Origin of the sequence: Marinobacter orientalis (assembly GCF_004792665.1) — a bacterium.
GTDB classification, from domain to species: Bacteria; Pseudomonadota; Gammaproteobacteria; order Pseudomonadales; family Oleiphilaceae; genus Marinobacter; species Marinobacter orientalis.
The window spans coordinates 115343-230685 of the sequence record NZ_SRZX01000005.1; the positions used below are offsets into that span (position 1 = coordinate 115343).

Annotated in this window: 102 protein-coding genes and 2 pseudogenes; 61 read left to right on the top strand and 43 right to left on the bottom strand. The window is 53.9% G+C overall.

The genetic code is table 11. The annotated features are described in order from the left end of the window. The first annotated feature begins 175 nt into the window (after positions 1–175). The 6 genes from DIT72_RS14035 (at position 176) to DIT72_RS14060 (ending at position 8710) form a co-directional block, all read left to right on the top strand. Positions 176–433 carry a hypothetical protein gene (locus DIT72_RS14035; protein WP_135955867.1) on the top strand — a complete coding sequence of 86 codons (258 nt, stop codon included), beginning with the start codon at positions 176–178 and terminating at the stop codon, positions 431–433. Positions 434–435: 2 nt separating this feature from the next. Further along, positions 436–1377 (top strand): metallophosphoesterase, encoded by a 942-nt coding sequence (locus tag DIT72_RS14040; RefSeq protein ID WP_135955868.1) that lies wholly within the window; start codon positions 436–438, stop codon positions 1375–1377. Positions 1378–1507: 130 nt separating this feature from the next. Then, the gene (locus DIT72_RS14045; protein ID WP_135955869.1) at positions 1508–4147 is read left to right on the top strand and encodes a PD-(D/E)XK nuclease family protein; all 2640 of its coding nucleotides are present in this window, start codon (positions 1508–1510) and stop codon (positions 4145–4147) included. Continuing rightward, positions 4144–7338 (top strand): UvrD-helicase domain-containing protein, encoded by a 3195-nt coding sequence (locus DIT72_RS14050; protein WP_135955870.1) that lies wholly within the window; start codon positions 4144–4146, stop codon positions 7336–7338. The genes DIT72_RS14045 and DIT72_RS14050 overlap by 4 nt, the downstream gene beginning before the upstream one ends. 45 nt (positions 7339–7383) lie before the next feature. After that, positions 7384–7617 (top strand): helix-turn-helix domain-containing protein, encoded by a 234-nt coding sequence (locus tag DIT72_RS14055; RefSeq protein WP_169449991.1) that lies wholly within the window; start codon positions 7384–7386, stop codon positions 7615–7617. Between the two features lie 73 nt (positions 7618–7690). Continuing rightward, positions 7691–8710: a hypothetical protein gene (locus DIT72_RS14060; RefSeq protein ID WP_135955871.1), complete on the top strand. Its 1020-nt coding sequence runs from the start codon at positions 7691–7693 to the stop codon at positions 8708–8710. Here DIT72_RS14060 and DIT72_RS14065 read toward each other — a convergent pair. From DIT72_RS14065 to DIT72_RS14075, 3 genes are all read right to left on the bottom strand, one after another. After that, positions 8700–9944 (bottom strand): DNA methyltransferase, encoded by a 1245-nt coding sequence (locus DIT72_RS14065; RefSeq protein ID WP_135955872.1) that lies wholly within the window; start codon positions 9942–9944, stop codon positions 8700–8702. The genes DIT72_RS14060 and DIT72_RS14065 overlap by 11 nt on opposite strands. A gap of 167 nt (positions 9945–10111) precedes the next feature. Beyond that, positions 10112–11080, bottom strand: coding sequence for a WYL domain-containing protein (locus tag DIT72_RS14070; RefSeq protein WP_135955873.1), 969 nt, complete (start codon positions 11078–11080; stop codon positions 10112–10114). Positions 11081–11102: 22 nt separating this feature from the next. Further along, the gene (locus tag DIT72_RS14075; RefSeq protein ID WP_135955874.1) at positions 11103–12008 is read right to left on the bottom strand and encodes an ADP-ribosylglycohydrolase family protein; all 906 of its coding nucleotides are present in this window, start codon (positions 12006–12008) and stop codon (positions 11103–11105) included. 145 nt (positions 12009–12153) lie between these two features. On the opposite strand from DIT72_RS14075, the gene DIT72_RS14080 reads away from it, so the two are divergent. Continuing rightward, positions 12154–14373: an AAA family ATPase gene (locus tag DIT72_RS14080; protein ID WP_135955875.1), complete on the top strand. Its 2220-nt coding sequence runs from the start codon at positions 12154–12156 to the stop codon at positions 14371–14373. On the opposite strand, the gene DIT72_RS14085 is transcribed toward DIT72_RS14080, so the two are convergent. The 6 genes from DIT72_RS14085 to DIT72_RS14110 all read right to left on the bottom strand — a co-directional run bounded on the left by DIT72_RS14085 (position 14370) and on the right by DIT72_RS14110 (position 21232). Continuing rightward, entirely contained in the window at positions 14370–15605 is a 1236-nt protein-coding gene (locus DIT72_RS14085; protein WP_135955876.1) for a vWA domain-containing protein, read from the bottom strand. The two genes, DIT72_RS14080 and DIT72_RS14085, sit on opposite strands and share 4 nt — an antisense overlap. Then, a complete protein-coding gene (locus DIT72_RS14090; RefSeq protein ID WP_135955877.1) occupies positions 15602–16741 on the bottom strand; it encodes an AAA family ATPase in 1140 nt (379 codons plus the stop codon). Before DIT72_RS14090 ends, DIT72_RS14085 begins: the two co-directional genes overlap by 4 nt. Position 16742: 1 nt before the next feature. Next, a complete protein-coding gene (locus DIT72_RS14095; RefSeq protein ID WP_135955878.1) occupies positions 16743–18554 on the bottom strand; it encodes a hypothetical protein in 1812 nt (603 codons plus the stop codon). 80 nt (positions 18555–18634) lie between these two features. Next, complete coding sequence (locus tag DIT72_RS14100; protein WP_135955879.1) at positions 18635–19207, bottom strand: ATP-binding domain-containing protein; 573 nt, start codon at positions 19205–19207, stop codon at positions 18635–18637. Further along, positions 19208–20083: a UvrD-helicase domain-containing protein gene (locus DIT72_RS14105; RefSeq protein ID WP_135955880.1), complete on the bottom strand. Its 876-nt coding sequence runs from the start codon at positions 20081–20083 to the stop codon at positions 19208–19210. It abuts the gene before it with no gap. A gap of 261 nt (positions 20084–20344) precedes the next feature. After that, positions 20345–21232, bottom strand: coding sequence for a metallophosphoesterase (locus DIT72_RS14110; RefSeq protein ID WP_135955881.1), 888 nt, complete (start codon positions 21230–21232; stop codon positions 20345–20347). A 132-nt stretch (positions 21233–21364) separates the two neighbouring features. On the opposite strand from DIT72_RS14110, the gene DIT72_RS14115 reads away from it, so the two are divergent. From DIT72_RS14115 to DIT72_RS14170, 12 genes and pseudogenes are all read left to right on the top strand, one after another. Further along, positions 21365–22264, top strand: coding sequence for an ADP-ribosylglycohydrolase family protein (locus DIT72_RS14115; protein WP_135955882.1), 900 nt, complete (start codon positions 21365–21367; stop codon positions 22262–22264). A gap of 260 nt (positions 22265–22524) precedes the next feature. Continuing rightward, entirely contained in the window at positions 22525–23172 is a 648-nt protein-coding gene (locus DIT72_RS14120; RefSeq protein ID WP_135955883.1) for a HEPN domain-containing protein, read from the top strand. Between the two features lie 65 nt (positions 23173–23237). Next, positions 23238–23522 (top strand): transposase, encoded by a 285-nt coding sequence (locus tag DIT72_RS14125; RefSeq protein WP_114612952.1) that lies wholly within the window; start codon positions 23238–23240, stop codon positions 23520–23522. Positions 23523–23542: 20 nt separating this feature from the next. After that, positions 23543–24214, top strand: a pseudogene (locus DIT72_RS14130) (IS3 family transposase); the annotation flags it as partial. A gap of 999 nt (positions 24215–25213) precedes the next feature. Further along, on the top strand, positions 25214–25615 hold the full coding sequence (locus DIT72_RS14135; RefSeq protein WP_135955885.1) for a hypothetical protein: 402 nt from the start codon (positions 25214–25216) through the stop codon (positions 25613–25615). 114 nt (positions 25616–25729) lie between these two features. Continuing rightward, positions 25730–26056: a hypothetical protein gene (locus DIT72_RS14140; protein WP_135955886.1), complete on the top strand. Its 327-nt coding sequence runs from the start codon at positions 25730–25732 to the stop codon at positions 26054–26056. 107 nt (positions 26057–26163) lie between these two features. Further along, positions 26164–26577, top strand: coding sequence for a hypothetical protein (locus DIT72_RS14145; protein ID WP_135955887.1), 414 nt, complete (start codon positions 26164–26166; stop codon positions 26575–26577). 180 nt (positions 26578–26757) lie between these two features. Then, positions 26758–27237 (top strand): 3'-5' exonuclease, encoded by a 480-nt coding sequence (locus tag DIT72_RS14150; protein ID WP_135955888.1) that lies wholly within the window; start codon positions 26758–26760, stop codon positions 27235–27237. A 250-nt stretch (positions 27238–27487) separates the two neighbouring features. Then, positions 27488–29611, top strand: coding sequence for a type IV secretory system conjugative DNA transfer family protein (locus DIT72_RS14155; RefSeq protein ID WP_135955889.1), 2124 nt, complete (start codon positions 27488–27490; stop codon positions 29609–29611). Positions 29612–29676: 65 nt separating this feature from the next. After that, positions 29677–30159, top strand: coding sequence for a hypothetical protein (locus tag DIT72_RS14160; RefSeq protein ID WP_135955890.1), 483 nt, complete (start codon positions 29677–29679; stop codon positions 30157–30159). A 175-nt stretch (positions 30160–30334) separates the two neighbouring features. Beyond that, complete coding sequence (locus tag DIT72_RS14165) at positions 30335–31429, top strand: AAA family ATPase (protein ID WP_135955891.1); 1095 nt, start codon at positions 30335–30337, stop codon at positions 31427–31429. A 63-nt stretch (positions 31430–31492) separates the two neighbouring features. Then, positions 31493–31963: a 3'-5' exonuclease gene (locus DIT72_RS14170; RefSeq protein ID WP_135955892.1), complete on the top strand. Its 471-nt coding sequence runs from the start codon at positions 31493–31495 to the stop codon at positions 31961–31963. A 304-nt stretch (positions 31964–32267) separates the two neighbouring features. Here DIT72_RS14170 and DIT72_RS14175 read toward each other — a convergent pair whose 3' ends face one another. Further along, on the bottom strand, positions 32268–33185 hold the full coding sequence (locus DIT72_RS14175; RefSeq protein ID WP_135955893.1) for a sigma-70 family RNA polymerase sigma factor: 918 nt from the start codon (positions 33183–33185) through the stop codon (positions 32268–32270). 352 nt (positions 33186–33537) lie between these two features. Between DIT72_RS14175 and DIT72_RS14180 the strand changes: the two genes are divergently transcribed. The 3 genes from DIT72_RS14180 to DIT72_RS14190 all read left to right on the top strand — a co-directional run bounded on the left by DIT72_RS14180 (position 33538) and on the right by DIT72_RS14190 (position 34678). Then, positions 33538–33774 (top strand): hypothetical protein, encoded by a 237-nt coding sequence (locus DIT72_RS14180; RefSeq protein ID WP_135955894.1) that lies wholly within the window; start codon positions 33538–33540, stop codon positions 33772–33774. Between the two features lies 1 nt (position 33775). Further along, positions 33776–34129 (top strand): MbcA/ParS/Xre antitoxin family protein, encoded by a 354-nt coding sequence (locus DIT72_RS14185; protein ID WP_135955895.1) that lies wholly within the window; start codon positions 33776–33778, stop codon positions 34127–34129. Between the two features lie 207 nt (positions 34130–34336). After that, a complete protein-coding gene (locus DIT72_RS14190) occupies positions 34337–34678 on the top strand; it encodes a hypothetical protein (protein ID WP_228260826.1) in 342 nt (113 codons plus the stop codon). 25 nt (positions 34679–34703) lie between these two features. Here the strand turns inward: DIT72_RS14190 and DIT72_RS14195 are convergent, their stop codons facing one another. Both DIT72_RS14195 and DIT72_RS14200 read right to left on the bottom strand, forming a co-directional pair. Then, positions 34704–36713, bottom strand: a complete 2010-nt coding sequence (locus tag DIT72_RS14195; RefSeq protein WP_135955897.1) for a hypothetical protein — start codon at positions 36711–36713, stop codon at positions 34704–34706. Then, positions 36710–40276: a hypothetical protein gene (locus DIT72_RS14200; protein WP_135955898.1), complete on the bottom strand. Its 3567-nt coding sequence runs from the start codon at positions 40274–40276 to the stop codon at positions 36710–36712. The genes DIT72_RS14195 and DIT72_RS14200 overlap by 4 nt, the downstream gene beginning before the upstream one ends. 114 nt (positions 40277–40390) lie before the next feature. Here DIT72_RS14200 and DIT72_RS14205 point away from each other — a divergent pair, with 114 nt between their 5' ends. After that, positions 40391–41278, top strand: a complete 888-nt coding sequence (locus DIT72_RS14205; protein ID WP_135955899.1) for a WYL domain-containing protein — start codon at positions 40391–40393, stop codon at positions 41276–41278. 67 nt (positions 41279–41345) lie between these two features. Here DIT72_RS14205 and DIT72_RS14210 read toward each other — a convergent pair whose 3' ends face one another. After that, complete coding sequence (locus DIT72_RS14210; protein WP_135955900.1) at positions 41346–42107, bottom strand: metallophosphoesterase family protein; 762 nt, start codon at positions 42105–42107, stop codon at positions 41346–41348. A 660-nt stretch (positions 42108–42767) separates the two neighbouring features. Between DIT72_RS14210 and DIT72_RS14215 the strand changes: the two genes are divergently transcribed. Beyond that, positions 42768–43595, top strand: coding sequence for a hypothetical protein (locus DIT72_RS14215; protein ID WP_135955901.1), 828 nt, complete (start codon positions 42768–42770; stop codon positions 43593–43595). A gap of 17 nt (positions 43596–43612) precedes the next feature. Here the strand turns inward: DIT72_RS14215 and DIT72_RS14220 are convergent, their stop codons facing one another. Continuing rightward, the gene (locus DIT72_RS14220; RefSeq protein ID WP_135955902.1) at positions 43613–49039 is read right to left on the bottom strand and encodes a site-specific integrase; all 5427 of its coding nucleotides are present in this window, start codon (positions 49037–49039) and stop codon (positions 43613–43615) included. An 847-nt stretch (positions 49040–49886) separates the two neighbouring features. Beyond that, entirely contained in the window at positions 49887–50567 is a 681-nt protein-coding gene (locus tag DIT72_RS14225; protein ID WP_135955903.1) for a winged helix-turn-helix transcriptional regulator, read from the bottom strand. 164 nt (positions 50568–50731) lie between these two features. Here DIT72_RS14225 and DIT72_RS14230 point away from each other — a divergent pair, with 164 nt between their 5' ends. The 3 genes from DIT72_RS14230 to DIT72_RS14240 all read left to right on the top strand — a co-directional run bounded on the left by DIT72_RS14230 (position 50732) and on the right by DIT72_RS14240 (position 53115). After that, complete coding sequence (locus tag DIT72_RS14230) at positions 50732–51613, top strand: class I SAM-dependent methyltransferase (protein ID WP_135955904.1); 882 nt, start codon at positions 50732–50734, stop codon at positions 51611–51613. Between the two features lie 77 nt (positions 51614–51690). Further along, a complete protein-coding gene (locus DIT72_RS14235; RefSeq protein ID WP_135955905.1) occupies positions 51691–52629 on the top strand; it encodes a carbon-nitrogen hydrolase family protein in 939 nt (312 codons plus the stop codon). A 45-nt stretch (positions 52630–52674) separates the two neighbouring features. Then, positions 52675–53115 (top strand): GFA family protein, encoded by a 441-nt coding sequence (locus DIT72_RS14240; RefSeq protein ID WP_135955906.1) that lies wholly within the window; start codon positions 52675–52677, stop codon positions 53113–53115. A 409-nt stretch (positions 53116–53524) separates the two neighbouring features. On the opposite strand, the gene DIT72_RS14245 is transcribed toward DIT72_RS14240, so the two are convergent. Together DIT72_RS14245 and DIT72_RS14250 are read right to left on the bottom strand one after the other, a co-directional pair. Continuing rightward, entirely contained in the window at positions 53525–54043 is a 519-nt protein-coding gene (locus DIT72_RS14245; RefSeq protein ID WP_135955907.1) for a DsrE family protein, read from the bottom strand. Positions 54044–54419: 376 nt separating this feature from the next. Further along, positions 54420–54638, bottom strand: coding sequence for an MbcA/ParS/Xre antitoxin family protein (locus DIT72_RS14250; protein WP_135955908.1), 219 nt, complete (start codon positions 54636–54638; stop codon positions 54420–54422). A gap of 195 nt (positions 54639–54833) precedes the next feature. Between DIT72_RS14250 and DIT72_RS14255 the strand changes: the two genes are divergently transcribed. After that, complete coding sequence (locus DIT72_RS14255; protein ID WP_135956012.1) at positions 54834–55502, top strand: methyltransferase; 669 nt, start codon at positions 54834–54836, stop codon at positions 55500–55502. 50 nt (positions 55503–55552) lie between these two features. Here DIT72_RS14255 and DIT72_RS14260 read toward each other — a convergent pair whose 3' ends face one another. The 3 genes from DIT72_RS14260 to DIT72_RS14270 all read right to left on the bottom strand — a co-directional run bounded on the left by DIT72_RS14260 (position 55553) and on the right by DIT72_RS14270 (position 58811). Then, positions 55553–56671: an OmpA family protein gene (locus DIT72_RS14260; RefSeq protein ID WP_135955909.1), complete on the bottom strand. Its 1119-nt coding sequence runs from the start codon at positions 56669–56671 to the stop codon at positions 55553–55555. A 193-nt stretch (positions 56672–56864) separates the two neighbouring features. After that, complete coding sequence (locus DIT72_RS14265) at positions 56865–57386, bottom strand: DUF4124 domain-containing protein (RefSeq protein WP_135955910.1); 522 nt, start codon at positions 57384–57386, stop codon at positions 56865–56867. Positions 57387–57536: 150 nt separating this feature from the next. Next, complete coding sequence (locus tag DIT72_RS14270; protein ID WP_323053147.1) at positions 57537–58811, bottom strand: ATP-dependent helicase; 1275 nt, start codon at positions 58809–58811, stop codon at positions 57537–57539. Here DIT72_RS14270 and DIT72_RS14275 point away from each other — a divergent pair. The 4 genes from DIT72_RS14275 (at position 58777) to DIT72_RS14290 (ending at position 62983) form a co-directional block, all read left to right on the top strand. After that, positions 58777–59469, top strand: coding sequence for a GNAT family N-acetyltransferase (locus tag DIT72_RS14275; RefSeq protein WP_168355064.1), 693 nt, complete (start codon positions 58777–58779; stop codon positions 59467–59469). The genes DIT72_RS14270 and DIT72_RS14275 overlap by 35 nt on opposite strands. A gap of 281 nt (positions 59470–59750) precedes the next feature. Beyond that, positions 59751–60470, top strand: coding sequence for a PP2C family protein-serine/threonine phosphatase (locus DIT72_RS14280; protein WP_168355065.1), 720 nt, complete (start codon positions 59751–59753; stop codon positions 60468–60470). A gap of 973 nt (positions 60471–61443) precedes the next feature. Beyond that, positions 61444–62016 carry a hypothetical protein gene (locus DIT72_RS14285; protein ID WP_135955913.1) on the top strand — a complete coding sequence of 191 codons (573 nt, stop codon included), beginning with the start codon at positions 61444–61446 and terminating at the stop codon, positions 62014–62016. Between the two features lie 580 nt (positions 62017–62596). Further along, positions 62597–62983: a PaaI family thioesterase gene (locus DIT72_RS14290; protein WP_135955914.1), complete on the top strand. Its 387-nt coding sequence runs from the start codon at positions 62597–62599 to the stop codon at positions 62981–62983. Positions 62984–63406: 423 nt separating this feature from the next. Here the strand turns inward: DIT72_RS14290 and DIT72_RS14295 are convergent, their stop codons facing one another. Next, entirely contained in the window at positions 63407–64312 is a 906-nt protein-coding gene (locus DIT72_RS14295; RefSeq protein WP_135955915.1) for a helix-turn-helix domain-containing protein, read from the bottom strand. 119 nt (positions 64313–64431) lie between these two features. On the opposite strand from DIT72_RS14295, the gene DIT72_RS14300 reads away from it, so the two are divergent. From DIT72_RS14300 to DIT72_RS14335, 8 genes and pseudogenes are all read left to right on the top strand, one after another. Continuing rightward, positions 64432–65304: a DMT family transporter gene (locus DIT72_RS14300; RefSeq protein WP_135955916.1), complete on the top strand. Its 873-nt coding sequence runs from the start codon at positions 64432–64434 to the stop codon at positions 65302–65304. Positions 65305–65356: 52 nt separating this feature from the next. Beyond that, positions 65357–65629 (top strand): SelT/SelW/SelH family protein, encoded by a 273-nt coding sequence (locus DIT72_RS14305; protein ID WP_135955917.1) that lies wholly within the window; start codon positions 65357–65359, stop codon positions 65627–65629. A gap of 143 nt (positions 65630–65772) precedes the next feature. Further along, a pseudogene (locus tag DIT72_RS18575) lies at positions 65773–66117 on the top strand (GFA family protein); the annotation flags it as partial. Positions 66118–66202: 85 nt separating this feature from the next. Continuing rightward, a complete protein-coding gene (locus DIT72_RS14315) occupies positions 66203–66880 on the top strand; it encodes a class I SAM-dependent methyltransferase (protein WP_135955918.1) in 678 nt (225 codons plus the stop codon). A gap of 363 nt (positions 66881–67243) precedes the next feature. Beyond that, positions 67244–67894, top strand: a complete 651-nt coding sequence (locus tag DIT72_RS14320; protein WP_206081110.1) for a rhomboid family intramembrane serine protease — start codon at positions 67244–67246, stop codon at positions 67892–67894. 302 nt (positions 67895–68196) lie between these two features. Further along, positions 68197–68499 (top strand): type II toxin-antitoxin system TacA family antitoxin, encoded by a 303-nt coding sequence (locus tag DIT72_RS14325; RefSeq protein ID WP_135955919.1) that lies wholly within the window; start codon positions 68197–68199, stop codon positions 68497–68499. Beyond that, positions 68471–69001 (top strand): GNAT family N-acetyltransferase, encoded by a 531-nt coding sequence (locus DIT72_RS14330; protein ID WP_135955920.1) that lies wholly within the window; start codon positions 68471–68473, stop codon positions 68999–69001. Before DIT72_RS14325 ends, DIT72_RS14330 begins: the two co-directional genes overlap by 29 nt. A gap of 447 nt (positions 69002–69448) precedes the next feature. Further along, on the top strand, positions 69449–70114 hold the full coding sequence (locus DIT72_RS14335; RefSeq protein WP_135955921.1) for an SOS response-associated peptidase: 666 nt from the start codon (positions 69449–69451) through the stop codon (positions 70112–70114). Positions 70115–70198: 84 nt separating this feature from the next. Here the strand turns inward: DIT72_RS14335 and DIT72_RS14340 are convergent, their stop codons facing one another. From DIT72_RS14340 to DIT72_RS14355, 4 genes are all read right to left on the bottom strand, one after another. Then, complete coding sequence (locus DIT72_RS14340) at positions 70199–71080, bottom strand: amidohydrolase family protein (RefSeq protein WP_135955922.1); 882 nt, start codon at positions 71078–71080, stop codon at positions 70199–70201. Positions 71081–71153: 73 nt separating this feature from the next. Continuing rightward, on the bottom strand, positions 71154–72434 hold the full coding sequence (locus DIT72_RS14345; protein WP_135955923.1) for a TRAP transporter large permease: 1281 nt from the start codon (positions 72432–72434) through the stop codon (positions 71154–71156). Then, a complete protein-coding gene (locus DIT72_RS14350) occupies positions 72427–72864 on the bottom strand; it encodes a TRAP transporter small permease (RefSeq protein ID WP_228260827.1) in 438 nt (145 codons plus the stop codon). Before DIT72_RS14350 ends, DIT72_RS14345 begins: the two co-directional genes overlap by 8 nt. 122 nt (positions 72865–72986) lie before the next feature. Further along, positions 72987–73991, bottom strand: a complete 1005-nt coding sequence (locus DIT72_RS14355) for a TRAP transporter substrate-binding protein (protein WP_135955925.1) — start codon at positions 73989–73991, stop codon at positions 72987–72989. 438 nt (positions 73992–74429) lie between these two features. On the opposite strand from DIT72_RS14355, the gene DIT72_RS18530 reads away from it, so the two are divergent. Together DIT72_RS18530 and DIT72_RS14365 are read left to right on the top strand one after the other, a co-directional pair. Then, a complete protein-coding gene (locus DIT72_RS18530; protein ID WP_135955926.1) occupies positions 74430–74933 on the top strand; it encodes an oxidoreductase in 504 nt (167 codons plus the stop codon). Further along, positions 74933–75118: a hypothetical protein gene (locus DIT72_RS14365; RefSeq protein WP_135955927.1), complete on the top strand. Its 186-nt coding sequence runs from the start codon at positions 74933–74935 to the stop codon at positions 75116–75118. The genes DIT72_RS18530 and DIT72_RS14365 overlap by 1 nt, the downstream gene beginning before the upstream one ends. A gap of 134 nt (positions 75119–75252) precedes the next feature. Here DIT72_RS14365 and tenA read toward each other — a convergent pair whose 3' ends face one another. From tenA to DIT72_RS14385, 4 genes are all read right to left on the bottom strand, one after another. After that, the gene (gene tenA, locus DIT72_RS14370) at positions 75253–75921 is read right to left on the bottom strand and encodes a thiaminase II (protein WP_135955928.1); all 669 of its coding nucleotides are present in this window, start codon (positions 75919–75921) and stop codon (positions 75253–75255) included. A 217-nt stretch (positions 75922–76138) separates the two neighbouring features. Next, positions 76139–76678 (bottom strand): CIA30 family protein, encoded by a 540-nt coding sequence (locus DIT72_RS14375; RefSeq protein WP_135955929.1) that lies wholly within the window; start codon positions 76676–76678, stop codon positions 76139–76141. A 61-nt stretch (positions 76679–76739) separates the two neighbouring features. After that, complete coding sequence (locus tag DIT72_RS14380; RefSeq protein ID WP_135955930.1) at positions 76740–78770, bottom strand: CocE/NonD family hydrolase; 2031 nt, start codon at positions 78768–78770, stop codon at positions 76740–76742. A 30-nt stretch (positions 78771–78800) separates the two neighbouring features. Then, positions 78801–80087 (bottom strand): ATP-grasp domain-containing protein, encoded by a 1287-nt coding sequence (locus DIT72_RS14385; RefSeq protein WP_206081111.1) that lies wholly within the window; start codon positions 80085–80087, stop codon positions 78801–78803. 209 nt (positions 80088–80296) lie between these two features. Here DIT72_RS14385 and DIT72_RS14390 point away from each other — a divergent pair, with 209 nt between their 5' ends. From DIT72_RS14390 to DIT72_RS14420, 8 genes are all read left to right on the top strand, one after another. After that, positions 80297–80974: a LysE family translocator gene (locus tag DIT72_RS14390; RefSeq protein WP_228260828.1), complete on the top strand. Its 678-nt coding sequence runs from the start codon at positions 80297–80299 to the stop codon at positions 80972–80974. A gap of 159 nt (positions 80975–81133) precedes the next feature. Continuing rightward, positions 81134–82351, top strand: a complete 1218-nt coding sequence (locus tag DIT72_RS14395) for a polyhydroxyalkanoate depolymerase (protein ID WP_135955932.1) — start codon at positions 81134–81136, stop codon at positions 82349–82351. A 101-nt stretch (positions 82352–82452) separates the two neighbouring features. Then, positions 82453–84363: a PHA/PHB synthase family protein gene (locus DIT72_RS14400; protein ID WP_135955933.1), complete on the top strand. Its 1911-nt coding sequence runs from the start codon at positions 82453–82455 to the stop codon at positions 84361–84363. Positions 84364–84452: 89 nt separating this feature from the next. Next, the gene (locus DIT72_RS14405) at positions 84453–85202 is read left to right on the top strand and encodes a CLCA_X family protein (protein ID WP_135955934.1); all 750 of its coding nucleotides are present in this window, start codon (positions 84453–84455) and stop codon (positions 85200–85202) included. A 38-nt stretch (positions 85203–85240) separates the two neighbouring features. Continuing rightward, the gene (locus DIT72_RS14410) at positions 85241–86362 is read left to right on the top strand and encodes a metallophosphoesterase family protein (RefSeq protein ID WP_135955935.1); all 1122 of its coding nucleotides are present in this window, start codon (positions 85241–85243) and stop codon (positions 86360–86362) included. Beyond that, positions 86359–89016 (top strand): AAA family ATPase, encoded by a 2658-nt coding sequence (locus DIT72_RS14415; RefSeq protein ID WP_135955936.1) that lies wholly within the window; start codon positions 86359–86361, stop codon positions 89014–89016. The genes DIT72_RS14410 and DIT72_RS14415 overlap by 4 nt, the downstream gene beginning before the upstream one ends. Before the next feature lie 10 nt (positions 89017–89026). Continuing rightward, positions 89027–89179 carry a hypothetical protein gene (locus DIT72_RS18290; protein ID WP_168355066.1) on the top strand — a complete coding sequence of 51 codons (153 nt, stop codon included), beginning with the start codon at positions 89027–89029 and terminating at the stop codon, positions 89177–89179. 34 nt (positions 89180–89213) lie between these two features. After that, positions 89214–89645, top strand: a complete 432-nt coding sequence (locus DIT72_RS14420) for a PAS domain-containing protein (protein ID WP_135955937.1) — start codon at positions 89214–89216, stop codon at positions 89643–89645. 70 nt (positions 89646–89715) lie between these two features. Here the strand turns inward: DIT72_RS14420 and DIT72_RS14425 are convergent, their stop codons facing one another. Continuing rightward, positions 89716–89904, bottom strand: coding sequence for a YgaP family membrane protein (locus tag DIT72_RS14425; protein ID WP_135955938.1), 189 nt, complete (start codon positions 89902–89904; stop codon positions 89716–89718). Positions 89905–90022: 118 nt separating this feature from the next. On the opposite strand from DIT72_RS14425, the gene DIT72_RS14430 reads away from it, so the two are divergent. Continuing rightward, entirely contained in the window at positions 90023–90658 is a 636-nt protein-coding gene (locus DIT72_RS14430) for a Crp/Fnr family transcriptional regulator (RefSeq protein ID WP_135955939.1), read from the top strand. A 287-nt stretch (positions 90659–90945) separates the two neighbouring features. After that, the gene (locus DIT72_RS18450) at positions 90946–91323 is read left to right on the top strand and encodes a fibronectin type III domain-containing protein (RefSeq protein ID WP_228260829.1); all 378 of its coding nucleotides are present in this window, start codon (positions 90946–90948) and stop codon (positions 91321–91323) included. Here DIT72_RS18450 and DIT72_RS14440 read toward each other — a convergent pair. From DIT72_RS14440 to DIT72_RS14455, 4 genes are all read right to left on the bottom strand, one after another. Further along, entirely contained in the window at positions 91307–93883 is a 2577-nt protein-coding gene (locus DIT72_RS14440; RefSeq protein ID WP_135955940.1) for a CHASE2 domain-containing protein, read from the bottom strand. The two genes, DIT72_RS18450 and DIT72_RS14440, sit on opposite strands and share 17 nt — an antisense overlap. A 69-nt stretch (positions 93884–93952) precedes the next feature. Continuing rightward, entirely contained in the window at positions 93953–95590 is a 1638-nt protein-coding gene (locus DIT72_RS14445; protein WP_135955941.1) for a FecR domain-containing protein, read from the bottom strand. A gap of 1 nt (position 95591) precedes the next feature. Next, entirely contained in the window at positions 95592–96317 is a 726-nt protein-coding gene (locus tag DIT72_RS14450) for a response regulator transcription factor (RefSeq protein WP_135955942.1), read from the bottom strand. Positions 96318–96437: 120 nt separating this feature from the next. Then, positions 96438–98603, bottom strand: a complete 2166-nt coding sequence (locus DIT72_RS14455) for a DNA topoisomerase III (protein ID WP_135955943.1) — start codon at positions 98601–98603, stop codon at positions 96438–96440. 124 nt (positions 98604–98727) lie between these two features. On the opposite strand from DIT72_RS14455, the gene DIT72_RS14460 reads away from it, so the two are divergent. Together DIT72_RS14460 and DIT72_RS14465 are read left to right on the top strand one after the other, a co-directional pair. Then, positions 98728–99072, top strand: a complete 345-nt coding sequence (locus DIT72_RS14460; protein ID WP_135955944.1) for a BolA family protein — start codon at positions 98728–98730, stop codon at positions 99070–99072. After that, positions 99069–99692 (top strand): L-threonylcarbamoyladenylate synthase, encoded by a 624-nt coding sequence (locus tag DIT72_RS14465; protein WP_135955945.1) that lies wholly within the window; start codon positions 99069–99071, stop codon positions 99690–99692. The genes DIT72_RS14460 and DIT72_RS14465 overlap by 4 nt, the downstream gene beginning before the upstream one ends. A gap of 5 nt (positions 99693–99697) precedes the next feature. Here DIT72_RS14465 and DIT72_RS14470 read toward each other — a convergent pair whose 3' ends face one another. Beyond that, positions 99698–100351, bottom strand: a complete 654-nt coding sequence (locus DIT72_RS14470; RefSeq protein ID WP_135955946.1) for a hypothetical protein — start codon at positions 100349–100351, stop codon at positions 99698–99700. Positions 100352–100528: 177 nt separating this feature from the next. Between DIT72_RS14470 and DIT72_RS14475 the strand changes: the two genes are divergently transcribed. Beyond that, a complete protein-coding gene (locus DIT72_RS14475; RefSeq protein WP_135955947.1) occupies positions 100529–102145 on the top strand; it encodes a methyl-accepting chemotaxis protein in 1617 nt (538 codons plus the stop codon). A gap of 5 nt (positions 102146–102150) precedes the next feature. Here DIT72_RS14475 and DIT72_RS14480 read toward each other — a convergent pair whose 3' ends face one another. Next, entirely contained in the window at positions 102151–102729 is a 579-nt protein-coding gene (locus DIT72_RS14480) for a Tll0287-like domain-containing protein (RefSeq protein ID WP_135955948.1), read from the bottom strand. A 254-nt stretch (positions 102730–102983) separates the two neighbouring features. Between DIT72_RS14480 and DIT72_RS14485 the strand changes: the two genes are divergently transcribed. Then, positions 102984–103406 carry a CBS domain-containing protein gene (locus tag DIT72_RS14485; protein ID WP_135955949.1) on the top strand — a complete coding sequence of 141 codons (423 nt, stop codon included), beginning with the start codon at positions 102984–102986 and terminating at the stop codon, positions 103404–103406. A 59-nt stretch (positions 103407–103465) separates the two neighbouring features. Here the strand turns inward: DIT72_RS14485 and ligD are convergent, their stop codons facing one another. Continuing rightward, on the bottom strand, positions 103466–104386 hold the full coding sequence (gene ligD, locus DIT72_RS14490; RefSeq protein ID WP_135955950.1) for a non-homologous end-joining DNA ligase: 921 nt from the start codon (positions 104384–104386) through the stop codon (positions 103466–103468). Beyond that, on the bottom strand, positions 104383–104895 hold the full coding sequence (locus DIT72_RS14495; protein WP_228260830.1) for a DNA polymerase ligase N-terminal domain-containing protein: 513 nt from the start codon (positions 104893–104895) through the stop codon (positions 104383–104385). Before DIT72_RS14495 ends, ligD begins: the two co-directional genes overlap by 4 nt. 148 nt (positions 104896–105043) lie before the next feature. Here DIT72_RS14495 and cfa point away from each other — a divergent pair, with 148 nt between their 5' ends. Next, a complete protein-coding gene (cfa, locus tag DIT72_RS14500) occupies positions 105044–106195 on the top strand; it encodes a cyclopropane fatty acyl phospholipid synthase (protein ID WP_135955952.1) in 1152 nt (383 codons plus the stop codon). 25 nt (positions 106196–106220) lie between these two features. On the opposite strand, the gene DIT72_RS14505 is transcribed toward cfa, so the two are convergent. The 4 genes from DIT72_RS14505 to DIT72_RS14520 form a co-directional block, all read right to left on the bottom strand. Further along, positions 106221–107099: a patatin-like phospholipase family protein gene (locus DIT72_RS14505; RefSeq protein WP_135955953.1), complete on the bottom strand. Its 879-nt coding sequence runs from the start codon at positions 107097–107099 to the stop codon at positions 106221–106223. 64 nt (positions 107100–107163) lie between these two features. Continuing rightward, positions 107164–108060: a cation transporter gene (locus DIT72_RS14510; protein WP_135955954.1), complete on the bottom strand. Its 897-nt coding sequence runs from the start codon at positions 108058–108060 to the stop codon at positions 107164–107166. Between the two features lie 37 nt (positions 108061–108097). Next, on the bottom strand, positions 108098–108775 hold the full coding sequence (locus DIT72_RS14515; RefSeq protein ID WP_135955955.1) for a hypothetical protein: 678 nt from the start codon (positions 108773–108775) through the stop codon (positions 108098–108100). Positions 108776–108790: 15 nt separating this feature from the next. Further along, positions 108791–109462, bottom strand: coding sequence for a HupE/UreJ family protein (locus DIT72_RS14520; protein ID WP_228260836.1), 672 nt, complete (start codon positions 109460–109462; stop codon positions 108791–108793). A 361-nt stretch (positions 109463–109823) separates the two neighbouring features. Between DIT72_RS14520 and DIT72_RS14525 the strand changes: the two genes are divergently transcribed. The 4 genes from DIT72_RS14525 to DIT72_RS14540 all read left to right on the top strand — a co-directional run bounded on the left by DIT72_RS14525 (position 109824) and on the right by DIT72_RS14540 (position 113253). Next, complete coding sequence (locus DIT72_RS14525; RefSeq protein WP_168355067.1) at positions 109824–110717, top strand: DUF2971 domain-containing protein; 894 nt, start codon at positions 109824–109826, stop codon at positions 110715–110717. Positions 110718–111710: 993 nt separating this feature from the next. Next, positions 111711–112268, top strand: coding sequence for a recombinase family protein (locus tag DIT72_RS14530; RefSeq protein WP_135955958.1), 558 nt, complete (start codon positions 111711–111713; stop codon positions 112266–112268). A 110-nt stretch (positions 112269–112378) separates the two neighbouring features. Further along, positions 112379–112867, top strand: a complete 489-nt coding sequence (gene rnhA / locus DIT72_RS14535; protein ID WP_135955959.1) for a ribonuclease HI — start codon at positions 112379–112381, stop codon at positions 112865–112867. A 197-nt stretch (positions 112868–113064) separates the two neighbouring features. After that, entirely contained in the window at positions 113065–113253 is a 189-nt protein-coding gene (locus tag DIT72_RS14540; protein WP_135955960.1) for a hypothetical protein, read from the top strand. A 618-nt stretch (positions 113254–113871) separates the two neighbouring features. Here DIT72_RS14540 and DIT72_RS14545 read toward each other — a convergent pair. Next, positions 113872–115212, bottom strand: a complete 1341-nt coding sequence (locus DIT72_RS14545) for a DUF6538 domain-containing protein (protein WP_135955961.1) — start codon at positions 115210–115212, stop codon at positions 113872–113874. Between the last annotated feature and the right edge of the window lie 131 nt (positions 115213–115343).

Sequence of the window (115343 nt, forward strand, 5' to 3'; positions counted from 1 at the left end):
ATCTGTCGCGTACCAACGCGCTCGAAGCCACAGCTATAACGAGTTTGGCTTCAATGGGGTAGGCCATTGGCCGGGCCTTCTGCTTCAACGGGACAAAAACTACCTAAATCCGGATCGGCGACATGATCTGTCGCAACACCTCCTTACACTAAAACCATAACGTACAGGAGGCTGAATGAGCATCGTACTGAAAGCACATATGATTTCCCGAGCGTTGTTTGAATTTGATCCGATGAACACCTGCTGCAAAGAGAACGATTGTTTTGACGAATATGACCGGATCGGAGAGGGTGTGGAGGGTCGGTTGCGGCAGGGGTTTTCACTGAAACAGGCGCTTGTCCTGGAGCTGGCCGAGTCTTTTTTCGAGGATGGCTCATTACATACCGACTGCCTGGACCAGGTGGTGTCTTATTTAGAAGGGAGGGATTACTGAACATGTACGACCTGATTGGTGATGTCCACGGCTATGCCACTGAACTGAAGTCCCTGCTTACCAAATTGGACTACCAGGAGATCAACGGTGTCTGGCAGCACCCGGAACGCAAAGTCATTTTTCTGGGCGACTTCGTAGATCGGGGCCCGGAACAGGTGGAAACGGTCAGGATTGCTCAACGAATGGTGGAGAGCGAAAACGCCCTGGCTGTTATGGGCAACCACGAATTCAATGCGGTGGCCTGGGCAACCAGAGATCCAGAAAATCCAGACCAGCACCTGCGCGCTCATAATGAAAAGAACTTCAAGCAACACAAAGAGTTTCTCGAGCAAGTGGGTGAGGGCAGCGACCTACATCAGAGCATGGTCGAATGGTTCAAAACTCTGCCCATATACCTGGACCTGCCGGACTTGCGGGTAGTTCACGCTTGTTGGCATCCGGAGTATCTGAAAAACGTTGATAAGTACACCGATGGCAAAAACCGGCTATTGGAGCGGGCCTGGAATGAAAGCAGCCAAGAAGGAAGCGAAGTTTTCAATATCGTTGAGACGTTGCTCAAGGGCCTGGAGATCCCCCTTCCCGAAGGAAAGCACTTTTTCGACAAAGAAGGTAACAAGCGTACTGACATCCGCTCCCAATGGTGGAGATCCGGAGAGCTGACATACCGCGACCTTGCGATGGTGCCCGGCGAGGAAATCCACAAGATTCCCCATACCCCCATGGAAGAACACATCCTCCCGGGCTACGACGAAGAAAAGCCTGTGTTTGTAGGCCACTACTGGATGACAGGGGAACCAGCGCCTCTCAGTGACCATATCGCCTGCCTGGACTACAGTGTGGCAGGCAAACATGGCGGAAAGTTATGTGCATACCGCTTTGATGGAGAAGCGCGGCTGAGTAAAGAGAAGTTTGTGTGGGTGGAAGGCCCAAAGTTCCTGTCCTGAGAAATATGAATACCTGACGCTTTAACACGAATTAACAGCATCCAAATTGCTGCTTACAAACCAAGCGGTTATAACGTTAGGCAGGTTTTGGAGAAACCGCTGTTCAGTAACATCAAAATAAGGACAAGAAATGGACTTCATCCTGGTCCCCGATGCGCTAACTGCCAGTGAAACCCGCTATGCTCTCGCCCAGCGCAACACCATGGGCACAAAAGTTGGCAGTTTCTCCGTACTGCTAGAGACTCTGGCTGAACTCTGGCTAATCGAGCCGTCGGAGTTGGACTGGGACGTCGCCCTGCAAGAACAGGCTTTGGCCATGCGCGATGCCTTCTGGGCTCGAAGCATTCGGGTGGATGAACCGGCAACAGTCGCTGAACTCAGAGTCAGTCTGCAATTCTTGCTGAACCATTTGCCTTTGGGGGCACGGCCCAAAGAAATACCCTCGGCAGCTAACCGCAACCAGCGTTATTACAACGATCTTCTCGGCCTCGCACGAGGCATAGGTGAGCGACCAGCCCCGGACCAACTCGCCGAGCAATGGTTCAAAGAGCACCAAGAGCTTTGCATTGAACCGGTGTATGTCTACCCGACCTTGGACACTGGGCAACTCTATCCCTGGCAGCAGCAGATCCTCGAGATACTGAACGCTAAAGGCTGGCTTGCGCCAGAGGCGGATAAATACAGCTTTATTCCTTCGCCAGCCCCGGAGAATGAGAACAGCCCGATTCAGCAGTTCGCTAATACCTTGTTCGATCCGGGAAAGGCCTCTATTGAGCTTGCAAACCTGCACTGGCTAACCTGCCGTGACCACCTTCAGGAAGTAGAAGCCGTCACATCCATGGCGCAGGCGGCAGTGGAGCAGGGCACCAGGCCGGAAAAAATTGCCGTCGTTGTCCCCGGGGGAGGCGATTACGAACTCTGGCTGGAGAAACACTTTGAGTATGCCGGGCTGATCGCCAGCAATCTGCGGCCCGAGTCAGGCGTGTTCGACTGGCAGTCCTCACTGATTCACGACCTTCTTACAAGCCTGGTTCAGCCAGACATTCCCATGGCGATGATGAGTGCCATCATCAATCCACTAATGCCCTGGGCGCCAGGTCTTGGCCACAAGTTGGCCGAGCGGTTCGGTAATGGCGATGAACTTACGCTTGGAAATGAGCCAAGCCAGGAAGAGGAGGCCATGCTCCGTCTTCTTCAAAACCAGCCAGAGGAAAATTCAGCTGCAGTGCTGGATTGGCTCAAGAATATCGCTGACAACACCCAAGGCCCGAGAATGAAAGGCCTTGGCAAGAAGCGCATGAGAACTCTGCTGGGCAACACCCGGCGCTTGATGGGTCTGTATGACAGCCAATCTTTCACTGACCAGATCAGTAACGTCATCCGGCAAACGCCAGTAACCACCCTCGAATCCCAGGAAGACCGCATCCGTTACCTGCATGCCATCAATATCATCCGGGAAGGTGAGCCGCTTCCGCTCCAGGTGGACGAGCTCTTTGTGCTTGGTTTTAACCAGGGCCACTACAGCTATCAACTGGAACACACTGGCACGATCAACCGGGATGGCTGGGACCAGCTGGCAGCGGACGCACAGTTGGCTATTCCGACTGTTGAAGAAAGCCAAAAACTCTGGGAAGAACAATTCTCCGAGTTGATGCGAAGGGCCGATCGCCGCATTACCTTCCTGCGATCGCTGAACGACCATCAAGGTGCCAGCCTGGAACCCAGCGAAACCTTGCTGGATATGGCGTTGTGTTTCCAGCCCCTCGAAAAGCTCGACCCCGAACAGCTGGAAAGGCCGGCATTACAGGCTGAACATCCTTTACTTCGTAAAACTGTGGTTACGCTTGAACAAACCGTTCCCCCGGAATTGAAAGATCTGGAACTGGCACCGGAGTTGATTCAGCAAGCCCGGCTGAATCAAGACGGCACCCCGAAACCGGAATCGCCAAGCAGCCTGGAAAAACTCATGCAGTCTCCACTGGCGTGGCTACTGTACCGGCTGGGCATCAAATCCCGACAATGGGAGCCTCAAACCCCGGACATTTCCGTGCAGGGCACCATCGCCCATAAGGTGTTTGAACTGTTCTATACACATCAGAACGACGCCTGGAGTGAGGCACTGTTCGACCGCCTGTTCAATCAGTCGGTTCAGGAAGAAGCTGCGTTTCTGGATTCACCCCAGTGGCGGCTCAAACGCAACCGGTTACGCAACAGTGTGTATCGTGCCCTGAACGACTTTGCCGCCTGGTGCCAGCAAGAAGACTGGAACATTTCCAACGTGGAACTGGAACTGCAGGGCCAGCTTTGGAACACTCCTTTGAAGGGTTTTGTGGATGCCGTGCTCACCGATGGCAACCAAACCCTGATTGTTGACTACAAAACATCCAAGCATGGCAGCCGCTTAAAGCGGCTCGAAAAAGGCTACGAGCTACAAACCCTGATCTATCGGGAGCTGTACCAACAGCAAAATAGGGGGAGTGATGTCATGAGCGGTTACTACACCCTCAACGACACCACCCTGCTGACGGACCAGCCCCTGAAACCCAGCGACCAGCTGAATGTGCTACAGCCTGAGCCAGACCTGACCGCTCAATCGGCAGACGCCGTCACCCTGGTACAGGAACGTCTGAATGACCTGCATAGTGGCACCATCAAACTCAACGAACGCACCGATGAAAAAGACTGGAAAGACCGGGGCATCACCCCCTACGCACTAACAGACAACCCGGTTATCAGCCGGTTCACCCGTGACGGGGAGGGCAACGCATGAGCCAATCCGCGATTCTGCCTGCCCAGCCTCTTACCCTTATCAAGGCAGGTGCCGGAGCCGGTAAAACCTATACCATCCAAAGCACCCTTGCGAACTGGATCAAACAGGGCATCGTACGAGCCGACCGGGTGCTGGCCGTCACCTTTACCACTGATGCCGCCAACGAAATGCGCACCCGTATTCGTCTGGCGCTATTGAAAGAAGGGATGATGGCCGAGGCCCGGCTGCTGCAGAAATCCAATATCTCCACCATCCATGCGTTCGGCCTTGAAATACTAAAATCTTTTGCCTACGAAGCCGGTAAATCACCTGCACCCAGACAACTTACCGAACAGGAGCAAGACTTTCTCCTGCGCAAGGCGATGGACCAGGTACAAGCTATCCAGCCTGTGTTGGACGACCTGGAACACTACGGATATAAAGGCGGCTACAAAGGTGAGGACTTCCAGGAAGCGGACGAGCAGCTTACCGATACCATCCTCGCACTGATCAATAAACTCCGGTCACTGGGCAAAGGCTTCAACACAGTACCTGGTGAGGCCGAGGCGCTGCTACGGCAGGCAAAAGACGCCATTACGAACACCTACGGTCACGTTCAGAAAGACGGCGCCCCGTATGCGGATGAGCTTTGGCAAGCCATTGAAGCCGTAAAGGCTGAATACCCTGACGAGCAAACCCTCCGCCACAAAGATGAGTGGGGGAACAACGCCGATACTCGCGCCTTCGTTAACGACATTTATTCCGCCACACGGGAAAAACTGGATCGGGATTGGAAGCTTTGGGCAAGCCTGCAATATACCGACAAGCTGAAAAAAATCCGGGACAAACACCCACGCGCAGATTTGGCCGAACCGGTCTGGAATGGTGCTGAAAAACTCAGTGTTCACCCCGGGCCCCTGAATGATGCACTGAAGCACATCGAGTGTTTGATCAACGGCGTATTGGAAACCCTGGCAGCGTACCAGCACACCAAAGAACAAGCCGGCCTGGTGGATTACGGCGACATGGTGCACCTGGCCAATGACATGCTGGAAGCCCATCCGAAATGGCTGGGCGAAATCGCAGGCGACTACGATTGCCTGATCATCGACGAGTTCCAGGACACAAACCCACTGCAGTACGCTTTGCTGCGCCGCTTCCAGGCCAGTAGCAAATACACCCTGATTGTGGGCGACCTAAAGCAGTCCATCATGGGTTTTCAGGGTTCCGACAGCCGGCTGTTTGCAGAGCTGCTGAGCGAAGGGGAACAGACCGCCGATGTCGTCAAAGAGCTGGACAATAACTGGCGCAGTACCCCTGAGTTGATGACCTTCATTAACGATGTGGGGACCGCTCTGTTCGGCAGCAAATACCAAGAGCTGACTCCAAAGGCCGGTTATCAATCCGACTTGCCGGCCGTACAAGCACTGCGATTCAGCAAAGATGATTGGAACCTGAACGCAAGCACCAAAAGCCCCAAGCCCGGCTTTACCGCTGAAGGCAACATTGCATTGGCCAATCACCTTGCCGATCTGATCGCCAGCGGCAGCCAGATCACTGATCGCCACACCGGACAAAAACGCGCGATCCGCGGCTCCGACATTGCGGTACTCGCCAGAGGCCACTCCCGGTTAGGCAAGTTTGCAGAGGCGTTGCGAAACGCGGGCATTGAGGTACAAATCCAGCAGCCTGGCTTCCTGGCTTGTGAGGCCGTGCAATGGGTACTCAATGCCCTGCAAGCAATCAACAACCGGCGAGACAACTACGCCTGGCTTGACTTGCTTACATCGCCATTAATGAATGGCCACGGCACCGAAAGGCTCAGCGAGCTTCTGTCTAGTTACGATCCGAGATCGGTATTAAAGCACAGCCTTAAAAACCTTCTGGAGCCGCTGGGGAAAACCCTGCGCAAACAGCCAGTGAAAAACCAGCTGTTGACCCTGATTGAAGAAGCGCAGTTATTCGAAGCCCTGAACAAACACCCCCATGGGCTTCAGTATCGAGCTAACCTCATCAAACTCATCGGCCTGGCTGAAGAGTTTGAAGCTCTGCAGCCTGAAACCCTGAACGCCATGGGCATCGCTGGCAAAAACGCCTCCACCTTTCCGGTATGGCTGAACCAGAACAAAGACAGCATCGACGAACAACCCGGTGCAGACCCCCAAGCGGAAAACGCTGTGGTGCTGAAAACCTGGCACTCATCCAAAGGCCTGGAGTGGCCCGTTGTAATGGTTTTAGATGCAGAGAAGGCCAGGGAGCCGAGATTCCCCAGCATTACCATGGCCTACCCGGCTGACGGTATTGAAAACATGCTCCAGCAAAGCTTTGTGCAGATACTGCCTCAGTTCGATAACAAACCTACGAAAGAGCGATTTTTTGAGCTGCTGGCGAATGATGAGGCAGAAACGAGCAAGAATCTCTTCTACGTTGCGTTAACGCGGGCGCGTGAGCAGATTATTTTGCCTTGCTGGGAAGGCTATTCTGATGGATCCATGCTTAGTAATGTTGAGCCGTTACTAACCTCGAAAAATAGGAAGGCTGGAAGAAAATGTTGCGAGGTGACACATATCGCTCCCTCTACGACTGCTACCTCTGGACCTCGCGATCATACCTGCATGCAGACTGAGTTAAAAATTTTTAAGAGATGTCAAGCAAATAAAATAACGCATAGTACAAGCCCCTCGCTGAACGATGAACAAAGCGCCTCGGAAGAAGTAAATTCTGAAACTACAATCTATAATCCGGCATTAAACTTCGAGCAGTCAAAAAATATGCCTGCCAATGAATTTGGTACCTGGGTGCATCTGGTTTATCAAGTTTACTTAATGCAACCAAAGTTACTTTACAAAGCTCTCCATAAGCAGCGCTGCTGCGTCATAGATCAGGAAAACACTAAAATTTTGATCGAACATTTGGAAAGTTTTAAACAGCAATTGAGCTCTATTGCCGAGGGTTATAAAAATTGGAACTGCGAGGTTGCAATATACGGAATAAATGACAGAGGGCAAGTTGTAAATGGGGTGGTCGATTTAATTTTTGAAGATCATGGTGGATGGTGGCTAGTAGATCACAAGAGCACTCAAGAGACGTCTATTCACAAATACTCTGGGCAACTTCGTCTCTACAGTTCAATGCTTAAAAAAAGAATCGAAGTGTTTGGCGAGATAATCAATTGGACTAAACATGCAAATCTTCAAATCTCACGTTTTTAAAATCGATATTTTCATTATGGTATTTAACTTAATAGGAAATAAAAAGTGAGCGATGAAGAAAAGCATAAAATATCCGTGATTTTCGGGGAAAGAGTCAGGACTTTAAGAAAAGCTCGGGGTCTTTCTCAAAAACAAATTTCTATTATTACGAGGCTAGATAGAAGTTATATAGGCGGAGTAGAGCGGGGAGAAAGAAATGTAAGTCTTTATAATATTTTTAAAATTGCGACGGCTTTAGATATAAAACTAGATGAACTATTTAAGGATTTTGATGTCTAATCTTTCGGATACTTTCAAGTATATATCTTACTTTAGGCACGCGGGTCACCAAGTTGGTAGAAAAGTTGGTGATATGCTCGAAGTTCTAACTTATGCAGCGTTAGCGCGAAACGAAGAAATAGCAGCAAGACTACAAGTAGAGCCAAAGCTGTATGGGTATTCAGGTGCTGGTCACAAGGTTGAATTTATAGTAAATAAGGAGGCGCGCTACGACGACTTTAAAAAACCAGAAATTATAAGTGGCGGCGGTATTTCGGATCCCGTCGGTGTTATAGCCTTTATAGAATGTAAAAAAGTTGGTGTCGAGCAAACTATAAATAAATCGTTCAAAAAAAAATACAAGAAGAATGGGAGTTACAAGAATTATGTTATTCCCTTTGGCGAAGAGATAAAGATCAAGTTTCAAGGTTCGAGTAAGGCATACTCAATATTTTTTTTAGATGAAGGCTCAGGGCCCACTATAAATATTACCGAAAATGGCAACCTAATTATAAAGGACGATGTTGTAACGGATTATCGATTGATATTTCCTTTATATGAAGATGGTAGTGTAGGGGTTATCAAGAACGATGGTAGTCTGAGGGATCACCAAAAAACCTTAAAAAGCTGTAAAATCCTTGAGATCTATGGAAGCAACGAATTTGGTGGTTTAGCGCTTTTAAACGATTGTCTGTCAGGACCCCAGACTCCCGAAAAGGCTAAACAGTCATCTTTTGTAGCTCTGGATGTAAGGAAAAAACGTTATGATAGTTTTGATATAAACGAAAATGAGGAAGATTTGGTTAGTATATTAGTGTTGACCGAGTTTTCACATTGGGAAGAAAAAAGTCAAAACATCATAAAGGCTTGCATAGATGTAAATTTAGTAGTGGCCGACAGTATTATTGTTCAAGCTTTTAAAGTGTTTGAGGAAAAATTTGGCTCAGACTTTTACTCTATGATAAAGAAAGATAATCTGTTGAATGACGATATGGTTCGGTCAATAGCTTTTGAAATAGTTGATGAGTATGAGGGGAAGATCTTCAGAGATATAAAGGATGGCCAACTTAAAAAGTTCGCCATCATAGATGGTAAATTAAAAATCATTTCCTGAATATAAGTATTCCATCTTTTTTCTCCTTATCGTCACCATGATAATCAGCGCGGTGACGATAAGCATATTTTCCTAATCCATAGTGCGTAGTTCGATAGTTTTCTTCTTCGAGCTTATATCCAATTTTGGTGATTAACTGAATCGTTCTTTGACAAACGGGAATGAGTTCTCCTTTGCGCGTACAATCTCCAATAACAACTGCTAGGTAGCTGCCTTTTGGTTGTGCTTGGTATGTTTCAGTGTAGCATTTTTTTAAATGTTCGAAGTAAGACTCTACGATATTTTCAGATGCAGGATGGGCCTTCATTTCCGACTTATATAGCTGGATTGTGTTGTTAGTGTAAAAGGATTCAAAAGGTTTTCCCCAATAATATTCTAGACTATAAACTGGCGCATAGTTAAAGCTGTTAAGGTAAGGCGGATGACTTATGACAAGATAGCAAAGATTATCACTGAATTGCTTGGGTAATTCTGTGTTGTCACCAAGAAAACATTTAGAAATATTATTTCGGCCTATCAATTTTTTATATTCATTATGGTTTTTGCACATATCTTGGATTTTCTTAGAAAAAGCAGATATTACATTTCGTTGTCTCTTTTCTTTCTTTATATGTGGCCGGACCTCACCATCATGGGCTTTTGATACGCGTCTGACGATGCCGATGTAACCGATAAGAAGAAAGTCTTTTACATCCCCGTCTGGCATTTTATAAAGATAATCTTGTATCGCTTTTAGATCTATTGATGCCTCTTTTGTAAACCATTTTTCTGAAAAATTATCTGAGGGCGCTTCATAATTAGTGTGGTTTTTTTCGAACCAGGCTACTAGCTTGCCCAGTTCTATTTTAATTTCTTCTGTGTCATTTACTCGAGCTTTGACGTTCGATGCCAATACGGAGAGCCAGCTTATATCAATCCCGTAGGATTTTATTCCTCTGAGGTTGGCTTCAACTAAGGTTGTCCCAGAACCGCAGAAGTTATCTAAAACGTAATGGTTGCTAGTTGGTCTTGGAATTTGTTCTAGAATCTGACCGGCCACGACGGACGGGAATTTCCCATAATATCGATAGTCGCCGTGCACTAAGTAGGACAACTGAGGGATGGTGTAAGGTATATCCCAGATTTTCACAGAATGGGGCGATTTAGCGATTTCTGTGACTAAGGGGAGATATTGCTGAAATATAGGACTGGAACTCCTTGATGTGGGAGCTTCAAAAAGATCTTGGTTATACATTAGGTGATCTCGCAGCTTCAGAAATGGTACGTAAAGTAATCATAATCTCATGAATCGAAATGTCAAGGCCTATTTATCTAGCAATCAGCCGATCAGACTGAGTGGACCAGCAAAATGGAGAATCAGTTATTCGTTCTGTCGAATAGTCGTTTTTCTGCGATTGCTATTTAAGGCGGGAATCTATGCGGTTCAAGTAGCTCTAGTTCGCTACCATCCCTTCTCTCCAACCACCGTCGAAGTTGCGGACTATTTTCGATATCGGTCGTCACAATAAACCAGTCAGGCTTCTCCTCATCTCGCCTAATCTTCTGATCCCGGCCAATAGGGCGATTAAACAGCGCCTCTGCTAGTGGCCGCTTAACCCGCAGGACCAACCGCAAAGAGCCTTCCATACCCAGGGCAAATTGCTGGGCCAGGTCGGGTTCCAGAGAAGTGTCGTTCAGGCCAAGGCTGGACTTGGCGGTTAGAATTCGATGTAGGGGTACCAGCTGGATGCTGCCATCCATGGTTTCGGCATTGGGATTTTCAGCCAGGAGGTAGAGGATTTCTTCCTGTAGGAGCATTCGCAGGGGTAGTAGTCCGTTCAGCTTGGTTTCCCCGTCCAGGGTTTTGGTAATCAAGTCCAGCTTGTCAGAATCCCGTAGCGCATCCTCCACCGCACTTTGAACTTGCTCATCAATCGGCTGTGATTCAGGGCGCATGGGGTCTGGCAGGTATTGGATCAGCTGCATCCATTGCTGAGCATCACGGTTCTGTTCTGCTGTTGCGGATGCTTGTTCCCACAGCGAATCCAGTCGCTTGAATACGCCCCGTGGCAGTCGGTTGTAGGCCTGCTGCTTGAGCAGGGTAAGAGCCAGCGCCGCATCGTTGTTATTGATGAGCGTTTCGGGCAGAAGGCCTTTCAGGCTGGTCAGGTGCCAATAGCTGGTTCGGCCGTTCAGGCCCTGTTGTTCTCTGCGGTGTATTGCCTGTGGGAATGTTTCAGCCAGGCTGGCAAGATCCCTTTCCACGCTGCGCTTGCTGGTGGAGTAGCCGTGTTCCTGGAGAAGCTCATAAATCTCTGTGGTGGACTTTCCCAGGCCAGGACGCGGCAGTATCTTGAGTATGTCTATTTGCCGTTTGAGCTGGTTCGACATGTCGGTGGTTGCTTCCCTTGGCTCAGGCTGCCTTTGGCGCCATTTGAATCAGCTGTGTGGCAAGTTCTTCGATGCGTTTTTTGTCTGCTAGAACTTCAAGCCAGGCTGCGGGTATATCGTTCTTGCCATAGTGGCAACCGGCGAGTTGGCCGGTGATAGCTGAAACGGTGTCGCAATCGTCTCCAAGGTTTGCGGCGGTTAACAGTGCGGCTTCCAGTGAATCCGTTGTGCCGAAACACCAAAGGGCAGCTTCCAGGGTATCTACCACGTAGCTTTTCGCTTTGATCAGCGCGTCGGATTTTTCCAGATAGTCCCCTTGGGCAAGCGCAGCAATCTTTTTGCTTTTCCAGGTTTCGCTTTTGCCGGCAGCTAGGGCCGTGGCTTTCGGCTCACCCAGGAGTAACTGGTGAATGACCAGTGCCAATAGTTCGCTGGCTTCCAGGCATTCTTCTGCGCCGTGAGTTGTTCTGGTCGATTCCCGTGCCCACAGGCGGGTTAATTCCAGATCAGGGTGCGCGGCCAGCAGAGCGGGGAGCAATCTCATCAGGCCGCCGTTGCCGGCAGCCAGTGGATGGGTGGATCCAGCGAAGGGTTCATCGGTGTATTTGAATTTTTTAAGGGCCGCACCAAGTGTGTTGCCGGGCGCCAGCGCCAGTTCACTGGGCCAGCCTTCCTGGCGGTCGTAAAAGCCCTCGTAGCGGCGCATCTGATCAGCCGGATCAAAGCCGTTCTTCGCAACCAGGCTCTCTCCCAGACAGAGCGCCAGACCCGTGTCGTCTGACCATTGGCCCACTGGCAGGTATCTGCGGGTGCTGTGCATGTCTTTGATATCGGCGCTGCCTCGGGGGCTGAATTCAACTCCGTTGGCAAGTGCGTCTCCGCAGGCAAGTGCCAGCAGTCCGCCGGTGGCGCGATCATTCAGGTTCATTGTGTTTCCAGTGTTTTGATGCGGTTAGGTACCTGTGGCAGTCAGTTTACGGGGGATAGGCAAGCTCGGCCAGTATCAGGGCTGGTTGCGTCAGAGACTGTCGCGTCGGTTCTTTAGACTGTTCCTCTACGTTGGAGGAATGTGAATGAAGTGGACCGACCTGATTGACCAGCATGTTGAGGCCCCTGCAGAGGGCAACTCGAACCCCGATGCAAAAATGCTGCTTCAACTGTATATGTGTCGTTTGATGACGGCGCCGGATGCAAATTTGTTGTTCTGTCAAAAGGATGCCATTTACCAGGCCAATTTACTTGAGTTGGAGGAGGTTCGTGGTGTTGATGTCCCTGAAGGCCCGATCACTGACGAGGTTTTAAAGACTCTGAACTTCCAACCCCGTCACCTCGGCAGCAATGAAGGTTATCAGGATCAATCTGCTGTTTATCCTTACCCGACCCTTGAGGCTTTCAAGCGTTCATTGAAAAACCGGCAAGTTGAACTTGAGCAGCAGCTCAGGACTGCTCCACAGCCCCCGGTCCTGGGTTTCAACGCCCTTCTGGAAACCCTGACAACCCGGCTTACCCTGACACAGGTAGAAACAAAGATTTTGACGTTGGCGATTCTTGGTATCCAGTTTCATTGGGTCCGGAATCTACTGATAGATATAAACACCTTAGACACCCAGCACTCACTCCGGGTGCTTGAGTATTGTCTGCGCGAGCCCGTATCAGCCATTCTCGAAGCGGTAGATAAAGATAAGCCCCTGATCCTCTCAGGTTTGCTGAAAGCGTGGAAAAGTGGCCATCGGGAGAATGTAGATGAGTTTCTTTGCCCCGGAGCTGTGTTGCGCAAGGTGACTGAATCTTTGGCACACGAATCTGGTGAGCATGAGGATGCCATCGAGCTTATTTTGCAGACCATCTGCCCGTTTGCGCCTCCCCCTTCTTTTCCCTTGTCGGCATTTTCAGGCGTCGGTGACTTGCAGTTGGTGATCGACTACTTGCGGCAGGTTCTGGAGCAGGGTAGCCCGGGCGCGAATGTGCTGTTGTATGGGCCTCCGGGGACGGGTAAAACAGAGCTTGCCCGAGCGTTGGCTTGCCACCTGGGTTCCTCGTTATATGAGGTGCCCACGGTTGCTGAGCATCAGGCGACGCTGACCGGCTCGGAGCGCCTGGATTCGGTCTATGTTGCGCAGTCATTCCTCAAAGATCGCTCGCGCGTGGTGCTGTTATTTGATGAGATGGAGGATGCCTTCCGCGATCCCCAGGATTTGGCTAAGGGCTGGCTCAATAAGTTGCTTGAGCAGAATCGCGTACCAACGATCTGGATCAGTAATCGTGTGGATCACATTGATCCGGCGTTTCTGCGCCGTTTTACTCTGGTTCTGCCCATTAAAGACAACGGTTCCACCCGTATGAGCAGTGTTGTCGACACGCTCAAACCCTTACCGGTGAGCAATGGCTGGTCGGCAGCGCTGGCCGGCAAGCCCTGGATGACGCCGGCCCTGGCCAGCAATCTGCGCGAAGTAGGGGCGCTGTTACCCGCGAACCAGCCCCAGCGTAACCAGCAACGTTTGCAGTCGGTGTTGGAAGACCGTCTTACGCTTGCCCGCGGTGAACCGTTGAATGTGGCCATTGAGGCGCAATCCCGGGAATCATCCGGCCTGGTGTTTTCTGCCGAGTGGCTGAATACCAAGCCTGTTTTGCGTAATGTGGAGCGTATGCTCCGCCGTGGCCAACCCGTTCGTTTGTGCCTCTACGGGCCACCAGGCGCTGGTAAAACCGTCTATGCCAGTGAGCTCGCCAGCCGCATGGGCCGACCGTTCAAGCTGGTCAGCGGAAGTGACCTGCAATCCTGCTATATCGGTGAAACAGAAAAGAACATTGCCGGCATTTTTACTGAGGCAGAGCGCAGTGGTGCCGTGTTGCTTCTGGACGAGGCTGACACCTTTCTGTTTGACCGCGAAACCGCCCACCGCTCCTGGGAAGTCAGCATGACCAATGAGTTCATGGTTCGCATGGAGCGCTTCAAAGGCGTGTTTCTGGCCACCACCAACCGAATGGATAGCCTGGATTCGGCGGTCATGCGCCGCTTTCAGCTGAAAGTGCGTTTCGGATACCTGGAGCCAGTTCAGTTGAAGGGTCTGCTTACGACCTGTGTGGTTGATGCGGATCGTGTAGCGAAGTTGCCGGCATCGGCACTGGCCCACTTTACAGCGGTGACACCGGGCTTGGTGCAAGCTGCGTTAAGCCAGCTTCAGTTGCTGGGATTGCGGCCTAAGCTGGATCGTTTGCTGAAGGCTCTTGAGGAGGAGCAGCTGTTGCAGTTGGGAGAGCTCGGCAAGCGGGAAATCGGGTTCCACGCCTAGATGGCGTGGTCGGTCAGATTGAGAGCATCGCCCCAGCTTACGGGGCGTTTTCCGTCCTTGGCCAATGCCCATAATACGGGATAGGTTGGGGGATATTCAGGTGCGTCAGCGTAGCCATCGGTCAAGACGATCAGCGCCTGGGGCGGCTGTTCTTCACAGGCTGCAAGCATCGGTCGAAAATCGGTTCCCCCGCCTCCTTTCAACTCCATTTTGTCCAGTCGATACAGATCCTGTTCTGTCAGTTGCTGGTCGCTTTGTATCCGTGTGTCAAAGACCATAAACCGAAGATTGACCCGATTGAACGCGGCCAGCATGCCTTTAAGTTCGGCCAGAAAGTCCGGGATATCGCCCAGGCAGCTGCCGGAGTTGTCCAGGGCTACCGTGAGTTCCAGAATGCTCCCCCGGCGGCTGGGTAGGTAAAGGCCCCGGTGTATGTGCCGGCGAGAGGGCGGGAGCCATTGACGGTCACCGCCCTGCTGTTTTTGCAGGAAGCGCGCAAGCAGTTGCTGCCAGGGCACCTGGGGTTCGCGGATCTCATCAATGATGCGCCGCAGGTGGCCAGGTAAGTTGCCGGGCATACGCTCACGCTGTTGAGCCACGGCAATCAATCTCTGGCGCCAGGCTTCGCTCAGGGCTTGTTCGTCTTGAGTGGTTGCTGCGGTTTCCGGGTTGAAGTCCGGATCGATGACCATGTCTTCGGTTGGGTCGTTTAACGCTGATTCCAGGTCGTGGCTATCGAGTACCGATTGGCCCTTTCTCGACTGTTCGATTCCGTCGCTGAGTCTTGCGTAGGTTTCTTCCGCAGAGAGTTCCTGAAAACGCCGATCCCACAGGGCGTCAGCAGGGCAATGGCCAAGCTCGGCGCTGAGCAAATGGTTCACTTCGTAATCACAGGCCTGGTTCCAGAGATGGGAATCCCGACCAAGCTGCCGACGGAAATGGCCGAGGGCACAATGCCAGACTTCATGGGCAAGGATGAAGCGTCGGTCTGCTTCACTGCGTTGTGCCATAAAGCGGGCATTGAAGAAGATATTTCTGCCATCGGTGCCTGCTGTAGGAAGACGATTGTCGACAACGGGAATCAGGTTCAGCTGCATGGCCAACATGGCAGTAAAGGGCTGAGCCGTCATCATCAGTGCGCGGTCCTGCTCGCAGGTTTTGCGTATGGTTTTTTTGAGCGCCTGGTCTTCGTCCGATGGCTGCAGAGGCGCTTTATGTCTGAGCGCGCTCATGCCACTTTCTCCATATGCTGGTTGAAGACTTTGCCGTGGCTTTTGCTCCAGGCTTCAAAAGCCGGGTGGCAGAACACGTCCATGGCTTTTTGTTCCTGCAACGAATCTCCCTGTGCCGCGGTGGCATCCAGCAGAGCCAGGGTGGCGAAATCAGAGGTCAGCTCCTGGCTGATCTTGAAGAAGCGGTCCAGGCGCTGTTGTTGGCGATTTTCCGGGCCCTTCCAGAGGTGGTGGGCCAGGCTGCTGCAAAAGGCAAAACGCTGATCCGCGCGCTCCGGAATGCTGATGGGGCACTCTCCACGCAACATGGCAGGTACGTCCGGTAGTTCTTTGCTCCAGCGGCGGAATGCCAAAAACTCGGTGGCAGCGGCGGCGCCTACCAGGCCCTGAATCATCAGGCACAGGGTATCTTCATCCAGGCCTTCGCCAGCGTGCTCCAGAGTGCTGGAAACCCGGGTCCAGCTGCGGGGGCTGGGCCAGCCCTGTTCAACCTTGCCGTTCATGTTAAAGAAACACTCGGGCCGAAAGCGGACAAAACCGATGACGTCCGGATGCAACTGGTTTGCCGCGGCCCACTGGCACCAGCTGTCCAGATCCGCCTCAACATCCAGGTGGCAAAAACGGTTGGCCAGCGCGCTGGAAAAGGTCTGTGCGACGGCGCGGTCTTCGGCTCGGTTGCCAGCGGCTACAACCAGCCAACCATCGGGCAGGTTGTAGAGATTGCCCAGGCGACGATCGAGGATCAGTTCGTAGGCCGCTACCTGGAGGGAACGGTCCGCAGCGGTGATTTCATCGAAAAGGATGATGCCGCGGCTATCCGGATCCCGAGGCCACTCGCCGGAGATCAGCCAGTCCACGGACTCTTCCTTTGGCACCGGCAGGCCGCGCAGGTCGACCGGTTCGCGCTGGGACAGGCGAATGTCGATAAAATCGACGCCGGCTTTCTCGCATACATCCCGAACGATGGCGCTTTTACCCACACCGGGTGGGCCCCAGAGCATAATTGGGGGTAGCTGATGAGCCAGTTCCGGCTGCTCTCCCAGCAAACCGATTTGGTGCCGGAGAATGCCGTGAATCTGGCCAGGAGTGGCGTAGCGTTTATTGCGGCTCTGGATAGTCGGGTTCTGTTCGGTCATATCAGGCTTCTCCTTGAAATAGTGTGTAGTTGGTGCCGGCTTCAATACTGGGTTCGTCCTCTTCCTCCTCCTCGGAGGTGCAGGGAGCCAGGGCAATGTGCATGAGCTGTTTGCGGTACTCGTCCAGCTTTCGCCCCCGCTTGTAAAACGCCAGGCTTTCCATTCGAGCCCGGAACCAGCCTTCCGGCCTACGGGCAAGGGCCATGAGCTGACTACGGAACACACCAGGGCATAGGTGGACGACCGGTGGAATGGACTTCACCAACGTTGCCAGGGGCAGTATTTCGCACAGAAATGCAATTACGGTGCGTTGCGCTTCATTGCCAGCTCGGCCACCAATCAGAAGTTTTACCAGCCGCATGGTTGGATCCCGGTTTTGGCTGCGATTACGGTTCAGAAGAAAGTCCTCATCCTTGAGAAGGTATTCCTCCATGCAGCGCAGGGTGAGAGCGTAGATATCGCTTTCGTCGGAGGCGGTACCTGCAAGGCGAATCAAGGTGTTCAGGGCCTGCTCGTCGCAGCATGTACAGGCAATTATTTCGCTGTACTCGGCCGCTGCAGGCACCGCTGGATGGCAGTATTGCCAGATCCTCAGATCTGCCTCCCAGCCTTGAGGCGCCAGATCCTCCGGAAACTTCCAGTGCCAGTAGAGATCTGCCTTTACCATGGCAGCTTCGTTGAACGGTCGATTGGCTCGTTTGTTTTTGCCGCGGTTATCCCGGTGGCGGGTGGCCAGTTCACGGCGGGAGGTCCAGATCAGATCCGGGGCAACGCCAAGCTCGCAGAGTTCGTGGAGTTTCTGCAGGCTGAGCACGACTTGTTCCCGCTCATGTGCATTGGCCAGGATGCTCAGAATTCCGGCCAGTTGCGATGCATCGCCGTTCCTGAAACGGTCCAGGCTGGCATTGAGCGAAGACTCATCGAAATAGAAGCGGGCGCTGCGCATCAGTGGCGCCGGCAGCGCACCGAAGCACTCCACATCCATCCCCAGCGGAAAATCCACGCGCTGCAATGCGTTGCAGTGATGCAGGGCAAGGCTTGAGCCATTGGGGAAGCTCAGAGCCTGTAAACGGCTGCTGTGGATGCGGGCATGCTGCCATTGGTCCGCAATGGTGAGCTCACGCTCATTTTGTTTTTTCTGGTGCAGGGTAAACCGGTCACCTACACCAGAAACACGCTTGAGCATCGGTGCCTGGCTGACCTCCAGGGTAAGGCCGTGGCCGGAGCTGTTTACCGTCCTCAGGTCAGGAATCTGCTGCAGGACGGCTTTACCGCGAGTGTTGATTTGCGCATGGCGGAGGCCGGCGATGTTGGTTAGCAGCCAGTCATTGTCGGCCCCCAGCGTTAGCTGATCGCTATCCTTCGGCATGGTGCCATTGAGGATCACCAGACCGTTGCCGGCAGGTTCGGGAATGCTGTCTCCCGGGCCGCTGCAAATAACGCGAGTCCAGTGATGGTGGTGGGGCGTGGCCTCCATGCGCAGTTGTGTGTTTTCCCAGGCCGCATCGATCTCACTGACCATGCCGGCGATCACAAAGGGTATCGGTGCTTTTTCGCTGTTGAAATGCACAATGGCGCCGGGGTGACCAGAGGGCAGGATGACCTGCTGCAACTTTGGCAAGTTGCTCAACACCAGGTGGGGGCGTTTGTGGGATTTCAGGCGCTTGAGGTGGATGACTTCCAGATTGGGGGCATCGATGATGTCCAGTGCAAAAACGTCGGGCTCATCGACGTTCAGGATCCGCCCGGGGAAATGGCTAAGGCTCGCACCACCCGCTGTGTCTCTGGTGATATAGGCGTTGTAGTTGTTCATCGAAATCCCCCTTTGGCTGTTTCGTGTTGCCACTATGGGGGATCGGTGCGACAGATTATGACGCTATGAAAGAATGACCCTCAGGTTTCTATTTTCGCGAATGTCTGCAGCCCAACCGTTGCACGCGTTGCGCCCACATACCAAAGGTCTTCACGGGAGGCGAAGGCCCCGGTGTTCATATCGACCAGGAAAACGAATGGAGACTGCAGGCCCTTGTAGCTGTTGATGGTACTAGTCACGAAAGGCTCGCCTTCAAATGCGTTCTCAAGGGTACGGATGCCGCCGCTGTTTTCTGGGCGGTAAGGGCTGAGGATGGCCAGTTGCTCGGCTTTGACACCACGTTCTTTAAGGGCTTCCCAGGCCTTGGCCAACTGGACCGTTTGCTCATCGATGTTTTTCCAGACGTGCTCTTTTACCAGCTCATTGGCGGCGTGAAGGTTGGGAGCCGGAACGCTGGCGTAGTCGAAGCGGTTGTTGAGCCACTGGGCAATTTCCAGGGAGTTACGGCAGTTATGCATAAGCTGGAAGGGGTAGGGCAGCATGCCATCGAATACATCCGAGGGTATCTCGAAATCTCTTCCATAAAGGTTCTGGGATGGATCTGCAAAGAGAATTACCTGGGCTTCCTGCTTCAATACAGCGTGCAGGGCCATCTACCACAACGGGTGAAAATCCTGGGCTTCGTCTACCAGAAGGGCATCGTATTGTTCTTTCAGGACAGATGCCGCATCAGCTAGTAGCGTAGGGACTGTTTCTTCGTAGAACGCTGGCTTGTCCGCTGGTGTCTCTGGCGGTGCCCATAGGGTACCCCCTTGCTCGATAAGGTGGCGAGCAAAATCATGGAAGCTGGACGCTGTGATAGAGCCTTCCAACTGCTCATCGGCGTTCTGCAGGGATTCATGGAGGTGGTCTGCCAATGCTTTGTTGAAGCAAAGGGCCAGAACGTTTTTACCTTCAGAGGCAAGGTCCCGCGCTTTTTGCCGTGCCAGCAATGTTTTGCCGGTACCCGCGCCGCCGGTGATGGTGAGCCTCGGGACAAAGCGTAAAAGCTCAAGTGCCCATACCTGTTGATTGGTGAGTTGAACCAGGCGCGACTGAATCTGGTCTAGGGTTGCATCGATTGCTGGGGCAAGATGGAAAGTGGGATTCAGCACTTTGTCTCGAACAAACGTGGCATTGGCTCTACTGATTGGCAGTTTGTCCTGGTGGGGCCAGCGCGCAAAAAGAGCCTTCAGTGCGTCCTGGTCCAGATCCTCAAGGTTGTTGTGATCGATGATGTCGGCCCGTAATAAACCCATGGGCAGAGTCATGCCCTCGGCTACGGTGTCCGGGAAGACCAGATTTCTGCCAATGGGTAATAGCAATCCATCCCGCGCAACTTGCTTGATGCGGGTAATGATATCGCCAATGGCGTTATCCGCCTGTTTGACCGGATCTTTAACAGGGTAGGTACCGGAATTGTTCCGGGTAAACCAGCGACTGTTCTGGAACGAGATGCCACCGCCTGTCACTTCCCACAAGAATGCCATGGGCAGGGTGAAACAAAATGAAATCCGCTTCGCTCCTGAACGTTCCCTGTTTTTTCTCCCGGACCAGAGGGAGGCTGAAATAGACCTCCAGACCGGGAAATTCCAGATCGTTCAGGTGATTCAGAACCCGGCGTTCGCTGTTGGGAAGGGCATCCAGCTCAATGGAAGCGAGCGGAGGGATCAGTGTCGCCAAAACAACGTCCTTCTGTTTATGTTTTGACGAAACAGATTAGCAGAGGGAGTGGGAGGCCAGAATTGTCTTTAGGTAACAAAGTGTTCCGGCTTCAGTGGTTGGCCTGCCCGGTGCTGATAAGCCGTCAGAGGGCCGCCATAAGCTGCCGAATAATCGACACTCGCGACATTGGCTCCCAGAGTATCCGGTGTGCCCGTCAGTGCGTAGTGGCCGAAAAATATTGGCGGTTTTATGGCGTCTGGTACAGGCAAATTGATGCGCGCAACGTCACCCTCTATCGGATTAATTGCCACTTTGTCTTCAGGCCACCATTGAAAGCGGAAGCGAATACTGCGGAACTTCGGGCGGTCCGCCAGGTGTGATGGAAACTGGTGCGCGCAACCGGCGATTACGCGATCCATTGCCAGGTAGATGCCGGAGTAGGTGTCACGGTAGCTGGCAAGGGCTTTGTGACACAGGCGTTCAATGCCGGCGTTTTTCAGGGTAGCGATAGCCGCTTCATCCCAGCAGGCATGGACGACACGGATATCCGGGTGATCAATATAGATGGGTTGTTCGCGTAGCCATTGGAAAAGCTCAATCAGGCGGTCAGGCTCGTATTTATAAGCGGAAACCAGCTTGTGACGACAGGGGTGATTTTCTGTCTTGTCCAGAAAAGCCAACAGGTCATCGGTGTGATCAGCCGCATCCTGAATCCAGTTCAGCTCATGGTTGCCAATGACCATCATTGCCGAACCTGCATCCACCATCTTTTGGACAGTTTCAAGAACCTTGGCGGGCTTGGGGCCCTTATCGATCAGGTCTCCCACAAACACAGTCTTATGGCCGGGTTGGCACCAGGTGCCTTCCACTTTGCTGTAGCCGAGCTTTTTCAGCAGGGCGGTCAGTTTATCGTGATGGCCGTGAACGTCGCCGATAACGTCGTAGGTGATTGCGGTTTGCTGGGTGTTGTTCATAAGCGTCTCCTCTGATGGATTCCAGTATGGATCATCAATGCGTCGGTTTGTGTCGTAACGTGTTCAATTCCTGGTGCGACATGAAATGACGCGAGGCGAGGTTAATCTGTTTGCATCAACGAGGAGATGCATATGAGCAACAATACCGATTTCGCAAAAGGAACGCTTCTGGGCTTGGCCGTGGGCGACGCCTTAGGCACAACCGTTGAATTCCGGCGCCGGGATTCTTTCCCCCTGCATACTGAAATGACAGGCGACGGTGCTTTTAGCGTGAAGCCGGGCGAGTGGACAGACGATACTGCTATGGCACTTTGCCTGGCCGAAAGCTTATTGGCTTGCGAACGCTTTGATTCGAAAGACCAGCTAAGCCGCTATGTGCGATGGATGGATAGCGGCTATATGTCCTGCCAGGAAAATTGCATCGACATCGGTAACACCACCCGCGATGCTCTCCGCCGCTTTTCCCGCACCCAGGTAAGTTTCGCTGGAACAGACAACCCTTTTGCCAGCGGCAACGGTGGCATCATGCGGCTGGCGCCGGCAGTGATCGCTGCGCCAGACCAAAAGACCGCCATCGGATATGCCATCGACAGCAGCCGTACGACCCACGCCAGTGCCGACTGCCTGGATAGCGCAGAACTGCTGGGCGCTGTTCTGTGGGAACTGCGCCGGGGCGCCGACCTGAAAGTCTTACTGGAGAATCTGCCGGATACCCAGGAGCGCGGAATGGCAGTTGGCCGAATTAAAAACGGATTCTTCCGACACTTTACCCGGGATGAGATTTCATCTAGTGGGTATGTGATCGACACCCTGGAGGCGGCTTTATGGTGCTGCTATCACGCAGAGTCTTTTGAGGATGCGATGATTACTGCGGTGAACCTGGGGGATGATGCAGATACGGTGGGGGCTGTGACCGGACAGATTGCTGGGGCGGCTTGGGGGATGGAGTCTATTCCGGTGCGGTGGTTGGAGCCTTTGGCTTGGAGGGAGAGGATTTCCGGGTTGGCGGAGGGGCTGGCTGGAATGGTTTAATAAGTCTCTAAAAGCGATATGGCAATATTTTCTGTAGCCATACAACAAGTAAAAGAAGACGACAGCTATGCTGTCTGTAATGGCAAAATTCTGAAGTGGAGCTTTTCCGGGTATGGCCAGGCAGATTCTGAAAAGCTTCCGAAGACAGTCGATGTTTCGACCTCTCGAACTCTTGTGAATGTTTTCGCCAGTGGCTTCAGGCCGGAGTTCCATTCAACAGCTGAGGCGTGAATGCAGGCGCTAACAGGCAGGGAGCGAATATGGATTACCAGCGGTTAAAACATAGTCACAGAACTGAGCGAGAAAACTACCATTCGAACCTCAGCCTACGCGTTCACCGCTCATTGAGCTGGCTTCAGCGTGCGGAAATGCAGGATGACCTCGATGGCAAGTTCATATTCCTCTGGATTGCATTCAACGCTGCCTATGCCACTGAGATCAGCGAAGAGTACCGGGCATCCGAGCAAACCTCTTTCCGTAGCTTTCTTGAAAAGTTGTCGGAACTGGATAGCGTGCGACTTCTGGGTGAACTTGCATGGAGCGAATTCCCCCGCAGTATCCGAGTTCTGCTTAACAACCGGTATGTGTTCCAGGCGTTCTGGGATTTTCACAATGACAAGCTTACCGAGGAGGAATGGCAGAGTCAGTTTGACCGGGCGAAGATTGCAGCCCAAACCGCTTTGGGCAAACAGGATACGGCAAGCGTTATCGGCATTGCCTTATCCAGGATATATACACTGCGGAACCAGCTGATTCATGGCGGGGCCACTTGGGGCAGCTCGGTGAATCGTGATCAGATTCGGGACTGTGTGGCGTTGATGAGCAAGTTGGTACCGGTCATCCTGACGATAATGATGGATCACCCAGAGACGTTGTGGGGTGATGCCTGTTATCCGGTGGTTGAGTGAAGTGGTCCCCGAAATTTGGACAGGTGCCTAAGCTCTGATTCATCATCTCCACAAGGAGGAGAATCATGAGCAAGAAACGCAAACAGTACAGCGCATCGTTCAAGTCCAAAGTCGCCCTGGCTGCCCTCAAAGGAGACGAGACCACCTCTGAGATTGCTGCCCGGTTCCAGATTCACCCGACCATGGTCAGTACCTGGAAGCGCGAGCTGCTGGACAATGCGACCGACCTCTTCGAGGGGAAGAGAAAGTCCGCCAAGCAATCTGACGAGCCCAATACTGATGAACTCTACCGCGAGATCGGCAAGCTGACGGTGGAACGCGATTTTTTGTCGCGCAAGCTCGATCAGTAAACCGTCAACGTCGGTTGGCGATGATCGAGCGAGGTCATCCCCAGGTCAGTATTGTGCGCCAGTGTGAGCTGCTCAAAGTGAGTCGCTCATCGGTTTATTACATTCCTCGTGAACGGTGTCAGGAGGATCTGGAGCTGATGTATCTGATTGACCAGCAGCATCTGGAAACGCCGTACTACGGCTCTCGCAAGATGCGAGTTCATTTGCAGCACAAGGGTCACCCGGTAAACCGCAAGCGGGTTCAACGCATGATGCGCACTATGGGCATCCAGGCGGTGTATCCGCGCCCGAGAACCAGCATTCCGGGCGATGGGCACAAGGTCTATCCGTACCTGCTCAAAGGGCTCCGGATCGATCGGCCTAACCAGGTGTGGGCGACAGACATCAGTTACCTCCCGCTGGCCCGGGGCTTCATGTATCTGATCGCCATTATTGACTGGCATAGCCGCAAGGTACTGTCCTGGCGAGTCTCAAACACCATGGACACCGATTTCTGTGTCGATGCCCTGGAAGAGGCTCTTCAGCGCCATGGAACGCCGGAAATCTTCAATACTGACCAGGGCGTCCAGTTCACCAGTGAGGCCTTCACAGGCGTTCTCAAAGAACAGGGCATCCGGATCAGCATGGACGGCAAGGGCTGCTACCATGACAACATCTTTGTCGAACGGCTCTGGCGGAGCGTCAAATACGAGTGTTGGGTGAGTAAACACAAGCCTGAGGGCCGGTATGAGCTGAACCTTCCGCGCACGCTAAGTAAAAGGCGCAGCGAGTGAGAGGCCTGATTCTGATTATCTCGGTAATCGCCCAACATCGCCAAAAGGTGTCGCATGAGCGGAAAATCCAGTTCGATGGCAATAACCATTATGTCGTGATTCCGCAAGAGTTGTTGGAGAGAGCGGACATTCAGATCGGAGATGAGGTTGAGGTTTCAGGGGAAAGCGTGGACCTAGGGTATAGAATCACGGTGGAGCGAGCGCCAGCGCATGGGCGAGCAGACCAACAAGATGCTTGAAGACAGGCACGCAGGGTGAGGTGTGAGATGGACGAGGCTGAATACAGGGAGCTCTTGCGCTCTCTTGAGGTTCACCTGGTCGATTGGCAGTACATCAGGCTGGTTACCGATGAGGGATTCCCTGCAGGGGACGTGAGGGTCGTTGGTACAGTTGAGTCAGCTCCAGCTCCTTACGCGGCAGGTCAGCGTATTGTGACCGCTCAGATTCTTGAGTCAGGGCAAGGTTGGTGCGCGACATACCACCAAAAATATTTTCTGTCTGGACTGGTTCGTCGAAAAAAACTTATGACGCTAGATCAGCTAAGAGATCTGTCGGGAGAAAGATATTGATATGAGAAAATGCCGCCAATTCAAAAAGGTGTGCACTGAATTAGACAAGGAGGGCGCTATGAAAATACTGGAAATTTAGATTTCTGGATTAGGTTTGAAAACTTTTTATCGCTAGCCAAACACTAAAAAAACCTAAAAGTCAATAAAATATTGACAAAAGTATCCATCCGAGCTATAATTATCGATGTAGGTCGGGAAAAGCTAACAGCACTCAGTTTTCTTTTTCTATCTCATCTTAACTTAATTACCGAAAAGCTGCAACCCAATTTGGGGAGGTTGTCTCGACGAGGTTCTCAGGTCGCGTCTAGACACTGCCAGCTTAACTCAAATCCTAAACAGGACAATTCTTATGAAAGATGCTAATGCAAAGACTGACTCTATGTCAACACCCTCTCCAGCAATCTCGTCGCAACTTCATCGCATTATATTCGGGGGCGAACGGAACTCTAACTTCGATGAAGTTATCGCTGCGCTTTATGAGCAGTCTGTGCGCGCGCCAATCTACGGGAGCCGGACTGGTGACAGCCTGCATTTATACTCCGACAACTCCATTGAAAACGCGTTTAAGGCGTGTGCGAAGGTGTTTGAGAATCGTGTGATGGCCATTGGACGGCCGATTGAGACATTGGATCTCTGCGAAAGACTTTACTTCAGTATCAACATGCACCGAAAGATCAGGAGCGTGTTTGATAGGAAGCTCAAGAAGCAAATATCTAACCCTGCTGATAGACCCGAATTAGGAATTGGCTAAGCCCCTGAAAGCGGCGGACCGAGGTCATTGCTCGTTATTCCTTCCGATGCGTGACGTAGGCTCTCATTGTGATTGCAAACTCGCTAATTAAAAACAGATTTAAAGGACGTTGTTATGAGACAAAAACCTCGGATATTGAAACTCGTGAACTCGCGAGCAGATGAGAAGCGTCATGCGTTGCTGAAAGAAGACTCAACGGATTTAGCGCTGAAACACCGCAACAATGGAAGGCAATATCCTTTCGTCCCTCCCAATGTAGGAGAGCAGGAACTTTATCAGCTGGCCTTAGAGCAACGTCGATGGCTTGAGCAGAATGAAGCGGAGTCAGTTGGCAATGATCTGCTGAGTCTTATGGAAGCCGTGGAGGCATTTAGTGAAATTGGCGAAGATGCGTTCAAGGCGTTTGAGGTTCCAAAACGAATCAAGCCCCCACTCCATTAGTCGTTTCCAGGTGCGGGCAGATATACGGTGGCCGAGAGGCCACTTTGTTTGCCGGATACCTTATAGGCCACCCTATACCATTATTTAAATGAAAATGGAGGTAAGAAATGATTTCGGAGCTTTTGACCAATCAATACTCAAAAGTCGTGATGCCAATGTTTGCTGTTGCGGCTGTCAATATTGGGTTTTCTTACAGCGTAACTGAAAATAACTATGCGGGTCTGGTATTTTTGGTTCTTGCGGGCATTTTAATTGTTTTTTCAAAACTAACATACTTTATAGTGGAAAAAAATATAGTGCGCATCGAATTTAAAAATAAGCCTGAAAAAGATAAGTTTTTACTCTTTGCATCGTACCTTAGATTAATTGGTTTAAGTATTGCGATTGGCATATCTCTGATGAGTTTGGCGCAATATTCAGGGATGCAGATATCAGCCGCTTGCATAATATTAGTATTATACCTGTCAGGCACAGAAGGTTATAAATTCAGGTCAGAAATGAAGAAATTATCGTTGATCTAGTTTTGCATTAACTTATTCATAAAGGAATTTATTTGGGGAGGTGACGGATAGATCGTGTGATAAATGTGCCCTCTGTCTGAGGCCGGTCGGTGAGAACTTCTTTCAATCGAAGTCGGGCTGAGTAAAGCAAGAGTCCTCACAGCCAAGAACACTTATACGCCAACAGGAGGATCAGTTTGCATGTTTATTTTGGACATCGAAGCCAGTGGTCTGGTCGATGAGAGCTATCCGATTGAGATCGCCTGGGTCAGCCTTGATGGAAGCGAAACGTTTTCAACCTTGATCAACCCTGAGAGTGCTGGCGGTTGGGATCACTGGGACAATTATGCGGAAACGGAGATTCACGGCATCTCCCGACAGCACTGCTGTGAGCGCGGGAAGGATGTGGTGGTAGTTGCTCAGAGAGTGGAGAAGTTGCTGTTAGGCCACCCGGTATTTTCGGATGCTCCTTATCAGGACCAACGTTGGCTTTCCCGACTTTTTGAATCAGTAGGCAGGTCCTGCCCCGCGGTGCTCATGCCGATTGATCAGTTGGTCATACGATCTAGGCGAGGGGAGTTGAACCGGCGTTTGTCGCAGATAAACCGACCTCATAGAGCCGTCCATGACTGCATGCTGTTGGCTGACGTTGTACGTCAGGTTAGAGAGGGATGTATATGACAACAGCGGATGGAAAAAAATTCGGGTCAACCTACAAAAATGGGTGAGACGATGCGTTCACTAAGCGATCCACCTTAGATCGGGAAAATCACCACGATTCTATTTTAATAGTCTCGGAATAACCGTTAAAGAATCGGCTATGCGGTTATTGATTCGGAGAACCCTAATATCAGGAATAGGTGTTCTCTCACTGAACCATATTCCCATTATTTAACATTTGTACTTGGCGAACACCGTTTGAGGAATTTCTATGAGCCTGAAAGACAAACCCTTGCTTGTTCTTAATGGAGTTGATTTAAAGCCTCTACATGGTCAGTACGCCAAGGTATCCGGAAATTCAGATAACTATGCTTCCATTTATAAAGGTCTTCAACGGCCGGTAATTATTACTTTTGATGATGCTAATCGCCACCTAATTACCTTGGGTGCTACGGGTTCTAGAAAATCCACTTCGATCCAGGGGCCCGCCACTGTCGGGTTAATTGAATCGGGATGTCCCGGAATGATTATAGATGTAAAACGCGAATGCCGGCACCTCGCAGATAAGTATCCCGATCAGGTTATCGTGATTGGCGCGGACGACGATGCAGAGCCTTACAACCTGATTGAAGGTATGTCCGATGCTCAGTTTTCGGCTTTCCTGGACGATATCCGGCCAAAATCCCGTGAGCCTTACTGGGGAAGTTTGGGGCTACAGGATGCGCAGTTTATTCGCAGAACTTATCGCGTTATGGGTCAGGAGCCTACCTTGGCTCAAATTGCGGATGCCCTGAGTGCTCCCAAAAAATTTGTTAGTGAATTCGACCCATTCATGCGTTGGGCCGAATCCCTTCCGGCAGATTACCTCCAGCTGCTTAACGCGGTGCTTTCTAACGCATTCAGTGTACTGGGCATGGGGAGGTCAGAATTGCTTGGCATAGACCCGCCAGGCATAGAGGAAATACAGAGGCAGTACACCTGGCAGACAGCAGGACTTATCAGTGCGCTGGTTCCGTTCAGTGCAGATGCCAACCTGCGTAACAAATTCTCGCCAAAACCGGTCAGTGAACCAGATGACGAACAGGATCAGATCCGTGGTTTTTGCATGGAGGATTTGCTGTATAGAGATCGAAAGGTGTTGTTGCTGGACCTTCCCGTGGACAGCTTTGGAAAATCGGCCCACATCATTTCAAAACTGCTCCGCATTCGGATGATCGCAACAATTACAGGTTTTCAAGGACACAAAGAAATCGGTTGTGGAGATACCTTCTACACCTTTTTTGCTGCAGATGAGTACCAGCATCTGATCAATATTGATCAAGACTCTGCTGCCGGCGGTTTATACGACGACACGACGTTTTTTGATCGTTGCCGGGGGTACGGGCACATCAACCTGGTGGCGACCCAGAGTGTGTCGGCTTTAAGCGCAAAGGTGCCCTCCACGCAACGTGGCGAGGCGCTGGATTGCCTACTCCAGAACATCGGTACTGTGATTGCATTCTCATCATCGGATTCACAGACCGATCAGCTTTTGCGGGGGCGGGTAGCGGAGGCGGATGGCACACATATCAGTTCGGTGGTGCGGAGTGATCTTTCGGCTGGTCAGGCGTTTGTCATCGGTCGTAACTTGCGGTGCCACAATAACGCCACGCTGGTTGCCCGAATTCAGGCCTCCGTGGTTGCCGGTGTGCCTTATATGAGTCGTTATTTCGAAGGGATGCCAGCGCCTGCAAAGCAACCAGTATTCAGTAGCCAGCATGAGCTTTTTGTTAACCCCTATCGCAAACAAGAGGCTACTCCGCCTGCCTCGGGCACAGTCGCCATGAAGCGCTCCTTTCGGCAAAACAGGGACGAGTTACTAATTGCGCTTGAAACTGCGCAGGGGTTAGAGAAAGTCTGCGATGGATTGTTAATGGAAGATGCTCGCTATCGAGTCTCTTTAAAAGGAGAGCTCATCGGAGAACATGCCTCAATCTGGCAGCCGGGATTGTTTCTTGTGGTCTCTTCGCAGGGTTCCGATGAATGGCGCTTTAGTTTGCCCCTGACGCTGGTGATGCCTCGTGTTGTGAATTTTATGCCTGTATGGGGAAAGCATCGATCTTGGAAGTCTGTGACTGAGGACGATGAAGGCGAAACAATAAATCAGACCAGATCGTCTCAGGAGATGGAGATTGTGGTGCTGGACGATGCTGAGTATTCAGGTGACCACTCGCTCGTTGAATTCAGGACCGAGTCAGCGGTATTCCGCCTGCCGTTTAATTATTGGAAAGAAATTTGTCGCGCTCTGGGCCGACTGGAAGGCGAGTATCGGGAGGTATGTCTCAAGGCAAGCGTTGAAAAGGACGATCCGTTCGATGCTTTCGATGTGTTTGACGATTACTCGGAGGGGGACTGATGTGCTGATAATTCCAGGTCATTTCCGGACAGTGAACGACCCTATAACCCGAAGGATGTAACCGAATGCTTAACGAGACACCCGTAAAAGAACGAAAGCCCACGGCCGCCCAACTGGAAGAAGAATTATGGGAGCAAAAGCTTTATGACCCAGAGGTGTTTAGCAATCTGGTTCAAAGAAAAAAGTCTTTACGTTTGATGACGGGCCGTAACGTTCTGCTGTTCTCCTGCATTGTGGGTGTGACAGTTATTTTGGGCATAGCGGTTCACTGGGTGTTTGCCTTGGCCGGTGTCATGGTCGCCCTGATTTTCTTGAGCAAAAAACGCTCACAGTTGGCCAGTAAACGCATGGAGATCGATAGGTTAATAGGAGAACCCAGTGCACTCTTCAATTCAATAGCGGTGAATAAAATCATGATGGAAGCCTGCAGCCGCTCTGCTGAAGTCGAGAGGTATCTTCGCGCGGTGAACAAACACGGACGGTATAAAATCACACAATTTGAAAATGACAAGATGGTGAAGATTTTGGCCGCTTTAGACCGGCAATGAAAAGAAATAGCCAGATAGGGAAATACTAACGGAAGGTTTTCCTGGGGGTTCTTAAAACGTTCACGCTTTCTCGAATTTCAAGCGTTTAGTAAATGGAATCTGAGGAGAGGCGCAATGACAAGCTTTGTGTCAAGCCAGATTTCAGATTTGTTGCCATTGACCCGGGAGAATGTAAATGAGTTCAGCCAAACACCTATCAAATGCTCTGGATAATAACGACAAAGCAGCTCGCCCAGAAAAGTCCATCACGGAATTGCCGATTGACCAAATGAAGGCAGAAGAGACTATGCGCAAAACCAAGCCTCGCCCCCAAACATCTTTCGAGCTCATCAGATCACAGGACTATTTTCGTTTCGATCCGATTCTGGCTGAATCAGAGCACGATGAAGCCCTTTACAAACAGATTGTAGAGAACGGTCCCAGCCGAAAACTCCATGCACCCCGGCAGCGCGTTTTGAAGGCCTTGAAAGTCCTGTTGGTGAAATTTCCGAACTTTCGTGAAGTGACCACCGAGATCATTGGTCGCTACAAGCTTTCGCTGATCGGCGGAAGCGCGTTTTCGCTACCGGTAATTAACTTGCAAGGGCCACCCGGGATTGGAAAAACAACTTACGTTCGCGCTGTTGCGGAAGCTCTCGGTCAGCCTTTCCATGACCTCAAAGTTTCACAGATGATGGAGAGGTTTGAGCTAGCTGGGATGTCGAAAGGGTGGAAGAACGCCAAGCCCGGAAAGATCGCCAGGATCCTCTTGATCGAGGAATCCGAAGATGGCCAACCGGTTATTCTGTTTGATGAGTTGTGTATGGCAAAGGACACCGAGGACAACTCCGTGATTCACCCCCTCTATACTCTGTTTGATCGAGACAGCGGAGAGTATTTTCGAGACCTGTTTCTCGACATGCCGATTAACACGAGCTATGTCCTGGCGTTTTGCGCGACCAACAATATCGAAGCATTGCGCCCGGCTCTGCGATCACGCCTTTCATCCTTCAATATTGAGGCGCCAACCAAACAGGAAATGCGGGAGCTTGCCCAAAACCTGTACAGGCAGCTACTTGAGAAGTTCAACGTGGTGGAACATTTTCCCGATCCCCTGAGCAGCCAGGTTCTCCAGGAGTTAACCGAGGGTTCAATTCGCGATATGAAACTGAAGCTGGAGCGAGCGATCATCCGATCAGTTGGTGAGTCGCATGGCCGGGAATCTTTTAAACTGAGCCGCGAGCATGTTCCTGAAGCTCAGCCCCAGAAACGAACAATCGGGTTTGTGTGAATCATGGAGTGCCTAAATCCAAAGCATTTCGGTGTGTTATATCCACCTAAAGGGGGGGGCTTAATGTTGATTATCGATATTGAGGCAAGTGGCCTCGGAGATGAGAGTTACCCGATTGAAATAGCCTGGGGCCATCGGCATAACCCGACTATCTACGACTCTTTTCTGATCTGTCCACCTGATGACTGGACTCACTGGGATACCTATGCCGAATCCAATATTCATCACATCTCTCGCGAAACTTTGCTGAGAGAAGGGATCTCCGTTGTGGATGCTGTTGCACGCCTGGACAGGCGACTCGCTGGCACTACTGTGTATTCCGATTATGTTCCGGCTGATCGTCCATGGATCGTCAAACTCTATAAATACCTTGGCAAAGAACCGACTTTCCGATTCTGCCCTGTGCAAAGTTTGATTCAGCCGGACAAGGTCTCAGATTACTTAAGGAAATACGATTCCACGCCTACCGAACACCGAGCCCTTGCTGATGTCCGGAAAATCATCAGAATCCTGAATTACATTTCAGCACGGTGATCGATTCCAAAACGCTGAAAGTCGGTACTTTTTTTAAGGCGCTTTACAGTGCCTAGCAAACACTCATTCAATTTTGGAGCAAAAGCGATAGCCGATTGAGGTTAACGGCCTTTACCGTCAAAGAATCAATTTGAGTCCGTGATGTACCGGAATTAGAGTTGGCGAGCTCAGCGAACAGGGCAAGAGCGAAGATTTCCAACGGTTCGTTGGGGCTTCCTGCCCTTCCTAACGATCTACGACCAGCGGAGCATCTCAGCCATCAGTATCGGGGTGCTATCTGTCAAAGATCGACGGACGTAGGGCATCACTCAATGCCCTCAAGAGCCTCTATCACGCTAACATCCCCACCGAGTGCTTTGAGTTTTGCCGAAGCTTCGATATAGATTTGTCTGACCCGCTCCCGAGTTATGTCCATTTGTCGCGCCACTGCCGCGAAGGACCTGTTACAGTCAATCGCAGACAATCCGAAATACAGTTGCATAATCCGGGCTTCCCTCTCGCTCAGGGCAGTGCCCAACAGATCCTTCACGATTTGTGATACCTGAGAGTTCTGTGCAAAGGCTTCGAGGTTACTCGACCTATCATCTTCCAGTGTGTCTTGCAGCGTCTGAACGTGCTCTGAGTTTTCTGACCAGGCAACGGGTGTCTGAAGACTTCGCTTTTTCAAGGCCATCACCGATTTAATTTGCCCCACTGACTTGCCAAGCTCACGGGCCGCCTCCTCGTATGGGTTGTCACATCCCCTTTCCTGAAGTTGTGACACCCTCCGAATCACCTTGTTCTTGAACTTACGGGTCTCTTGGGGGATGTAGACATCGGAGGAAGACTTTGCTCTTGCCTCATGAATATAAGATTTAATCCATCTCGAGGCGTACGTGCTGAAAGCCCCTTTCTCCGGCTCGTACTTTTTCAAGGCGTGATGAAGCCCAAGATGGCCAACCTGATACAGGTCGTCACGCTCGTCCGGGTGGCCGTTTCTCTGCTTCCGGATGAATCTCATGACAAGTCGCTGATTGGCCAACAGGATCTTATCTCGGGCCGCGACAGATCCATTCTTATAGGCCTTCCAGGTTTCAGTAAATTCCTCTGGACTAAGGAGGTTATGGGAAGGATGGTTGATATTGCCGGGCTTGATTACAGAGTACTGCACATCACTAAGATCGTTGATGGTCTCATCAGAGTCTTTCTTGGAGAAAACGGCGGAGTTGATGCGGGACTTCATTGGATTACCTCATTACTGTGTTGTATGAGGTTATGGAAGTATAAGAAACATGATCCTTAAAGTCAACTTATAGTTGACATTTCGTCAAAAATATGATCGGAAGATTCTCTCGGTTTTCCGTTCATGATGATCATCTGGTCTGAGGGGGCATTCCCAAGCGTTTTAATTGCCAGGTAAGGACAAATGCGCAGTCGTCGTCTTTTTACATCGGTTGATAAGACTTCTGTGCCATCGCACCTGCTAAGAAGTTAAGATCGGGCGCTATAAAGTCTATCCCTTCCGGAACTCGGATCAATGGAACACTGTCGTTCCTACCCGCAACTCAATTTCAAAAACACGCTATGCTAAGGAAATGAGCGACAACACCAAGAACTTGAGCAGCTCCGACGCCAACCAGAAACATCTCGACGATCCGGTCGAGCAGTTTCGCTCGTCTCAACCTACGCAAGAGCAAATACGTGAGGCCAAACAGGCTGAGGCAGGTTACATCAGCGCCGCGATTGAAAAAGTTGAAGCCGACAGGGCTGCGTATATCAGTAGGGATGTTTGCCAAAATATTCGCTTATGTCTCTCCAGAGGAGCATCGTGACATGATAAAGCTTCGAGCCGAACAAAAAGCAATAATCCGCACCTACCGCCGGATCGTCCAAGGGTGGCGTGTCCCAGGTTCTCAAATCCTCACTCTAATCGGGGATCCTGATGAATTCGAATTTGAGGGCTGGGCAACTGGTTCCGGGGCACCAATTCCATCCGATACTCTGGAGCGAATCAGCTATGTATTCGGCATATACAAAGCCTTACGAATTCTTTTTCCAGATGAGCAGCGCGCGAATGCCTGGCCGCGCAAACCCAACAGGTACTTTGAGGAGCGACCAGCCTTAGATGTCATGCTTGACGGTGATCTTGCTCGGGTGCGCTGTTATCTCGATGCTCAGTGTCAGTGACCTACCTTATGAGGCCTATTGTTTTACAGCTAACCAAACCCTTGACCGCAAATGGCACCAGCGACAGTGGAGTGCACTGACATCGATTCCCATGATCCCCTTCATCAGATCTTTGCTTACCGCGCATTCGATTTCCGCAACAGGTTCCCGGATCCGCTACCAACTTTTCGGGCGGCTTTGGAGTGCTTGCAAAGCGAGGCCGCCTACATGCCCGATATCGACGCAGAGATAATAGCTTATCTTCGGGATGGCCGTTCTATTCCCTTGCCGGATTGTTTTTATTGGGTGACGAAGAAACGTTTTTCATCCAGAGAAGAGGCCCAATGCTGGGTTGAAGAGCGCCAATCGGCAATGGCACAGGGCGGACCTCTATCTAAGCTCGCCGGTCTCGCGGTAGCTGATCCACAAGATCCAATTGAAAAACAGATTCAGGACGCAATGGAAAGCACGGTGACTTACGTCATTGCTGAGGAGCACAATGATACCATCTCCCAGCAAGCCGCTGACTGGCTAAGGGCTGCGATCCTGGGATTGCCTCCGTCCGGCTGATGCCCCTTTAGCTCTGAGCTGAATGTTACAGCTTGGCCAGAACCCTGCGCTCCCCATATTCCCTCAAATGCTTGAAAATATAGGGGAACACGGTTGTCCCTTTATGCCGGATATGCCATACCTCGAGCGATCTCCAGAACCAGTCGGGAACAGGGATACCATTGGTGTCAACATGGTAAATATGATTGAAGTTCTCTTGATCTCGCCTTGCTGATCCGATGTCCCCGGCTGCGTATAGCCTGCGTGCTTCGTCGATCCATAGTCCGGAAGTTGAAGACAGCGGCCCCGCGTCCTTTGACTGCAGTGACGCTTTCAATCGATATCCGTTTTCTGCAAGGTTGTTAAAGAAATGTTTGTTGGCCTGGCCCCGGTATTTCAGCTTCTTGAAGGCACTTGCCGGTATTGTTGAGCTGTATCCCGAGGCGATGTCTGTCAGTTGGTCTAGAATGGGGCTGTCTGGATGTTGAGCACAGTAGTGCATTACCAGATCGGTCGGTACGCCGTCGCCTATGGCCTGATCAATCTCTTTCACTAGCGTGTGAATTTCACGCTCATTTGGCAGGCATACCGCCCCGGTATCGGTGACTATGAATGCGTCTCCCGAGTCCGGCCAAAAAACAATGTCTGCACGATCAAACCCCTGGAATACACTCCGTTGTTGCTGTTGGGTCAAATTAGCGTGTATTTCCTCGACCATGTGTTCTGGCAACTCGCCGAACTCCAAATTTTGGTCTTTTATCCTGCAGAAAAACATCGGCCAGCGAATCCTGGGGTTGGTTGGGTTGTCCTTTGGGCGGATCGATGTGATGAACCAGGCATCTCCCGGCAGGGGCGGATAGTCCAGCATCAGTTTGCGCTGTTGGATTTCTGACTTGAGGAACAGCTCTTTGACGAGCACTTCTACGACGTGTTTGTTCGCCTTTTCGATTAGCCGTTCGGGATAACAGGATTGAATAACTGCATCCGGATGGTTTTTGCGGGCTACTTTGTAAGGGTCCGGCTCACCGTCCTGGTAGTTTTCTTTATCATTGACCACAAGGATGTTGAGCCCATCTGGTTTGATGTCGTTAGCCGGGACAGAGTGGACCCCCATTCGGCGTAATTCTGCTTCCAATTGGGCAGTAGAATTACGGTCGTGGCTGTAGTTGATAATCCAGATGGGTTGTTGCTTAATTAATTCATTCAGCTCGGTGTAGCTTTTTTTCACCAGTCGTTCCGGGATCTGTTTTCGGGCACTTGGCTGGACGCTGTCGAGCTCAATACTAAAAGCATCGCCGTAGGCAAGCCGTATATCCTCGAGAAACATGGATAGGACGCCCAATCGGGTTTGGTAATAGGATTCAAGCGTGATCGCTCCGCTGAGCTTGATGGCGGAGACTCGATTTTTGTGTTTTCTCCACAACGCTCTTTTCACGTATTGACCGTCACTGGAGCGCTTCACCTCCTGGTTTAGCGTGTCCAGTTCATAGCGGGGCATTCGCGCTATAGTTGATGCTAGCCTCCCATTTTTGTCCCCGTGCATTTTGAGCGGGGTGAAGGTGCTGGTTTTAAATATCAATCGCCACATGCCTGTGGCCGGGCATTTCTGCGGATCAACGTTCGCTGTGGTAATGATGCTACCGTCGGACTCAAATCTTTTGTATTTGGTAACATAGTAAAGGCCATCAGCTTCGACTCGCTGTTGTTTGTCTTTCTCGAGGTTGAGTAATCGTGGCATGGCCCTGATCAAAAGTGCCCGGAGTATCCAGTCATGGAGTGAATCCAAGGCTTCTTTCCTTACACTCAAGGAATCATCTTTGAGGTTGGGAGTGATGCCTTTGGGCAGTAAGACCCAGTATTGGCTGTGCTTCCAATCCTGAAGTAGGGCAAGGACTCGGGCCGATCGGTAGATGCGGGTTGGCATATGGGGTAGTTGGGCATTTCTCTCATTGGCAGATAAGCTCTGATAGGAGAGGCAGGCAACCTCAAACCTGTCCGAAAGGGCGGCGTGATCAATCACTGTTTCTTTGATAAAAGATGTGAGTACGGAGTTCATTGGCATTCACCTATCCATTCCAGCAGGGCTTGCAGATTGTTATGAAGGATTTCTCCGGTGTCGGGGTTGAGAAGTCCCGGAACTTCCAACACCGAGCTGTCGGTCCGGCTGGAGGGTTTAAGTTCCTCCGAAAGATAACGGCATCGTTTACCCTCTTCGCCAAAGAGGTTGATGTAAGCGAAATGCTCCATACCGATACTGGTTTTTAGTTCATTTGCTTTGTACGGGTGGTTTTCGATGGTGCCGTCAGAGCGCCAGTGTTTGGCGTCAATGCCAACGGGCGGTTTATCTGGCGTCACACGAAGCAGGAAGTCGCACATCTCATAGGCTTCCGACGGCAGTTTCTCTACAAGTAACCCATGATGCTGCAATAAGGCCTCGATGCCTTCTTCACCGAGGGCACCTTTGTACAGATTGAAGAAGGCTGCCGGATTCATGATATAAGAGAGCTGTTGCCAGCCGGTTGCATAGCCTTTTGATTCAAAATGGCCGCAGACAATGGGGTTTTTCATAAGCGCTAGTAGCCCGCTCTCGGCTTCGCTGATCCACCTGCTTCCATGGGCCTGATCAAAGAACTGAAGGTCTCTATCTGACTCTAGGTAATGCTCATCTGTTTCAAGATTTCCCGAGAACCGATAGCCACCAATCGAAGGCGATTGTATGTATAGCCTCGGATTGCTTGCCGATGGCTTTGCTCGGGTAGGTTCGGTTAGTAGCTGTTTGCGCAGATCCTCCCAGTTCCTGATCGCCGTTTCGGGATCTGCTCCATGAAACCCTGACATCAGTTCACGGATGAGGCCAAGTGTGTCAGCGGTATAGAGTTCGGCCTTGTTGTGCAGTCGGATCAACTCTCGGTCATCACCCTTAAACTGCATTGCTTTGTTGGCATGTTCTGTCAGCGCAATGTATTCGTGCGACAGCGAGTCTCGAGATCGTGGGTCTGTTCCAAGGACCGGCCTGAGGTCACTATCCGCAAAGAGCTTGATCGCGGGCCTTTTAAACGCTGTTCGTGCGGTGCGGCCAACAGCTTGCTCGATGACTTTTCGAATCAGCCACTCATAGTCCCCGGTTTCGTAGTAGCGTCCCAGATGTAAGTGTTGTGAGGTACCTTGCAAGGCTTGTTTGACCCACCCTCTCGCTTCCCGAGGAGAAATCCAACCAGCTTCCTGAAGCGCCATGATCTGATGGAAGAGTAGTAATTGGTTAATTTGGTAGTCCTCAGAATCACTCAGCAATTGATGGGTGGGCTTTTCGAGGTAGAGCGTGTCGATATCCGCTCTGGCTTCGCTCGGCTCGGCGCCATAGCCTACCCAGATTAACTCTGCTCGATCTTGTTCAAGTTCTACTGGGTAATCCGGGTTTTTGCCTTCTCCCATGGAGGCATAGGTTGAAAGCATGATGACTTTGTCGTTGGTTGTACTCAGATGCTTAAGAGCATTCTCGAACTCACCGAGGCGCATGGACTGAGCATCCATGCCAGGGAACAGCTTGAACCCTCGGCCGGACATTTCGCTTCTTTTTTGAAGAAACTCTTTCAAAAATGAGATGAAATCGGTGTGTTTTGCGGGGCTGATCGTTCTGTTGAGCAACACGAGCATATAGCGGTTGGTGTCGGCGGCCATGAAGTGATCAAGAGATTTGAGAAGCCTGGACACCCAGGTAAGGGCAAATTCCCCATCTCCGTCTTTTCCAAGCCACTGGTTCAATACCGCTCCGGGTTTTCGAACCGCCTGACGAGAGTTATGAGTCAGTGCCTCGGTCAAGAAGTTACGGTCAGGTGCTATAAACTCTATCCCTACCTGGACACCTGCCTCAGCGTAACGCCGCCGGCTCTGGTAGTAGGCCCCAATCCTGGCTTTTTGATCATGGGTTAACTCAACGAAATGCGATCCGAGACGGGTTTTCAGATAGTCCTGATCAAAGTTCTTGGTAACAGTGGGGGAGTTCGCTGTCGCACTGATACCGACGATTTTGGCGCCACTTTCAACGAGTCGCGCCAACAGGCCTGTTGGGGTAACGGTAAAACCGGTGTAGTAACAACTAACCGTATCGAGAGTGCCTTCGTTCCGGCGTACATCGGTCAGCTTCAAACCGTTGTCATGATAGGTTCTGGAGGCAGCCCTGTTATCCGAGAAGTCAGTGTTTGAGCGCCTACCGGAAAAGCTGACCTGAGCGTCGAATGCGGCAAACACTACGGTACGAAGATCCTGAAGGTTGAAGTGCCTCAAAATAGAGTGGACGGCATTCTGTAGGGTCGCACTTTTGGAATGTCCGCCATCAACGTCAGTTTTAGCCAGGTTATTCAGGTAGAGCCACACGGAGGAGCGCATGATCCAGATGAAGCGACGGAACAGCCAATCCGCTTCGTTGATAAATCGGCTCATTCGGTTTTGAGTACTGCCGCGTTCTCCCTTGGTTTCCCTGGGCTCGCTTCGGATGATGTTTTTTTGCAGGTTCTCATCGGTGACCAGTTTGAAAATGTGTTCTGAGCTGTGTGCATGAGTGACGGTTCGGTCTGAAAAGAGTCGGACTTTTTCATTCTCCAGGCTGGCACCGTCAATGTTAAAGGCGAACTGTAGGTTCCAGCGTTCTGCAAAGTCTGAGAGAGCGGAGCGCAGGGTGCCGAACTTGTCCTCGATACCCTCGTATCGATTGGATCGTTCCAGTCGATGTTGCAGAAGATTGGCGTGCAGAGTTCGAGTCAGCTCGATCAGGTCCATGGCCCTTTGGTCTGCCATGAACTGAAGAATAATTTCGTTCTGGCGATCGAACTCGTCAATGAGCATGAGGGCATCGTTAAGTTCTCGTATGGGATGGATACGGTTTTTCGTTGTCTGATAACCAGCGAGAAATTTCCGGGTCGTCATGAAGCATACCCGCGCCTCTTTCCTGCGAAGTCGATCACCGGGAATGAGCTTGTCCAAAATCTCATAATGTCTCGCAGATAAAGTGACTGGATTTTCACTGCGTTGCCGGGCCTGAATATGGCTGATTATCTGTCGATAGGTTTCAGCAGCCTCCCGCTCGAGGGACTCTTGAAGGCCGACCCGAACAGTCGGGTGGTCGTTAATGGTTTGGCCTAATTTCTTGACAGTTTTCCAGTTGTGACGAAGCTGGGCATCCGAATTCAGGTCGAACAGTTCGATGACTTGTTCAACCGAAGCTTCCTCAACTTCAAGCAATTGGTTCCCCTGACTTGGCAGATACACGATCTGACTTTTCAGCGCGGCCTTTTGGCTGCTGGAAAAGCGGGGTTTGCCGTCAATAGCCTGTTTGTCGATCAACTCACAGAGCTCTTCATAGGTTTGGCGAACGTTGTCGACTGAGTTGGTGATGTAGTAGATCGTTCTGCCGGAGTCTGGTCCAGTGGCCACCAGCTCTTCAAGAATGAGCTGTTTGATACTGTGGGTTTTGCCGATGCCGGTTTGAGCGGGGACAAGCACCAGACATCCGGATTTAACACAAGAGCCAATGTTCGGTTGAAGTTCGTTTTGCAGCAAATCATCCAGTGGGGTGAGTGCTGGTTTCTGCGCGGCCGTCTGGTTCGGGAACTCTGCTATCATCACTAGCATCCGTTGGTAATGTGTAGCTACATGTTTACAAGGAACCGGTAGCTATCGCGATACTGTACGGATTCACAATGTGTCCAATTTTTGAACGGTAACGTTAGGGAAGCTATGACGGCCAAGGATATTACCTGGGACAGGCAGAACCAGTTTCACCTTCTCGAGGTGGTTGCGCAGTGGGAAGGGCGGGTAACTACTGAGCATTTGCAGAGAGCTTTCGGAATCAATAGCCGAACCACTGCAAGCCACATCTTGAAGGATTATCTAAAGGACGTGCCAGGGAACCTGAAACATTCTGTGAGTTATCGCGGCTATGTGCCAAATGCGGATTTCCGGCCTCGGTATAGTCGAGGAGAACTGGGCGAATACCTCTCGTTAATGACTCGTCACAATACCCTGAATCCTTCGTTTGCAGGTTTAAAAGATCTTCCCGCGCCAACAGAATCACTTTCCCTTCCGCACCGTGCGGTGTCAACTGATGTGGTGCGCCAGGTGGTGCAGGCAACACAAGCCCGAAGCAGGCTAGAGGTGGTTTACCGCTCTCTTTCGACTCCGGAAGGCGAAGACCGGATTATAGCGCCCCATACTCTGGTTTATTCCGGGCTTCGATGGCACGTGAGAGCCTGGTGTGAAAAGCACCGAAACTTTCGCGATTTTGTCCTGACGCGGATGAACCCTGGCGCAGAGTTGATTGGAGAGGCGCTAACTGACGCGGACCCTAGTCAGGATTACAACTGGCAGAACCACATTGTGCTCCGTCTAGCTCCCAATTCAGGGCTCACTGCTGCGCAACAGCGTATGGTTGCTCTGGATTATGGGATGGGAAATGACCATGAACTTAAGGTTCCGGTACGATGTGCATTGGCGCATTATCTGATGCAGTCACTTAACATTTTTTGGAGTTCAGAAAAATGTGAGCCTCGAGAGCAGCCTCTGGTTGTAATTAATAGGGAAGAGGTCGAACCTTTTGTATTTGGTGGCTCTGCGCCAAGGCCATGAATATCGTTCCTTATCGGGAGACATAACAAAGATCAGGCAAGTCCGTCACTTTTACTGATGCGTGTTATCAGGTGACGATAATGACCCTGCCGTCCACATTCACAGCCTGTCCATCACCTAGATTGATTAAGAAATGCTCTGACCAACGGGTATGCCCGAATACTGTCATTCCAGCGAACCCCGTTTCCAGAGATAGTGCAATGGCAGGGACGCCGAGTTGGTTTAATCCTACATCTTCAGTCCCTTGGTGAAGCAGAAGAATATCCGGGGATTGGCGGGTCACATGCTCCATAGCGGCTAAAAATGCTTCTTCACTGCGCCGGTTGTGTCGCTTCGGGTCGCCGATCACCCCGCTAACACCTCCAACCCGGAACCCGGAAACCATTAATAAGTCAGCGTCCAGCAGCGGAACGTTTGAGGGTAAGTATTCATTGGGATCTACATGGTCATGATTGCCGAGTACTCCGACCACCTGCCTCGCTATGGTTGAGAGAGCTTTAAAAGCTGCAGTCACGTTCCCACTTCCACCGACCTTTCGACAGTCGGGATAGTCATAAAGATCGCCACAGGATAATAGCGTTGAGATATCGGGAATTATTCCGGCGCCCCTGAGTTTTGCAAGCTCGTCAGCGACTGCTTCCCCAAGAAGGCGTTCCGTACCGTGCAACTTTCGGGACAAGTATTCGCGACCTTGGAGATCGGACGTCAGGACAACGGATCGAACCTCAATAGGCAATTCGTCTGCTGTAGCTCGAAGGAAAGGGAGTTCTCTAAGGCGTGGCCTTCCGCCGGTACCACTGGTCCAGTAGCGGAGAGTATGGAAAGGCATTGATTCGATTCGACGATGGGTGAGCGATGTCCTCCGTAAACTCGAAGGTGGCCAATTCAGCTAAGACTACGTTAGGGCTCGAAATAAGCGCGACCAAGCGTCCGCCCTGAAGATCGAAATATTCCAACCAAATTGGGCCAGGATTTACTTGTGTTGTGACGTTGTTGTTGGCACAAGCGATTTGTTAAGTCCAGCATTGCACGAATTTCCAGGTTTTCACTTGCTTGATTGGAAGCGTATCTTCCAAGCTGCCGAGAGACTAACGCGAAATATTCCCGTTCTAAGTTTGCACACCGCCCATATCGGGCATGGGGCGAACAGCTCCGATTTCATATCGCCTCTTCCGGGCACCGCTAAATGCGTTTGTTCACGAAATGTGCTCTGTCGCTTTGAAAATTTCTCCTTAGTCGACAAACGGTGCGCAAAAAACACGGTTTTCATGCGAAACGCGCTCGGTCCTCTCTGAAACAATAAGGTCTGGCAGCGCGACAGCCTTACATGGTGACGCCAATTTGCCGGTCTTTCGGGCTTATCGCTCAATCATGCGATTTCGACTGGCAAACACTCTCGAAAGTACTTGGTTGGCCGGTTCCCAATCAGTGTTGGTCGCTGTCGTTGCCTTGAAGTATTGCACGACAAATTAAACAAAGAGGTATTGCAATGTGTCCGGAAAGGGTAGTAATTCTCAAAGCCGCTTTTACGCAATCGCCCATCCGCTCGGTTGGGCCCAATGCCGTGGAACTTAATGTTCCAGAGCTGGCAGATAGCAAGGTCAGGCGTCTTCTTGATGCCGCGACGTCGCTCTGCACCGAGTTCGCTGAGCAATTTTTTCCTGACGAAAAAGCGAGTTTCTTGCATGGTGATTTCGTGACGAACTTAGACTCCGGTATGGAGCACACAAGTGAAGTGTATCTCGATCAAGGGTGTAGTAAGGCTCTGGTGAGCGCTACGACTGCTGCCGCCGCTTTGTTTCTAAAATCGGTCATCCACGGGGCAACCGACTTATTTAATTTAGATCGGGAGCTTGGTTTGACCGGATTGAAAAAAAAGCAGGTTGATCAATTTTCTAAAGGCTACATCGCAACCAACAGTGGCCAATCCCTCAAAAATCCGTTTGTTATTCACCTGCCGAATGGCGAGGACGCTACCGAAATTGCGGTGCAAGGACACATTGAAAAGGCAGCAGAAATTGAGACGAAAACGCGAGAATACTTGGGGCTTGCAGAGCTGGATGGGGCGTCGCACCATCAGAAAACAATCACGCTCCGGCTCATTGAGGGTGACATTGACACCAACAAAATCCTAAAAATTCGGGCAAACAGTGTTGGAGAGTTGAAAACGGCATTCTGCATTGCGCAGACTGATCACCGACAAGCTTACGTGCGACTTCACCAGGTGCAAGATGGCCAACAGAAGCTCCACTGGCACTTGGATGAGATTGGCTACGCGACTGAGCACAAGCACCCAGAATTATCTTTGGTACAGTGACCGCACAACTAAGAATATCAGCCCAGGGCTCGCTTTTTGTCTTTCTTGATGAGGCGGCAATAGACCCCGAAAATCAGAAGGGCGACCGCGAGTTCATGCCCGTTACGCAGCACGCCCGTTGAGGATTGCTGAAGGATGATTTCACCAAACCCATAGCGTGAGCGACGTCTGGTAATGATTGGGAATCCGTGCAAAAAATGCTTTTCGACTGTCCAAGGCTTCGTCTTTCGGCTCCTTTGATTTTCCTTTTCAGCAACCGCGATATACTTCTCAGACTGAACCGCAAATCCTGCGTTTATCATTAAACGAATCATGTCAGGGTCATCGAATCGCGCTACAACGGTCAATTGACTGTCCGGTATCGCGTAACGGATTACAAACTGCCTGATAAAACGTGCATGTGACTTTTCATCCAGGACAACGTGCCTCCTACGACTGATCAAAATCGGAAGTTCTGGGAGCTTAACTGTCTTAATGGATTCGACATCGCTATGCCGGATTTGTCTTGCATGCTTTAGCACTCTCTGCCACGCCGACGGGGTTATGAAGCTCAGTAATGCATTTGCCACCTCGCTGCCCTCGACCCACTGCTCTTTTCCGCCCGGTAACGACAATTTGAACGTCTGTCTTTTGTTCGCTTCTGCCAATACCTTTTCCATCCGTTTCACGACAGACGGGTGCAACTCAACCAGGGCGCCGGCTCGTTCAAAAGTGTGCCCCAGTGAGGCCAGCCTGGCGGCCTGGAACATTCTCTCCAATGTCAGCTCAGGATAATCCATCTCTGCCGGTAACGGTGGCGCCGCCGGCTGAGGTGCGTTAGGCCATTGATCAATATTCGAGGCGTTTTTCAAGCGACGTATCCGGTCGCTCGCAACAGGCGTTAGGAAATCAGCCCATTCCGTCAATAGGTGAAAATAATTGAGTAGGCCGGTTCGCGGTGAACGATGGCCCATCAAACGTGCCAGGGCCATGGCCACGCGTCGAGAACATGCGGTATTCGAGCCAAGCACACACTGTCGGACAGCAGGTCCGTCCAAATCCTCAGTTAACGCCTGTGCGGTCGGGGATTCCAGATTGAGCAGAACCGCCGCAATCCGGTTAAAAAACGTGTGGCGTAGGTGATGCAATACCAGATCCTGATTTTGAGTCATCGCCCGAATGGCAACGATCAAACCGGCGGATAGGTTTGCCGACTGCTCAGCAAGTCCCGGTTGCTTTTTATCCTGGAGCTCACAGAGAATCGGCCGGTTCGTCTGGTTGCCGCAAATACTCTCGTAACGGCCAAGCAACTGTTCTATCAACTGACGCTCAGACTCATCCAGTTTAGACAAGAGGGGGACAACGCGCCTGCTGGACGCACTTTTAAGCTTACGGTACTGATTATTTTGAACCAGAACCCAAAGCATCCCGGATTGCTCCTGCCAATCCCTGCGCTGCAGTGCGAGCGCCTCCCAAGCTCTGAGCCCAAAGCGATACGAGCACAGCAGCATGAAGCCCATCATGAGTTTTTGATCCCGGCTCAATCCCTGATCCTGGGCAATACACGACTGGGTGGTTCGATAATCATCAAGACTGATCAGGCCCGGGCTAACGGTACGTTCTTGAGTATCAATATCCAGTTCTGACCAGTCGGGACCGATCACCCCAAACTGCTGAGCCCATCGGAAAAAATGAATGAGCCGTTCTCCAAAATAGCGATTGCTCTTCGATGACTGACGCTTGTAGTCCAGCATACCAGCGCAGAGCTCGGTGAGGTCGTCCTCATCTAAGGCAACTAAATCCACCGAATACGCCAACCCCGCAAAGGGCCCTGATACTGCGGACCAGTAGTCTCTTAATGAGGACTCGGCATAGGGTTTTAATGCCTGGCCTTTTTTTCCTTTGCCAGCGTGAATAAGGTCAACCATCCAATAGCCAAGTAGCAGCATGGCAGATGAGAGTGTGTTTCGATTTTCGTGACACAACTTTTCGATTATCCGCGCTGTTTGCTCAGCTTTACGACTGGTCTGCTCATATTGTTTCAAAGCACCATAAACGGCGTCTTTGAAGATGACCGCTTGCTGTTGCAGTCGGAGTTTATCGAGTTCGAGCCGTATGCCCGGTTTGATCCTGATTTTGGTCTGTTCGTCAGTTAGATTCTGGTTGTCATCAGGTCTCTTAACAAATGTCTGCTCAGTCAGCCGAAGCGTGTCGCTCCACGAAGCACTGGTGGGCGGCACCCGTCCACTCAGAGCTCCCGCCACCATGCCTGGGAGGTGCACCAGATTGCATTGGTCAACGATGTCGCTTATCCAGTGGATAATCTCAGAGACACGAGAAATTGTAGTTCCGTGATGCTCTCGATGAAGCTCAGCCAGGGCAGCCATTTCTTGAATACTTTCCACCGATGGCTCAGCTACTTTACTCGTAAGCTCTAATCCGTAGGCTAATAACGATGCCGTTTTGTAACTGATTTCATGACGCTGAACCGGTGCTCGAAAATTTGAGGGCGTGAGAGTTTCACTGTATTCAAGATAAATCTGCCTGCCGTGTTGAACGATCCGGCAGTGTTGGCCTTGTGAAACATCCTGAAGCAGACGTTTGTAACTGATGCGTTTCTCGACGGCAAGCAGCAAGCAGCCTACAACCAAAGCTTTGCTTTTGGTCAAACCCGACTTCTGAACAGCGCTGCGGGCCTCATCGGCCCACTTCTGAATGACCGGAAAAAGAGCGAGCGACTGAGCGACCTTGCCAGATAATTGAGATTGTTCTTGTCTGAGCGCGATAATGCGCTTTCGAAATTTCTGGTTTGCATCCAGCGATGATCGTTCGACGACTTTTGCCAGGATTCGATAACGTATGGATGCCTGTGGATGAGGCATTTTATCTGGCCGTAACAACATCTGGTTGATCAGCTGTTTCAGCTCGTCAGGTTGCAGCTCATCGATGCTTCTTTCATCCAGGAAGAGGTCAATATCTTCTTGGGCCTCTCGAATAGCTTTGCGTAATCTGGCTTTTCTCAGGCGTGCTCGTTGCTTTAGGCCAAACACGCTTGGTTCTCGATAGCCGCCACCGGCCGGCACAGACAGAAGCGGGGGTGGTCGCGTATTGCTGTCCGACGGTATTTCAAATTCCAAGCGCTCGAAGACGGCATTTAAGCTGTCCATACTCTCAGCCGCATCCGCGCTCCAGCATCTGGGAGAGAAATCACCGTATGTTCCAACCCCTCGCTCAGAATGCCCCATCCATGCTTCGATTAATTCGGCATCAATGCCGCGATTCGAAAGTTGCTGCGCATACCGATGCCGAAAAAGATTGCTCGGCAGTGTCCATTCAAACAGTGACCCGTCCAGTTGCTCTGCTTCCGCCATGGAGTGCCACTTGAGTTGCCGGTCAAGCAAAAAGAAAAAAGGCATTGAGGCAGCGTTACCATTGGCCATTGTCTCAAGGCTGCTGGCCAGTTCCGGTCGATGCTCCAGAACGCTGCGAGAAAATGCCAAGAGATGATTTCGATATACTCGAACCAATGCTCTCGCTTTTTCTGGAAGGGGAATCAGCCGACCCACATGTAATTCGTCGTCTGTTTTATCAATTACGTAAACGCAACCCGCATCCAGATTGAAAAAGGCAGGTGACTCGAATGGGTCTCTCAACGGTCGGGCCCCCGTAGCCGCGTAGAGAGCCATCACCACATATTGAGCCAGGGCATTGTGATACGAAGAGAAGCTCTTCTCTCGGGCAAGATTGAGCTTTCTGATTGCGCTTTGTACCTCCTCCATCAGTACTGATTCAAAAGGAACCAGCCGGCTACCGATTAGATTCAAGTCCGAAGCTTTATTGTCACGATTCTGAACGGACAGCCCCAGACCTTTCTCAATCGCCTTCACATCCCACGAGCCGTAGCTGCAGGCCCCTGGTAATGCCGAGGAGGGATGAGATGCTAATAGTCGAGCAAAACGACTGTCCGCAGTGTCGTCAAAGACACATTGAGGCGCTCGGTTGGCAAGCATTCCGCTTTTAGTCCGCGCCATAAGACTTTCGGAGCAGCGGTTAAACCATTGTTCACTGGAAACTTTATGGTAGCTTGCCCATAGCTGCCCGAGTGTTGAGGCACCGATTTCCGAACCCTCTGTTGCTTGCAGCAACACAGAGCGAATAAATCCCGGAACCTCCAATTCCAAAACCTCGTCGACCGGATGAACCAAATTTCGCGTTATTTCATCAGGCTTCCAACCGCTGTGTTTTCGAGGAGCAGCCCGCCTCAAAAGGTTAAAATCTTTGGCAAAGCTCCACTCATCACTAGAGATGTCCCCGATAGATATCCGTTCCACAAATGCCAAAGTGCGTGACAGCTTGAGAGCTAGCCAAACAAAGGCACCACCCAGTCGTTCAGATAGTTCAGGGACAATAAATTTCCTGGCAACCCATTGATCAACAGCCTGGATCTCAGGAGGCGCTAGCCGATTCCAAGACCACGGGAGATAGTGAGCGAGTTCTACACTTTGAATCAGAACACTTCTTGAGCTTATTGCCTGCTCAGCTGGAGTATCAGTTGGGTCCACCTCGACTAGCAAACTATCGTTACCGCTCTCATCGCCGTCTGAAGGGGCAGGCAGAACCTCAAACCGGGATCCATCGAATTCAAATGTCGCTTTTGACTCTATAGGTGCGTATTGCCACCCAAGATGTCGAATGTTTGTTACGCTGCCGAGCCTTATTTCCAGCGCTCGGTTATGACCTTCGGCAATAGATTGGAGGTTATTAAGAAATTGGCGACCACTGCGGGCTTTGGTTTTCGGTCGAACGCGTTTAGTCGCATTTTTGATGGCATTTGTGAACTGAAGATAGTTTCCTGACCGGTTTTGAAGTTGGGTTTTCACGCTGTGCAAAATGCGATCAATCAGATCCCACTTTTCATCTCGTTCATCCAACATCAAAAAGGATGCCGCGCCGGCAATATGGGCATCAGCAGTATTTTGGTAACGCACAACCCGATCAGCAGACTGAAGAACGAGCCAAAGCCTGATTGCTCGTCTTAAGCTAAAAACTTCTTCATCATCGCAGGGCGATAGCGGGTGGATCAGCAAATTCAGTAGAAAGGTGTTGTTGATTTTCGGTTGGTATCGCCGGGTAGTGCTTTTTGCGGAGCCCTGATGACTTAGAGGGTGCTGTTTCAGAGGGTGGTCAGCCTGGAACGCATTGGCAAGCCTTGAAAGCTCGCCAGCAAAAACACAGTCAGACCAATGCTCTAAAATCGAAGTCGATTCAGGGAAAGAGGCCTCTTCGATGAGGTTGGGAATCCCGACGATTTTCGGAGTGAGATTGAGGATGTAATAACTGAGTTCAAGAGGGTATTCTAGCCCTTGATCAACTGCCCGTCGGCAAAGATGTTCGAAGCTCTTCCCGAGCCTTACGGTCATTTCGGCGACGAGTTCTTGGCGTTCGCTGTGCCCATCCTGAATCACTTTATTCGTTCCCAATTGTCCCTACATCAAGTTGTAGAGTAGCTCAAAATCTCTCCTATATGGTGAAATTTATTAGTATGGTGGCAATTTAGGACAATTAGTCTTTACAAGGGTCATAACTCTCATAACCTTCGAATCCTGCCCCCGCTACCATATTTAAGAAAGGCAGATCAGTTACTTACTGGTCTGCCTTTTTTGCGTTTGGGCCGGCAGAAATTGTCTGTGACGTATATGTGACAAATATGTGCCAAGGCTTGTGACGGTTCGATCTGCGGCCAGGTGGAAAATGACCGTCAGTCAGTTTTTGTTCTTCCGGTGAGAGTAGTCGTCTACGCTGCAAGTCTGAGTGTGTTCTTGACGTTCTAGTCTAGCTCAACTGCCACATTATGGCGACATGCGTCGGGGTTCTGGCCACGCTTTCATTGGTGCGGACTTTTTACCGCGGCGAGATGAGCCAGTGAGGGGAATCTGAACCGAGGTAGGTTCACTCATAGGCTAGGAGTGGCAAGGGCACCAGTATAAATCCAAGCTTTTAAACAAAAGCGAACATTAGTAAGCCTTTTTTAAAGATCCACGCATCCTTTGGAAAGCGGACCTTTTTGCCGCACCCAAACGGGCTATTTAGGGGCTAGATAGGTGCTCCAACGCCCGCATAATCAGGGTCCGATTAGGGTGGCCGGTGGAGGCCACTCGGGCCTCCTTTTATAAGTGTCAGCAGTAACGGGGTAGAACCCGGCTGACAAAACCTATACGCAGATACCCATAAGCCAGAGCGATTTGATGCGCCAGTGCGCTTACATCTGTCTTGGGCCTGACTTTTTTCGGAGTCACGCGCCCATCGTTTGCATTAGTCACGTGCTCTACTGGTCGCAAACACGCTTCGCCCGAGCCAGCGCCAGAGTTCCCGACAATCCCGTTCGCTGCCACGGACTATAAGACGACGCGCTTCCTGTTCCCTGTCCGGATCGCTGTCACCGGTCCAGATCTCGGTCAGGCTGAGGACACTGGCCTCCACGACGAGAGTTAATTCGTGCCCCGGGTCTTCTCGGCAAAGATCAATCTCCCCGTTGCTCACAACCAGCCACCAATGCCGCTCACGCTGCCTCGCATCGTTCAGGAAAAAGTGGATGACTACGCGGCGCTCAGGGGGAAATTTGTCACACTGTGCGAAACGGCGGATATCCCACATCAGGAAACCGGCATCAAGCTGATTCGCCTGCAACCGGCTACCAATCCACTTGGCCCCCCAGTGACCAATAGCCAGGATAATTGGACGCAGTTCTTCGCCCGCTGGCGTAAGCTGGTATTCGGGGTTGCTGTCGCCCTGGATCCGCCGAAGTACGCCCATTTCCTCAAGCTTTTTCAGGCGTTGTGCCAGAAGTGTGCCCGACATTCTTGGCAGACCCCGACGAATTTCATTGAAGTGGGTGCTGCCACAAAGTAGTTCCCTTACCACCAACGGAGTCCATCGCTCGCCCAATATCTCCGAGCCCCGTGCCACGGTGCAGAACTGTCCATAGTTGGTCATGAGTTTTGACTCCTTTGTAGGAATTCTGGCCCCAAGTTTTCATCTTATTCCTTTCAGACACCTGACGCTCCATTTTCTGGACTATCGCGCCCGCATAGAAGAGGGAGATAGTGATCTCAGGCTCAGCAACCCGCAGGGCCATTGCCTGGAAAAGGAACGACACCATGAGCACGCAAATGGTTTTTAATCCGCAAACATTCAAGGACACCACCAGGGCACAGTGGGATCAGGCGGCTCAGGCCTGGGACAGCTGGGGGCCCTTCCTTGGCGACTGGCTTGGCCCGGTGACCGAGCGCATGCTGGATCTTGCCGGCGTAACGAAAGGAAGCCGGGTGTTGGACGTCGCCGCCGGCGCAGGCCAGCAAACTCTACTGGCGGCCACAAGGGTCGGACCTGATGGGCATGTACTGGCGACCGACATTTCACCGGCCATTCTTGGCTACGCCCAATCTGCCTGCCAGAACGCGGGTCTGACCAACGTCAGCACAAGGGAGATCGACGGAGAAATGCTGACGGATCTGCCTGCCGGTGACTTTGATTCTGTCATCTCGCGGGTAGGGCTCATTTATTTCCCCGATCAGCAAAAGGCACTCGCCGGCATGAAACATGCGCTCAAACCGGGAGGTCGTATCGGTGTGGCGGTCTACTCAAGTGCTGCTGCAAACGAGTTCTTTTCCATTCCGGTGGGGATCATCCGGCGTCGCGCTGGCCTGGCACCACCCCTTCTCGGCCAACCCGGGCCTTTCTCACTGGGGGCCGACGGTGTTTTGGCAGAGACCCTGACACGTGCCGGTTTCACAGACGTTCGTGTGGAAAAGATCACCGCACCCCTTAACCTGCCATCAGCTGCAGAGTGCGTAAGGTTTGAACGGGAATCCTTCGGTGCTCTCCACCAGATGATGACAGCGCTCTCCGTAACCGAGCGCAACGATACCTGGCTAGAAATTGAGAAGGCACTGAGTCAATTTGAGAGCCGTGATGGTTTCGTCGGCCCCTGCGAAATGCTCGTAGGAGGGGGGACCAACATTGCCCCAGCCAAGCACTGAAAAGACTGATGTGATGTGCATTCCGGCAGCCCAGCATGCGCTTCACCCACGCGAATACCGCTGAAGAGGCAAGGATCATGACAAAGATAGCGATAGTTCAGGAACCCCCGGTTTTTCTGAACCGGGAAAAGACCATACACAGGGCCGTGCAACTGGTTAAGGACGCGGCCACCCAGGGTGCCGAGCTGGTGGTGTTCTCGGAAGCTTTCATTCCTGGTTATCCCGCCTGGATATGGCGTCTGAAACCGGGCGGAGACTGGGGGTTATCGGAGCAGTTGCATGGCCGTCTGCTGAACAACGCCGTGCAAATCGGATCTGATCAGTTGTGCCCCCTACTGGACGTTGCGAAGGAGATGCAGGTGACAGTTGTCTGCGGCATCGAAGAACGCGACGAAGATACCAGCCGGTCCACGCTCTACAACTCGGTGCTGACTATCAGTCCGGAAGGCACCGTGCAGAATTGCCACCGCAAACTCATGCCCACGAACCCGGAACGCATGGTCTGGGGCTTCGGCGATGCCAGCGGCCTGAAAGTCGTCGATACACCCGTTGGCCGGGTGGGTTCTCTAGTGTGCTGGGAGAGCTATATGCCGCTGGCGCGCTATGCGCTGTTCGCCCAGGGCATCGACATCTACATCGCGCCGACCTATGACAGCGGTGACCGCTGGCTTCGCACCCTGCAGCACATCGCCCGGGAAGGCGGGTGCTGGGTTCTGGGTGCGGGCAACGTGTTGCGTACACGTGACCTGCCCGCGGACTTTCCAGAAGTCGATCGGTTATATCCGGACAAAGAGGAGTGGATCAACTCCGGTGACTCGGTGGTCATATCTCCGGCCGGGGAGATAGTGTCAGGTCCAATGCGGCAGGAAACCGGGCTGCTACTGGCTGAGATCGATGTGAGTGAAGTGGCCGCGGCAAGGCGCAGTCTTGATATCGCCGGCCACTATGCTCGACCGGACATTTTTTCACTGCAGGTGAATACCCGGCAACAAAGGCCGGTCAGCTTCAACGAATAGGATCGACGAATACCCTAAAACAAACCAGTAAGCTGGAGGTGTGTCATGAACGAAGAAAAATCCTGGGATGGATGCTGCTTTTGCGGCGCCGTCCAGTTAACCGTAAAGGGTAACCCGGAAGCCATGGGCTACTGTCATTGCGACTCCTGCCGACACTGGTCGGCGAGCCCGGTGAACGCATTTTCCCTGTGGAAGCCTGAAGCTATTACCATTCAACAGGGTGAGGCCAACATTGGCACTTACAACAAGACGCCTGAAAGCTGCCGAAAATGGTGCAAAATTTGCGGTGGCCACTTGATGACCGAACACCCGTCGATAGGTTTAACGGATGTCTATGCCGCTGTCATCCCCGGGTTCTCATACCAGGCCGGGGTACATGTGCATTATCAGGAATCCGTACTGCCTGTGCATGACGGGCTCCCCAAACTGAAGGACATTCCCGCGGAAATGGGCGGTACGGGCATCTACATGGCGGAGTACTCTTAGGGACCCACGGAAGGAACATACTCGTTCCTTCTTGGTAGTTCGTGTATTAAGGTCGCTTTAGGCCTGAATAATACTCGGCTGGCTTCGCGCGGTAAGGCACATTAGTGTGATATATAGCATCACGGAGACGCATAACAGTATCTTAGTTTGAATTCTGACTATACCGCAGGCAGCGCCGCGGCCCGGCCCGGCAAAAAGGTCCGCTTTGCGACCGTCAGCGGAGGGCTCTAATTAGCGGTGAAACTAAAACAGGGATGTTTACAATCGATCTCGTCGGTATCGACCGCCGGCAACTGCAGGAGAAAAAAAGCGGGACACTCACTCAGAGTGTCCCGCTTTTCATGCGATCAATCTTGGCTAGCGGGCCTCAAGGTGAACTTCATCTCGCAGAGCAACAACCTTTTTTCGTTTAGGGGATTCGGACAACCGCGTACCCCTGCATCTGATAGCCGATGACCGAAACGAAACCATTATCTACCGGGTCGATCTCCGGAATGATCGTCGCCTCATCTACACCCATCCCTTTCAAAGCGAAACGGCAAACTTCCAGCGTCACCCCGTCCTTCTTCATTTGTTTAAGAGTCGCCTGGAATTTCTGTACCTCGACCAGTTCTGCCTCATTAAAGGGTGCGCTGTCAGTCGAGAGCAGTTTCACCACCGGCCCGTGAAAAACGATGGCGATGTTGGGATCTTTCGCAAGCGCCTTCACTTCAGGTGCTTCGTAGGAGTTCTTTATTACCAAGAAAACAGGGTTAACGACCTTGGGATCACCTTGGCTCACCTCGTAGACAGCGTCATAGTTTTTAACGCCCTTCAGAGCATTGTCGTACCCGGCTGCTCCTGCAGGTACAGACATCAGGACCATATAGACGGCCGCAAAGAAGATGCGGGGAATTCGGCGAAATATGCTTCTATAATTGGCCATCATGACAAATCTCCTTGAGGGATAGGAACTTGTTTTTTGTTAACCGACCCATAAAAATCCTCCAAAATCCAAAATACTTTCTCCAAACTAATACAGGTACGATATATCTTCAACGTATCGGTTTAGAGCAAGTTGGGTTCTAGCAGTCCAACACACGAAGCTGAAACAGGGCATGCAGCGCATCACTCATCCCCCTCGGAGAGATAAGAAAGATCGCACTCGAAAAGTCAGGGAATTCACTGCTCAGAAAGTTGAGAACGGTGACGAGAGAGTTCCGGTTGATCCCGAGACATATAAGAAGAAGTGGATCTTGAGGTTGCAAAAAGCAACACAAGCTGTAGTGCGTGATGTGCGGCGAAAGTAATGTCTTGGTCCGGCCTCAGGTGAAGACGCCGTGTTCCAGTCTGCCTATAAGAGTGCGAACTTGCTCGACACCTTCCTCGGATGAGAGAAGGTCCTCGGGTGTTTTATTTCCTAGCGCACGGCCCGGTTTCGCGAGCCACTGAGAAGCGGCTTTTTGATCCCCTTCGAATAGCTCGACGGCTTCTGCAATGGCAATCTCGCGTAAACTACTCAGATTATTGTCGGGTTGTTCCATGTGCGAGCCTCCTATGCGAAAGCGCAAAAAATTTTAGAGTTGTTCACTTCATATCAGTAATCCCAACTGGCCCCCGACTGTTACTGCGAAGGCGTGATGCTGGACACTTGAATTAGATCTGCGACTTCGTCCAGAAATCGTAACCGCCTGGCGGCCCGCTACGGCGATCCGGTTACCCTGCAGTGCCATGATGTGATGTCAGCGGACGTGCCCTGGCCGCACCAGGCCCATGGCGTCGCGTTGCACGCCTGTGGTGACCTGCATCGAAAGCTGATCCGCGATGCCGTGGAACATCGGCAGCCCCGGGTCAGCTTCTCCCCCTGTTGTTACCATCTCACCACCACCCGCGATGTCGTCCCCTTGTCGTTCCGGGCACAGTCGAGTCATACCGGCCTGGTACTGAGTCGGGAGGATCTGCGGCTGGCGGTGAGGGAGACGGTCACCGCGCCCGCCGGGGTACGTGCACAGACCGCCCGCGCCAGTCGCTGGCGGCTGGGCTTCGATGGTCTGCAGCGCTGGCTGAGAGGTGTGGATGAGTACCTGCCCCTGCCACCAGACCCGAAGCGCCTGGCGGGTGACGGATTCGAGGCTTTCTGCCGTTGGGCGGCTGAGCTTAAGGGGATCTCATTACCGGAAAGCGTGGATTTCGACCACTGGCTTGAACACGGCGTGGAACGTGCCGCTACGGTGCGACGGTACGAGTTGCTGCGCCATCTGTTCCGGCGCCCGCTGGAGCTGTGGCTGGTACTGGACTATGCCCTGTTCCTGGAAGAGTCCGGCTATCACGTGCGCATGGGCACCTTCTGCAAGCGGGAGCTGACGCCCCGGAACCTGCTGGTGGACGCGGCTATCGCCCAGCCATGAAAAAAGGCGCCCGAAGGCGCCTTTAGAGGCAGTGAAGAACCTGTCGCGGATCAGCGACGAACCTGAATGCGGGCTTCAACCCGGCGATTCTGGGCGCGGCCTTCATCGGTCTCGTTGGTGGCAACAGGGTCGGATTCACCGTAACCCACCGGCGTTACCCGTTCACTGTCGATGTCATAGAGCTCGATCAGGCGATCGGCAACGGCTTCGGCACGACGCTGGGAAAGTTGCTGGTTGTACGCGGCAGCACCGGTGCTGTCGGTGTGGCCAGCAATTTCCGTGGTCACCTCATCGTTCTTTTTCAGCGCGTTGGCGATTTTAAGGATGTCATCATCGTACTGGCTACCGATCTCAGCGCTGTTCAGCGGGAAGGTAATGTACAGAGTGATGGTCTCGAGTGTCACCAGCTCACACCCGCGTTCGCCCACTTCGGCACCGGCTCTGGTTCCGGGGCAGTCGTCCAGGCGATTAACAACGCCGTCGCCATCGCTGTCGAGTTCGCAGCCGTTGCGGTCAACCGTAGCGCCGGAAACGGTGCCAGGGCACTGGTCGCGATTGTTGGGAACGCCGTCGTTGTCACTGTCCGGTTCGGGTTCCGGAGCGGGTGCGGCGGGTTCGGGCTCACTGGTGTTGCGGCTGAAGGCCAGGCTCAGCCCCAAGGACGCCTGGGCATCGAAGGTGCTCTCATCGAGGCCGTGCAGCGCACGCAGGTCGGCACGCAGTGACAGCAGGTCGGTCATGTTGAAACGGACACCGCCGCCCAGATTGACCCGGGTTTCTTCATGCTCGGTACCCGGCGTTGTCATGGTGCCGCCATCGAACTTGGCATGGCCGACACCGGCTGCCAGGTAAGGGTTGACTGTCTCGCTCTGGTTTCCGAAGTAGTACAGGCCATCGACCCGGACTTCTTCGAAGTCAACGTCACCGTTGCTGTCCTTGATATCCGGATTGGCTTTGGAATAGACCGCCTCAACAGCCCACTGGGGCAGGAAGCGGTATTCCAGGCCAAAGCCGTAGGTCGCTTCTTCGTCCAGATCACGCTTGTGGTCAAAATACTGGTAACCGACGAAGGGATTGATATAGACAGTCTCGATATCGTCTTGCGCCAGTACCGGAGTGCTGACGGCCGCAGCCAGTATGGCGGCGGACAGGGGACGGAGTTTATTCATGAGCATTCCTTTTTATTGCCAATTGAAGTCGCCTTTTTGCAGGCGATTTAAGCCAAGTTAAGTTCTGTAACCATCTGTATACAAGTGAAAATTAACGAAGGTTCGGTATTTACGCAGAGGTTGGCAAAAGAGATGACCAGAAGGAAATTTGTGAACGGCGTCTCAATTTATTGAAATAAATGGAGAAAGTGGCTCAGGGTTTGCGGTACTCCACTCGTTCCACGCAGCCGTTTCTGAAATAAACGTAAGTCAGTTCGTAAAGTGCACCGTAATGCCTGGTCTGGTACACCCAGGTTTCCTGGGGGGTGGGGTAGACTTCCGAGGTTCGCCCGAACGCTCTTTCCACCTGCTTGCGGGTCATGCCGGGTACCACCTGCTCCCGCGCCAGGTAGGTGCGCAGGTCGGTAGAACTGATAAAGCGGCAGGTTTCGTCTTCCGCTGCCAGGGGTTCGTCTTGCTCGGGTGGGTCGTTTTCCGGATAGCTGTCAAAGTCGGGCAGGTTGTCCCCGACACTGCCGCCGACACGGTTGTCCCGTATGATGACGGTTTCCGGGTCCGGGCCAAAGGGCTGGTCGGAGAACTGGACCCCGTCCGGGCCCTCACACCGGTAGACCGTCCCACTGGCCGCCAGGGCAGACCCGACAAGAAGTAGCGTAACACAGGTCAACAACACGCAGATGCCCGCTGGCTGGCAGATTTTCCGGAATGCTGACATTGGCTGTCCTCACGGCGTGATGGCCCGGAAATACAGATGCGCGCTTTTCTTGCTGAAGGTGAGTCGTCGACCCTCATCGAAGCGCACATCAAACGACGATTCCTCTTCCGCAAGCACGGTGCCCGGGCCGAAAATGGCATGACTCAGGCGCTAGCAGGCCCACAGGGGCTGGTTGCCGGTCGCGGTGCTGGCGGCCTCTCCGCTGAGGCTGACGGCTTCCCGGCTGGCATAGCGCTGGCTTACCGGTGTCAGGGGCAGGTCGACTTCGAACTCGTTATCGCTTTCATGGCCCGGTGTCCTTTGGTCCAGCCAGCGGCCAAAACGTTCACTCAGATCGTGGCAGAGTTCCGCCACAAACCGGCTGGGAGCCTGATCCGCATCCACCGCAGGCCTGGGGCCGCCGGGGCGGGTGATCAGGTGCAGCTCGTTGCGGGTGCGGGTGATGGCCACGTACAGCAGGCGGCGCTCACTTTCCATGAAGGCCTGCAGGTCTTCCTGCTGGCGGGGGCTGTAGGGCAGGTATTTTTCCTGCAGTCCGGGAATGATTACCCGTGACCACTCCAGCCCCTTGGTGCGGTGGATGGTAGACAGCAGCAGGCCACGGTTGCCGTCGCTGTTGTGATCCTGGCGTTCCAGCGCCTGGCGTCGCAGTGTCTGCAGGTGTTGCAGGGCTTCGGCGGGCGGGACGTCGAGTGTCGCCAGGTAGGCGCGGAAGCCCTGCACGGTATCGATGCGTTCATTGGCAGTTTCGTGGGTGAGGGCGAGGCCGCGAATCCCCTCGAAGAGTTCGGTCTGTTCGGCGTACCGTCCCAGCAAGGTGGCCACCGGGCCGGAGAAGCCGTTGAGCGACACCAGCGCTTCGCCCAGGCGCCGCAACTTGCGGGCCGGCATGGGGCCCAGGCGGTCCTGGGCCGTCATCCGGGGCAGCTGGCCGGTAACCACCTGAAGCAGGCTGGTAATAGCTTCCACCTCGCGGCTGAACAGGGCGCCCTTGCCGGCATCAGTGCGATAGGGGATCTGCCGCGCCAGCAGTCGCAGTTCAATCGGAACACTCTGACTCCAGACCCGGAACAGGATGGCGGTCTGTTGCTGTTCTGATTCCGGGAGCCCTTCCAGCAGCTTGACCACCACGCCGCCGTCCTGCTCGCTTTCATGGAGCTGGATGCGGCTGGCCGGTGTTGAAGGATGAGCGTGACACAGCACGTCATGGCGGCCCTGATTGTGGGTGATCAGGTGGTTGGCCAGCAGCGCTACCCGGTGGCCGTAGCGAAAGCTGTAGCTCAGGGTGTGCTGCAACGGTTCGTCGAACTCCTCGCGGAAGCGTCGCAGGATGAATTCCGGTTTGGCACCGCGGAATTCGTAGATGGTCTGGTCCGGGTCGCCCACCACCATGACCCTGGCCCGGTCGCCGGCCACTTTGCGCATGCTGCGAGTGGTGCGGGTGGCGGTTCACGACCAGTGCCGCCGACAGGGCGTTGGTAAACAATTGCTGGAACGCGCTCAGGAGAAGGCATCCGATATGGCGCTGGATGCCATCGGTACTAGCTATGGCGCTGCGGAAGAGCTGCTGCCGTTCTGGCAATCCTCCGGCTTCGCCACCGTTCGCCTGGGCATCAGCCGCGAGGCCAGCTCCGGGGAATATGCTGTTCAGATGATGAAGGGACTGAGTGACCCCGGTACTGCTGCTCAACAACGTCTGTCCGCCAGATTCGCCGAGCAATGGCCGGTGATGCTGCCGGTCGTCTGGCCCACCCTGTCACCGGAGCTTGTACTGGCAATTAGCGCCGATCTGCCGTCGGCAGAGCCGCTGACGGAACAGGAACTCACTGAACTGAAGGCTTTTGCATATGGTCATCGGGGGTTTGAGCTGACCTTGCCGGCCCTGAAACGAATGGCACTTCAGGCCGACACTGCCAGCAGTATTCCGGCCACGAACCCGGCGCCGCTTTGGGTGACCTGTGTGCTTCAGAACCAGCCCTGGCAGAAAGCCCGCGAGCACAGGCTCTGCACCGGACGTGGTGATGGGGAGGCCCAGCTGAGGCAGTTGGTTGCCGGGTTGCTGATGTCCAGCCAGACAACCTGAGTAATTGTCTGCGAGGATCAGATGCATTGACGATCAAGGCGCCCGCATCAGCTCACGCGCCCGGGACAGCAACGGCTTTTCCCGGCGCGAGCGGTTACTGGCCACGCTTCTGAGACTGCGAAGTGGGCAGGCGCTCTGTTGGACTCACGGGGTGGCTTTTTTGGAGCCGGCCACCTGGCTGACCGATGGGTTGCCAAAAGTGAGACAGTTTGCAGCGATGATGGTCAAGAATTGGCAGAATCATGGTTGGCAACAGGCAGAACGTAAGGAGCGGTGACATCATGCAGGCGGAATCCGTGGCGTTTACCCACCGTGGGGCAGTCCGTGAACACAATGAAGATGCCTTCGTTGAATTGCCTGACAGCGGTCTCTGGCTGGTGGCGGATGGCATGGGCGGGCACCGAGCTGGCGATGTGGCCAGTCAGCTGATCTGTGACACGGTTACTCGTGCCTGGCGTCAACATGGTGGTACGCCCGGAAAAGTTGAACTGGAGCAGGCGATCCAGCAGGCCAATCAGCGAATCCGGCAATTCGGCCGTGAAGAGTTGGCGGGACAGACCCTGGGATCGACAGTGGTGGCACTGCTGATCGAAAGAGACGTGTATCACCTGTTCTGGGCCGGAGACAGTCGTTGTTACCGGTTCAGAGACAATGAAGTCACCCAGCTTTCACGCGATCATAGCCAGGTTGCCGATATGGTCGAGAAGGGGGTTCTGGATGAACGTGAAGCAGATCGTCACCCGCTGGCCCACATAATTACCCGGGCAGTGGGAGTCGAAGACGCCCTCACACTGGATTATCGCTCCGGTCAGGTGGAACCGGGCGATTACTTCCTACTTTGCAGCGACGGTGTCAGCAAGAAACTGGGAAACGCCGAAATCAGGGACTTACTGAATGGTGGCCCAATCTACGATGTTAGTCAGGCAATGATGCATTCACTGTTGATCAACGGATGCGACGACAACATCACCTGTGTCATCGTTAGCATGCCGGAACTCTGATATGTGGCCCGCTAGGCAACAGGACGAGACGGGGCTGTACAGTATTACGCCTGTCGGCAAATTCTTCAGTAGATCGACATAGGCAATAACACCGGCGGTAGCTATGAGGTTGTCGAAATTGACCAAATTGAGTATTGCGCATGTGGACTTTCTCCCCTTTGGACTCATGCGAACGGGTGATAGGCGAAGGCGTTCCTATAAGCAGCTGTTAAACAGAAGCGGACATTCGCGCCGCACCAGTCAGCCTCCCCAAATTTTCACGACAAAGGTAAACATTTGCCTCCGGCAATCCAATTGTGAAAAGCTCTTCGTTTAGAGTGTCCACTCAAATGGCGCAAGATCAGGACGGCTTTTAGCCGCCGCTTCGCTCAGCGTTAGAAATTCACGAATACCGAGGGCAAGGGATTGGCTATAGAGGCAAAGCGGCCAAACAAGTTTGAGGTAATTCCAAGCGCTTTTTTGGTTCTGCTCGGCGGTCCTACGTTTTTGGTAGCCGCCTATTTCGGCTGGTTTTTTTCGACAACTATGCCGGGCTTTGCAGCCGAGTTAAGCCAACAGGGTCCAAGCGTGCCTATGGCAATGGCCGGGTTGGAGCTCCTCGCACAAGCTGCGGTAACTTGGATTAATGCGTGTATCGCTGCTAGGTGCCATGCTGTTTTGTACGAGCGCTGGTTCAAGTGATTTCTAACCATTCATTCCAGTACGTTCCGGCCCTGACGGGCCTCCACCGGGCGGCCTTTTCTCCGCCTCGCTACGTAAAGGCCGCTGCTGAATTTTGGCGTTAGAATTTTAGGGAAGTAATTTGCGAAACTTGCAACTGAAAGTCGAAGATTCGCTGTCTGATGACACAAAATTGTGGCGATATATTGACCTAGCGAAATTCGTATCACTGTTGGATTCGAGTGCTCTGTGGCTTGCCAGGTCCGATACTTTTCGAGATCAAGGCGAGGGGCAATTCCCGCAAGAGATGAGGGTGGCTATTGAAAAAGCGTATGAAAGTTTTTCGGTAGCGGAAGACTCCCCAATAAATGATGCTAATGATTTTCAAGAGTATTTGTGCAAAAACGCCTACTTGAGCTGTTGGCACAAAAACGTAGATGAAAATATGGTGATGTGGGAACTCTATGGCCGAGACAGTAACTCTGTGGCCATACAAACTACAGTGGGAAAGCTCAAGTCGAGTATCTCCAAAATAGATTCGGGCGGGTTGGAATTCCATCTTAAGAATGTTCAATATTCTAGAGCCCAAGATGTGGAAGGTAGGCTTAACTATAGCGCTCCATTTTTCATAAAACGTCCGCATTTCAGCTTTGAGCAGGAAGCTCGGATTTTATTGAGTACATACTCAGCTTACGCCCCAACTAAGGATACTCCTCCAGGAATAACGGTGGATCTAGACTTAGTAGAAGCAATACAAAAAGTATTGGTCCATCCCGACAGTCATGATTGGTTCGCCAAAGTTGTTAAATCTATCTCGCGTAAGTATGGGCTGAAAGCTTCAGTTGAAAACGGAGTGTATGGGAATAAAATCGAACAAGGCCATTAAGGTTGTTCCGGTCCTTTGGCCCTTCACCGGACGCCCTTGTGAGGACTCCGCTTATGGCTGGCGTTATTGCCAAACCTGAATGTTCGCTTTGCGACCATCCATAAATAGCAGCTACCTCGGGCGATCACCCCTCGCAGTTGGTAAACTGACCTAATATTCACAACCCCCGCATTCCCATGGGCAAGCATATTCCCTTCGGATCGGGCCATCCGCGGACTACGACAATCAGCTCGATTTGTTTGAACAGGTCGAACCGGAGTTGCCTGACTATGAACAGGCAGATCCTTTGCGCTTAGCGGCTTGATTACTGCTCAAACCAATCAGGTTCCGATTTGTCCAGTGTTAAAGACTGGGCCCGACTGGCCGGATAATCCAGTTTTGCACTGCACTCACAGTGTGCTCAGTTTATTTTTTCGGCGGCTCCTGTAGTGGCATAGTGAATCTGCACCTGACTTTCTTTGTGAGTGATCATACACTCAAAATCAGGTGGCCAGATTCACTATGCCACTACACTTGGCCTGAATGGGCAGCATGATCTGGATGCCAAGTTGGATGATCTCTTTCGGAGGATATCGACGTCATGAATGAGACAACAAAGAATTATGAGGGCTTGATCGACTTCGAGGTGACTTATGTTTCGGAAGGAGATGCGATAGGCCGGATGCCAGTGCAGGCAGGTATCCTGAATCCCTTCGGCACCGTGCACGCAGGGGCAATGATCTGGTTCGCCGATGTGGTTGCTACCACTTTGGCATTGCAAGGGGTGGCTCCTGTAGAGGGAATGACTGGATTCCCCGTGGCCATCAACCTATCGGCCAATCTGCTATCGAATTGCCGCGAAGGCGAGCTGATCGCCACAGCTCGGTTCGTTAAGAAAGGGCGGCGGGTATCAACCGTACGGACGATTGTTGAATCGGGGCAGGGCAAGCTGCTTCTGGACGTGACGACATCTCACGTAGCTTCATAAAAGGAAACGGTGTAGAACCCAACCACTATGCCCATTGATATTACGCTACTTCCCGTATTCTTAACGGCTGTATTCCTGCTCATGATCACGCTTGGGCCGGATATGGTCTTCGTCACTGGGGTTCTACCCCGTTTCCACGGACGGTTGTAAAATGGATGTGGATTTACCCCAATGCGCATGACACACACGACCCTCAAAGCGAGCCCTTCGGACTTTGATCTGAACGTTCGCTTTGCGACCTCAGCGGAGGGCTCTAATAGAGGTGCAACTAAAACAGGGATGCTTACAAAAGGGATCTTGGCGTTACTGGTAGCCTTTTGCGAAGTTCGCCGAGGTACTATGAGAAATCCGGGCTAGGCGACGGTTCTGTGGTCAGGCCTGGTGCGGCCAGCAAGACTGGTCGTGGATAATCGGTCCATCCAGTTATTCGACAAAGCCGCGATAGGCGGACGGCGTTACCCCAAACCGGGCCTTGAAGGTCCGGCTGAACTGACTGGAATCATTGAAGCCGCAGGCCAGGGCGATGGCGGTGATTTTATGCCCGGGCTGGCGTAGCAGGTCACGGGCCCGGGTCAGCCGCTGTTCCTGGACGTATTGATAGGGCGCACAGCCGAAGGTGGCACGGAACAGGCGAGCGAAGTGATAGGGGCTGAGGTTTACCCAGCCTGCCATCTCCGCGAGGGTGAGCGGCTGGTCCAGCTGCTGATGGATGCGGGCCTGTAACAGCCTGCGATAACGCATGGAGAGCTGGCCGGTGACAGCGGGTGGTGTCTTTTGCACCTTGGAGTGGCGGCTGAGCACCTGCATCAACAGCCACTGCGCCAGATGGTCCATCGCCATGGCCTGGCCAGTGGCCTGCCAGTCGCTCAGCGCCAGCAACTTCCCAGCCTGGGCCAGAACCGGGTCTTCAGCATGGTAGAGCTCGGCAAGCTCGACGTTGTGTGGTTCGCAATCCCAGGTTTGCTCAGCGCATTGGGTTATGTCGAGGTCATTGAAGTAGAAATGGAAGAATTCGAACTGACCGCCGATCTTCCAGGTGGAGTGGCTGCCTGCCGGAAAAAGACAAACGGCACCGGGGAACCCCTGGCTCACGGCCTGCCCATTGACCATCCGTCTGACTTTGGCACCCTCGTTGATGTAGATGCTCAGGGCGTGGTGGTTTGGCCGTTCATAACGCACTTCTCCCTTGCGGTTCTGCCACTGTGCCAGCGCCCGCCCCTTATCCAGTTCCATCAGTTTCTCTGGCGCGACGCCGGCGGCTTTCAGCGTGTCCACGATATCGCGGCGCTTCGTCGGTGAAGTGTTTGTGGGTATCGGGTCGGTATCCATAGCGGGCCTCCGCAAGAATCATCCATGGTTGCGCAGGATCTGACAAGTCTTGCCCTCTCCATCCCCTTACCCTGTCCTTGTCGTTTGGTTACGTGCAACTTTTTTCTGGAATACCTGCCATGCCTGTTTCTGCTCATTATGCTCTCACGGTGCTGATCTGGGGCCTGACCTGGACAGCTATTCGATTGCAGGTAGAGTCGGCGCCGGTTGATATTTCGGTGTTCTACCGTTTTCTCATGGCCTCTGTTGTGACCCTGGCGGTGCTTGCGGTGCTGCGACGCCTGCAGAAGCTGAGCCTGAAGCAGCACAGTTGGCTGGTGCTTCAGGGGCTTACCATGTACAGCGTGAATTTTCTGCTGATCTACCGCGCTGCGGAGTCGATGACCAGTGGCCTTCTGGCGGTGGTGTTCTCGCTGGTGGCGCTGTTCAACGCGGTTAATGGTTGGTTGTGGCTAAGGCTGAAGCCCGCCGCCCGACTGTACCCGGCCGTGGCACTGGGTATAAGCGGCGTCGCGTTGTTGTTCTGGCATGACCTGCAGTTGGGTAACGCAACCGGCGCCAGCATACTGTTTGCCGCTGCGGGTACTTTCTGGTTTTCCATGGGAAACCTGGTGAGCATAAAAGTGCGACTGGCAGAGATTCCCCTGCTGGTCGCCAACGCCTGGGGCATGGTCTACGGTGCCTTGATCCTGGGTGTCTGGTGCCTGATTCAGGGCGTGGAGTGGGCGGTGCCCACGACAGCCACCTTCTGGGCTGCAACGGTGTTCCTTGCAGTCCCCGGGTCCATCATCGCCTTCTATTCCTACATAACCGTGATCCAGACCCTGGGCGCTGACAAGGCGGGCTATGCAACGGTGCTGTTCCCGATCGTGGCCTTAAGTGTGTCCACCTGGCTGGAGGGTTTCGAGTGGACTATTACGGCGGTGGCGGGAGCGATGCTGGCCATACTGGGAAACTACGTGTTGTTTCGTCGACCCGGTCAGAAGACCTAGAGTCTGCTGTATACTGCGAACGAATACACTCGGGAATTAATGGGCGAGCCCAATGACAAACAGAGTTGCTATTCATTACTGCACAGGGTGCCGCTGGCTGCTTCGTTCGGCCTGGATCGCACAGGAACTGCTGACCACCTTCGAAGGCGAGCTGGTTTCGCTGGCATTGCATCCGGGAAGCGGTGGAATTTTCGAGGTGTGGGTTAATGAAAAGCGGATCTGGTCCCGCAAGGAGCAAGGGGGATTTCCGGAGATCAAGGTGCTCAAGCAATTGGTGCGGGACGAAATCGACCCTGAACGCTCGCTCGGACACGTGGATCGTTGAAGCCCGGGATCAATGAGTCGGCCCGGGCTCTCCTGTTACGGGCCTGGCGCCCTCAGAAGGAGTGATCGATAAAAGGTGAATGTCTCTGCGGAAACGTGAAGTTCGAAATTGAAGAGGAGATTTGAAACCTCTATCAATGCCACTGCTCGTTGTGTCGAAAAGTTACTGGAGCGGCAGCTAACGCCGCGACTTTTGTACAGGGCACCGCCTTTCGTTGGGTGTCAGGTGAAAGTGGTATCAAGTCTTACAAAAAGCCCAGCGGTTTCCGAAGCGATTTTTGTTCAGAGTGCGGGAGTCCGGTTCCCAATAGCCTGAGAGACAGCGGAATGGTTTGGATTCCTGCTGGTTTGCTTGATGAAGCGGTTGCATCACGGGTTTCTGTTCACCTCCATACAAAGTCCGCTGCCCCTTGGGAGCTAGAGTCTGCTGAGTGTGTTCGACTGGACGGTGGACCTGATGGCCTGGAATCACTTAACAAGTTGTTGTAGTTCGTTCCGGCCTACGGCCTACACCGGACGCCCTTGTCAGGGCGCCGTTTATTGCTGGCGTCATACAGACTAGGGAGAGTCAGAATTGGAGTTAGCAAACGTGGTCCCATGGGGTCGATCTTTCGCAGAATACCAAGCAATGTTCGGATTACCGGAAGATGATCTGAAAAAGCGAATTCTTGGTTGTGGTGATGGCCCAGCGAGCTTCAACGCGGAAGGAACAAAACGGGGGAGCCAAATCACATCTTGTGATCCGGTATATCAGTTCGAGACGAAGGAGATACGTCGCCGGATTGATGAGGTGTATCCGGACATCATGACCAAGATGAAACAGGGGGCAGACAACTATATCTGGGACTCACTGGGCAGCGTTGAAGAGCTTGGCAAGGTTCGGATGAAAGCCATGTCTGAGTTTCTTTCTGACTTTGATACCGGTCGCCACCAAGGGCGGTATGTACCAGCATCATTACCTTCGCTGCCATTCCCGGACTCCGGTTTCGATCTGGCTCTCTGCTCCCACTACCTTTTTCTCTACAGTGACCACGTAGACGAAGTGGCTCACTTGGAATCAATGCGGGAGCTGTGCAGAGTTGCCTCCGAGGTTCGCGTCTTCCCGGTTGTCTCTCTGGATGGAACGGCTTCGAAGCATTTGGATTCGGTCGTGACGGCACTATCCGCAGGCGGTATTGAAGTTTCGCTGCAGGCTGTGAGCTACCGTTTTCAAAAAGGCGCCACTGAGATGTTCGTGGCAAAGTCTGTATAACCAGGCCAGGCACGGCGACGGCTACTACATTGCGGCCTCGCCTCCATTCCGTAGCCGCGCGTGTTGAGCGGCGTTATCGCACCATCTGAATGTTCGCTTTGCGACCTCTCTTTTCCCTTCTCGTTTTCCCTCTATTGACGGAGTTTATGGTTTTCTTTGGTTGGACATAGGGGTCTGTCAGACTCTACCCCTTTTTACTGCGGACACCTTTTAAAACGAGGATAGAAATATGCAAGAACGTCTTGAAATACTGGAAGGGGTTTATGAGGCTGAAGAGTAGCGTAATCGACGAAAGGCATTGAAAATAAAGAATGGGAGTAAACTATAGAGTGTCTTAGATTCCTGACAAGTACCGGAGGTGCCGTGGAAGAACAACTGGAACCGCAGCTAAAAACGCCACGGACGCCCATTGTTTCGATTCTACTGTTGATCAATGTCGTGGCATTTTTTCTGGAGTTGCTGGCGCCGGGCTTCGTTATTCGCCATTTCGCCCTCTGGCCGCTGGGCGACGTGCAAATGATGGAAGCCCTGCCGGCACAAATGGTTACCGGTGAGTTTCATTTGTGGCAGTTAATGACTTATGCTTTTTTGCACGGCAGTGTTTTGCACTTATTTCTCAATATGTTCGTTCTCTGGATGTTCGGCATGCCGGTGGAAGGGGTATGGGGGGGCAGGGTGTTTATCCTCTATTACCTGGTATGTGTAGTGGGCGCCGCCATCGTCCAGCTTTTAGTCGTGTCTGCCGGCGTGCAGGCAGGAGCTCCGTCTCTGGGAGCCTCCGGTGGGGTCTTTGCTATTTTGATGGCGTTCGGTATGTTGTACCCCAATCAAGTTGTCTTGCTGCTTTTTCCGCCCATCCCCATGAAGGCCAAATACTTCGTGGTGCTGATAGGTATCGTACAGCTGATGATGGGCCTCTCCGCCTCTCAAACCGGGGTGGCGTATTTCGCGCATTTGGCTGGTATGGTTTTTGGTCTGCTGTTCATCGTGGTATTTCGTCTCCGTATGCGGTGATCACCCCGGGTTCTACCCCGTTTCCACGGACGGTTGTAAAATGGATGTGGGCTTACCCCAGTGCGCATGACACACACGACCCTCAAAGCGAGCCCTTCGGACTTTGATCTGAACGTTCGCTTTGCGACCTGTGCAGCTGAGAACCTTATAAAATTCATGTGCCAAATTGGCACACCAAATTGATTAAGGCAATTAAGTATGCCAAAATGGCACACGTAGACTGAGTCCGTCGAATCACTTTTTATCAAGGAAAAGGGCTTTCTTAGGCTCCAGTCGAGCCTATCCCACCATCGGTGAAGAATATGATGAACACACAAGGTAAAGACACTCGCTTGGTCGCCCGTGTCGATGAAGAAACGCAGAGACTTATTGCTCATGCAGCAGAGTTAACGGGTCGCAGCTTGAGCCAGTTCCTGATCTACGCTGCAAAGAAAGAAGCACAAGAGGCCGAGCGCCAGGCGCTACAAATTCAGGTTTCTCGGCAGAGTGCTGATCGTATGCTAGAGCTTCTGGATAACCCTGAGCCGATTTGCCCAAAGCTTCGGGAAGCTGCACTCAACCACAGGAAGTTGGCTGGTGGCTTTAAGAACCGAAGAAATCAGTAAAAAACACAATCGGCGAAAGTTTGACTGCGGTAAACCTGCACTCAACGAGTTCTTAAAGAAAATTGCCCGGCAAAGCAGCCAGAAGATGGCGACACGGACTTATGTACTGATTGAAGATGAGGTCGACCCGACGGAGATCCTAGGTTATTACACCCTTCTTCCCAGCACCGTTGTTTTCCCCCAGGGGCATCCCCTGCAAAACCGGTTTCCGTCGGATCCGCCGGTTTACCGGCTGGCACGGCTTGCGGTTGATAACTCTGTGAAAGGATATGGATTAGGAGCATACCTACTGATCGAGTGCCTGAGGCGGGTTGTTGATGCGTCGATTTCAGTTGGAGGTATAGGCTGTGCGGTAGATGCCAAAGACGACGACTCAAAAAAATTCTACGAAAAGTTTGGGTTCGTTGCTATTGATGTCGTTGAGGGTGACTCTTTAGCTCTTTGGCTACCTCTTGAACAATGTCTCGAAGCAGTCGAACTCTCACAGACAAGTGGACGGTAGTCGGGTTCTGCCCCGTTACTGCGGATCTTTTCTAAAAAGAGGCGGAATTTCTCCCGGGGGAAGTGTTGGTCTATCCGCCTGAACGTTCGTTTTGCGACCTCAGCGTGCTTTGTTTCCGAATAGCGGATTGGGTAAGCCCCTATCTGAAAAGGCCCGCTTTGTGGTCACAGCAAACGAAGTAGGTGGTCCGCGACGGAGAGCAGCTGCGGCAACAGATCATTGACCAGATGAGAGTGGCCCTTTAACCATCTCATCTGGTCAATGATCGTCGTAGGTTCGAATCCTGCCCCCGCTACCATATTTAAGAAAGACGGATCAGTCACTTACTGGTCTGCCTTTTTTGCGTCTGGGGCGGTAGAAATTTCCTGTGCTCCTCATGCAGATGCTCTCCCGGATTCAGCCTCTGTGGTATGGTTTGTATGCCTCGCCTGATCAAGGAGACTCTCAATGTGTGGCCGATACAATGTGACGGATTCCCCCGAGATTGAGGCGCTCATGCACAGGCTCCGGATGCCGGACCTGCGCCCGAAGCCGCAGCTGAACGTCCCGCCGGGAGGCTCTGGCGAATTTGCGATAGAAGCTGCTGGCGACCGCTATCTGGTATCCGGGGTCTGGTCACTGCTCATCGAACCCGCTCCGGACGGTCGTGGCTTTCGGCCAAACCCGAAGTTTCATACGTTCAACGCCCGAAGCGACCGGCTGACAACTAGTCCGCTATGGCGAAAGGTATACCCCGCGAAGCGTTGCATTATTCCGGTGAGCGCGTTCCACGAATGGCAGGGCAAACAGGTGTACAACATCCATCCTCAAGGCGAGGCGACAGCACTGGCCGGACTGTGGCAAACATGGCATTTCGACGAACAGCAGGTAAGTTCCTTCACTGTTATCACACTCCCGCCTCACCCAAGATTCAGCCATATTCATTCTAAAAGCATCCCGTTGATGCTGCGCCCCGGTGACTTTGACATGTGGCTGGATCCGGATTTTCACCAGGTTGAGGCATTCCAGGGCCTCATGAAAACCCACATTCCGGCCCCCCTGGTCTGCGAGCCTGTGAAGGGGGTCAAGAATCTTGAGCGAGTTGGCGAGGCGGAAATTTTGCCGGCTGATTAATGGCCTGTGCGATAAACCGGCCCTGAATCATTTGATTGACTCGCCGTTTGGGTCTGACCAAACCACCACCGGACGACTACCTTATCAAAACCCGTACAGTGTCGCTGGATTGTCTACTAAGATGGCTTGCCGGCCCTGATCATCGGGCACTAGTCTCATAAATTCGTTCACAAGAACATGGTCAGGTGGCATGGGGGTAGGTAGTTGAACATGAGGCCAGTCTGTTCCAAAAAGGCAGCGGTCTTGACGTGCCTCCCGAAGTGCTTCAAAGAACGGTTCAACATCTGTGAAGGGCGCTTCCGGAAGCGTGCTTATGCGGTTTGGCCCTGTGAGCTTCACCCATGTACGACCTTCAGCCATCAGATCTACTAGTGCGCGGAAGCCAGGGTTGGCAATGCCCAGGCGTGTCGACAGGTGTCCCATATGATCCACTACGCTTGGGACGGGCAGTTTACTCAAGCGTTCAGCTAAATTTTCAAACTTGGATACATCAACGAAAAACTGGATATGCCAGCCAAAGGGCTTGATTCGGGCTGCCAATGACACGATATCCTCAAATGTCACACCACCGGGGAATACTAGGTTAATGCGAATGCCTCTTACGCCGAGAGCATTCATTCGGCTCAGCTCTTCATCCCCAATATGGCGGTCTACAACCGCCACACCCCTCCATTCTATTGGGTCTGTATCCGTGCTTGCTGCGAGAGTGTCAAGCATGCGGCGATTGTCTGTCCCGTATACGCTTGGCTGGACCAAAACTGCCCGCTGAAAGCCGAGAGTATTTAGCAACTGTCGATAGGACGTTTCAGTCGCATCAGGTGGTGTATAGCCCCTCGTTGGCTGATAAGGATACTTCTCCTGCGGCCCAAAAAGATGAGCGTGGGTGTCACAGGCACCCTCAGGTAACTTTTCTCGCGGAGCCTCAACCCGTGGGTTCGGGCCGGGTATGTCAGGTTTTGTGTGCATCGGTTTTTGTTCCTTGTATTACCCGGATGGAGAAGGACATCAAATTCTATTAACCACCATGTCAGCCTTGAAATTAGCCCAACTTTTCTGGGAGCCATAGTGTTATTGCCGGAACATAGGCTATTAAGGCGACAACGGTGACGAGAACCAGCATGAATGGCCAGATATGCCGTGCAACTGTTTCTACACGCAACCCGCTAATACTAGATGCGACAAAAATAGAGTAGCCAACGGGTGGAGTAACCATGCCTACTGCAAAGTTGATCACGACCATAGCACCCAGTTGAATCGGGTCCAGACCAATTTGCTGGCCTAATCCGATGAGTACACCACTTAGAATTACCATTGCAGAAATGTTATCCATTACCGCGCCAAGTAGAAGTAGCATGACATTGAGAATTAGAAGCAAAATAATTGGATTGTCAGTAAGCAAAAGCAATGCTTCAGTAAGGCGGGCAGGAATCTGCTCACTAGCCATGACCCAGGCGAAGCCGTAAGCTACGGCAATTATAAACATGATAGTGGCAGTAGTTCTCATTGAACTCATCAGGATCGATGGCACTTTCTGCCATTTCAAGTCCCGATACAAAAACAGCCCAACCACCGCGCTATAAAGCGCTCCCACCATGGCTGCTTCAGTAGGCGTAAACATCCCACTGTAAATGCCCCCCAGAATGACGACAGGGGCAAGAAGGGCCCATATGCCATCCCGCAGAGCAAATAGAATTTCTCTGCCTGTGGCGCGAGCTTCCCGCGCTACGCCACGGTAGCGGGCATAGATAACACTCACGACACAAAAGCCGGCAGCGGCAATCAAACCAGGCACAATCCCGGCCAAGAAAAGCTTGGCAATAGATTCTTCTGCCAGCACTCCCCAGATCACCATCGGAATTGACGGAGGAATCATCTGTCCCAGAGGTCCTACAGCTGTTGCTAAAGCGGCTGCATATCCTCGCTGGTAGCCGCGGTCCTCAAGTTCATCAATCATTATCGAGCCCACTGCCGCAGTTGTGGCGGGTGCTGAGCCGGAAATCGCGCCGAAGAAAGTGCCCGCAGCCACAGTAGACATCGAGAGGCCCCCGGTTAAATGTCCGAAAAAAGTTTCAGCAACACGAACCAGGCGTCGGGACAGTCCTCCAGCACTCATGAGCTCGCCTGCCAATATGAATCCCGGAATGGCAAGCAAGCTCGTCACATTACTTCCTGCGACAAATTGTTGGGGCAAAATCATCGGATTAATGTCCGCCATCCAGATACCAACGGCAGCAAGGAGGCCTATGGTAAAGGCAATTGGCACTCCCAATGCGAGTAAGACGATCAGTCCAATCATCATGATTGTGCCGATATCACCCATGTTTATGCTCCGCCAGGTTGCGGATCGGCGCTGGACGAAGTATGAGAACTAGAGCGTGAAAGCTAATAAGAAGCCCGCCAGTCGGTACTGCAGCATTTTTAATCCAAACGGGATACCTGACGGCAGGAGAGACCTGACCAAAAGTGAATTCCGCGAAGTCCCACCCCGTCCACAGCATCAAGATGCCAAATCCGAGGATGAGAAGCATGATGCCTCTTTCAACCAGTTCCGACAGAAGCGGCGGCAGTGCGTCTACCAGCAGTGTGACACGCACGTGCCCGCCTTCTCTGACCAGGGCGCTGGCAACAAGGAATACTGTCCATGTGAATGCCAGTGCCGCGATTTCATCGCTCCATGCGAGGGAGTCCCCGAGCACATATCGGAAAAAGACGCCAAGCAATAAACTTACAATCATTACCAGGGCAGTCAAGGCCCCAGCTACCTGGGACCCAAAAGCCAGACCATGTCCCAAACTATCTAGGTAACGGTACATCTGAAAGGTTCCTGGCTTAAAAGCCGTGATGGAGCCGGGGGCGATGAGTCTGGTGACTGCTACTCAGCGACCTGCTCAAGCGCCTTGGCAACAATATCCGCACCAATTTTGCCGCGGTACTCGTCGTATACGCCTGATACTTTGCTCCGGAACGCCTCAACGTCGTCGACCTCATTGACGGTCATTCCTGCTGCTTGGATTTGTTCGAGAACCTCATCGTTATTGCCGGCGACTGTCTCACGCTGGCGTTTTATCGCTCGCTTGGCAGCTTGACGGACTATTTCCTGGTTTTCCGCAGAGAGCTTATCAAAGGTTTGTTTGGACATGAGTAGAGCTAAGGCATTGTAGGTATGGCTTGTTAAGGAGAGGTAGTCAGTCACCTCTGGATATTTGTTTGCAAATATCACAGGAAGGGGGATTTCGAGACCATCGACAGTACCCTGCTGAACCGCAGTGAACACATCGCTCCAAGCCATTGGCACCGGATTTGCCCCTATGGCACGAAAGCTGGAAATGAATAAGTCGCTAGGCTGGACCCGGAGCTTCACTCCATCAAAGTCGGCTGGAGTCCGGATAGGGCGTTTGTTGTTTATGGTATGTCGGAAGCCCGCCTCTGGAAACCCGAGTCCCACTATACCTTTGGATTCAAGCTTGGATAGCAATGTTTGGCCAACCTCCCCATCAAGGACTTTGTGCGCCTGCTCATTGTTAGCGTAGAGAAACGGAAGGTCATTGAGCTGAAATGCAGACTCCAATGTGCCCACCTGAGTTCCGGTGATGACACCGGCTCCCATGGTTCCGAATTGCATTGCCTGTAACATTGCCGTGTCATTGCCAAGCTGATGATTCGGGAAAAACGAGACCTTGAATTCCCCGGGAGCTGCAGATTCAAGTTCTTCGGCAAAGTAATGCGCAGCAATAGCATATGGATCTGCTTCGCTGTCAGCAGTGGTCCATCCGAGTTTTATTGTAGTTTGGGCATGACTGACTCCGGCGGCTCCGAGTAAAACAGCAGCCGCCAAACTACCCATAAAGCGGGAGGTGAGGAATGATTGAATAGGCATCAAAATTGTTCCTTATAGTCTTGTTTTTAGACAAACAGTTCACATTTGAGCCTAGTATATGGGTCGCTCATGTGCCATTTTTCCTCAAAGCTCTGTGTAGTGGTCCAATGAGCCCGGGCAACAGCCTGCGTGATTATAGTGTGACCCCGACTCTGACCCTGAAAAATTGGCCTGGACGCAATTTTCTAAAAGCATCGGGGTACTATTGAACAACCGCTATGTTGACCTATACCGAACTCGTCTTGGATGAGACGGCAGCATTTACTGCTGGCCACCGGGCGCTGCGCCGAGTGCCGCCGTACTCACTATAACGAATTCAGCGATGGATTCGGGTCGATCGGCAAGCTTCTGGAACAGGTTCCCGACGGCCATTGCATGCCTTCTGCACGCGGGCCATGATTCGAAAGCCGACGAATCAACCACTATCAGGATAATGCCATGTCCCAATCGCACCTGGCCCAACCCCTCAAACTTCCCTGCGGCGCCATCTTACCCAATCGTATCGCCAGGGCCGCGATGACCGAAGGTCTGTCAGACGACCTTTTACGCGCTACCCACCGCCACGAAATGCTGTACAGGCGCTGGTCTGATGGTGGAGCGGGGTTGCTGATTACCGGCAACGTGATGATTGATCATCGGGTACTGGAGCGACCGGGCAATGTGGCCTTCGGCGGTGCAATTATCCCTGATGGGGAACTATGCCCGCCCGCGGGCGCTGACGGAAGCGGAAATAGTCGACTTTATCCAGCGCTTTGCCAATGTTGCGCGGATTGCCAAGGATGCGGGTTTCACCTCGTTCAGGTGCATGGGGCTCATGATTATCTGTTGTCCTCTTTTCTGTCTCCGGTAACCAACCAGCGGACTGATCGCTGGGGTGGGTCTCTGGAGAATCGCGCCCGTTTCCTGCTGGAAGTGGTCCGGGCAACCCGGCCAGTCCGCTGATGCCGCTAAAAGTGCTTAACGTGCTTGGCGGCCAGGCCTGGTTCTACCAGCAGATCTTCCGGCTCGCAGACGGCGGGGAGGCCGATGCGGATTTGGGAATTCTCAAGGCCGCCGGGGCGTACTTGAAGGATGAACTGAGCCAGGCCCGTCGGGTGAAAAAAGCCTGCCGACGCCGCGGGGACTGATTACATAGCGCGCGCAAATACTTTGAATGGCAGGGTCACGGTGACCAGCCCACAATATTTAATCCAACTGATCAGAGTCGGTCGGTGATTGGAAATCGAGGGTTCAGAAGGAGCCTACACGGAGGTGCCACCGTTTAATCGCTCTGCTTCAATCCCATTTCCCAGAAATCTATTTCAAGGCGGGTCGCGTCGCTGAAAATTCTGGTTAGTTGCTGGAAGCGGGATGGAGAGACATCGGCCAGTCTTTCATCCAGCCAGTGAATTTCCGCTTCCATGGCCTCCTGGAACTCAACGCTTTCGTACATGGCGATCCACGCATCATAAGGGTTTTGTTCGCCGCGAAGGGTCTCTGCCCGGACGTTCAGCCAGTTGGCAATTTCGCCATACCCCACCATGCAGGGTGAGAGCGCCACATGCAGGTCCAACAGATCGCCCCGGTTTCCGGTGTCGAGCACATAGCGTGTGTAGGCGATGGTGGCACGGGCTTCCGGAAGGTTGGCAAGTTCTTCCTCTGAGATGCCCCACTCTCTGCAGTAACTGATGTGCAGATCCAGCTCAACATCCACAATTGCCTGCAAGCCTTCCTTCGCCTGTTTGAGGTCTGACAGGGTCGGGCTTTTGTAGGCGGCCAGGGCGAAGGCCCGGGCGAACTGGATCAGGAAGAGGTAGTCCTGCTTCAGATAATGCTGGAATGCCTCTCGTGCAAGGGACGCATCGCCCAGCTGCCGGACGAAGCTGTGCTCGATATAGGCACGCCATTCTGACTGGCAGCTCTTCTTCAGGTCTTCAAACCGGTATGACATCTCGACTCCTTATTGGCGGCTTTGCTCTGGATGTTCCACGCCTGGGCCTGGCAATCAATGATAAGGCGTGGTGACGCAGAGGCCTTTATACGCTGTCAGTAGTGGTTCAATTATCCCGGAGACCAACGTAGGTGGTATGCCCAATCACCAACAGTAACCGGCCGCGATCGTTGGTCAAGCGCGATGAATGGCGCGTAACGGTCCAGAGAGGGTCAGTTTAAAATAAAACCCAGTCCTGCATCCTGAGGTGAAATTCTCCAACCTGCCGTCCAGACACAAAGAGGCTCACTGAGGCCAGGTGCCTGATGTTCAGTGGTTCTGCATCGGGCACGCTCTTGCCGCGCCAGGTGGGGAGGAAGTCGCTGAAGGCAAGCTGTATACGGCTCCAGTGGTCGGTATCCGGTGTAAAGCTGTGCTGGTAGACGATGCTGCGGCGATCAGTACTGTTTCGAAGTCCGATCTTGTAGGTTTTATCATCGCCGCGAGCCAGCAGTTCAATACCTGTCCAACCGGATGCGTCCACAGCGCTCGGCAGGTCCGCTTTGGCAGAGGCAAAGCCGCCGCCGTTATCGAGCCGTACGGTGCCATAAAAGTGGCCGTATCCTTCCTCAGAGCTGACAACGGCACCGTCAGATTGCCCGCCCATTACTCTGTCACCAAGCGCTTCCCAGTTCAATTCGTGGCTCTGACCACCGAACCCGACCAGAGTCGGGAACCTGTCCCTGCTACCACGGCTGGGTGTGTTGAACCTCGTCATGAGTTGACCTTAATAGTCCCGATGTTCCCCGTGGGGCACCGTTCCCGCGGATAGGGCACTATCAGACCAGATTCCGCGGAATGGTTTCCTCCCAGTTCCTGGAAAACACCCTCGTCTCCCCCTCCCATGCATCCATCTGTGCATGGACGTAGAAGTGCTCCTTGTCGCAGGTCATCACCGTACGAGTGACGGTTTCCACGTGCCAGTCGCCGCGACGGAAACCCCATTCGCAAAGGGTTTCGCCACGCAAAGATCCAAACTCGTCACCGACGAAACTGTACCATTCACGGGTGCTTCGCTTTATTTCCAGGTCCACCTCGGTCAGCCGGGTCCAGCCGGGATCATTGATTACCTCCAGCGTGGATATGTCGTTGGCCAGGTCGCGTTTGACGAACCAGTTGCTGTGTGGTGTTTCCAGCGGCAGTGCACTGATCGGCGGCGCGCCCTCCGGCTTTCCGAACTCCGGTTCTGGCGGCTCGTCATGAGGTTGATGCGCAGGGATATTGAAGCGCGTGCCCGCCGGAAAAATGGTCAGCCTGACCGGCTCGGGAGGCGCCCAGGCCAGTGGGAAATAGGAGGTGGACAGTGACAGCCGAAGCCGGTGGCCCACGGGAAAATGCTGGCCACAGCCGTTGAGTGTCAGCCGGACCCGGTAGCGCTTGCCCGGAACCATTTCCTCCGGGTGTTCATGGCTATCCCGGTGGCAGAGGTTGAGCACCCCATAGGTCACCCTCGTGGCCTTGTCATCGGGAGCCACGTTCGACAGCCGGGCGGCCAGCATGGCCACGGGGCGGTCCGAACACAGCTCCACTTCCAGCACCGGCGATCCCAGCAGTTCCAGTGGCTTGTCCAGCGGTGCGGACTCGAATACCAGGGCACCGCCGTCTTCCTCGCGCTGGTCATGGGGCAGATCCGGGGTGGCGGCGTAGGAGCACCACTTGCCCGCGAAAAGTCCCACGCTCAGGGGAGACTGGATAGTCAGCGGTTCGTTGTCCCGCGGCTCGCCGTTGTGCAGCAGGCGACCGCCGCTGTCCAGTTGCAGGGTCTCCATCGTCACATGGCGGCTTGGCCACTCCGGTTCCGCGAGCCAGCGACCGGGCCTCTCCTGGTAGCGGGTAAAGGGCGGGATGCTGTCCTGCAGCCAGGCGCGCAGCACCGGCTCGCGGTCCATGCCGTTATCTCTGTCCTTGAGCCAGTGGTCCCACCAGCGCACCGCTTCCTGCAGGAAACCGATAGCGGGGCCGGGTATGCCCTCATGGGGATACATGTGGCTCCAGGGGCCGATCAGGCCCTGGCGCGGTACCTTCAGGTTTTCCATAAGGCGGAAAACCGCATTGGAATAACCGTCAGCCCAGCCACTCACCGCCATTACCGGGCACTGGATGTCGTTCCAGTCCTCGCACACGGAGCCGTGCTTCCAGTAGTCGGTGCGGTGGGCCTGGCGCAGCCATTCGATCACCCAGGGTTCATTGGCGCGCAGGCGCTCGAACCAGAGCGAGCGCCACTGCTCTCCTACCATCTCGGGGTCCGGTGGCAGGGAATTGAAGGCGAACATGGTGGAAGCCCAGGATAGATTGTCCCCGAGCAGACACCCTCCCATGTAGTGCACATCATCGGCGTAGCGGTCGTCCGTCGCGCAAACGGCAATCACCGCTTTTAACTCGGGCGGCTGCATGGCAGCGATCTGCAGGCCATTGAAGCCACCCCAGGAGATACCGATCATCCCGGTGTTACCGTTGCACCAGGGTTGTTGTGCCAGCCATCTCAGAATCTCGCAGCCGTCATCAAGCTCCAGCTGGATGTATTCATCCGCAAGCACGCCATCAGAATCGCCGCTGCCGCGCATGTCCACGCGCACAGAGGCATAGCCATGGCCGGCAAAGTAGGGGTGCATCACAGCGTCTCGCGGACGGGTCATGTCGCGGCGGCGATAGGGGATGTATTCCAGTATCGCCGGGACGGGCGCATCCTCGGCCCCTTCGGGGAGCCAGATGCGGGCTGCAAGCTCCACGCCATCGGACATGGGGATGCGCACGTGCTCAATCTCACGAACCCTGCAGGGCAGGTTGGTGGCTACATGGGGTGTGCTCATCCGTCCTCCTTTTTTTCAGTGACTGAATGTTCAGTGACTGAACCGGAAATCCAGTCGTTCCTTGATCTGATCTGCCTTTTTATCGATTTCTTCCCCGCTGTCGCCGCCCACAAAAAGTACGGCGTACTCGAAGCTGTAGCTGTCCTGGTGGAGCATGTCACTGAGACGGTTGCCCTGCTCCGCCTCTACCTGGATATGGCACCCGGGAATGTCGTTTTCTATGGCGCGAATCTCATTCGCATCGGGTACCCGTTCGACCACGCCATCCTGGTGTTCGCGCAGCATGATCTTGGCGGCATACCGGTACTTGCCACGTTCCGGCGGAAACGCAGGCTTGCGCCCCAATGCCACGTCCACCATTGCCTGGAGATTGGAGCTTCCCTCGACCATTTCAAATAGCGGGCTATGGGATTTGGAGCAACGGGGATTCACTTCCAGCATCCATATGGAGCCTTCGTCTTCATTGTAGAAAAACTCGATGTTGAACGGTGAGTTGTCAAAGCCCGTCCGCTCGATAAAGCGCCGGCAGTCCTCAAACATGATGTCCTGAACCGAAGCCTCCAGGTCCGAGGGATACTGATAGCGGGAGAAGGAGGAGCCAACGGCGCCCTCGCGCAAGGAGTCCACCACTCCGTAGATTTTCATCTCCCCGTTGAGCACATAACCTTCCAGGGTGCATTGCCGCCCCGCGGAGACGATCTCTTCGGCGATACAGTGCCAGCCGTCAACTGGCGCGATGTCTTCCGGAAGCTGGGCCATCTCGAGAATATGGTTGAAGGGCTTGGCAAATATATGGATCCGGTCACGGGTCCGCTTAATGGCATGCTCGAAATCCCGCTGGTTATCGACATGAAAACCCAACTGCGAAGAGTGCGCACGCACGGGCTTGATCCAGAAAGGGTAAGGCAGCGGCGGCTGGTCCAGTACGTTCTCGTCAAATGGGTTCACGCTGGCGAAACGGGGTGTCTGCCGTGGCGCCACCCGCGCCTCTTCCACTCGTGCCCAGTACTTGTGCTCGCAGCGCAGGGCTGCTTCCAGAGAGGGGCCGGGCAGGTCCCACTCCCGCCGCAGGACAGGCAGCAGGCTTAATGTGGGAAAGTCCCAGTAGCCGACGATGGCGTCCACGGTGCCGGGGAAATCCTTCAGCGTCTGCCTGGCACGATCCAGAAGCTCCGCCATATCATAGCCGGTGGTGTTAACCGCCGTTTCCATGTCCAGCAGGGAATGGAAGGCCATTTCATCGCTGCCCCGAAGATTTTCAAGCATGGCCTGATGAAAATCATCCATGGCCATGACGAATATATTTTTTTTCGCCATTGGTACTTCCTCCATGTGAGCCGGCGATTCACTCGCCAACCAGGCGACCTGGCAAGCGCATATACCTAAACGTCGTTAATCATGACCATAGCATGCCCGTTTTCGAGCGACAATTAGCCTGGCCGGTGTGTTTTGGCCACGAAAAAACTCCGCCGTAATTGTGCCCGCAGGCTGATGTTGCCTCCGGAATGGAGTTTGGACTTGTCCCGATGCTGTGTACACTCCCGGTCTGGCGCATTCTGTTCAAGGAAATGGTTACAACGATGACTCTGGCTACCTGGCTGACCGTTGTCACGATATGCATATTGGGCGCCATGTCCCCGGGACCATCGCTGGCTATTGTGCTGAAACAAACGCTTACCGGTGGTCGCAGGAATGGCATGATTACAGCGATCACCCATGGTCTGGGTGTGGGTGTTTACGCCTTTCTCAGCATCATTGGCCTGGCTGCCATAATTACGGCGTCTTCTCTGGTTTTTTCTGTCCTGCAGTGGGGCGGGGCAGCCTATCTGGCATGGCTTGGCATACGGGGCCTGTTAGCGAGAGCCCCGGCCGGCGATGCCCCGTTACCTGAAGCACCCACGACAGCGAGTGCCGCCCGGGACGGTTTGCTGATTGTGCTTCTGAACCCGAAAATTGCTCTTTTTTTCCTTGCGCTGTTCAGTCAGGTGGTGGGGACCGATACCAGTATGATTGCCAGGTTCGGCTATGCGGCCACGGCAATGGTTATTGACGCAAGCTGGTATCTGTTTGTCACCTGGTTGTTCTCGAACCCGCGCTGGCTTCACAGCCTGCGCCGGCAGGCGATCTGGTTTGAACGTCTCTTCGGCGCGGTTCTTTTGGGTCTTGCCAGTCATCTGGTGGTTGGTATTCTGAATGGGAAGTGAAGGTCATCTTCGCGGATTATCGCGCTGATCGAAAAACAGGCGTAAGATGGGAATATTGCCCGGACTGGAGGGCTCAGTGAGCCCGTCAGTCAGTATCCAAAGGAGCGGAGTAGCAGCACCGATACAGATCAACCGAACTCACTCAGGATAAATCGCATCATGATGTACTACACTCACGAACTGGGCCGTCTGGCGCTTACCCCGGCGCGTATGCTGGCCAGCGGCCAGAGTAAGATCCTTCGCCATCGGCTGAACCCCTGGTCCAGAGTCCCCGGTACACGCAGTATTGCCTCCGCACTCAAGGTGTTTGAGGATCTCACCAAGCGTTATCCCAAGCCGGCCTTCAATCTGGATACAACGGTTTGCGATGGCGAGACGGTTCTGGTCAACGAAGTCATCGTCAAGCGCAATCCCTTCTGCCAGCTGAAGCATTTCCAGCGCAACATCAATCGCCCGGATGATCCCAAACTGCTCATTGTAGCCCCGCTGTCCGGCCATTTTGCGTCGCTTCTCAGGGGTACTGTGGAAGCGATGTTGCCCAATCATGATGTTTACATTACCGATTGGCGAGACGCCAGCATGGTGCCGGTTACCAAAGGCAATTTCGGGCTCGATGACTATATTGACTATGTGATCGATTTTATCGACCACATTGGCCCTGACACACACGTTCTGGCGGTGTGCCAGCCGGTAGTGCCGGTGTTGGCGGCTACCGCACTGATGGCCCAGGATGATCATCCGTCAGCGCCCCGCTCTCTGGCTTTGATGAGCGGCCCGGTGGACGGACGGGTGGATCCGACAGAACCCTGTGAGCTGGCCAGGAAACACAAGCTTTCCTGGTTCAGACGTAACCTTATCCATACCGTGCCGGCCCCCTATCCGGGCGCCATGCGCAAGGTCTACCCCGGCTTTCTACAGCTGACGGGATTCATCAACATGAATTTCGATCGCCATGTGGATGCCTATCGGGGGCTGTTCAGATCTATTCGCGATGATGACAAACAGGAAGTTGCCCGCCACAGAGAGTTCTACGACGAATATCTGGCAGTAATGGATCTGCCTGATGCCTATTATCTCGACACCATTGAGCGTGTCTTCCAGAAATTCCAGCTTGCCAAGGGCTCTTTCAGGCACCGTGGCCGGCTGGTAAAGCCGGAAGCCATCCGCAAAACGGCACTGATGACCATAGAGGGCGAGAAAGACGACATTTCCAGCCCGGGGCAGACGCGAGCTGCCCACGCGCTTTGCACCAACATTCCCGACGGCCGCCGGTTGCACCATTTGCAGGCCGGAGTTGGCCATTATGGCACCTTTAACGGCCGCCGCTGGCGCGAAGAAATCGCTCCCAGGCTGCAGAAGTTTATTCGCAGCGCCTGAGCCGCCGTTTGCTCGGGCATCTTGTTGCAAACGCTGCCCTCTGCTAATTTTGAAGAAAAGCTTCACCGTCTCTCAGGGCCGGTGATTCAGGGAGAACATCAATGTCTGAGAAGTCTGTAAAGCCAGTTTCCGGTAGTAGTGGCGAAAGCCGTACTGTGCGCCAGTCTCTGATGAGTGCAGGGAAGCATGGTACCCACCTGGTCACCCGTTCGGTGATAAGGCGCCTGAAAGGCGGCCGGCCCAATCCGGCGAGCCTGAAGAGTCTGGCGAAACCCTTTGTCCGCTTCACCGCCAAATTTGCCACTCAGCCCGATGCAATCATTACCGCCCAGATGCGGCTTGTGCAGAACACCACCATTCTGGGCAGTGGCGCGTTGATGAGCCTGATCAGCCGGGAGCCCATGCGGGTGGCGGCACCTGAGCGGGGCGATCCCCGTTTCAGGGACGATGCCTGGAATGACACCATTTACTTCAACCTGCTCATGCAGGCCTATCTGATGTCGGATCGCTGGATCAACGATACCATAGACGATGTCCGGGGCCTTGAAGAGCACGATCGCCACAAGGTCCGCTTCTTTACCAACCAGGTCACTGATGCCCTGGCACCCAGCAACTTCGTTCTGACCAATCCCGAGGTGTTGAGGGAGACCGTAGACAGCCGGGGGCGAAACCTGATTCGTGGCTTTGCCAATTTTCTGCGGGATATTGACGAAGCCGATGGCCGGTTGTCCTTCAGAATGTCGGATCCGGATGCCTTCGAGGTTGGCGTGAACCTGGCGGATACGCCCGGTGATGTCGTCTACCAGAATGATCTGATGCAGCTGATCCAGTACCGGCCAACAACCGAGACCGTGCATCGTCGGCCGCTCCTCGTAGTGCCGCCCTGGATCAACAAGTATTACATTCTGGATCTGGGTGCGAAAAAGTCGTTTATCCGCTACTGGGTCGAGAAGGGTCATACCGTATTCGTCATTTCCTGGGTCAACCCCGGAAAGGAGCATGCCAACAAGGGATTCGAGGACTATATGCTCGAGGGGCCGGTGGCTGCGCTGGACGCCATTGAAAAAGCCACCGGTGAGAGAGAGGTGAACGCCGTTGGTTACTGTATTGGCGGGACATTGCTGGGTAGCGCGCTGGCCTGGTTGGCAGCACGCGACGACGACCGGGTGAAGAGCGCAACCTTCCTGAACAGCATGCTGGACTTTTCAAACGTTGGCGACATCGAAGTCTTCATCGACGAAGACATGATCAAAAAGATGGAAAAGGCCATGAAAAAGCAGGGCTACCTGGATGGTACCGCCATGGCAGCCGCTTTCAACATGCTGCGCGCCAACAGCCTGATCTGGTCCTTCTACATCAACAACTATCTTCTGGGTCGGGAAACACCAGCTTTCGATCTGTTGCACTGGAACTCGGACTCCACCCGGCTACCAGGGGCCATGCACAGCTTCTACCTTCGCAACATGTATCTTGAGAATCGCCTGGGCAAGCCCGGTGGCATTACCCTGGCGGGAACGCCGATCGATCTTGGTCAGGTCAAAGTGCCTGCCTATTTTGCCTCGGCCATTGAGGATCATATTGCGCCCTGGGTGTCCTGTTACAAAGGCTCGCGCTATCTGGGCGGGCCGGTCCGCTTCGTGCTCGGCGGTTCCGGCCACATTGCCGGAATTATCAATCCGCCCTACAAACATAAATACGGTTATCGCATCAACGAAAATACCGAGTTGTCACCGGAAGAATGGCTCGCCGGCGCAGAAGAGTTCGAGGGCTCCTGGTGGCCGGACTGGGTCAAGTGGGCCGAGCAGTTCGGTGGTGGTGAAGTTCCGGCGAGAACACCCGGAGAGGGAGAGTTGCCGATTATTGAGGCTGCGCCGGGCTCCTATGTGCGCAATGAGCCGGCTCCGGAAACGCCGCGGGAAAAAGCCATCCCCGCCAAGCGCAAAACCTCCGGGCCAGCAGCGGGGAAATCACCTCAACGCCAGCGGAGCCAAAAAGCTGCCAAAACAGGTTGACCCTCTGCTTGCTGCCATCCAGAATACTGTATATATAAACAGTATATAGGGTGGCTGCGTTTTGCGGCTCCCCGCGCGGGAGGATGGTCATGACAGGACAAGGTCCGGTTTCCTTTGTCACAGTGCGGCGCCAGTTTGAGTTTCGCAGTATCGAGGTGGGTCGCTGGGTGACGCCCCCGGAACGGGACAGGGCTGCCGGGCGTTTTTATCAGGCGCTGTGTGATCTCATGGCGCTCCTCAGAGGCCCGGAAACCCTGATTTCCCTGCGTAGCACCCTGGGGCTGCAATACGGCATTGGCGGCCGCCCCGGAGTGGCTGCCCACTATATTCCCGCAACCAGACAACTGGCCCTGGCGAAGAATGCCGGTGCCGGAAGTCTTGCCCATGAATGGTTTCATGCTTTTGATCATTACATGGGAGACAAGGCATTCCGCAAACTGGGGAAGCACGGTTTTGCCTCCAGCGCGTGGCTGAGCAGTGCAATCCAGAAAAAGCATCCACTGAATGCACAACTGAGCGCCTGCTTTCAGGCCATCCTTCTCAACCAGGACGGCACCGCACCCAGTCCGCTGTTCCGCGCGTCACAGAAAGCGGATGCAGGGCTGAAGGTTCTCTACTACGCCAGGCCGGAAGAACTCTGCGCCCGCGCCTTTGAAGCCTTTGTCGAAGATGCCCAGCCCCGGAACAGCTTCCTGGTGCGGGGCACGGTGTATTCTGAAGAGGCAAAAGCGGGCCTGTATCCTGAGGGCGCCCAAAGACGGCAAATCAATGATGAGTTCCAGCGTTATTTCGAGGCGCTGGGCACTGCCCTGTATCGGGAACAGGCCAAAGCCGGCTAGAATTGCCCACGGTTTTGAACTGATCCAGGGGAAGTAGCATGCCCAGGTTTTTACACACGGCAGACTGGCAAATGGGGCGGGCATTCAGCCGCTTCGAAACAGAAGACGGTGCGGCTCTGGTTGAAGCACGGTTTGAGGCCATTGAAAAACTCGCACGGCTGGCTAATGAGCACCGGTGCGATGCCATTCTGGTGGCCGGAGATGTCTTTGATGCCCAGACGGTCGCCGACCGGACCATTCGTCGCGTATTCAATGCTACCAGAGGCTTCACCGGCCCTTGGGTCATGCTTCCCGGAAACCATGATGCGGCGTTAGCCGAGAGCGTCTGGACCAGGGCCAGACGCCTCGGCGCCGTTCCTGACAACATCCATCTCGCTCTGGAGCCGGGCACGATCAATCTGGAACCCCAGGGTCTGGCGATCCTCTGCGCGCCCCTGACACAACGCAACACCTACAGCGACCTGACAGCAACCTTCAACAGCTGTGAAACCCCCGAAGGCCTGGTGAGGATTGGCCTTGCCCACGGCAGCGTGCAAGGCCTGTTGCCTGACGAGATCGACTCCACCAATCCGATATTGCCGAACCGAGCCGAAACAGCCCGCCTGGATTACTTCGCCCTTGGTGACTGGCACGGCACCAAACAGATTGATGAGCGCACCTGGTACAGCGGCACGCCGGAGCCGGAACGGTTTCGTAATAACGGCGCCGGCTACGCCCTGATTATCAACCTGTCCGGGCCGGGTGAATTGCCGGCCGTAACGCCCGTGGAAACCGCACGCTACCAGTGGCACCAGTGGCGGCAGACACTGACTGTGGAATCGGATCTGGACCAGCTGCTGGAAAGGCTTCAGGCATTACCGGAGCCATCCGTGCTTGATCTTCGCCTGGACGGTTCGGTCACTCTCGCCGGTGAGGAAAGACTGATCAATGCGCTGTCTGTGGCAGAGGCCAGGTTCCGCAGTATCCAGTGTGATCGAAGCGGCCTGCAACTGGAGCCCACCGACGACGACATTGCCGCACTGAAAGCCGATGGGTATGTGGGGGAGGTGATTGAACATCTCAGGACCCAGCAGCAGAACGACGACGCTGAAGCCGCGCGTGACGCACTGGCCGTTCTGGCAGGGCTGTTAAAAGAACGGAAACAGGAGATCAGCGAATGAAACTCCGGCGACTACAGGTGGAGCAGCTTCGCCAGTTCCGGCAGCCGTTTGTAATGGACGACCTGCAGCCGGGCCTTAATCTGATCCATGGCCCCAATGAGTCCGGCAAGAGCACCCTGGTGCGGGCGATTCGTGCCGCTTTTTTCGAGCGTTACCGGACAAGCTCTGTTGATGATCTGCGCCCCTGGGGCGATTCCGCAGCCGCCCCGACCATTACCCTGGACTTCGACGCCCGGCAGAAGTCCTGGCACTTGGTAAAGAGCTTTCTGCAGCGCAAACGCTGCGACCTTACGATTGATTCAACCAGCTACAGCGAAGACGAAGCGGAAGAGAAGCTCTCGGAGCTCCTTGGCTTCCAGTTCTCCGCCAAGGGTGTCAGCAAGCCCGAGCATTGGGGCGTGCCTGGTTTACTGTGGGTCGAGCAGGGCACTGGGCAGAATATAGAGCAGGCAGTAGAGCACGCCGGCGATCACCTCAAATCAGCGCTCAATTCTCTGGTTGGCGAGGTTGCCAGCACCGGTGGTGACGAACTGGTCGAACAGGTCAAAGCCCGCTGGAGTGAACTGTTTACACCTACTGGAAAACCCCGTGGCGATTACCAGAAGCTGGAGAAAGAACGGGAAGAACACCAGCGGGAAATCGATGGGCTGCAGGCCCGCATCCAGAAATACCAGGAGCAGGTAGACCGGCTTGGCAAACTGACCCACGACTACGAACGCACCCGGCAGGAACGCCCCTGGGAAGAGGCTGAGCGGCAGCTTGAACAGGCAAAGGAACGGTACCGGCAGGTAGAAAAACTGGAGCAACAGCAGGCCCAGGAAAAAGAGATCCTCAAACACCTGCAGAGCAGACAGCAACTGTTACGGCAGAACCAGGAACAACTGGAAAGCCTGAACAGGAAGCTGGATGTCCGCAAAGCAGAGCTGGAAAAAGCCCAGCGGGCACTGGAGCAGGCCGAGGCCCGCAGCCCGTCCGTTGCAAACAGCGTTCAGGAAGCAAAATCAGCCTATGAAGCAGCCGCAAAAAAGGTCGAGCAGGCCCGCCTGCAGGAAACCCGTTCCCGACTGGAGCAGGACGTCCAGCGGCTGGACCAGCAGAACCGGACGCTGACCCAGAACCTGGAGAAAGCCCGGCAATATCAGCAGGAACTCGAAAAAGCGAGGGAACAGGCGCGGCAGAACCAGATTGATGTCAAAGCTTTGAAAGCGCTGAAAGATACAGAGCGCCAACTGAAAGAAGAAAACATCCGCTCGCAAACCATCGCCACCCGCCTGACCTGGCAGCTGGAGCCGGATGCCAGGCTGGCCCTGAATGGCGAGCCGTTGGAAGAGCAGGGTGAGCGCCAACTGCTGGAGGATTCCAGCCTGCTGATACCGGGTGTCGGCACACTGGGGATTACCCCTGGTGGCGAAGACCTTGCCAGTACCCGCCGCCGGCTCTCCACCCTTGAGCAGAGTCTGACCGAACAGATGAAAACCCTGGGGGTGGATTACGTCCAGCAGGCCGAGCATCGTGTGATGGCCTATGAGGCCGCGGAAAGGACGCTGCAGCACACTCGGGAACTGCTGAAATCCGTCGCCCCTGTGAATGTTGAACAGCTGCTTGCAGACGAGAAGGAAACCGGAGCCCGACTGCAGGCAGCAAAATCCGAATTGCAGAACAGCCCGGCACCAGAGCCGGGGCAGCACGCCCGGGCCACCGACGTTGCATCAGCGGAAGCCGGGCGCGCCCGCGCCGAAACAAGACTGGCCGAGGCCGAGGCCGAGGAACGGAAGCACCAGACAGAACTCCTGACCCGCCGGCAGAGCCGCGACAACGCGAAAGCCGAGTGGCAACAGTTGCAGGACGAAGTGCACAGTCCGGAGCACCAGAAACAGCTCCAGAACCTGTCAACGGAACTGGCTGATATCGACGATAAAATGGGCCGGCTGGCCGCCACCCTGAAAGCTCGCGAACAGGAGATACAGGAAGCCCGCCCGGCGATACTGAAACAGGACATCGAACGCTACCAGCGCAGCATCAGCACCCTGCGCCAGGCCCAGGAGGAACGCCAGCGGGAACTGAGAGACATACAGGTAAGGCTCGAAGCCTGGGGCGCCGAAGGGCTGGAGGAGCAACGCAACGAAAGAGTAGCCGAACTTGAGCAGTGCAACCGTCGCTACCAGGAACTGCATCGTCGTGCCCGGGCACTGGACCTGCTGCTCAACTTGCTGACCGAGAAGAGGCAGGCACTGACCCGTCGCCTGCAGGCACCGTTGCAGAAGCACCTGGACCACTACCTCTCACTGCTGTTCCCACAAGCCACCCTGGAGGTGGATGAACACCTGAGGCCGGGCACGTTCACCCGCGGAACCGAACTGGGGCAGATCGCCGAGCTGAGTTTTGGCGCCCGCGAACAAATGGGCCTGATCAGCCGTCTGGCCTACGCAGATCTTCTGCAGGAAGCCGGAAGACCAACCCTGGTGATAATGGACGACACCCTGGTACACAGCGATACCGACCGTCTCGAAGACATGAAGCGCATTCTGTTCGACGCCGCCAACCGCCACCAGATACTGCTGTTTACCTGTCATCCGGAAAAGTGGAGTGACCTGGGCGTGGCGCCGAGGGATATTCAGGCGATGAAAGAGCAGGGTTCTACTAACCCCGTGTAAAGGACCGCCAATGACAATTGTCCCCTACAATCGCAAAGCCCAGACCTTCTTCAGCCAATATCAGTCCCTGACCTTCGAGCAGGTTCACAGCGACCGGTTAGATCGAATTGTCTCCCCAAAGCGTATCCGTACTCGATTCCAGTCCGTGGCGGACAGGTTGTAACCATTACAGAAAACTCTCACCAATAGGCTGTCAGATGGCGTTCCTGAACAAGAGAAAGCAAGAACTGCAGGCTGCACTGGAAAACCTCGAGGCGGCGGAAAACCGGGTTATGGAGCTGCAAGCGGATTTTCAGGCAATCGAACGGTCTGTTGCGCTTTTGGTGCTCACCCGGGATGGGCTTGTCGATCAGGCCAGTGATGTTTTTCTCGATATGCTTGGGTATCAAAGGGATCAGTTGATCGGTCAGCACCATCGGGTTTTCTGTGACAGCGATTATGCCCGCAGCGAGGACTACATCGCGTTCTGGCGGGAGCTGGTTACGGGTCACGTCAAAGAAGGGCGTTTCATCAACATCAATGCCGAGGGGCAGAAGGTCTGCCTGGAGGCCCGTTATTTGCCGGTGCTTTCCGACAAAGGCATTGTGAAGCGGATTATCGTGTTAGTGACTGATGCTGTGGCGCAGTAATCCCGTCGGCTTCCGTCGATGACAGCGTCTGCGTGCAGGGGTACCCCACTGCGCGCAGATGCCAGTGTGTCTACTGCTTCTTGCAGGTCTTGATACCAATCATCGAGTAAGCGGGACATGTGCCCACCGCCGCCGTTGCCAGCGGAATAATGCCGATCCAGCCCCAGGCTGTTTGTGGTCCCACGAATACCAGTGCCAGTAATACAATGCCAACAATGGCGCGGATAATGCGGTCTGCGGATCCCATGTTTCTGGTCATTTTCCAGTCTCCTTTTGGTGATGCCAGGTAACAACTCAAGAGTAGGCCAGGACCCTCTGCGACTTCAGTGATAAAGTCACAGTCAATCTCCGTTTTCTGCCAGACAGGATCCTTTTTCATGGCCCGTCACAGCATTCTCGACAGTCTGAATGACACCCTCCGCAAGGAAACCCTCGAAAACATCCGCGTGATGGAGTTGCCACCCGGGCAGATTCTGTTCACAGCGGGGGAGCATTGCCAGGGATTGCCGTTAGTTATGGGAGGCAGGATCAAGGTGCAGATGACGGGTGTCTCCGGCCACAGTATCGTTCTTTACCGGATGCAGGCTGACGATATCTGTACGCTTTCCATCGGATGCCTGATGACGGGGCGCGCCTACCGTGCCGAGGCAGTGGTTGAAGAAGGTGCGGAGGCCCTGATGATTCCCCGTGGAGTCTTTGACCGGCTGATGGATCAGTCCGCCGAATTCCGGCTGGGCATCATGGAGTCCTATGGTCGCCGGCTGGATGATCTGATGCTGTTGGTGGAAGAGGTGGCTTTTCGCCGCATGGACAGGCGTCTTGAAGAGTGGCTGTTGGCTCATGCTGCCAGTGGAACCGTCGTTATTACCCATCAGGAACTGGCGGTAGAGCTGGGGACAGCGAGAGAGGTAGTGAGCCGCCTGCTAAAAGAGCTGGAAAGGCGCGACATGGTCAAACTGTCCCGGGGAAAGATTGAAGTTACAGGTTTGGCTGAATCGTCATCCCCAGCCTAGCGATTCGCCTCTGATCCCGCACACATACCTTCCTGTGGGATGCAAACCATCCCCCTTAAGCTTTTCCTGAAGCTCACCTGTTTTTGTATCGCATTTTTCCTCTCGCTTACCCTCTATCCGGCAAAAATTGCCTGGATCCCAGAGCTTTTTCTTCTTTCATAGGGTTTCTTACCGTTATCTGTCGAAATCCTGACATTTTGTTACTGTTATTTTGACGAAGACCACATTTATACTCGCCGGCGTTTTATAAAATTTCACAAACCGACGGTTGATTGGTGGTAAAAAAGATGAAACGCGTCATTAAAATGTCAACGGCATGGACAGCTGCGGTTTTTACGGGGGCAGTGCTTACAGGTTGTGGTGGTTCATCAGATATTTCTGCCGAAAGCCAGCAGTCTGGCGAAGGTTACGCGTCGCTGAGCTGGAATGCGCCTGCAACCCGTGCGAACGGGGAAGGCATCAGGATGGGAGAGTTGTCCGGTTATCTGATCAGCTATGGCAGGGACCCTGAAGAGCTTTCCGAGGCTGTTCGTATTGATGATGCCAATGTCATGGATTACGTCATTCGCAATCTGGATCAGGGAACCTGGTATTTTACGATCCAGGTTGAGGACATTGACGGTCTGGTGAGTGCGCCTTCACAGCAGGTCAGTAAAACGATCTGATGGAGTTGGTGACCGGTAGCTTCAGGGTAAAGGCCGAGCCTTCCCCCGGCCTGGATTGGACATGAATCTCACCACGGTGCTTCTCAACCACCACGCTGACGAACGAGAGCCCAAGACCGGCGCCATGGTTACCGGAAAGCTCGCTGCTTTTCTGGCGCCGGTAACGGTCAAACAGGTGGGGGAGTTCGTCCGGCGCAATGCCTTCCCCCTCATCACTGACAGTCAGGCACGCCTGGTGACCGGCCTGGAAAACCTGGATATTGATGGAGGACTGCGGCGGACTGTACTGCACAGCGTTGGTTAACAGATTGATCACGGTCCTTTCGAGTAATTCAGCATTACCTTTTAACCAGAGATCCTCGGTTCCCTGCAGTATCAGCTGAATGCCTTTCTCCGTGGCCTGTTCGCTGACACTGTCCCGGGCATTTTCCACAATAGCCAGGAACTCACATTCGTAGAAGCGGGTTTCGGTCAGCTGTTCGGCCCTGGCCAGCTGCACAAACTCTTCAGCCAGGTGATAGCTTCGCCTGGCCAGCCTGCCGAGTTGCTCCAGTTGCTCCGGTTCCACCTGACCCTGGTTTCTTTTTAACTGTTCGATCAGCGCCAGTTGGGATACCAGTGGTGAGCGTACATCGTGGGAGATGAAGTCGATGGCTTCACGGTGTTGGCGTTGTTGCTCCCGCAGCTCGGATATATCGGAGATGTTGGCGATGATGCCGCTCTGGTCGCTGTCCGGCAGGGAAAATGGTGCAAAGTGGATCAGAAAATCCTTGTTATGAATGCTCAGGTCCACGGTGCGGCTTTGTGACAGCGTCAGGGTTTCCGATACGGTTTCGTGCCAGGGTGGGGTCTCTCTCGGATCGTGACCTTCCAGAAGCCGGGCCAGGGGCAGGCCGTTCAGGCTTGGCATGGGTTCGCGGAACCATTCTTCGATATGGCCGTTGGCAAAACGGATGACACCCAGTTCGTCGGTAACGATGATGCCATCGGGCATGCGCTCAAAGCTGCGGCGTATGAATTTCTGCATCTGGCTCATGCGCTCGGTGGCCAGCCGGACCCTTTCAATGCGCGCAGATATGTTCTCCCTCGGCCGCGGCTGGCTGGCAGGCGTACTGATGGCTGTCAGCGGCAGACGGCGCAGGTATCGCTGGGTCGCCTCGCGGCTCAGGTCGTTGGACAGCTTCAGGCCCAGTTTGTAGGTCAAGCCACCGCGGGTCAGGCTGATCCAGCTTTGGCCGCCGATATGAATCCACTCGCCGGGTTTATCCAGGGTCGGAATGTCGGATTCGGTCAGGCCTGATGCGCTTATCACGTCATCTCCTTCGGCCAACAGCCAGCCTTCAGGCTGAAACAGTGCCTGGAAGTGGCTGAGCAGTTGTGACGGATGCCGGCGCGAGGGTTGCTGGAGGGTCATGGTGGGCCCTCTGGCCAGTTCGTCCAGTTGCCGATTGAGGAAACGGTTGGTCATGGCGAGTCGCAACGCACTGGACACCGGCAGCGCCAGCAGCGGAATGATGAGGGCATGGGATACCGGCAACCACAGCCGCGCGTAAAACAGAAGAAACGCGTGTACGAGGGCCAGTACGCCAGCACACACCAGGCACAACAGTATGCTGCCTCCGGGCCTCATACGGGGCAGGGCAACCGCCAGAATGACAATGGTGAGTATGGCCAGGGCAATGGCTGCAGAAGTGGATACCTTTGATATCAGCTCGCCCCTGACCAGTGCCGAGTAGCTGTTGGCATGGAACTCAACACCGGACATGGGTTGATGGAGGCCGGAAAACGGGGTCGGCAGAATGTCGCCAAACCCTGGCGCCGTTGCGCCTATGAAGACTGTCTTGTCGCGAAAGGCTTCCGGAGTGGGAGGACGCTCCAGTACCCCGGTATAGGAATAGGATGGCATTGCACCGGCGCCACCGACCATCGGGACGGCCCGGTAATGCTGTCTTAAATTGGTGTAGGGCGATATGTCACCGGTTTCTTTGACTGGCAGTGTTTTTCCGGTGGCCGCCAGCGCGAGGCTTGGCCATAACTGGTCTCCAAGCCCGTTCAGCAGGTAAATGCCTCTTGCCAGCCCATCTGCGTCCAGCTCTACGTGGGCATGGCCGAGTGCGGATGCGGCGGCCGCCAGTTGTGGAGCAGGTAGCTGTTCGCTGATCAGGTAATTGCGCGACGGCGGCGACAGATGCAGCGGCAGAATAACGTTGCCGTGGTTACGCATGGCTGCCGCCAGTTCGGGATCGTCCGGCGACGGTTCCGGAAACAGGATATCGAAAACAATGGTTCTCGCGCCGGCCTGGTGAAGTTTTTCAACGAGCCGGGCGTGGTTGATGCGTGGCCAGGGCCAGCGGCCGAGGCTATCCAGACTCTGTTCGTCGATGGCGACGAGCACCACGTCATCAGAAGGCTGCGCCGGGTTGGCGGTAATCAACGTGTCGTAAAGCCAGAAATCCAGCCTCTGGGGTATGGAGGTGGCCTGCAGTAAAAGCAGTATGATCAGAAGTGGCAGGCCGATTGTCCACGGGGTTGTTTTTATTGGAAACCAGTTCCGGGTCATGAGGCCTGCCGTCGGATATCGGTGTGCAATAGGGAGTGCAATGGAGAGCGCCATTAAGAGTGCAATGGATTACTCCAGGAATAACTCCCTCCCTGGCCCCCAACGGCTTTCAAGAGGCCCGTCGGAAAGGGCTTTCAGGCGCACAAAATACCGCCTTCCGGGAATCAGGCGCAAGGCCGCGGTGGTATCCGACAGGGTAGCCTCTTTAATGATGTTGTCGAAACGGGGCTCTTCAGAGAGCTGGAGGCGATATTCGACCGCTGTATCCACCTTCTGCCAGAACACTCGCACCTGGCTGTCGATATAGTTCACGCTGATGATGCGTACCGGTGGCAGAGTACCGTTAACCACCAGCGCGCGGGTTTCGCTGGTGGCCACGGAATTGCCTCCGGCTTCGGTCACTACGCGCCAATAATACTGCCCCGGTGATAACGGGCGTGATGGCAATGCGCTCTGGTCTGGCGCCCATTCACTAGTGGCAACGAGGTTGCCAAATTCCTGGTCTTCAGCAATTTCTACTCTGGCCACCTCGTTCTCGCCAAGGAGCTGCCAGCGGAATTCAGGCATGTCATCGTTTACAATAGCGCCGGGCTCCGGTTGCTCCAGAGTGGCTGTTCGCGCCCGCAGGTCAACATCTACGCTGATGATTCCGGGCATGCCTGCAATGCCGCGGCTGTCCAGCGCGGCGAGGTGAATGTCGTAGCGGCCATTGTCAAGCAGATCAATTTTGAAACTGTCTCCGTTTACCAGGCTGCTGTCCATCCAGCGGCCGGATTCGGCATCGAAGATGTCCACCCGGTGTGCAGCGGCGCCACTGGGTTGCCAGCTCAGACTGGTCGGTAACTGTTTCAACTCCGGCGGTAGCGGATTGATGGTTGGGGCGGGCGGTAACCGGCGGATGCTCATGTTGCCAACACCAACCGTCGATACGCTGGCGCTATAGCCGGCAGGAATGCGGCGGGTTTTGCCCGGCGGGCCAAATGACACTTCACCTTCGGTAACCCGAAGATCGGTTTTGCCCGGTGCGGTTCTCAGGGTAAACATGGTGCCCCTCACTGCGGCTACTGCAGAGGGGGTTTCAATCTCAAAGCGGGAGCCGCCTTCGATGACCGGCTTGACGCGGGTCTCAATTTCGCCGCGATCCAGGCGCAGCCGGGTGTCGACCATGCCGGACCTGCCGTACTGGGTGAGGCGGTTGAACGCCAGGCGTGAATTCGGGGAGATTCGCACGACCGAGCCATCCGCCAGTTCCACCGTGGCGGTACCGGAGTGTGACAGTATTTCATCACCAACCCGCACCAGCATCTCTTCTGTGAGGGGGCGCTTGTCACCATTGTTTCCGGAAACCAGTTGAACCTGGCCGACAACCGAGCGCGCCCGTGCAGGGTCTGGCTGGCGCTGGAGCCAGGCCAGGGGGATGCGCAGGCTGTCGCCACTGCTGACCGTGGCCGGATTGTCGATGCCGTTATGTTGAAGCAGCCGGCTTGTCGCTACGTTGCGTGCAAGCAGGGCGCTGGCAATTTCGTCAAAGCTTTCACCGGGGCGAACGGTGTAAATCCATTCCGGAACCCGGTTTGACTCGGTCACAGCGTTGCCCGCCTGGGAACCACGGGTAATCGATAACTCGGCGTGCGCAGGCAACACCGGCCAATATCCGGCCAGCAGGAGAATCATGGGAACCAGGGTCCGGGTGGAGCGTTGGATCATTTCAGGCCTGTTCCGTAGCGACTGAGTTTGCTTCCGGATCGGAGGCCTTCATGGCTTCGAGACGATAGCCGCGCTGGTAGATGGTCTTGATCCGGAAGCCGTTCTCGGGATTCAGGCCAAGCCTGCGCCGCAGCCGGCTCATATGAGTGTCTACGGTACGGGTGTTGATGTCCCGGGCCAGCCCCCACACCCGTTCGAGCAGCATTTCCCGGGTCAGCAGCCGGCCCTGGTTCTGGAACAGGAACAGGGTCAGATCAAAGTCCTTGTCGGTCAGGGTCAGTACTTCCCCGTGAAGCGCAACGGTTCGTAACTGGGTGTTGATTTCAAACGGGCCGTAGATCAGCACTTCCTTGTCGTTGTCGGGATTGGTGCGGCGGGCGAGGGCGTTGATGCGTGCCACCAGTTCCGCTTCGCGGGCAGGTTTGCACAGATAGTCGTCGGCACCGGCGTCCAGTGCCCGCACGATGTCCGCTTCGCTGTCACGCTGGGTCAGAAATACAACCGGTATCTGCCAGTTGAGTTGGGCCCGCACACTTTCCAGCACGTCGATGCCGGTCATGTCGGGAATCTGCCAGTCCAGCACCAGCAGGTCATAGCTGCGGTGAAGTACGGCGCTCAGAAACGACTGGCCCGAGGGAAAACTGTCACAGTGATGCCCGCGCTCAGACAGAATGGACTGAATGTGCTGTGCCTGTTCGTGTTCGTCCTCAAGCAGAGCGATACGCATTAAAGGTCTCCCGACATTGAAAAAAGCACTGTGAAAACCGGGCCCCGGCTTCGCCCGGGGATAAAGACTATCGGATAGCGTGTCACAGTATTACAAATTCGCCATTTCGCTTCAGTGTCGTTATGTAGTGTTGCGTAAACGGAGGGCAGGCTTACCGTTGTCGTCATCAACGGTTTGTCGGCAGCCGGGGAAATTACTGCAGCCCCAGAACCAGCCTTTTTTGCCTTTCCTGCGCACCAGCGGTGAAAAGCAGTGGGGGCAGGGCACCGGTTTGCTGCTGGTGCCGTCTTCCGGCGCTTGGTCTTCAATGGGCCGCGTGCCCTTGCAGTCGGGAAAACGGGTACAGGCATGGAAAGCCCCGAATTTTCCCTCACGCTGGCGCATGGGCGCGCGGCATTTGGGGCAGTGGGGCTGCTCCTCCGGTTGTGTGGTGCTTTTTGCCTCCGGGCCCGGTGTGTTGATGAAGCAACGGATCTGTTCCTTGAGATCTTCAATAAATTGCCCGGGGTTGCCCTCGCCCCGGCGAATGCTCTCAAGGGTGGCTTCCCATATCGCCGTCATATCAGGTTTGCTGATGGACTCCGGGAGGGATTCAATCAGTGCCTTGCCTTTTGGCGTGGAGCGGATATGGCGCTTGTCCCGGCAAAGATAGTCACGACGGAACAGGGTATCGATGATGGCCGCCCGGGTGGCCTCGGTGCCCAGGCCATCGGTTTCCCGCAGGGTTTTGCGCAGTTCCGGGTCGCTGACAAAGCGGGCAATGTTGGTCATGGCCGACAGCAGGGTGGCATCGGTGAAATACTGCGGCGGCTGGGTTTTGCGTTCGGCGACTTCCACCGAGTCACACAGTATCGGGTCTCCTTTTGCCAGGCGTGGGAGCGGCGCCCTGGCAGCTTCCTGCCGGCTTTCCCGCTGGCGGATTTCCAGGTCTTTCCAGCCCGGCTGCAGTATCGCCGTTTCCGTCGCCCTGAAGGCGTGTTCACCAATACTGAGGGCCAGCCTGCCTTCCCGGTGGATGGCGTCGGCGCTGAACTGCATCAGGTAGTAGCGGCTGATCAGTTCGTAGATGTTCTGTTCCGCTTCGCTCAATCGTCCGGAGGGCGCCTGCCTGGAGGTCGGGATGATGGCATGGTGGGCATCCACTTTTTTGTCGTTCCAGGCTTCGGTACGGCGGTTCAGGTCCGCGGTCTCGCAGGCTGGCGCCAGCCCATTGGCAACCTTGGCGATAGCCTTTAGCACATTTTGCCGCTGGTCAAAGTGCCCTTCCGGCAGATAGCGGCAATCCGAGCGGGGATAGGTGATCAGCTGGTGGCGTTCGTACAGGTTCTGGGCGGTATCCAGTACGTCTTTGGCGCCCATGCGGAACAGTCGCCCCGCTTCAATCTGCAGGGCGGAGAGCGAGAGTGGCAGTGGCGGTGTTTCGTTCCGGTCCCGGAATCGGGATTCTGTGACCTTGCCCGGCCGACCTTCGACCGCATCGGCAATCTGCCTGGCCATGTCACCGTCCAGCAGCCGGTCTTCTTCGTCCAGGTATTCCCGGTAGTTTTCCGAAGGCTGCCACCGTGCACCAAAACTCTGCTGGTCCGCCTCTTCGTCCACTCCATGGCAGTGCGCCTGAATTCGGAAGAAGGGCGTGGGCTGGAAATTGTCGATGGTGTTGTCACGCGCCACCACCAGCCCCAGCACTGGTGTCTGTACCCGCCCGACGGAGTAGACGCCCTGTTCGCCCTGTTGTTGCCAGGAGAGCGTGTAGAAGCGCGTAAGGTTGATGCCGTACAGCCAGTCTGCGCGCTGGCGGGCCAGTGCCGAATGGGACAGGCGGCGGAATTCCCGGTTGTCTTTGGGTGCGCCGATGGCCTTTGCCACGGCTGCGGGAGTCAGGTCGTTGATCAGGATGCGTTGGACCGGGCAGGTGGCACCGGCGTAGCGAATCACTTCGTCCACCAGCAGCTGGCCTTCGCGGTCCGGGTCGCCGGCGTGGATGATGGTGTCGGCATTGCGGATCAGCGACTCCAGCACTTTCAGCTGTTGCTGCACGCTGTCCCTGGGCGTTACCTCCCATTTGCCGGGAAACAGGGGCAGGTCTTCCTGCCGCCATTTTTTCCAGCGCGGGTCGTACTGCGCCGGTTCCGCCGGCTCCAGCAGGTGGCCGATGCACCAGCTGACGGTACAGGCACTGCTTCCTTCACCGCAGCGAATCCAGCCCGTGCCCTTTTGATGGGGAGCAGGAAGAGCGGCGGCGATAGCCCGGCCCAGGCTTGGTTTTTCAGCAATATAAAGACGCATAAGTCGGAAGCAATTTTTCAGGTGGGAACGGAAGATGGCGCTTTGCCCCGTTGCTGTCAAGGTAACACAGCGCTACGTGTAGTAGACTGTTCCAAAACACATTCGATCAGGAGCAGGCCTGTTTATGTCTTTACAGCAAGCCATTGAGCAAAAGCTCGCAAACGCGTTCGCCAGCTACCACCTCACGGTTGAAAACGAGAGCCACAAACACAACGTGCCGCCCAATTCGGAAACCCACTTCAAGGTGACCCTGGTGGCTCCGGAGTTTGAGGGGCAGGGCAAAGTGAAGCGGCACCAGTCCATCTACCGGATACTGGCCGAGGAAATGGCCGGTGGCGTTCATGCGCTGGCGCTCCATGTCTACTCGCCAAAAGAGTGGCAAGCGTCTGGCCAGGCTGCACCGGAGTCGCCCAACTGCATGGGTGGTTCGAAAAATGATCCGGCGTTTACCCCGGGAGGTAGTCGATGAGCCAGTTTTTCCAGATTCACCCAGTAACGCCCCAAAAGCGCCTGATTAACCAGGCCGTTGATATCCTGCGCCGGGGCGGGGTTATCGTTTACCCGACAGATTCGGCCTATGCCATTGGTTGTCACCTGGGGGACAAGCAGGCAGCAGATCGTATCAAACGCATTCGCAAGCTGGACGACAAGCATAACTTTACCCTGATGTGCCGTGATCTGTCGGATATCGGCGTGTTTGCGAAAGTGGATAACACCCAGTATCGCCTGCTCAAGACGTTCACCCCGGGGCCCTACACGTTCATCCTGGACGCCACCAGCGAGGTGCCGAGGCGCCTGCTGCATCCCAAGCGCAAGACCATTGGTATGCGGGTGCCGGACAACGCCATCGTTCAGGCCCTGCTGGGAGAACTGGGGGAGCCTATCATGAGCAGTACGCTGATACTGCCAGGTGAAGAAGAGCCAATGACTGATCCCGAGGATATCCGCGACAGTCTGGAGCATGAGCTGGATCTGATCATCGATGGCGGCTTCTGCGGGCTTGAGGCCACCACAGTAGTGAACATGACAGGCCCTGCGCCGGAAGTGACCCGGGTCGGCAAAGGCGACCCGGAACCTTTCCGGATTTAACCGGCTCAGGCCCGGGTGTTCAGGCTGAGGGCGAAGTTCTTGCGGTCTGTATAGCTGGTGGCCTGATCAGTGTTGATGGTCTGGCGCATGCTGTCATAGCGGTGCGCCAGGTCCTGCAGACCGTTGAACTGCTGGTTGTCGCTGACCAGGGTATCCAGCAGTGAATTGTTTACGCCGTAGGCTTTGTTCAGCTTCAGGGCGTTGTCCATGAAGTGCAAAGTCGGCTCGCTGGCACTGAGGCGGCTGAATGCCTCGCGGAAGGGCTTGCTGTGATTGAGATCCTGTTCGATGCGGCTGCGAGTCTGTTCCGGCATGCCTCCCCCCAGGCTGATGCTTCCCCCTTCGTTCTTTGACACCTCGACACTGGTTGCCGGGTTGAGCTTGTACTCGGCAAGTTTGTGCCGCAGCGTTTCCCGCATATAGGCAAGGTCCTGCCCGACGGTTTGCCTGTACTCCGCCATCGATAGTCTGGTGGACCGGGGGCGGGCCGTATCAGAGCCCGCCCGCTCGGACATCGTGAAACGGTCATCGGTTGCCGACGCCGGTGCTTCAGGCGCCGCGGGCTTTGCGGAAGCATTGCCCGATGCCGAAGGCGGACGTTTTTCCAGTGCCTGCTGGAACTGGGTACTGGCTTTGATCAGCGATGTAAGCAGCGACATGACTCTTTCCCCCTCCCAAGGTCACCGAGGAAATTTTGACGGATGTCTTTGCTAAAGCACAAAACGGGCCATTGTTTTTTTGCTGACCTGGATCATGAAACGCTTTTGTCCGTTGCTATAGAGTCCCCGCCATTACCCGTGATTTACGATCCCTGTAATTTCCGTAGCTGAGCTGTTATGAGAAAAAACCAGTCCATCCGTTTTGTCTTGCTGTTCGCCCTTGCGGGCGCGTTTTCCGTCATCCTTGTTCTCACGCTGTTGTATGGCAATTATTCCCAACGCCAGCACCTGGAGGACTACACCGGCCGGTACGTTGAAGGTCTGTCCAAGTCCTATTTCGATGCCCTTAACACCATGATGGTTACCGGCACCATCAATAATCGTCAGATGCTCAGGGAAAAAGCCACTGCACCGGACGATGTTCTGGATGTGCGGGTTATTCGCAGCAAACAGCTGAACGAAATGTTCGGGGCGGGTGATGGCGACGAACAGACCCGCGGCGAGCTGGAGGCAAGGGCTCTGCGGGGTGAGCGTATCGAACAGGTGTCTGACGGGGAAGCCGGGCGAGTCTATACGCTGATCGAGCCCGTCCGTGCCATGGAGAATTACCAGAGCGTGAACTGTCTGGGCTGTCATCAGGCCACTGAAGGCGACATTCTGGGCGCCATTCGGGTTGATTACTCACTGGCGGAAGGCGACGCTCGTCTGCAGGAGCAGCTTCTGACCAGTGGTGGCATCCAGGTGGTCATTTTTGTACTTGCATTTTTCATGACCGCCACGGTGCTGGGGAAACTGGTGATCGCCCGTTTACGCAGACTGCACGACAGTATGGAAACCATTGCCACCAACTCCGATCTGACCATCCAGTTGGATGTATCCCGCGATGACGAGATAGGTTCTGTGGCGCGCGCGTTCAACCGCATGATGGCGAGAATCCTTGACAGCATGAACACGGTAATGGACAACGCCGGTCAGGTTGAAAATGCAGCTCGAAGCATTGCCGGCAAAGCAGAAACCACCGAACGTGAGGTGCTGGCGCAACGGGACAACACCGACCAGGTGGCCAGCGCGACCACTGAAATGGCGGCTTCCGCCGTTCAGGTTCGGGAAAATGCTGTTAACACCACGCGCAAGTCCATCGGGACGGCTGACTCTGCCAATAAAGGCGAAGCTCTCGCACGCAATGCGGTGAAAGGCATAGAAGCGCTCAATGACGAGGTGCAGGGCGGCGCGCAGCGGATTGAACAGCTGGATGAGCGCACCAGCCAGATGTCTGACATGCTGGAGGTCATCTCCAATATTGCCGACCAGACCAACCTGCTGGCACTGAATGCTGCCATTGAAGCCGCCCGAGCGGGTGAGCATGGCCGTGGCTTCTCGGTGGTAGCGGATGAAGTCAGGGCACTGGCCTCACGCACCCAGGATTCCACCGAGGAGATCCGCAACACCATTAACAGCCTCAGGAGTGAGGTGGTGGATTGCGTGGCCACCATGCGTCACGCTTCGGAAATGGCAGGACAACAGGTATCGGCGATTCTCAACGTGGAATCGGAACTGCAGGCCATTGCCGCTGCCGTGCGCGAGATAACGGATCTTAATCAGGAAATGGAAAGCGCCGCCAACGAGCAGAGCGAGGTTTCCGAATCCATCAATCTCAACGTCATTGAAATCAGCCGCTCGGCGGAGCAGACCTCCGAGGACGCCAAGGAAACTGCCCGCATTGCCGGTGACTTACTGGCGATGGCGGAAACTCTGCGTACAGCCATCGAACAGTTCCGGCTCAACCGGGGATAACCTGATCATGGCGCTGGACTCTGTCTGGTCACAACGAACGCACCCCGCAGATCGCCCTCGGAAAATCCGGTAGCCTGGTCTTCGGGGTAGAGCTCCGACAGTTTGGCTTCTACCTCGGGGTCGATCGACTTGCCATGGCAGCCGAGGCAGAGCTTTTGTGTCGGGATCGCGCTCATGTATCGAAAGCCAGGCTGGCCGGACGCTTCGGAAACCTGCCACGTCTCGACCGGCTTCCCGTTTTTGACTGGCTGCTTCGCCATCGCATGAAGTTGCATTTCCTGCCAGTCCGTTGGGGCGTTATCCGGATTACGCACTTTCAGGCTGGTTCGGCTGATGGTCCATTCCTCGTTGCTGTTGTTGGCCGCAATTTCGGGAGCCACGGTATTACAGACGCCAATGCCGTTGACCAGGCCGCCTTCCTTGATGGCGGCCTGAAGCGCCTGCTTCAGTGAGCTGCTGAAGGTTTTCACCATTGAGCGTGCTTCGGCTACCAGCTCGTCTGTGGGCTGGGCTGGCTGCTGAGCCATGGCCGGCATTGAGAGAATCGAAATCAGCGCTGCGGTTGTGATAATCGTTTTGTCCATTGGACACCTCCCTGGTGGTCTTGATGGTTTGTAATAAGTATATAGCATGGGGAAAGCAGGTGAATTGAGCCAGGACAGGGCTGCGACGATTTGTCGCTGTATGTTGAGCCAAAAACAGGAGGCTGTTCAGAGTCTCCCGATCTTTACCGGGGGGTTGAATATTGCGCGCATTACTACAAGGATATAGATAAGAGGTAGGTTAACAGGGACATATCTCTTGAGTCATTTTCGCCTATAGAAAAGGAGACTTAATCATGCAAGTGAAAGAAGTCATGACAAAGCAACCGGAGTATCTGAACGACGATGTCACTATTCGGGAAGTGGCAAATGCAATGCGTGATAATGGTACCGGTTTCGAGCCGTTGACCGATGGTACCAAGGTTACCGGCGTTATCACTGATCGTGATATCGCCGTTCGGGCAGTGGCTGAAGGTAAAAGCCCGGATGATAAAGCCAGCTCAGTAGCAACCGGTAAAGTGCTCTATACGTTTGAAGACGAGAGTATTGATGACGTCATCCAGAATATGGCCAATGAGCAAGTCCAGCGTTTGCTGGTTCTGAATAACGCCGAAGACAAGGACCTTGTTGGTATTGTCACTCTGGGCGATATTGCAGACCATTGTAAGGACGATGAGTTGGCCAAGAAAGTTGTCAGTGCCGCCCGCCATTACCACTAACCCCTGCCACCGGTAGAAGAATCCCGTAGCCAGTACAGTGGTTAATGGCTACGGGAAATTCACAGATCCCCTCCTTTTAAGTCCGAAATCCCCTCCTGAAAAGTCTGTATGCTGACCGCCTTCTGCTGCATGTTGCGCCATGGGTCCTCCCGCTGTGCCATCCTCCTGAAAATATTAGCGAGGGTGAAGCGCTGAGGCCCCAGCTTCTGGTCATCCAGTTCATCCCACTCCAGCGGCGTGGCTATAGGCGCCTCCGGTTTTGCCCGAACCGAATAGGGCGCCACGGCGGTCTGCCCGAAGGCGTTGCGCATGATGTCCAGGTAAAGCCTGCCCCGGCGTTTGTGTTTGCGCTGTTCTGTGGTCAGCTGTTCCGGATAGGCATCGGCCAGCGCTTGTGCAAGTTCCTGACTGAGGGAACGTACCCGGTCAAAGCCTGCTTCCGGCTTTAGTGGAGCCACCACATGCAATCCCCGCGACCCGGTCGTTTTGACAAAGGGAGTCAGGCCGCACTGTCGCATGCCTTCAGCCACCAGGCGGGCAGCCTGGCGCACCGGCTCAAAGTCATCGCCCGGCGGGTCCAGGTCAAAGATTACCTGATCGGGCGCTTTCAGATGACTTGCCGTGCTAAGCCAGCTGTGAAAGGTGACGGTGCCCTGGTTCACCAGATAGACGAGACTGGCCTGACGGTTTGCCAGCACGTGCTGTACACGGCCGATACTGCCCCCGTGATCCACCGCCAGAGTGTCCAGCCAGTCCGGGAAGTAGTCTCCCCGGGCCTGCTGGAAAAAGCCATCTTCGCCGATGCCGTCAGGGAAGCGGTTCAGCGTAAGCGGGCGTTCCTCGATATGGGGGATCATGATGTCAGCAATACGCTCATGGTACGCCAGGAGGTCGCCCTTGGTTATCCCGGCATCGGGAAAGAAGGGCTTGTCGGTATGGGAAAGCTCGACCTCATAGCCGCCATAGCTCTGCACAGTCATTCGCCTTCCTCCTGCCTGATGGTTTTCAGATTCCGGCCCGTTTTTACCGAGTCAGGCTCGGTCGATACCGGGTTGCGCCTTGCGTCCGCAGCATCGTCCTGCATCTTGATCAGTAACCACTGCGGCTTCTTTCCGCCGCGGAAGCGTTTAAGCGCATAGCCTCCCTGGAGTTTGTTGCCTTCCAGCCAGACCTCGATCATACCGTCCTGATGACACGAAGCCATGCCATCCTCCCGCAGATTCTCGTAATTGCCATTGTCCCATACCATGACGGTGCCGGCGCCGTATTCTCCTTCCGGAATGACGCCTTCAAAGTCAGCATAGTCCAGCCGGTGATCTTCAACCTCCACGGCAAGCCGCTTTTCTGAGGGGTCGGTGGAAGGACCTTTCGGGACAGCCCAGGACTTTAATACACCATCAATTTCCAGACGAAAATCATAATGCAGTTGACTGGCGTCATGTTTCTGGATGACGAAGGCACGCCTGGTGCCATGGTCCTGTTTGCTCATGAGTGCCTCTGCCTTTGATGATGTTAGACTCCGATGAAGAAAAGCCATCGGACCAGATTAATCGTGCCAAAAAATTGGTCGAATTCCCACGGCTATTTCCATCAGGCTCACTGCTACCATGATGATTAAATGACCAAGGAGATCAGGTATGAGGGATACAGCCTCCAGCGTTGCTTTTTTTGATCCTGACAGCAGAACACATCGGTTCGCTGCTGAGCTGCTTGCAAAAGCCGATATTGAGATTGGTGGCTCGCGACCCTGGGACATCCGCTTCAATGATTACGGGGTGCCGGAAGCAGCCCTGGCCCATGGAAACCTCGGTTTCGGTGAGGCTTATATGGATGGTGCCTGGGATGCAGATGAACTCGACCAGTTTTTTTACAAACTCATCAGCGCGAAGATTCCCCAACATATAAAACCACTCAGAATCCTGCCTTACATTATCAAGGCCAGATATCTGAATCGGCAGACGAAAAAGCGTGCCTGGGATGTGGGAGAGGCCCACTATGACCTTGGCAACGATTTTTACGGCGCTATGCTGGACTCACGGATGACATACACCTGCGGCTACTGGAAAGACGCAAACGATCTGGAAGAGGCCCAGGTTGCCAAACTGGATCTGATCTGCCGCAAGCTGGGCTTGCAGCCGGGGATGCGCCTGCTGGATATCGGCTGTGGCTGGGGCAGTCTGATGGCCCACGCAGCCGAGCATTATGGGGTAGAGGCGGTTGGAGTAACCATTTCAAAGGAACAGGCTGACTGGGCTACCGCGTACTATCCTCATCTTTCCCTCGATTTTCGCCTGATGGATTACCGGGAAATTGATGAAAAGTTTGACCGTATTGCCAGCGTTGGAATGTTCGAGCACGTTGGCCCGAAGAATTACCGCACGTTTATGGAAGTCGCCCATCGTTGTCTGAATCCCGGAGGCCTGTTCCTGCTCCACACCATTGGCAGGAATCTGCGGAAATCTTTTCCTGATCCCTGGATCGATAAGTACATTTTCCCCAACGGAGAGGTTCCCTCGATCGGCATGATCGGGGACTCGGTAGATAAATTATTTGTCGTTGAAGACGTGCACAACTTTGGCGCCGATTACGATAAAACCCTTATGGCGTGGCATGAAAACTTTGAAAAAGCATGGCCCCGTTTCCGGGATGAACTTGGCCAGCGCTTTTATCGAATGTGGCGTTATTATCTGCTTTCCTGCGCTGGTGCATTCCGTGCCCGTGATATCCAGCTCTGGCAATGGGTGCTTTCAAAGGATGGAGTGCCGGGCGTCTATCCAAGGATAACCTGACCTGTCATGGCTTATGTCGGCGGGCTCAGGTCATCTCGTCAAGATAGATCAGGCCCGCCCGATGACCTTCCTGATAACCTTGCTCAAGAAGTTCCTGATTCTGTGTCAAGCGGCCAACCGCAAATTCGGCGGGCGGAACAATCACCCGGATAATGCAGTCCTGTGGCGGGTTTTCGATAAATGAAAGGGTGGTATTGTATCGCTCGGCACGGCTGAGCGACGCTTCGGCAAGTGCCGGATAGGCCCGGAACAGACGCCTGGGTACAAAAGCAAATCTTGGCGGCTTTTTGCGGTAGCCGGGAGGACGTGACAGCACTACGGTGATATCACGGGCGCCGTCTTCATAGGCCTTGATAACCGGAATGGCGTCAGCAACACCACCATCAGTCATGGGTTCACCATTAACCAACGGATAGTCCCGATAGGCGATGGGAATGGCGCAGGAAGCAGTGAGCACGTCGTGCATGTTGCTTTCATCAAGGTGGAAGTAATGCGCTTCCCCGGTTCGGGCCGAGGTTGTGGTAACCCACAACTCCGTTGTTCCGGACAGGTAGTTTTCCAGATTCAGGGGGACGTCGGTGAAAGACTGTTGCCAGAGCCAGCAAACGTCGCAAAGATGTCCGCCCCGTGCAAACCGCCGCCAGTCGATGAAATCCGGCTGGCAGGCATGGCCGGTGATGATTTTCCGGCTACGACCGTGGTCTCCTGCCAGATAACCAATCAGATTGGTGGCACCGGCTGAAACGCCGTAGGCGCGCAGGAATGGCCGGTAGTTGTGTTCAAGAAATGCATCGAGAACACCGGCAGCAAATATGCCGCGCATGGCTCCGCCTTCGACAACAAGGGCTTTCGATTCGCCGTGGGAGAGTGGAGACTGGTCTAATGCGGTTTCGTGGGTGCTCATAGGTCCTATCTTACCAGAGAAAGCCACTCCGAAACGCCGTGGCCGGCCACCAGTGGACATTGATTCATCCCTTGAGCGCAAGGATGCGCCTGGCGCCACTGAGCACGATGGCTCCCACGATGGCGCCGATGATCAGGTCCGGATAATTGGAGCCAGTCCAGGCAACAAGCGCGCCTGCGAGGATAACACCCAGATTGATAACCACATCGTTGGCTGAGAATATCCAGCTTGCCTTCATGTGGGCACCGCCGTCACGGTGTCTCGAAATCAGCAGCAGGCAGGTGGTATTGGCGATCAACGCCACAAACGCGATGGCCATCATCATCAGGGACTCCGGCTCACTGCCGAAGAGGAAGCGTCTGCCGACTTCAACGAGCACCCCGATCGCGAGAATGAGCTGGAGAATACCGGCGACGTGGGCAGCTCGCACCTGCATCCTGACGCCATGACCAACCGCATAAAGAGCGAGGCCGTAAACCGCCGCATCGGCAAACATATCAACCGAGTCAGCAATCAGCCCGGCAGATTGGGCAATCAGGCCCATTATCATTTCGACCAGGAACATCAGGCCGTTGATTGCCAATAGTATCCACAAGGTACCCGACTCTTCGGGCTGGCCGGAAGCGGCGGATCGGACAGTCTTGAGGGTTTCAGGATCCGTTGCGCGGGTGTCCTGGAGAGAGGCTCCCAAACCAAGAGTTGCCAGTTTATCGGTGATTGCCCTGGCGTCTCCATTATGGAGAACTTCCAATGTGCGGCCAGACAGATCAAATGAGAGTGCCCGAATGCTGTCAAGCCGGCCGAGCGCCATACGGATCATCCGCTCTTCCGAGGGGCAGTCCATCTTTGGCACCTTATAAACACTGAGCCAGTCGCCAGAAGAAGCGGAACCAAGGGGATGCGTGGTTGTTTCCGTGCCGGATTCTTCGCGGCTGGACTGGTCGTTACACGCTCCGCTCATTCATGCACTCCGCTTTGTGCTTTTCCTGTGGCGCCAATTAAAGCATTTTTTTCAGTTCACCGTAATCACCGCCGGTACGAAGCACCAGAGTAATGTCATTATCATTACGGTTACGGAAAAACCAGCCGTGGTTACCGGTGAACGCCGCTTCCAGCTCTCCCTCATCCTGCGGAACGCCGCGGCCCTTCTCGTAGGAGATGGATTGTCCGCTGCCGTCACCGTGGGTGTCATAGTTGATCGGACCGCCCTCGGATACCCAGGAAAAACGGGCAATGGCGCCTTCCTCCATGGTGAGTTTGAATTCTGTACCTTCACCGGGGGTCAGAACGACACGTAACTCGTCCTGCCATTCCGGTGCGGCCACGGGTTCTGGTGCGGCCTCTTCTGTTTCCGGCGCGGCTTCGGGTTCCGGAGCCACGACTGTTCCGGAGGCAGGCTCAGCGGGCTCTGAGATGTTCTCCCCACTGGAGGATTGTACTGAGACCATCTGTACAGCCTCGTCGGCGTCGGCTTCTTCTTCGAGCTGTTTCTTGATTTCTCCCATCTCGGTCAAACCAAGCAGGCGGCCTGCCCCAGTGGGGTCCATTGCATACTCGGCTGGCATTACCACCGTGACCAGCAGCACCAGGGCTACAACGGCGGCGATAATGGTGGAGCGAATCAGCCGGGCGGTGCCGGGTAGTTCGTTTTGTGAGGGCATATCGGTGTTGTACATAAAAGGTCTCCAGAATCAGGCGACAAAATAACCGGTGAGCTGATAGCCGACAAGCAGGAAGCCCGCGCTCATCATGGCAACGTTGGCGGTGTAGGCATGGCGGAAAAAGCCATCGGTCTTGCGCCAGAACCCCATCACGATCAGGATCATGGCCAGAGCAATGATCTGGCCGATTTCCACACCCACGTTGAACGCGAGCAGGTTCGGTACCAGTCCATCCGGAGATATGTCGTACTCGATGATTTTTGAAGACAGACCAAAACCGTGGAAGAGGCCAAAGATCAGTGTCGCAGCCCGGGTGTTGGGCTGGAAACCGAACCAGCGCTGATACGCCCCCAGGTTATCCAGCGCCTTGTACACCACCGACAGCCCGATAATGGCATCGATAATGTAGCTGTTGATGCCTATATTGAAATACACGCCCAACAGCATGGTGGTGGAATGCCCCAGCGCAAACAGACTGACGTAGAGGGCGATGTGCTGCATACGGTAGAGAAAAAAGATGACGCCCAGAAGGAACAGGAGATGGTCATAGCCGGTGACCATGTGCTTGGCCCCCAGGTACATGAACGCAATGAGGTTTACCCCGGTAATTTCCTGGATGTAGCCCTTGTCGCCCTGGGCAACAGCATGGGCCAATACATCGGAGCTGGTCCCGAACAGGGCGAGCGCCAGCAGAATCCACATCAGATGGCGGCCGCCGCTGGAAGCACGCGTACACCAATGCCGGTCAGGCAAAACTGGCAACATATCGGCTCCTGTCGTTTTGATTGGTAGGATCGTAGCTCAGAGAGATCATCTGGTGGCACTCGAGATGGGTCGGGACGGGGAATAGCAAGTAAGGATGGTACCCCCGGCAGGATTGGTTACCTTGTCTGGCACCTCTAACCTGCTGAATATTAAGGCTCAAACTGCGACGTTTTTTAGAATGTAACACAGTATGTTGCACATGATATACACTGGAATTGAATATACGCGTGGGTGATCGAGAGTTTTGAGTTAATTGTTCCATCCTCGCTTAGCTATGGTTCGCTCGAAGGGAGGAGGAGTGCCTGATCTAATCACGGTATTTAAGTTCAGGGAGGGGAACGTCAGAGACCTTGATGCTTTCTTCAACGATTATCTTTGGTTCTCCTCGTTAGGAGCATTGAACGACCCGTATGAGGGCTTTGCTCATTTTTATTCGGAAGGTGTAACTGATGGTTTGAGAGTCGAGTTTCTCAAAAAGGTCTACGCTACCGAGTCTGAAGAAAAAAACCCAGAGAAGGTCGTACAGGACCTGTATATGGAACACCTCGAAAAGGGAGAGAACGGCTTTGCTGACTATGTTGATGGTCAGGCAATAGCTTACCTCCGCGATTTCCACGAAGCTCAAAGAGACGAGATAGCTGTGTACTCTTTGTCCGTGTCGCGTGGAGACGATGAGCAGATGCCATCTCCGCTAAACAATATGCAAATGTGGGCGCACTATGCAGGGGGATTCAAAGGTTTTTGCATTGAGTTTGATTACGGAAGGCTCCTGAAATCCCTCAAGGAGAAAAATGCAGGTAAGATAGCAACTTCACCGATACATTACGCGGATGACCAGCGGCTACCAAGAGTTTCTGTCAAGCAGCTTATGGAGAGTTACCTCAGCGACGAGCACGGCGCCTTGTCCATAGAGATTCTCAAAGCCTTTGCAACGAAGCAGTACAGTTGGGCTTATGAAAACGAAGTCCGGGTATTAGGTGATGTTCAAGGCAAAATGTTCTTCGACCCCTCTTGCATTCGTGCCATCTATGTTGCCTCGCCAATGCCGGAATGGTCGAAGACTTTTCTTTGCGCTGCCGCATCATCTAAGGGTTCCCACATCAAGGTTTATGACGTCGGGCTTCACTCTGAGTTTTATCAATTTGGTATTCGAGAAATACTTCGGACTGATGAGGATGATGAGGTGTGTTGAGCTAAGGCGTATCTTCGTTTGGGGTCTAAGTGCAGTTATCAGCCGTCCGTTACCGCTGAGCCTCCGATGGGAAGGGTGCAGGCACAATCATCTTGAAGAAAATGACTCAAGGTGTCGCTCAGTATTCACATTGAGGGTGTTCGAAAGGTTTATATCAAAGAAATTTGAGCGTGTAATTATAAAGAGTCGAAGCTTGAATTACCCCCATACCCCCCCTAACTCAGGGCCAGGAGCGGGTAAGGGGTCTTACTTTATAGCCACATAACGTGGGCTTTCTGTTCGGCGACTGGTTCCAGTTCAGGCTGTCTAGCTTCTGGTCCGCTTGGGGTGATCGGCAAGATCAGCACCAGGTAAAGCATCAGGGTTCTGAGCGTTCGCCCACTCACCCAGATTGATATCCCGTCTCTAGGAGGGGTAATATCAGGTTGTCGTCGCTCGACACGTCGAGTATGACGATGGAGTAGTGGCATATGGGTTCTCCTCTAAAGTACCTTTTGCCGTGCTTCAATGGACACATTGCGACTGGCGTCGGCCAAACTTCAGTCGCAGGCCTGCCCGGGGGAGACCTCGGGTTAGGCGTGTCCATTACCTTACCCTTCAGCACTTGTTTCCACTTCTGTATTTCCTGCTCAAGTCCTTCTGTGCCGCTGATGTACAAACCTTAATGTAACCTTCTGGTTAAAGACAGGGGGAGAATGGTTAAGGTTCATTAAATTGTGTGCGGCGGTGGTGTTGGGTTCGGTGTATCACCCTGATTTTTAGTTGAAAATGGTATCTTTCCACAGGGATGTGTACCGAGTATGAGTTGCGGTGCACAGTCCAAGGTTGAGCTACCCCGCGTGTCCAGGTGAGTAAGCATGTCTGACACGCTCCTCTCCATGTTCTCGGCCCTTGTTTCTTCGTGTCCAACAAAATCGGATTTTAATTTATTGACACTATGTAAAGGTGAGCCTTAGACTAATTTGGACATAACAGTTCACTGAGGGTTACCGCTTGAACGGACATCACGTTGCCTACATCCGGGTCAGCTCTGTTGACCAGAACACAGACCGCCAGCTTGCAGACGCTGGTATTGAGTTTGATATGACCTTTACTGACAGGGTCAGCGGCAAGGATAGAAACAGGCCTGAACTTCGGGCATGCCTTAAGCACATACGAAAGGGTGACTACCTCCACGTCCACAGTATCGACAGGCTCGCCCGGAACATGGTTGACCTTCTGGAAATCGTTGAGGAGGTGACCGAGCGTGGTGTGACCATTCAGTTCCACAAGGAGAAGCTGGTTTTCACTGGTGAGGAGAACCCCTTTCAGCGTCTCCAGCTTCAGATGATGGGAGCCTTTGCAGAGTTTGAGCGTGCCATGATCAACGAACGTCAAAGGGAAGGCATTGCTGCCGCCAGGAAGAAAGGTAAGCAGATCGGGGCGAAACCAAAGTTGACCCCTGAACAGGTCGAAGAGATAAGGAGCAGGGTTACAGCCGGAGAGCAGAAGAAGGCGCTGGCTCATGAGTTCGGCGTCAGTCGACAGACCCTTTACACAGCCCTGGCTTGATACGTACTCCTACCTACCTGACCTCCTGCCCAGTTTTTTTGTCGGACCAAAGAACGAACCCGCCGCATCACCTCGCGGCATAACCGACAGAAAGGCAGGAGGTCATCATCATGACAACGAACACATCTACTATCACCATTCACACAGACGGGGCATGCAAGGGCAACCCAGGGCCTGGCTCTTGGGCTGTGATCATTGAGGACGAGCATCAGCGCCTATTCCTGGCAGATCGAGTACCTGAGACTACAAACCAGAGGATGGAGCTCACCGCTGCAATCAAAGCGTTGGAGACCCTGAAGCAACACGCAGGCAGGCCCATACGGCTGGTCACAGACAGCCAGTTGCTCGTCAAAGGCATGACGGAGTGGCTGGAGGGCTGGAAGGTCAGGGGCTGGCGAGGCTCAACAGGTAAGCCTGTCCTGAATCAAGCCCTCTGGCAGCAACTGGACGTCCTGAGCCAGGGACACACTATTTCCTGGGAGTGGGTCAGAGGACACAACGGCCATCAGGGCAACGAGGAAGCCGATGTTTTGGCCAACCGGGCACTGGTTGAAGGGCCTGTCTGCAAGAGGGTGTTTCTTGACGCTGGAGCGGCCTGAGAAGGCCTGCAGTGGTGTCATCTTATCTCAGCAATAGGCGAGTAGCCTGAAGGCTCAAACCCCTCTCCTAGGCCTTTTAAATCAGTAGGGTAGAAGTAGTCTCGACCTCGGAACTGCTAACGGAATCTTAACTACTCCTCCCTGAAATCTCCGGCTATCTTCGTCAGCCTAAACAACCAGCACAGAGGAGTATTCGCATGGACATGACGATACTGGTTCAAGACTTTATCCTTCCCACCGTTGGCCGTGGAGACGTACATAACCCGGAGTCAATCAATAACCATACCCGTTGGGCGGCTACCGATGATGAGCTTGTATTCCTGACCCACCGTTCCAACGGAAAGCCGGCTTTTGAGGCAGGCGGTGTGTTCTTCGCTGGCAGCTAATTGAATGACCCCGAGAAATGTTGGGCTCGCAGGCCTTGTGCTTCTTGGGGTCAACATTTTGTCGGACCAAAGGATAGAGATACCTGAAGTATGACAGGCAGTCATGCTGAAGACCCGTATTCAGTTCATCTGAATGACCATTGCTACTGGGGGGAGCACTGGTTCTGGGGGGGGTAGGGGGGGTAACTTAAAGTTATTACTAAAAGCTCTGTTACTACTAGCTTTGTTTCCTCTAGTTCCTATTACTAATAGTCATAACTCGTGGTTAAACCTCTGGTTACAACTTGGAGTCAAACTACAGGCTGAGGCCTGGGGTGTTCTCCAAGTCAGACAGGGGATATGTTCACGAGCCTCTGCCTCCGGTGAGTAGAGCCACTGAGGTCACCACCAGTACCAGTTCAGCGACCCCTGGTAGTAACTCTGGGTCTAACCCTGAGGCAGCGATTAGTCTTGCTTCTTGTGGTTACTCAGGGTCTTGAGTCAGAGCCTGTGTATGCTCCTGACCCCCGGTAGGAGTAGAACTGGTCAACTATCATCTGGCATGAGCCAAGCGCCCGACCTCTTGCCATACCTTTCAGCCCCACTTGCGGTTAACTCCGTCGGTGGGGCTTTTTTTTCTTACTGAGAGTCAGCTGACGAGCTGAGGCAATCAACTGGAATGGCGACCTGCTGAAGAGCTTCTTGTTTCTTTCTCAATGCTCGTCCCTTGCCGTAGTCGTCCTCTGTGTCACTTTTTCCGTGCCCCACGATTGCTCCTCTAGCGTCCTTGGTCACGTCGGCATTTCTGAGCCTGTCTATCATGGCGTGACGAAAGCAATGGGAAGTAATGGCCCATGCCTTCAGTCGCTTATTGGTGGCTGCGGATGCTGTGTCATTGCCTCTGGGTTTAGCGTAGTTCGGGAACAGGGCTTCATGTCCGCCTGCGTGAGCTGCTACGGCCCTTTTGGCTGCATGGAGTGCCACACCTACCAATGGGACGAGACGCGCTGACGAGTCGTTCTTCAGTGTCCGCCACTCGTTGTCTTGCAGGTTGATGTGCGGTACCTCATGGTCAAGCACAACGTCACTTAGCTTGAGGCCTGAGATTTCACCTACTCGTGTACCCGTCTCCATTTGCATCAGAATAATCACAGCGGTGGGGGAAGGGTCATTCAGGAACCTTGAGGCTATCTCCATCAGTTCTGTATCTGTGGGAACCTTCTTGTCCTTGGCGTCTTTGCCTTCGTTGGGAATGCTGACAGAGCTGAAGGGATTTGGCCTATTCATCTCGGTCTCGGTAATGCACATCTGTGCAATAGCCCTGAGCTGCCTCAGCTCCCTTCTGACCGTTCCTGTGACCATGCCATCAGCTAACCGATGGTCAATGTAAGTTCTGACGTGCATCCGTTTGAGGTCTGAGAACGGAATATCTCCCACGACCTCGACGAACTTGTTCCAGTACCGCTGGCAACGTTCAATAAACCGGGAGTCATTGGCCTTCTTGTGTTGTTGCTCGTAGTAAGTGAAGACTCTGGACAGTCGTAGCTCCTTGGGGTTCTGAAGGCGCTTCAAGGCCTCCTGTTCAACTGGAGTCAGGAACTCTTCAACCGGAGCGTGCTCGTAGGTTTCCCAGCATTGACCGGCGTAGGCTTGTCTTTTGGGTTCAGCCACGGCATCGACGAAGGAGTCGAGGGTCAGGTATCGCTCGGCCATGCGGGCAGCAGCGTTCATGGTCTCCCTTGGGGTAAGGTTGTTCCCCTGGCTCAGGGCTACGAATTCAGCTTTGTAGGTCCGTGCAAAGCGTTCAGCCTTATGCATGGCTACCGTCAGTTCATCCGTTTTCAGCGAATGGCGTATGCTCCGCTTACCGTAGTGGGTGACCAATTCGGTGGGGACTCGCATGACAAATTGGTAGATGTTGCCGCGCTTCTGGAGGTACTTCGTTTTGATGGACAAGGCATAACCCAACTTCACTATCACTGCATACCGCTCCTACAATGGGAACCGGCAAGCTACGGCTGATGTATCACGCCGTGTTGCCACTTTGTATCACAGTGAGCCTATGGAATATCGTTCAAGACCTTGAAAAAGCAGGGTTTCTCGCTAATCTT

Excerpts from the sequence above, each read along its gene's own strand:
- DIT72_RS14100 (WP_135955879.1), bottom strand. The coding sequence starts at position 19,207 with ATGGCCCTGCACGCTGTATTGAAGCAGGAAGCCCAGGTAATTCTCTTT.
- DIT72_RS14230 (WP_135955904.1), top strand. The coding sequence starts at position 50,732 with ATGAGCACGCAAATGGTTTTTAATCCGCAAACATTCAAGGACACCACC.
- DIT72_RS14150 (WP_135955888.1), top strand. The coding sequence starts at position 26,758 with ATGTTTATTTTGGACATCGAAGCCAGTGGTCTGGTCGATGAGAGCTAT.
- DIT72_RS14460 (WP_135955944.1), top strand. The coding sequence starts at position 98,728 with ATGTCTTTACAGCAAGCCATTGAGCAAAAGCTCGCAAACGCGTTCGCC.
- DIT72_RS14085 (WP_135955876.1), bottom strand. The coding sequence starts at position 15,605 with ATGAGCGCGCTCAGACATAAAGCGCCTCTGCAGCCATCGGACGAAGAC.
- DIT72_RS14375 (WP_135955929.1), bottom strand. The coding sequence starts at position 76,678 with ATGACGAGGTTCAACACACCCAGCCGTGGTAGCAGGGACAGGTTCCCG.
- DIT72_RS14345 (WP_135955923.1), bottom strand. The coding sequence starts at position 72,434 with ATGGGTGATATCGGCACAATCATGATGATTGGACTGATCGTCTTACTC.
- DIT72_RS14540 (WP_135955960.1), top strand. The coding sequence starts at position 113,065 with ATGGACATGACGATACTGGTTCAAGACTTTATCCTTCCCACCGTTGGC.
- DIT72_RS14335 (WP_135955921.1), top strand. The coding sequence starts at position 69,449 with ATGTGTGGCCGATACAATGTGACGGATTCCCCCGAGATTGAGGCGCTC.
- DIT72_RS14280 (WP_168355065.1), top strand. The coding sequence starts at position 59,751 with ATGCAGGCGGAATCCGTGGCGTTTACCCACCGTGGGGCAGTCCGTGAA.
- DIT72_RS14410 (WP_135955935.1), top strand. The coding sequence starts at position 85,241 with ATGCCCAGGTTTTTACACACGGCAGACTGGCAAATGGGGCGGGCATTC.
- DIT72_RS14430 (WP_135955939.1), top strand. The coding sequence starts at position 90,023 with ATGGCCCGTCACAGCATTCTCGACAGTCTGAATGACACCCTCCGCAAG.
- DIT72_RS14485 (WP_135955949.1), top strand. The coding sequence starts at position 102,984 with ATGCAAGTGAAAGAAGTCATGACAAAGCAACCGGAGTATCTGAACGAC.
- DIT72_RS14450 (WP_135955942.1), bottom strand. The coding sequence starts at position 96,317 with ATGCGTATCGCTCTGCTTGAGGACGAACACGAACAGGCACAGCACATT.
- DIT72_RS14495 (WP_228260830.1), bottom strand. The coding sequence starts at position 104,895 with ATGAGCAAACAGGACCATGGCACCAGGCGTGCCTTCGTCATCCAGAAA.
- DIT72_RS14190 (WP_228260826.1), top strand. The coding sequence starts at position 34,337 with ATGCCCGATATCGACGCAGAGATAATAGCTTATCTTCGGGATGGCCGT.
- DIT72_RS14305 (WP_135955917.1), top strand. The coding sequence starts at position 65,357 with ATGACAAACAGAGTTGCTATTCATTACTGCACAGGGTGCCGCTGGCTG.
- DIT72_RS18530 (WP_135955926.1), top strand. The coding sequence starts at position 74,430 with ATGTCCCAATCGCACCTGGCCCAACCCCTCAAACTTCCCTGCGGCGCC.
- DIT72_RS14185 (WP_135955895.1), top strand. The coding sequence starts at position 33,776 with ATGATAAAGCTTCGAGCCGAACAAAAAGCAATAATCCGCACCTACCGC.
- DIT72_RS14125 (WP_114612952.1), top strand. The coding sequence starts at position 23,238 with ATGAGCAAGAAACGCAAACAGTACAGCGCATCGTTCAAGTCCAAAGTC.
- DIT72_RS14440 (WP_135955940.1), bottom strand. The coding sequence starts at position 93,883 with ATGACCCGGAACTGGTTTCCAATAAAAACAACCCCGTGGACAATCGGC.
- DIT72_RS14110 (WP_135955881.1), bottom strand. The coding sequence starts at position 21,232 with ATGAACAACACCCAGCAAACCGCAATCACCTACGACGTTATCGGCGAC.
- DIT72_RS14465 (WP_135955945.1), top strand. The coding sequence starts at position 99,069 with ATGAGCCAGTTTTTCCAGATTCACCCAGTAACGCCCCAAAAGCGCCTG.
- DIT72_RS14265 (WP_135955910.1), bottom strand. The coding sequence starts at position 57,386 with ATGTCAGCATTCCGGAAAATCTGCCAGCCAGCGGGCATCTGCGTGTTG.
- DIT72_RS14105 (WP_135955880.1), bottom strand. The coding sequence starts at position 20,083 with ATGGCATTCTTGTGGGAAGTGACAGGCGGTGGCATCTCGTTCCAGAAC.
- DIT72_RS14115 (WP_135955882.1), top strand. The coding sequence starts at position 21,365 with ATGAGCAACAATACCGATTTCGCAAAAGGAACGCTTCTGGGCTTGGCC.
- DIT72_RS14205 (WP_135955899.1), top strand. The coding sequence starts at position 40,391 with ATGACGGCCAAGGATATTACCTGGGACAGGCAGAACCAGTTTCACCTT.
- DIT72_RS14520 (WP_228260836.1), bottom strand. The coding sequence starts at position 109,462 with ATGTGGATTCTGCTGGCGCTCGCCCTGTTCGGGACCAGCTCCGATGTA.
- DIT72_RS14090 (WP_135955877.1), bottom strand. The coding sequence starts at position 16,741 with ATGACCGAACAGAACCCGACTATCCAGAGCCGCAATAAACGCTACGCC.
- DIT72_RS14510 (WP_135955954.1), bottom strand. The coding sequence starts at position 108,060 with ATGAGCGGAGCGTGTAACGACCAGTCCAGCCGCGAAGAATCCGGCACG.
- DIT72_RS14075 (WP_135955874.1), bottom strand. The coding sequence starts at position 12,008 with ATGAACCTGAATGATCGCGCCACCGGCGGACTGCTGGCACTTGCCTGC.
- DIT72_RS14060 (WP_135955871.1), top strand. The coding sequence starts at position 7,691 with ATGCTCGAAGTTCTAACTTATGCAGCGTTAGCGCGAAACGAAGAAATA.
- DIT72_RS18290 (WP_168355066.1), top strand. The coding sequence starts at position 89,027 with ATGACAATTGTCCCCTACAATCGCAAAGCCCAGACCTTCTTCAGCCAA.
- DIT72_RS14445 (WP_135955941.1), bottom strand. The coding sequence starts at position 95,590 with ATGATCCAACGCTCCACCCGGACCCTGGTTCCCATGATTCTCCTGCTG.
- tenA (WP_135955928.1), bottom strand. The coding sequence starts at position 75,921 with ATGTCATACCGGTTTGAAGACCTGAAGAAGAGCTGCCAGTCAGAATGG.
- DIT72_RS14225 (WP_135955903.1), bottom strand. The coding sequence starts at position 50,567 with ATGACCAACTATGGACAGTTCTGCACCGTGGCACGGGGCTCGGAGATA.
- DIT72_RS14385 (WP_206081111.1), bottom strand. The coding sequence starts at position 80,087 with ATGGCGAAAAAAAATATATTCGTCATGGCCATGGATGATTTTCATCAG.
- DIT72_RS14290 (WP_135955914.1), top strand. The coding sequence starts at position 62,597 with ATGAATGAGACAACAAAGAATTATGAGGGCTTGATCGACTTCGAGGTG.
- DIT72_RS14155 (WP_135955889.1), top strand. The coding sequence starts at position 27,488 with ATGAGCCTGAAAGACAAACCCTTGCTTGTTCTTAATGGAGTTGATTTA.
- ligD (WP_135955950.1), bottom strand. The coding sequence starts at position 104,386 with ATGACTGTGCAGAGCTATGGCGGCTATGAGGTCGAGCTTTCCCATACC.
- DIT72_RS14210 (WP_135955900.1), bottom strand. The coding sequence starts at position 42,107 with ATGCCTTTCCATACTCTCCGCTACTGGACCAGTGGTACCGGCGGAAGG.
- DIT72_RS14365 (WP_135955927.1), top strand. The coding sequence starts at position 74,933 with ATGCCGCTAAAAGTGCTTAACGTGCTTGGCGGCCAGGCCTGGTTCTAC.
- DIT72_RS14080 (WP_135955875.1), top strand. The coding sequence starts at position 12,154 with ATGAAGTGGACCGACCTGATTGACCAGCATGTTGAGGCCCCTGCAGAG.
- DIT72_RS14275 (WP_168355064.1), top strand. The coding sequence starts at position 58,777 with ATGACCCTGGCCCGGTCGCCGGCCACTTTGCGCATGCTGCGAGTGGTG.
- DIT72_RS14390 (WP_228260828.1), top strand. The coding sequence starts at position 80,297 with ATGCTGTGTACACTCCCGGTCTGGCGCATTCTGTTCAAGGAAATGGTT.
- DIT72_RS14195 (WP_135955897.1), bottom strand. The coding sequence starts at position 36,713 with ATGAACTCCGTACTCACATCTTTTATCAAAGAAACAGTGATTGATCAC.
- DIT72_RS14170 (WP_135955892.1), top strand. The coding sequence starts at position 31,493 with ATGTTGATTATCGATATTGAGGCAAGTGGCCTCGGAGATGAGAGTTAC.
- DIT72_RS14255 (WP_135956012.1), top strand. The coding sequence starts at position 54,834 with ATGTCAGCGGACGTGCCCTGGCCGCACCAGGCCCATGGCGTCGCGTTG.
- DIT72_RS14415 (WP_135955936.1), top strand. The coding sequence starts at position 86,359 with ATGAAACTCCGGCGACTACAGGTGGAGCAGCTTCGCCAGTTCCGGCAG.
- DIT72_RS14065 (WP_135955872.1), bottom strand. The coding sequence starts at position 9,944 with ATGTATAACCAAGATCTTTTTGAAGCTCCCACATCAAGGAGTTCCAGT.
- DIT72_RS14070 (WP_135955873.1), bottom strand. The coding sequence starts at position 11,080 with ATGTCGAACCAGCTCAAACGGCAAATAGACATACTCAAGATACTGCCG.
- DIT72_RS14200 (WP_135955898.1), bottom strand. The coding sequence starts at position 40,276 with ATGATAGCAGAGTTCCCGAACCAGACGGCCGCGCAGAAACCAGCACTC.
- DIT72_RS14135 (WP_135955885.1), top strand. The coding sequence starts at position 25,214 with ATGAAAGATGCTAATGCAAAGACTGACTCTATGTCAACACCCTCTCCA.
- rnhA (WP_135955959.1), top strand. The coding sequence starts at position 112,379 with ATGACAACGAACACATCTACTATCACCATTCACACAGACGGGGCATGC.
- DIT72_RS14395 (WP_135955932.1), top strand. The coding sequence starts at position 81,134 with ATGATGTACTACACTCACGAACTGGGCCGTCTGGCGCTTACCCCGGCG.
- DIT72_RS14050 (WP_135955870.1), top strand. The coding sequence starts at position 4,144 with ATGAGCCAATCCGCGATTCTGCCTGCCCAGCCTCTTACCCTTATCAAG.
- DIT72_RS14405 (WP_135955934.1), top strand. The coding sequence starts at position 84,453 with ATGACAGGACAAGGTCCGGTTTCCTTTGTCACAGTGCGGCGCCAGTTT.
- DIT72_RS14120 (WP_135955883.1), top strand. The coding sequence starts at position 22,525 with ATGGATTACCAGCGGTTAAAACATAGTCACAGAACTGAGCGAGAAAAC.
- DIT72_RS14505 (WP_135955953.1), bottom strand. The coding sequence starts at position 107,099 with ATGAGCACCCACGAAACCGCATTAGACCAGTCTCCACTCTCCCACGGC.
- cfa (WP_135955952.1), top strand. The coding sequence starts at position 105,044 with ATGAGGGATACAGCCTCCAGCGTTGCTTTTTTTGATCCTGACAGCAGA.
- DIT72_RS14245 (WP_135955907.1), bottom strand. The coding sequence starts at position 54,043 with ATGATGGCCAATTATAGAAGCATATTTCGCCGAATTCCCCGCATCTTC.
- DIT72_RS14260 (WP_135955909.1), bottom strand. The coding sequence starts at position 56,671 with ATGAATAAACTCCGTCCCCTGTCCGCCGCCATACTGGCTGCGGCCGTC.
- DIT72_RS14140 (WP_135955886.1), top strand. The coding sequence starts at position 25,730 with ATGAGACAAAAACCTCGGATATTGAAACTCGTGAACTCGCGAGCAGAT.
- DIT72_RS14480 (WP_135955948.1), bottom strand. The coding sequence starts at position 102,729 with ATGGACAAAACGATTATCACAACCGCAGCGCTGATTTCGATTCTCTCA.
- DIT72_RS14165 (WP_135955891.1), top strand. The coding sequence starts at position 30,335 with ATGAGTTCAGCCAAACACCTATCAAATGCTCTGGATAATAACGACAAA.
- DIT72_RS14340 (WP_135955922.1), bottom strand. The coding sequence starts at position 71,080 with ATGCACACAAAACCTGACATACCCGGCCCGAACCCACGGGTTGAGGCT.
- DIT72_RS14180 (WP_135955894.1), top strand. The coding sequence starts at position 33,538 with ATGAGCGACAACACCAAGAACTTGAGCAGCTCCGACGCCAACCAGAAA.
- DIT72_RS14470 (WP_135955946.1), bottom strand. The coding sequence starts at position 100,351 with ATGTCGCTGCTTACATCGCTGATCAAAGCCAGTACCCAGTTCCAGCAG.
- DIT72_RS14295 (WP_135955915.1), bottom strand. The coding sequence starts at position 64,312 with ATGGATACCGACCCGATACCCACAAACACTTCACCGACGAAGCGCCGC.
- DIT72_RS14270 (WP_323053147.1), bottom strand. The coding sequence starts at position 58,811 with ATGCGCAAAGTGGCCGGCGACCGGGCCAGGGTCATGGTGGTGGGCGAC.
- DIT72_RS14420 (WP_135955937.1), top strand. The coding sequence starts at position 89,214 with ATGGCGTTCCTGAACAAGAGAAAGCAAGAACTGCAGGCTGCACTGGAA.
- DIT72_RS14215 (WP_135955901.1), top strand. The coding sequence starts at position 42,768 with ATGTGTCCGGAAAGGGTAGTAATTCTCAAAGCCGCTTTTACGCAATCG.
- DIT72_RS14045 (WP_135955869.1), top strand. The coding sequence starts at position 1,508 with ATGGACTTCATCCTGGTCCCCGATGCGCTAACTGCCAGTGAAACCCGC.
- DIT72_RS14250 (WP_135955908.1), bottom strand. The coding sequence starts at position 54,638 with ATGGAACAACCCGACAATAATCTGAGTAGTTTACGCGAGATTGCCATT.
- DIT72_RS14035 (WP_135955867.1), top strand. The coding sequence starts at position 176 with ATGAGCATCGTACTGAAAGCACATATGATTTCCCGAGCGTTGTTTGAA.
- DIT72_RS14300 (WP_135955916.1), top strand. The coding sequence starts at position 64,432 with ATGCCTGTTTCTGCTCATTATGCTCTCACGGTGCTGATCTGGGGCCTG.
- DIT72_RS18450 (WP_228260829.1), top strand. The coding sequence starts at position 90,946 with ATGAAACGCGTCATTAAAATGTCAACGGCATGGACAGCTGCGGTTTTT.
- DIT72_RS14515 (WP_135955955.1), bottom strand. The coding sequence starts at position 108,775 with ATGTACAACACCGATATGCCCTCACAAAACGAACTACCCGGCACCGCC.
- DIT72_RS14455 (WP_135955943.1), bottom strand. The coding sequence starts at position 98,603 with ATGCGTCTTTATATTGCTGAAAAACCAAGCCTGGGCCGGGCTATCGCC.
- DIT72_RS14240 (WP_135955906.1), top strand. The coding sequence starts at position 52,675 with ATGAACGAAGAAAAATCCTGGGATGGATGCTGCTTTTGCGGCGCCGTC.
- DIT72_RS14425 (WP_135955938.1), bottom strand. The coding sequence starts at position 89,904 with ATGACCAGAAACATGGGATCCGCAGACCGCATTATCCGCGCCATTGTT.
- DIT72_RS14145 (WP_135955887.1), top strand. The coding sequence starts at position 26,164 with ATGATTTCGGAGCTTTTGACCAATCAATACTCAAAAGTCGTGATGCCA.
- DIT72_RS14475 (WP_135955947.1), top strand. The coding sequence starts at position 100,529 with ATGAGAAAAAACCAGTCCATCCGTTTTGTCTTGCTGTTCGCCCTTGCG.
- DIT72_RS14040 (WP_135955868.1), top strand. The coding sequence starts at position 436 with ATGTACGACCTGATTGGTGATGTCCACGGCTATGCCACTGAACTGAAG.
- DIT72_RS14160 (WP_135955890.1), top strand. The coding sequence starts at position 29,677 with ATGCTTAACGAGACACCCGTAAAAGAACGAAAGCCCACGGCCGCCCAA.
- DIT72_RS14095 (WP_135955878.1), bottom strand. The coding sequence starts at position 18,554 with ATGAACAACTACAACGCCTATATCACCAGAGACACAGCGGGTGGTGCG.
- DIT72_RS14400 (WP_135955933.1), top strand. The coding sequence starts at position 82,453 with ATGTCTGAGAAGTCTGTAAAGCCAGTTTCCGGTAGTAGTGGCGAAAGC.
- DIT72_RS14175 (WP_135955893.1), bottom strand. The coding sequence starts at position 33,185 with ATGAAGTCCCGCATCAACTCCGCCGTTTTCTCCAAGAAAGACTCTGAT.
- DIT72_RS14235 (WP_135955905.1), top strand. The coding sequence starts at position 51,691 with ATGACAAAGATAGCGATAGTTCAGGAACCCCCGGTTTTTCTGAACCGG.
- DIT72_RS14380 (WP_135955930.1), bottom strand. The coding sequence starts at position 78,770 with ATGAGCACACCCCATGTAGCCACCAACCTGCCCTGCAGGGTTCGTGAG.
- DIT72_RS14325 (WP_135955919.1), top strand. The coding sequence starts at position 68,197 with ATGATGAACACACAAGGTAAAGACACTCGCTTGGTCGCCCGTGTCGAT.
- DIT72_RS14355 (WP_135955925.1), bottom strand. The coding sequence starts at position 73,991 with ATGCCTATTCAATCATTCCTCACCTCCCGCTTTATGGGTAGTTTGGCG.